This is a genomic window from Rikenella microfusus DSM 15922, assembly GCF_000427365.1.
Lineage (GTDB): Bacteria > Bacteroidota > Bacteroidia > Bacteroidales > Rikenellaceae > Rikenella > Rikenella microfusus.
Genome location: NZ_KE386488.1, coordinates 749,728 through 865,070, shown reverse-complemented (window position 1 = coordinate 865,070; position 115,343 = coordinate 749,728). Strand labels below are relative to the sequence as shown.

Below are 115,343 nucleotides of genomic sequence, written 5' to 3'. Positions count from 1 at the left end.
ATACGCGCCGACTGGAAAGCCGACGACGAATACAGCCTGCTGATCCCGGACAGCGTGTTCACGGACATCGCTTTCCAGGCGAACGACACGTTGCAATCGATATTCAAGGTGGCCGATTCCAGCAAGTTCGGCACCGTAATCATCGAGCTGAACGAAGACGACGCGCTGCCGGACTACGAATATATCCTCGAACTTCAGACGAAAGACGGGAAAACCGTGCAGCGCGTCAAACACGCCGTGGCCGGCGGCAGCTACAAGCTGCGCTACCTGTCGGCCGGCACGTACCGGCTGCGGGTTACCGAAGACCGGAACAGGAACGGCGAATGGGATACGGGATCGCTGGTGGAGCGGCGGCAGCCGGAGCGCATCCGCATCTGGGAACACCCGTTGAACGGACGCGACATACTGGCCAAGGAGAACTGGGACGTAGCGGTACCGGTGGATTTGCGCGAACTGTTCGAGAGGCCGTAACGTTATAACTTTCGGAAATGATAAGGCTATTCTATCGGATCGGATATTTCACGGCGGCCCTGTCGGGGGCGGTATTTTTCTGCGGGACGGCGCTGGCCCAGCAGCGGGGCGTGCCGTCCGAGACGCTGAGCGCGGCATGGGCGCCGGTCAAGGTGGACCATTACATCGGTATCCGGGGCGGATATGCGATGGGTACGGCGCGTTTCGAACCGACGCGGCAGACGGAATACAAAATGGGGCTGATGGTGGGCGGCCTGGTCTATAAGTTCGACGTCCCGGCACAGAAATATGTGGGCTGTATCGAGGCGGACATCAACTGGTCGCAGCGGGGCTACCGGGTACACCAGTCGTTCGAATCGGACGAGGTGTACGAACGCAAGTGGAATACGATCGAAATACCGATCCTGTGGCAGCCGTACCTGCCGCTGAGCAAGGGAGGCACGCGGTTTTACCTCAGCGCGGGGCCTTATTTCAGCTACGCGTTCAGCTCGGACTACCGGGAGTACAACCAGGCGACGGGCGAGGTCTATGCCCAAGGCGATTATGAATACGACCCGGTGCGGGACAACCGTTGGGAATACGGGATCACGTTCGGAGCGGGCATGTTGTTCGCGATCAAAAGGTTCTCGATCTCGGCGGAATTCCGTTACAACATCGGGCTGTCGGACGTGTTCAAGGGAGTGACCAAGTACGAGGGGAATCCGTTCCGGTCTCCGGCGGACCAGATGGCGATCACGCTCGGTCTGAATTATAAGGTACGAATGCACAAATAAAAGGTCTTTTACTCCCGAACAGGAGGCCCCCGTTTTTTCTTTACGATTCACAAGAATCGCCGGACGACAGCGTCGGTCTTTCAGCTCTTTTTGTCCGCAACCGATGCGGCAGCCGGGCACCGTCGAACTCGTTCGAACGACCGCGACGCCTGCGGAAAACCGTCGGGCAACCCGGAGGCAAAACGAGCGCAGCGATGTCACAAGATACGGTCGCCGTCGGTTTAAAAACGGATATTGGGAATAAAAAACGGGATTTCAGTATATTTGCGTTTCACAGAAAAAGATCCGATGAAATTCAGCAGCCTACCGCTTTACGTCAAGATCCTGGCCGGGATGGTGCTCGGGATACTTCTCGGCATCCTGTCCATACAGGCCGGTTTTGCCGCCCAAATAGACGTTTGGGTCAAACCTTTCGGCGAGATATTCATGCGCCTGCTCAAGTTCATCGCCATTCCGCTCGTGATGATCTCCCTCGTCAAAGGCGTCGGAAACCTCAGCGACATCGCCTCCCTGTCCAGAATCGGAATCAAGACCATCGGTATCTATGTCTGCACGACTGTGCTCGCCGTGCTCGTCGGCCTCACGCTCGTCGAGCTGATCGGCCCCGGCAAAATGGTCAGCCCCGAAAGCGCCGCGGCCATGCAGGCCGATTACGGCACCACCGTCGCGGAACAGAATACCCAGGCCGAAGCGATGGCCGAGACCCCGCCGCTGCAATTCCTCGTCGATTTGTTTCCCGACAATCTGGTCGGAGCCATGAGCGACAACGGCGGAATGCTCCAGATCATCGTGATCGCCATCCTGGTCGGCGTGGCCGTCCTCTTCGCCGGCAAAGAGAAAGCCGCTCCTTTCATGAACCTGATCGAGTCGCTCGACGCCGTCGTGCTGAAGCTGATCGATATCATCATGCGATACGCCCCCGTCGGCGTGCTCGCCCTGATGGCCGGAATGATCGCCGACACCGCCGGCAACCTCGAACTGCTCGGAGCGCTCGGCCTTTACGTGCTGACCGTGATACTCGGGCTGCTCCTGATGATCTTCCTGTTCTACCCGCTTCTGCTGCATCTCTTTTCGAAAATCCCCGTGCGGAAATTCCTGAAGACCATGCCTCCCGTGCAGTTGCTGGCCTTCACCACCAGTTCCAGCGCCGCCACCCTGCCGCTCAACATGGAAACCGTCGAGCAGAAACTCGGCGTATCGCAGCGCGTCACCTCGTTCGTACTGCCGATGGGGATGACCATCAATATGGACGGCACCAGCCTCTACCAGGCTGTCGCAGCCGTCTTTATCGCCCAAGTGCTGGGGATAGAGCTTACCTGGGTACAACTGCTGACCATCGTCGCCACGACCACCCTCTCGTCCATCGGTACGCCCGGTATTCCGGGCGGCGCCGTCGTGATCCTGCTCATGGTGCTCTCTTCCGTGGGACTGCCTCCGGAAGGGCTGGCCCTGATCCTCGGACTCGACCGGCCGCTGGACATGCTCCGCACGGTGGTGAACGTCACCGGAGACGCTACCGTGGCCTCCATCGTGGACGCCAACGTCAAAGACTAAGCCATACCGTTATGATAAAGAACCTGTTTTTTCTCGTGGGTTTCCGCGATAGCGGCCGACCCGGAGCCACCCCGGGCGGAGGGCCGCAACCTCGCAAGCTCGGTTTTGCCTCCGCCGGCTCCGGGATTTTTACAATGACCTTATTGTTTGCGGCGGCGTTTGCGGTCGTTTCGTGTCAGAAAAAAGGCACAGCGCCCGAACCCGTCTATCCGGTGCCCACCCCCGCGCAGATCGCCTGGCAGAAAATGGAGACCTACGCCTTCGTCCACTTCGGCCTCAACACCTTCAACGATCTCGAATGGGGCTACGGCGACACGCCGGCCGAAACGTTCAATCCTACCGACCTCGATGCCGAGCAGTGGGTGCGCATCATCAAAGAGGCCGGCTTCAAAGGGGTGATCCTGACGGCCAAGCACCACGACGGTTTCAACCTCTGGCCCTCGAAATACACCGAATACAGCGTCAAAAACTCGCCGTGGCGGAACGGACAGGGCGACATGGTGCGCGACCTGGTGGACGCCTGCCGCAAATACGGGCTTAAGTTCGGCCTTTACCTCTCGCCGTGGGATCGCAATCATGCCGAATACGGCAAACCGGGATATACGGAGTATTTCCATAATCAGATACAGGAGCTGATCACCGAGTATTGCGACAGCATCGAACTGTTCGAATATTGGTTCGACGGGGCCAACGGCGGCGACGGCTATTACGGCGGCGCACGGGAAAAACGCTCCATCGACCCGGACAGCTATTACCAGTACGAGCGGGCCGTGGAGTTCATCCACTCGAAATTCCCGGACGCGATGATCTTCGGCGGTACGGAACCTACGATCCGCTGGGTCGGCAATGAGGAAGGCTGGGCCGGACAGACCGACTGGGCGCCGTACAAACCGGGCGATAACCCGCATTACGGTTCGCCGAACGGCACGCAGTGGCTCCCGGCGGAGTGCGACGTTTCGATCCGGCCGGGCTGGTTCTACCATGCCCGCGAAGACCAGTCGGTGCGTACCCTTTCGCACCTGGTGAACATCTATTATCAGAGCGTAGGCCGCAACGCCACGCTGCTGATGAATTTCCCGGTGGCGCTCAACGGCCGTATCCACCCGCTCGATTCGGCACGGATCATGGAATGGCGGCAGGTGCTGGACGAACAGTTCGAAACCGACCTGCTCTCCGGTATCGAACCGAAAGCCAGCAATACGCGCGGTTCGGATTTTCGGGCGACCCGGCTGACGGACGGCGATTGGGATACCTATTGGGCGACGGAAGATACGGTGACGACCGGGAGCGTGGAGTTCCGTTTCGACACGGTGACTCCGGTGAACCGCCTGCTGTTGCAGGAGTATATACCGCTCGGACAGCGCGTGGCGAAGTTCGGGGTGGAATACCTGGATACGCTGGCGCAGTGGCGGCCGGTCGATACGCAGGACACGATGACGACGATCGGCTACAAGCGCATCATCCGTTTCGAGACGGCGCAGGCGCGGGCGCTGCGGGTCCGCTTCACCGAATCGCGCGGGCCGCTGTGCATCAATAATATCGAGGCTTATCTGGCACCGGTACTGATGGTCGAGCCTTCGATCCGGCGCAATGCCGAGGGGACGGTATTCATCGACGCGGCGCCGGGAGCCGAAATACGCTATACGACGGACGGCACGGTGCCGACCTCTCGGTCCGCGCTGTTCCGAGAACCGTTCCCGATGCCGCGGAAAGGAACGGTGAAAGCGATCGCGGTAGACCCGACGCTGGGCAAGGTAAGTCCCGCGGCGTCGCGCACGTTCGATATTCCGACGGCGGCGTTCAGCGTCGTAAAGCCGGCGGGCGAAAAGGCGCTGACGGCTTTCGACGGCAACCCGAGTACGGCATGGTACCTGCTGCTCTCCAAAAGCCGGGAGCTGGAGTTCGACCTGGGAGACACCTATACGGTAACGGGGCTGACGTATGCGCCGGACGCGAACCGCTGGGGCATGGGACCGGTGTCGAAATACCGCATCTTCGTCGATGGACGGGAGGCGGCTTCGGGCGAGTTCTCGAATATCAAGGCGAACCCGATCGAACAGGTGGTGACGTTCGCGGAACCGATTCGGGGAAGCCGAATCGCTTTCGTGGTGGATGCTACGGCGGACGATGCGGCATCGGCCTCGTTCGCCGAAATTACAGTACTGACCAAATAACTGAATAATATCCGTTTTCGGAGTTTGAGGGTCCTGTTCTCTATTGTAAACCACCGAGGCGGCAGCCGATTGTTCGAATGGCCGAGGCGCAAGGAAGAAGGTAAAACCAAACTTTTTGAGATCGTATCTCCTGAGTTTGGCAGGTGCCCTTTTCTTCAGGATTTTCGATCGGAACGACAGCCCGTTGTTTTGCGGTTCGCAGAACCGCCGGCCTTGTCGCCCTGGCGCTCTGCGCCACGGGGGGGAGGGCGACAGGCCGAACCTCTGGTTTTATCGGACGAAATGGGGTTCCGGAGAGGCGTACATGGCTGCTCGAAAGTTCGGTCCTTTTTACCTGCGGCTTCCTCGCGCTGCCTCGCTATAGTCCGCAAACGGCCTCCGGACTCGCCACACTGTTCGGTTCTTCAGAAAAAGAACGGTTGCCTCCAGTTCGGGAACGGATTATTAACAGAATAAAAAGACCCTTATAAAAGCATACAGTGATGAGATACGATCCGGACCAGAACGGTTATTACGGCGAATTCGGGGGCGCCTTTATTCCCGACGAACTCAAAGAGAACATCGGCCAGCTTGCCGAGCGATACGTCGAAATCATCGAGAGTCCGAAATTCAAGAAAGAGTTCACCACCCTGCTGAAAAATTACGCAGGCCGTCCGTCGCCGCTCTACTTCGCGCCGAGGCTGAGCGAGAAATACGGCGCACGCATCTACCTCAAGCGCGAAGACCTCAACCATACCGGGTCGCACAAGATCAATAACGCGCTGGGACAGATTCTGCTGGCCCGCGAGATGGGCTGCACCCACATCATCGCCGAAACCGGCGCCGGACAGCACGGCGTCGCCACCGCCACCGTCTGCGCCAAACTGGGCCTGAAATGCACCATCTACATGGGTGCCGTGGACGTCGAACGGCAGGCGCTGAACGTAGCCCGGATGAAAATGCTCGGAGCCGAAGTCGAAGCCGTCACGGCCGGCGGCGCCACGCTGAAGGACGCCGTGGATGTCGCTTTCGCTTACTGGGTGGCCCACCCCGAAGCCTACTACCTGTTGGGTTCCGCCGTCGGCCCCCATCCTTTCCCCGATATCGTGGCCCGGCTGCAATCCGTGATCAGCGAAGAGATCCGCAAACAGCTCAAGGAGCAGGAAGGGCGCGAACTGCCCGACTGGGTGATCGCCTGCATCGGCGGCGGGAGCAACGCTGCCGGAGCCTTTTACCATTTCCTCGAATCGGACAGCGTGCGGCTGGTACAGGTCGAAGCCGGCGGACACGGTACCGAAGGCAACGAACACGCCGCATCGCTCACCTGCGGCACCGAAGGCATCCTGCACGGCAGCCGGTCGATGATCCTCTTCGACGAAAACGGGGAGGTGCGCGAACCCTACTCGATCTCCGCCGGGCTGGATTATCCGGGAATCGGGCCGTTGCATGCTTATCTGGCGAAAACCGGCCGTTCGACCGTACTGGCCGCCACCGACGGGCAGGCGCTGGAAGCCGCCCGCGAAGCAGCACGGCTGGAAGGGATCATCCCGGCCATCGAATCTGCCCATGCGCTGGCCGCCCTACCCCGGCTCCCGTTCGGAGCGGACGACGTGGTCGTGGTGAACCTGTCCGGCCGCGGCGATAAAGACATGCCGACCTACCTGCGCGAATTCGGACTCTGAGGCGGAGCTATGGAAAAAGCCAAACCGGGACGGCTCTCGATCAAAGAGTGGAACGAACAGGACCGGCCCCGCGAAAAGCTGATGAGCCGCGGGGCTTCGGCCCTGACGGACGCCGAGTTGCTGGCCGTGCTGATCGGCTCCGGCACGGTCGAACACTCGGCGGTCGAAATCGGCCGCATGCTGTTGGACTCGGTGGGCGGAAGCCTGGTGGCACTGGGCCGCAAGAGCCTGTCGGAACTGCAAACCTTCAACGGAATCGGCCTGGCGCGGGGCGTAAGTATCGCGGCCGCATTGGAACTGGGACGGCGCAGACGTGCGGCGGACATTCCCACGCCGGACTATATCGCAGGCAGCGCGGACATCGTGGCGATCTTCCAGCCTCTGCTGTCCGATTTGCCGCACGAAGAGGTCTGGGTGATGCTGCTGTCGCGTTCCAAACGGATCATCGAGCGTTTCCGGGTAAGCCAGGGCGGCCTCGAAGGTTCGGTAATCGACCCGCGGATCGTGATCCGGCGGGCGTTGGACCGTAATGCGTCGGGAATCGTGCTGGTACACAACCATCCGTCGGGAAACGCTTATCCGAGCGAACAGGACATACTGAATACCAATAAAGTGCAACTGGCAGCTTCGTATTTCGACATGCGGCTGCTGGATCATGTGATCATCGCGGACACGTCTCCGTTTAGTTTCGCGGAACGGGGATTGCTTTAATATTCTGCGTTCCGCATACCGGAACACTTTTTGTTATCGTTATTTTATATGTAGGTTACTCCCGGCTTCTTACTTGGTATTGAAATTCAGGTAGAGGCTGCTGCCCGGGAATGTGCGATTTTCCGTTCTGACGATAGTCGGGACGGGGAATCGCATTCCCGGCGACTTTTTTGCTTACTTTTTTGGTCGCGCAAAAAAGTAAGTGCCCCGCCGGCATGAGCGGGCGAAGAAAGAACAAACGCCCGTCGGCGAAAGACATACAATCAACCCTACGATTAATTATCCGCGTAGCGGTCAGCCCGGAGCCACCCCCGGCGAAGGGCTGCAACCTGCGGTTTTGCCCTTGCTGGCTCCGGGCAACAACATATAAATTTAATCGTACGATTAAAAACAAGTTTCCGCGTCAGCGGGCGGGCCGGACGCCTCCCCACGGGAGGCCCGCAATCCTCGTAAACTCGGGGCGGTCTCCCGGGCGCCCGACCCGAATGAAAAATAATCGTACGAATAAAAACAGAGCGTGTTATGAACGTAAAGATACTTTGGGTCGATGACGAAATCGAACTGCTGAAACCCCACCTGCTGTTCCTCCAGAACAAAGGCTACGAAGTAGAGACCAGCAACAACGGTTACGACGCCATCGAGATGGTGCAGCAGAAACCGTTCGACCTGATCATACTCGACGAGATGATGCCCGGTATGACCGGACTGGAGACCCTGCCCCGCATCAAATCCTTCGCCCCCACCACCCCCGTGGTGATGGTCACCAAATCCGAAGAAGAGAACATCATGGACAGAGCCGTCGGTTCCAAAATCGCCGACTACCTCATCAAACCCGTGAACCCCAACCAGGTGCTGCTCTCCATCAAGAAGAACGTGCACCAGCAGCAACTCGTGTCCGAAAAGAGCACCGCCGACTACCGTTCCGACTTCGGCAAAATCTCCGTCGCCCTGTCCGACGCCCGCACCTTCGCCCAGTGGACCGACGTCTACCGCAAACTCGTGCAATGGGACATCGAGCTGTCCGAGTCCAGCGATTCCAGCGTGCGGGAAATCCTCTCCTACCAGTTCAAAGAGGCCAACGACCTCTATGCACGGTTCGTGAAAAACAACTACCTCGGATGGTTCGACGACACCGATCCCGAACGGCCCGTGCTTTCCCATACCTTATTGCGGCAACGGCTCTTCCCCGTGGTGGACAAATCGAAAAAGACCACCTTCCTGCTGATCGACAACTTCCGTTACGACCAGTGGCTCATGATCCGGCCCCTGCTCCACAACCACTTCGACGTCGCCAGCGAAGAATTCTACTGCGCCATCCTGCCCACCGCCACCCAGTATGCCCGCAACGCCCTGTTCGCCGGGCTGACCCCGCTGGCCATCTCCAAACTGATGCCCGACCTATGGCTCAACGACAACCAGGAAGGCGGCAAAAACCGTTACGAAGAAGACTTCCTCAAACGCCAGCTCCAGCAATTCGGCAAGCCCTACCGGATGAGCTTCGACAAACTGATCCGTCCGGAACAGGGCAAAAAGCTGCTCGAAAACATCGACCGGCTCTCCAACGCAGACCTGTCGGTAGTCGTATACAACTTTCTGGACATCCTCTCGCACGCCCGCACCGAAAGCGAAATCATCCGCGAGCTGGCCGAAGAAGAGGTGGCCTTCCGATCGCTGACCCGGTCGTGGTTCGAACACTCCGACCTGTGGGAGATCATGAAACAACTCTCCGGCCGCGGCCATACGATCGTGGTCACCTCCGACCACGGCACCATCCGCGTGGACAACCCCGTGAAAGTGATCGGCGACCGCGAGACCTCGCCCAACCTGCGTTACAAAAGCGGCCGCAACCTGAACTACGACCCGAAACAGGTGTTCGCCATCACCAAACCGGAGGAGGCACACCTGCCCAAGTCGAACCTCACCTCGACCTATATTTTCGCCTACGACCACGATTTTCTGGTCTATCCGAACAACTTCAACCAGCACGTGCGGTACTATAAAAACACATTCCAGCATGGCGGCATTTCGATGGAAGAGATGATGGTGCCCTACATCGTGCTGAATCCGAAATAGGCCCGGCGAATGCGGGCGGAAAGGTAAAAAATCGTACCTTTAGGCCGGAACGCATCCCGAGATATGAAAACCATCACGATAAAAGGACTGTCCGACCTGCCCGACGCGGCGGAAGAACTGTTGGCCGAGGCGCAGGCCCGACAGGCAACGATCATCGCTTTCCACGGCGCGATGGGCGCCGGAAAAACCACGCTCGTCAAAGAGATGTGCCGCCAGCTGGGCATCGACCCGCAGGAGGTGAACAGCCCGTCGTTCGCAATCGTCAATGTATATCGTCCGGCCACGGAAACGGCCCGCGGTACGGGACCGGAAACGGTTTACCACTTCGATTTCTACCGGATCCGTTCGGTAGAGGAGGCTTTCGATTTCGGATACGAAGAATATTTTTTCAGCGGGAACCTCTGCCTGGTGGAATGGCCGGAAAAAATCGGAGAGTTGATACCGGAAGACGCCCTGAACGTGCGGCTCACGATCGTGGATGAAGATACCCGCACGCTCGAAATCGAAGACTGAAACCGTCGTGTCCATGTTTCGTTTTTACGCCATAAGAATTTGCTGTTTAGGAACAGTCGGTTGTCTGTCGTGCGGACTGCCGGCGACGGCCGCGGCTTTCCTGCCTCAGCCGGCCGCGGCGGATTCCGCCGCAGCGTGCGTCCCTCCGGCTGCCATCCGGGCGGATGCCCTGACCGAAACGTTCATCCGCGCCGGAGAGATGGTGGCCGAACGGGACATAGCCCTCTTTACGGCCGACCTGCTGGAGACCTACAAGATACTGAAAGGCGACGAACGGAACCTGACACGCCTGTTCTTGCGCTGCGAAGGGAACTGGGGCGCCACGGCCTACGCGCTGGCGTTGCAGGCGGCTTCGCGCGTCCCGATGCGGACGGTGCTGATGAATTACGACGCGGCGGACAGGAACTGGGAACGGACGGCGGTCGATATGGGTATGCTCTATAAAGGCAGCCGGCAACCGTCCTACACGTTCGGCGTTTACCTGGATCGCCAGCAGGAGGTATGGCGCAAAGTATTGGATGGCCCCGTCCGCTGGCGCAGGACTTTCCTCGGCCGTTAGGCATTCCACCTCTATTTTCGCGGTTATCGTTGAAGAACCGGCTTCACGCAAGCGGAATCCCGGAAACCGGAAAAGACGATCATAACAATCCGGACAATTTCCCCCAAGCATATTCTCTCATCAGGTAATATTTTCTCCGGTCGCCGGTTCTGCCATGCCGCCCGGGCACATGAACCGGATTGTAACTATCCTCCTCTCCATTCCCCGCAGGCTGCGGTTCTTGAGTAAACAAATTTGCGGTTCTTTATAGTCCGGACGCCCCGGAGGGGGCGCGGTTTAGGGTAGTTGCCGCCCGTGGGGAGGCTCCGGGATAGCCGCTAACGCGGAAATTTAGTCTTAACCCTACGGTCAATTCCATCGTCCGGAGCCAGCGCGGACTGCTTGCAGGCCTACGCCGGGGGTGGCTCCGGCCTGACAATGGGGAATTTACATAAAGCCATAGGATTAAATAAGTACTCCCGGCTTCTTAGCTCTGTGAGAAGTCAGGACAGAGACTGCCACCCCGGGAATGTGCGATTTTCCGTTCCGACAGGAGGTAGGAACGGGAAATCGCATTCCCGGCGACTTCTTTGTTTTCTTTCTTGGTCGCGCAAGAAAGAAAGTGCCCCGACGGCATGAGACGTTTGGAGAAACCGGTGCCCTTGCGGCATAAGCGGGCGAAGAAAAACCAACGCCCGTCGGAGACAGACAGTACTTTAAACCTACGGTTTAATACCATAATATCGGCTTTGCGCCCACCCCATCGGAGCAAACTCCCGGTCGGAGTGCCCGGAGGCACCGCGAAAGCCGGTGATTCTTCCGAATCGCATAAATAAAAACCATAAGATTAATCGTCCGCGTAGCGGCCAACCCGAAGCCCCCGGTGAAAGGCTGGTGCCGCCCGGCATTCGAACCGGCCTGTAACTGCCCCTGCTCTCGCTGGCTCCGGACTTGAACCTGCAAACTGAAAATATGCCTGGTCTTCAATAATTTTCGGCCCTGTGCCGAAGTCGCTCGGCGACTCCGGCACAGGGCCGTTCAGAGAGACCATTACCCGATTCCGGGTAAAGCGTATATACTTACCGATCCGTTTTTATTTGATCCGTTCGTAATATTCGCGGCTGCGGGTATCCACGCGGATTCTTTCGCCCGTATTGATGAACAGCGGCACCTTGATCGTCGCGCCCGTCTCCACCGTCGCCGGTTTGAGCGCGTTCGACGATGCGGTGTCCCCTTTCAGGCCCGGCTCGGTGTACGTCACCTCCATTTCGACCAGCTGCGGCAGTTCGGCCGACAGCACCTGTTCGTTATCGGTGCGGAACATGACTTCCACCACCTCGCCCTCTTTCATCAAGTCGGAGTTGTCGATCAGGTTCTTGTCGATCACGATCTGTTCGAAAGTTTCCGTGTGCATGAAGTTGGCGCCCATGTCGTCCTCGTAAAGGAATTGGTACGGGCGGCGTTCCACGCGTACCGGCTCGATCGGCGCGCCCGCCGTGAACGTGTTGTCGATCGTGCGTCCGTTCTCCAGGTTTTTGAGCTTCGTGCGCACGAAAGCGGGGCCTTTGCCCGGTTTTACGTGCTGGAAATCGACGATCTGGCAGGTTTTGCCGTTGAACTCGATGCACATCCCGATTTTGATATCTGCGGTTGTTGCCATGTATGGTTTTGAATTTTTATTTAGGCGACTATATATGATTTACACTACCCGGTTCCGGCTCCGCGTCGGACGGCTGAAAGCCGTCGGGGGGCGGCTCGAACCGAAAAATCATGCCGTGTAAATAGTATATAATTACCTTTGTTTGTAAACGATCGTATCGAAGACTGCAAAGTTAGGAAAAAGCGGGGGTTTACGCAAACATGGGCCGTATCCACTCCACCGCCGCGGCCCAGCCGACGAAACGGGCCGTCTTGCCGATCAGCATGAAAAGGGCCACCTGCCAGACGTTCACCTTGTAGAATCCCAGCCCCAGGGCGAACAGATCGCCCACCAGCGGCAGCCACGACAGGAAAGCGAGCCACGACCCCCAACGGTCGATCCTCGCCTTTTGTTTTTCGAGCGTCTCCGGCTTGACCTTGAACCACTTTTCGATCCATTCCCACCGGCCGCCCCGTCCCATCCAGTAGGAGACCATGCCTCCGGCCCAGTTGCCCAGCGAAGCCCACACGACGGTCCATACCACGTTGCCGCCGGCGGCCAGCATGCCGACCAGCAGGAAGTCCGAGCTGAACGGGATGATCGTCGCCGCCAGCAGCGCGCCGATGAACAGACCGAAATATCCGAGGTCGAGAAGCCACTCCATAGCGGTACGTCGTGCGGGGTCAGAGTTCGATGCTGCGGCACCGCAAACCGGCCCTTTGTATGGCTTCCAGCACGCGGGGCAGGGCGTAATAGAGGTTGCGCGAGGCTTTCGCCGAATCGTGGAAGACCACGATCGACCCTTCGTGCAGATGCCGCGTTACATTCCTCACGCACGCTTCGGGCGAAACCGCCCGCGAGTAATCCCGGCTCAGGATGTCCCACATGATGATGTGGTACCGTTCCGAGATGCGGCGGATCTGGCTGCGGGTGATGCGTCCGTAGGGGGGACGGTAGAGGTTGGTGCGGATCAGCCCGTTGGCCAGGTCGGCGTCTTCGAGATAGCGTCCCGTGGGGGTGCCCCATCCTTTGATATGGCTGTACGAATGGTTGCCGACGGCGTGGCCGCGGGCTTTGATTTTGCGGAAAATATCGGGATGCAGGTCCACATTTTTGCCGAGGCAGAAAAACGTGGCCTTGGCATCGTATTTGTCCAGTGTGTCGAGTACCCATTCGGTCACTTCGGGCGTGGGGCCGTCGTCGAACGTCAGGAAGATCCCCCCCGGTTCGCGGAGGTTCCAGTTCAGCTCTGGAAACAGACGTTTGATGAATTTCGGCGGACGGAAATACATGCCATGGGTTTTTGAACCGGTATAAAACGGAGCGGGCGGCCCGGCCGGAAACCGCGCAGGGGGCGCGACTTTACCTTTGCCGGCGTTCGTCACCGGCAAAGATAGGCAAAAGATGCGGAATACTCCTTCCTGCCCGGCACCGCCCGGACTTTTACCGGCCCGCAGGGAAGCATACCGGCTGGAAACGAGCGGCATTACGGGACGGGCAGAACGGCGCGGAATGGAATTATCGTTATATTTGTGATGGTAAGTATATACGACTTTACCCAAAATCGGATAACGATCTCCCTAAACGGCCCTGCGGTGCCGCTCGGCACAGGGGATCGGGGCTTTTCTCTGCTTAAGGAGGTGGGCGCGGGCCGAAATATGCTGAAAATCAGGCGTGCATATAATATAGAATAAAGTCGTATATACTTACCTTTGCGATCATCCGTTGCCGGGATTGTCCCGACCGTGCGAAAACGTTTATCCATCAAATACCGATACGACCATGAAAACATTTACACTCACTTGGCTCACGGCAGCTGCGCTGGTTTTTACGGCCTGCCGTTCGGGCGGCGTCAAGGTCACTTCCACGGGGAAACCGTACGAACTTTTCGTGGTGGCTCCTGCGGCGTTGTGGCAGGGACCTGCGGGCGATACCGCGCGCGCCGTCTTCGCCGACGAGGTGGAGATGATCAACCAGCCGGAACCCCGGTTCACGGTTTACAGCGTGCCGCCGGCCGGCTATAAGGCGACGGTGAGCAGGCACCGCAACATCCTGGTGCTGAAAACCGGTTCGCAATATTCGAAGTCGGATATGACGGCTTCTTACGATGTCAATTCGGCTCCGCAGCTGGAAGTGACGGTAACGGCTCCGTCGGCCGATTCGCTGGCGGCTTTCCTCCATACCTATGGAGGCGATCTGGTGAAACTGTACGAGATCGCGGAACGCGACCGGCTCGTGGCGCGGGCGGAAAAGTTCAGGAACAAGGAGATCGGCGAACTGATCCGGCAGAAGTTCGGCTTCGACATAAGCGTGCCGCAGGGCTACCGGGTACGCCTCGACACGACGAATTTCCTGTGGATATCGTTCGAACTGCCGCTGGCCAGCATCGGTTTCACGATCTACACCTATCCGGCGGATTCCGTGCCGGCGCGCAACGATGCGGCAGGCAATATCATCGCAGCGCGCAATGCGGCGGTGATGCAGGTGCCGGGGCCTTCGGACGGCAGTTATATGGCTACGAGCAGCGCGGCGGGGATGATGGATCAGAAGGCGCTGACGGTAAACGGACGCCGGTGGAATCAGGTACGCGGTTTCTGGGATGTGAAAGGCGACTTCATGGGGGGGCCGTTCATCAATTATACCACGTATGACCAGGCCCGGAACCGGATGCTGGCCATCGACGGTTATGTCTATTCGCCCTCTCCGAACAACAATGTGCCGATGAGGGATTATATCCGTCAGGTGGAGGCGATCTTCATGACGGTCCGCATACCCGAATAACCGGCCCCGATTATATCTTTCGTTCCCGATTATGTATTTCGATATGCCGATTCGTTTTCGCGGATGCTTTTTCTGTACGCGCCGGACCCTCCGGGTCTTTGCCCGGATTTGCACCGCCTCATGTTATCCGGGGCTGAGCCGACCGGGAGTTCTCTCTGGCGTAAGGGGGCCGCGCAAGCTGAAAAAGCATCGGATAAACTTGTCGGCAATGAAGTAGATACGACTTTATCCAAAATCGGATAATGATCTCCCTGAACGGTCCTGCGCCCAAGTCGCTTTGCGGCTTCGAGGGTAGCGGGTGTGGTCGGAATTATCTGAAAGACAGATCTGCATATAAGATAGGATAAAGTCGTATATATTTAATATCACCCGTAGTGTTACAGGTATCCGTTTTGGTTCGCACAGAACTCTTGTGCTTACCGGGACTTCCATCGTTCCGCTCGACAAGTTGCCGGGCGGAAATTTCCGACTGCCGAACAGGTTGATCCATGTACCAGACGGCACTGGGCCTTCCGAGATGGTGGCTCCGACCTGACATTGGGAGAACTTTACATAAAATCGTACTTTTGTACGGCACATGAATAACCGAGTCACCATATACACCGACGGCTCGTCGCTCGGCAACCCCGGCCCCGGAGGTTTCGGCGTCGTGCTGCTCGCCGGCCCCCACCGGCGCGAAATATCGGCAGGCTACCGCCTGACCACCAACAACCGTATGGAACTGCTGGCCGTCATCACCGGCCTGGAGGCCCTCAAACGCGACGGGCTGGACGTGACGGTCTATTCCGACTCCCGGTATGTGGTGGACGCCGTGCAGAAAGGGTGGATCTACGGCTGGATCCGCAAGGGGTTCGCCGGGAAAAAGAACGAAGACCTCTGGCGCCGTTTCATGCGCGTTTTCGACCGCCACCGGGTACGTTTCGTATGGGTCAAAGGCCATAACGACAACGCCGGGAACGAACGGTGCGACCGGCTGGCGACGACCGCTGCGCGGGGAACGGAACTGCTCGAAGATACCGGCTATGAAACCGCTGCGGTTGCGGGGGAACTGCCGGTATCTGTATAGCTCGGGGGAGAGAGCGGGCGAAAAGGGACGGAGCGGGAAGCGGCTCCGTAAAAACCGGATCCGACCATATGCTTTGTCGCCCGGTGCCCGCTTCCCGTAACGGCGCTCCGAAAAAACTATCTTTGCATCACAGCAGTTCCGTATGCTACCTTTGTTCATCGCCCGCAGGCATCTGTTCAGCCGCAAATCGCACTCGGTGATCAATCTGATCGCCGGGGTCAGCGTCGTGGCCGTGGCCGTACCCGTGATGGCGCTCGTCGCGATCCTCTCGTTCCACAACGGACTCGCCGATTTTATCGGGAACATGTACAGCGAATTCGATTCCGACCTGTGCGTCACGCCCCGCGAAGGACAATGGTTCGACGGCGACGGCCTGCGGCAGCGGATCGAAGCGTTGCCCGAAACGGAGACTGTCAGCGCCACGGCTGAACAAAATGTGCTCGTGACCTATTCCGACCGCCAGTGGATCGTTTCGATGCGCGGGGTGGATTCCCTCTACGGCGGGGTGGTGCCCATCGAACGGCGGATCGTGCAGGGACGTTACAGGCTCCGGCACGGCGATCTGGACGAGGCGGTGATCGGGCAGGGAACGGCCTATGCGCTCGGCGTACAGACGGCTCTGCCGGAACCCCTGAGGCTCTATGCCATCCGTCCCGGCAGCGGCAATCCGTCGTTCCTGCCTGTCGGGTTGTACAACGAGGCGCGTGTCCGTCCGTCCGGAATCTATGCGCTCGACGAGCAGACCGATTCGCGTTATATCTTCGTCCCGCTCGGATTCGCCCAACGACTGACCGGGGCGGGGAATAAAATATCTTCGCTGGAGGTACGGCTCCGGGAGGGAGTGTCGCCCGAAACCGGCAAGCGGGCGGTGGAGGCCGTTGCCGGAACGGGATTCGACGTGAAGACGCGTTTCGAACAGAAAGAGACCGTTTACCGGATGGTAGCGCAGGAGAAATGGATCATTTACCTGCTCCTGATGTTCGTGGTGCTGATCGCTGCGCTGAGCTTGGTCGGGTCGGTGGTGATGCTGGCGGCCGACAAGGAGAAGGATCGGGAGATGCTGCTGGCGATGGGCGGCACGCCGCGGCTGTTGAGGCGGGTATTTGCCTGGGAGGGGGTGCTGATTACGGCTTGCGGCGTTGCGGTCGGACTTGTGCTGGGTGTCGGTTTCGCCGTATTGCAGCAGGAAGCCGGCATTATCAGAATGGCCGGCGATGCGTTCCTGATGGATGCCTATCCCGTGCGGATCGATCCGTTCGACTTGCTGGCGACGGCCGGGGGTGTCCTGCTCCTGGGAACGGGCGTCAGCGTGCTGACGGCTGCCGGATTGAGCAAACGGAAATAAAGAAGGGGACTGTAAATGACGGTGTATCATTTGCGACTCGATTCTTTGTTATTCGTACAATATAGTTACAGGGTCGGATACCGGTAGTGGACGCGGTTTCGGGTAATTACCGCCCGGCTCGGGTGCCGGGCGGTACCGGATCTCCTCTTCAGGAGGCCGCCCCGCCCGCTGACGCGGAACTTATATTTTAACCGTACAGTTAAACTTATATGTTGTCGCCCGGAGCCAGCGAGGGCCAAACGAGCTTTGCGAGTTGTAGCCCTGCGCCGGGGGTGGCTCCGGGCTGACCGCTACGCGGATAATTAACGTACGGTTAAATGGCCGGGGCATGTTTTGCGACCTTTAGGTCGCGCGGGCCGGACGCCTCCCCACGGGAGGCCCGCAATCCTAAATTCGGAGCGGTCTCCCGGGCGCCCGACCCGAATGAAAAATAACCGTAAGTTTAACGAAGTACTCCCGGCTTCTTACATTGGTATCGAAGTACGGGTAAAGGCTGCTGACCCGGGAATGTGCGATTTTCCGTTCCGACGGGAGTCGGGAGCGGGGAATCGCATTCCCGGCGACTTTTTTGCTTACTTTTTTTGTCGCGCAACCGACGCAGCAGCCGAGAGCCATCGGGCTTGCACGAATGGCCGAGGTGCCAGGAGGAACCGAGCAGCGTACCGAGACCAGAGGCCGCTTGCGGACTTTGGCGAGGAAGCGCGAGGAAGCCACCGGCAAACCGTAGGTAAAAAAGTAAGTGCCCCTGCGGCATGAGCGGGCGAAGAAAGAACAAACGCTCGTCGGCGACAGACATGACATTAAACTTACAGTTAAATGGCTGGGGCATGTTTTGCGACCTTTAGGTCGCGCGGGCCGCAGCCTCGCCCCGCGGAGGCCCGCTCGCAAGGCTCGTTCACGGTCTCCGCAGGCTGCGACCCTCGGCAAATAACCGTAGAGTTTTTAGTTTCCGCGATTCATAAGAATCGCCGGTTTTCGCGGTGCCTCCGGGCACTCCGACCGGGAGTTTGCGCCGATGGGTGGGCGCAAAGCCGAACGGGTAAAGTATTTTAACCCTATGATAAAAAATAGGGTTCCGTGTCGGCGGGTAAACCGGCGCCCCCGGAACACCGCCGGCTCCGGGCAACAAACGTAATTAAGGATCCGTTTAATTTTCCATTGGTTTCGGCCTGCCGAGCCAGGGTACTTACCTGAAGAAATTTGCAAACGATGATAGATGACTTGATACGGATGCTCGCGCATTGTCTCGTTCCGGGCCGGTTCTCGACGATTCCCGTTCGTCGGAGTCCCGGCCGCGTCGCGGGAATAAGGGGCCGTCTGATTCTGTGCGCCATATCGGTGTCGTTGCTTCTGACGGCCTGCCACAGCGGGCCGAAAGCCATTCCAGAAGGGACGATGCGTTCCATCATGCGCGATATGCTGGTGAGCCAGTCCGTCCTGCAGGTAGACAAATCGGCACTGGACGGCATGCGGATCGATTCCGTGGAGGTGCAGACCGCCATTTTGGGCAAATACGGTTATACGATGGACGACTTCCGGTTCACTGTCCGCGAGATGTCCATGCGCAAGAGCAACCCGCTGGCCAATATCCTCAGCGGCGTGGCCGCAGACATCAAATATTCGCGCGTCGGTGCCGAGGGACGGTACAAAGAACAGTTGCGGATCGATTCGATCGCTCAGACGCGTACTTCCGACACGGTGTTTACGAGCGATACGGTGCTTCGCGGCAAGCTGGACGGTTACCGGATCGCCTATGCCGGACCGGAACCGGCGGATTCCTCCGTGCCTGCGGGTACCTACCGGATAGCATTCGAATACTCCACCGGCAGCCATGCCCGTTCCTACACGAAGTCGGTACGGGCGAAAAGGACGGAACGGAGCGGGAAAACTACGGAAAGCACCCTTTGGCTCCCTACGGCGAAAGACACGGTCGGCTACGAGGAGGAGATCAGTGTCGGCGGAAATGTCAAATTGCTGGAAATGACCCTGTCCGAGATCGTCCGGCGGGATTTGCCGGCAGACACCTGTTACCTCACGGACATCCGCCTGGTGCACGTGCTGCCCGTGCGGCTGGCCCGCAGGCAACTCTTCGAACAGCTCACCGGATTCCCGGAACAATTATATCTTTATTATGAAAAACGTTATTTCGACAGCCTCCAGACGTCTGGCGGCCCCGTACCTCCTTTCGCCGGACGGTAAGCTCCTGCGCAACGGGGTGGTGCGTTTCGCCGCCGACGGAACGGTCGAAGGGGTGGAGCAGTGCGAGCGGATCGATTCCCTGCCGCAGACCGAATACCACAACGGCATTCTGATTCCGGGCATGACCAATGCCCATTGCCATCTGGAGCTTTCGTTCTTCAAGGGGGCGATACCGCAGCACGCGGGCATGGTGAAGTTTATCGACCATGTGGTCTCCAAACGCAACGATTATTCGCGCGAGGTGCAGGTCGCACGGGCCGTCGAAGAGGATCTGTCTATGTGGCGGGAGGGTATTCAGGCCGTCGGGGACATCAGTAACGACACGACGTCGTTTCCGGCCAAGGCGAAAGCGTTGCGCGAGGGGCGGACGCGTTACCATACTTTCGCCGAGTTTTTCGGGATGCCGGCGGACGGCGAGGCGGAGGCGTTCTACCATCGGGCGGTCGATCCGTTGCTGGCCGCGGCTGCCGCAGACGGGCTGGAGATCACGCCGACGCAGCATTCGACCTATTTCATGTCGGACAAGCTGTTCCGGTTGGGGGCGGACTCACCGCTGATGTCGATTCATTTTATGGAGACTCCGGCGGAGGTCGATTTCTTCGACCGCAGGGGCGGGATTTACGAAATGGTGAAGGCTTCGGCAGGCCGGGAACCGGATTTCCTTGCCTACGGGGGGCATGCCGAACGGTTGGTGGGGTCGTTGCCGAAAGGGGCGCACCTGATCCTGATTCATAACACGCAGATGCGGCGTCGGGATATGGAGCTGATCCTGAATTATTTCGAGGATGTAACGTTCGTGCTGTGCCCGCGGTCGAATTATTATATAGATGCGGATTTTCCGCCGGCGCAGATGCTGTACGAGGCTGGGGCGCGGGTGGCGCTGGGAACGGACAGCCTGTCGTCGAATACTTCCCTGTCGCTGGCGGAGGAACTCAAATGGCTGTCGGCCCATAATCCGTCGATCCCGCTGGAGACGCTTCTCCAATGGGCGACGCTGGGCGGGGCGCGTGCGTTGCGCTTCGATGACGAAATCGGCAGTTTCGAACCGGGCAAGAGACCGGGGGCGGTATTGCTCTCGGGGGTGGATTTCTCTTCCCTGACGCTCGCTTCCGACGCCCGTATGCTACGTTTGTTTTAAACCGTTCGTTTATTCGTACGGTTGGGTTTGAGGGTACTGTTCTTTTTGTGAACAAAAAGAACCAAAAAAACTTTTTGAGATGCTTCGCATCTCCTGGGCCTGCCGGATACCCCTGTCTTCGACAAATTTTGTGTTATCGGAACAGGGGCTATATAACGGTTATTGCTTGATTAGCCCCTGTTCCGATAACACAAAAGGATTCGCAATACAAAAGGACTGCGGAGCCTAAGGCATAGCGCAGCGGACTCAAAAGTTTTTGGTGCCGCTTTTTCCAAAAAGCGGCAGTTCCATCCAACATCAATGTGTGAATAAACGAACCGATCAATACATAAGATGACGATAGAACAGTTGGAGCAGCGGATCGGGGACAGTGCATCCGTCCGGCAGCTCGAACGGCGGTACGACGAAAGGAACACCCTTCGTATCCGGGGGATGGCCGGTTCGTTGTTCGCCATCGTCGCCGGGCACGTCGCCCGGCGGAAAGGAGGCGTGCACCTTATCGTGGCCGGCGACCGCGACGAAGCCTCCTACCTCTGCAACGACCTGACCAATCTGGCCGGTTCCCAGGCCGTCGGGAACATACTTTTTTACCCCACCGCTTACAAACGTTCCGTACAGACCCTGCGCGAAGACCCCGCCGGCATCGTGCAGCGCACCGCCGTGCTGACCGCCCTCGGCAGCCGGAAAGAACGGTCGGCACCGCTTATTATCTGCACCTGGCCCGACGCCCTGGCCGAAAAAGTGGCCGACCGCCAGCGGCTCGCCGAGCACGTGCTCCGCATCCGCAAAGGAGAGCGGATCAGCATGGACGACCTCGAAAAACGACTGGCCGGTTACCTGTTCGAACGCGTCGATTTCGTCGGCGAACCCGGTCAGTACTCCCGGCGCGGCGGGATCATCGACATCTTCTCGTTCGGCGACAGCAAACCCTACCGTATCGACTTTTTCGGCGACGACATCGAATCCATCCGTCTGTTCAGCGTCGGCACCCAGCTCTCGACCGAGACCCGCGACGAAGCCGAAATCGTGCCGAACCTCAAGAATCCGGAGCTGGCCGAAAAACGCGTCTCCCTGGCCGAATACATCGGCGACGACCCCACGACCCTCTGGATGACCAACCCCGTGCAGCTGTTAGGCAAACTCGACCAGATCCGGACCAAACTGCTCGGCGAGCTGTCCGACCCGGCGCAGATCGGCAGCCTCGTGACCAGCCGCAGGCAATTCCTGGCCGAAACGAAAAACTGGCGTTGGATCGGGCTGAACGTCAATGTCCCCGAACGGCCCGCCGAAGGCGACGACATCGATTTCGGCGCCTCTCCACAGCCGCAGTTCAACAAGAACTTCGAACTGCTGGCCGCCGACATCCGGCGCGGCAACGAAGAGGGCCGCACCACCTATATCCTGACCGAGAACCGCGCCCAGATGGAACGGCTCGAAAACGTATTCGAATCCGTCGGGCTGGAACACGTCGGCTACGGGCACGTACCCCTCACCCTGCACGGCGGCTTCGTCCTGCCCGCCCTGAAACTCGCCCTCTATACCGACCACCAGATCTTCGACCGCTACCACCGTTACACCGTGCCCGGCGAAATCGACCGGCGCGAAAGCATGACCATCGCCGAACTGAACGCCCTCCAGATCGGCGACTACGTGGTGCATATCGACCACGGCGTAGGCCGGTTCGGGGGACTGGTGCGCAGCACGACGAACGGCGCGGTGCAGGAGTTCGTCAAACTGGTTTACAAAGACAACGACATCCTGTTCGTCAATGTCCATTCGCTGCACCGCATCAGCAAATACAAAGACAAGGACGCGCCGGAACCGAAAGTGCACAAACTCGGTTCGGGAGCCTGGCAGAAACTGAAACAGACCACCAAAAACAAGGTCAAGGACATCGCCCGCGAGCTGATCGCCCTGTACGCCAAACGGAAAGCCAGCGCCGGATTCGCCTATTCGCCCGACGGCTTTATGCAGCAGGAGCTGGAGGCCTCGTTCCTGTACGAAGACACCCCCGACCAGCAGAGCGCTACGCAGGCCGTCAAGGAAGACATGGAACAGCCCGTGCCGATGGACCGGCTGGTCTGCGGCGACGTCGGTTTCGGCAAGACCGAAATCGCCATCCGCGCCGCGTTCAAAGCCGCCGCCGACGGCAAACAGGTGGCCGTGCTGGTGCCGACCACCGTCCTCTCGTTGCAGCATTACCGGACATTCTCGCGGCGGCTCAGGGATTTCCCCGTGCGGGTCGAAAACTTTTCCAGAGTAAAGACCGCGAAGCAGACCCGCGAAATCCTGGACGACCTGGCGGACGGGAAGATAGACATCGTCATCGGTACGCACCGCCTGTTGGGCAAGAACGTCCGGTTCAAAGACCTCGGACTGCTGATTATCGACGAAGAGCAGAAGTTCGGCGTGGCCAACAAAGAGAAGCTGCGCCATCTGAAAGCCAACGTGGACACGCTGACCCTGACCGCCACGCCGATACCGCGCACCCTGCAATTCTCGTTGATGGGCGCGCGCGACATGTCGATCATCAACACCCCGCCACCCAACCGCCAACCCGTCGCCACCGAGGTGGACGTGTTCGACGAGGAGATTATCCGCGAAGCGATCGAAGCCGAGCTGCAACGCGGCGGACAGGTCTTCTTCCTGCATAACCGGGTGCAGTCGCTCGGCAGGATGAAGGAGCTGATCGGGCGGCTTTGCCCCGGCGCACGCGTGGCCGTGGGGCACGGGCAGATGCCCGCCGGAGAGCTGGAAAAGATCATGATGGACTTCATCTACGGCGAGTACGACGTGCTGCTGGCCACCACCATCATCGAGTCCGGTATCGACATTCCGAATGCCAACACGATGATCATCAACAACGCCCACATGTTCGGCCTCTCCGACCTGCACCAGCTGCGGGGGCGCGTGGGGCGTACCAACCGCAAGGCGTACTGTTACCTGCTGATCCCCTCGGAAGAGGCCGTGACCGCCGACGCCCACCGGCGGCTCAGGGCGCTGGAAGAGTTTTCCGAACTGGGCAGCGGTTTCAATATCGCCATGCAGGACCTCGACATCCGCGGGGCGGGGAACATCCTCGGCGCCGAACAGAGCGGTTTCATCGCCGACATCGGTTTCGAGACCTACCAGAAGATCATGGCCGAAGCGGTGGCGGAGCTGCGGGAGGAACAGGGGCTGGAACCGGATACGACGGCTATCGACTGCGTGATCGAGACCGATTCGTCGGCCCACCTGCCCGACAGTTATATCGGCAATACGGCCGAAAAGATCCGCCTCTACCGCGAACTGGACGGCATCCGCACCGAGGAGGCCCTCGGGCAGTTCATCGCCCGCCTGACCGACCGTTTCGGCGAACCGCCCGCTCCCGTCGCAGAGCTGTTCGAAGTGGTGCGGCTGCGCCGCGTGGCCGAGAGCGACGGCATCGAACGGGTCGTGCTCAAAAACGGCACGGCCACCCTTTACTTCGTGGCCAATGAGAAATCGGCCTTCTACCGGAGCGACCGGTTCATGGCCATCCTGAAGGCGGTGACTGCCGCCCCGAAAAAGTTCAAACTCAACCAATCCAATAATAAACTATCTTTGTCGGTCAAAGAAGCGGCCTCGGTGCCGGCCCTGCGCCGTACGCTGGAGGGGCTGGCGGCGGCCGGACAGTTCTCCGCAGGCGGTCCGTCGGTGCCGTCGGCGGAGCATGAACAGACCCGATGAATTTAGTCATAGACATAGGAAACACCTTCGCCAAGACCGCCGTCATGGACGGTTCCGAGATCGTGTTCAAGAATGTGGAACAGGAACTGAGCTGCCCCGCGATCCGGGATTTGCTGCACGAATACCCGGCTATCGACCGGGCGATCCTGTCCACCACGCGGAACCCGAACGAACGTACCGAGGAGTATATCCGCCGCCATGTGAGCCATTTTCTGCGTTTCGTGCCGGGAACGCCGGTACCGCTGGCGAACCTGTACGCTACGCCCGAAACGCTGGGCGCCGACCGGCTGGCCGCTGCCGTGGGGGCGTGGGACGTTGCCCCCGGCCGCGAACTGCTGATCATCGACCTCGGCTCGGCCATCACCATCGACCGGGTCAGCGCGGCCGGCGAATACCTCGGCGGCAATATCTCGCCCGGCATGGCCATGCGCTTCGAGGCGCTCCACCGCCTGACCGACCGGCTGCCGCTCTGTTCCACCCCGGAGCGCTACGACCTGACCGGGACCTCGACGCGCAACGCCATCGAAAGCGGCGTCGTGCTCGGCATTATCCACGAAATCGAAGGCTATATCGACCGGATCGGCGAAAAAAACGGAGCCTTGACGGTCTTTTTTGCCGGTAGGGATGCGAATTTCTTTGCCGACAAAGTAAAAAAACCGATATTTGTAATTTACGACCTGGTCATTAAAGGACTGAACCGAATACTCGAATATAATGCCCAACCCAATACTCAGGACATTGAACCATAGCGTGACGTGCCGCCGCGGGCGGACTTTCCTCTGTCTGTGCGCCGTATGGTGCGCGGGTCTGGTTTCCGTCCGGGCCCAGATCAGCGACCTCAATGCTTTCTCGCCGTACACCATGTACGGGATCGGGGACATGGCCGTGGGTGGCAGCGCGTTCAACCGTTCGATGGGCGGCGCCGGCATCGCCGTCCGCGATCCGCATGCCTTCAACTACCGGAATCCCGCCTCCATGAGCGCGATCCCGAGGCAGTCGGCCATCTTCAATTTCGCCGGCGAAGGGAAAAACATCTACGCGAAGAGTGACGCGGCATCCACTTCCTACAACACGTTCAATATCCACGACCTGGGGCTGGCCGTGCCGCTGGGCAAAGGCGTGGGGCTGGGCTTCTCGCTGACGCCGGTCAGCTCGGTGGGTTATACGAGCCGTATCGTCGCGCAGAACGCGGACATCACCGAAAATATAGGAAGTACCGTTTATAATTATGCCGGCGACGGCGGGATCACCCAGGTGGCGATGAGCCTCGGCGTGAACGTCACCCCCCGTTTTTCGTTGGGCGCCAGCATGAACTACTGGTTCGGGAATATCGAGCGGCAGTACAACGCCATGGTGACTTCGTATCTCGGTTCGGAGACGTACCGCAACGTCGTTTCGTCGGAGAACCAAAATCTCAGTAAGATTCTGTTCACCCTCGGTGCGCAGTATGTTTTCAAGGTCGGCAAGAACAACGCGCTGGCCGTCGGGGTGACCTATCAGCCCAAAGTGACCGCTTCCGTCAAGCAGACCCGTCTGACCCTCTCGTACAGTAATTCCGTCGCGGACACCGTCTATTCGGGAGTCAGCCGGTGGAACATGGATATTCCGGGCAAGGTCGGCGCCGGCATTTACTTCCAGTCCCGCAAACTGGGCGTAGCTTTCGATTACAGCCGCCAGAACTGGAGCGGTGCGTTCGAAATCCCGAAGGATCAGGACATCACCCTCGGAGCGCAGCAGGACTATCGCCTCGGCTTCAGCTATACCCCGAACCGGTACGATATCCGCAATGCGCTGAACCGCTGGACCTATAAGGCCGGTCTGCGGTACGGCGACAGCTACCTGAGCAAGGCCGGGCACCGGTTGCACGACGCGGCGGTGTCGGTGGGGGTCGATTTCGCCCTCAAGAAAGGCTCTTTCTCCAAAGTGGGGATCGGCGTCGAATACGGCGAACGCGGCAGCCGGGCAGCCGGACAGATCCGGGAACGTTATTTCAATATCTTCGCCGCCCTGAGCCTCTTCGGACAGGATTACTGGTTCGTGCGGCCGAAATACAATTAAAGACAGGGGGGGCGGCGAATCGGGCGATGTCCTCCGCAGAGCGCGGAAAACGGCGCCCCTGATCCGGACCTGACGATTAACGAAACTAACCATAAACTGATGAAAAAACGAGTGTATTCACTGATTGCGGCCCTGGCCTTAGTGGGAGGCACGGCCGCAGCGCAGGATTATAAGGACGATCCGAAGTACGGTGCCGATCCTGCGTCCCGCGAACAGAATGTCCGCATCCTGAATTTCTTCGGCGACGCGTACAAGGCCAAAGACTACAACCTGGCGACGCTTTACCTGCGCCAGCTGATCGAAGGCGCACCGAAAGCCTCCGAAAACATGTACATACGCGGTATCGACATTTACAAGAACAAAGCCGCCGGCGCCCAGACCAAAGAAGACCGCCGGATGTACGTGGACAGCATCCTGTGGATCTACGACAAACGTATCGAAGCGTTCGGCGATCATCCCCAGCGCGGCGAAGCCTACCTGAAAAGCGAAAAGGCCAAAATGTTCCTGAGCATGATGCCGGCCGACCGCGAACGTCTGTTCAAACTCTTCCGCGAAGCGCTCGACGAGAAGCATCCTTTCGAGCCGGCGCTGGCCGTGATGTACTTCAACGCCGTGGTGGAAAGTTTCAAACTCGACGACGTGACCCCGGAAGAGCTGATGGAAACCTATGAGAGCCTCAGCGAACGCATCGCCGCCAGCCAGGACAGCGATGCCGCCGAAGCCGGGAAAACGCTGGACGACCTGTTCGCAACCAGCGGCGCGGCGAACTGCGAAACCGTCGAAAAGATCTACAAACCGAAATACGAAGCCGACCCGGACAACCAGCAGTTGATCGAGACCGTTCTGGCGCTTCTGCACCGCGGCAAATGTTCCAGCGAATTCTACCTGACCATGCTGGAAAAATACTATCAGGTGAACCCGAAACCGGAAGTGGCCGTGCAGCTCGCCTCCGTGTTCCAGGAGAAAAAAGATTTCGCCAAGGCATTGGAATATCTGCGTATCGGTATCGATAATGAGACCGACCAGGCCAAAAAGATCAACTTCCTGCTCCAGGCCGCTACCATGACCAGCGCATCCGGTTCTTACCGCGAAGCGGCAACGTTCGCCCGCCGGGTTATCGACCTCGATCCGAACAACGGGGTGGCTTACCTGCTGTTGGGAGCCGCATTCGGCAGCGGCGCCGGCAGCGCTTGCAGCGGTTTCGACAGCCAGACCGCCATGTGGCTGGCCGTGGACAATCTTTCCCGCGCCCGCCAGTTGCTTCCGGCGGACGATCCCCAGCAGGCGCAGATCAGCAGTATGATCGCCAATTACAGCGCCAACTTCCCGAAAAGCGAAGAGACTTTCATGCGCGGGCTGAACCCCGGCGACTCCTATACGGTCAATTGCGGCTGGATCAGCGGTCGTACCACCGTGCGCGAACGTTAATCTTTTCTTATCCGGAAAGGGGCGGCACGTTTGCTGCGGAGCCGCCTTTTCGCCTATGAAAAACTTACGACGAAGCATCGCCAGACCTGTAACAGTGCTTGCCGCCACGATGGCGGCAGGCACTCTTTTTCTGTCTTCCTGCGGCGGTAAAGAACCGGAACCGACGGTCGAGGATCCCGAAACGACCCCGACCCAGGTCAGCCATAACCACCGGATCATCAATTCCGTGGACGGGCACCGCCAGTACCGGATGGAGACCCCCCTGCTGGAGCGTTACGAACTGGCCGAGGAGCCGTTCATGGAGTTCCGCCGGGGAATCAAGGTGGAGACATTCGATTCGGCCCTGAGGGTGGAAAGCGACCTGGTCGCCGATTACGCCCGTCTGAACGAAGTCACCGACCTGTGGGAAGCCCGCGGGAACGTGGTCGCCCACAACTACAAAGGGGAGAAAGGGGGGCGTACCCTCTATACCGAACGGTTGTACTGGGACCAGAAAAAGAAGAAGATATACAGCGATACCACGGCCCGGGTCGTCGATGGCAACAGCGTGCACGTGGGCAGCAATTTCGAAGCCGACGAGAGTTTCGAGACGTGGAGTTTCCACAACACTTCCGGCAAAATCGAAGTCGATGCCTCCGCCATGAGGGATACCACCGCCGGCCCGCAGACTCCGGCCGCGGCCGATACGACGGCCCTTCCGTAGCTTAACCGAATCCCGTTCATGGAGACACAGATCATCGTTATCGTCATCGCCCTCGTCCTGTCGGCCTTCTTTTCCGGCATGGAGATCGCTTTCCTCTCGTCCAACAAGCTGCGGCTGGAAATCGAACGGAAGCAGAGCAAGACCTACAACCATATCGCCAGTCTCTTTCTCAAGGCTCCCGGCCAGTACATCTCGACCATCCTGGTGGGGAACAATATCGCGCTGGTGATCTACTCCATCTTCATGAGCGCCCTCTATACGACCGTTACGGGAAGTTCCAACTACGCGCTGGAGACCCTCGTTTCCACGCTGATCATTATCTTCACGGCGGAATTCCTGCCGAAAGCCGTCGTCAAGGCCGATCCGAATTTCTACCTGAGGGTTTTCGCTGTACCGCTGTACGTCTTCTATATCGTTTTCTATCCCCTGGCCCGTTTCACCACCCTGCTGTCCGCGCTGCTCCTGCGACTAACCGGAAGACGTGTGGCCGATACGCCCCGTGCCGTCGGATTCGGCAAAGTCGATCTGGCCACGCTGGTCGAAGAGGCTGCCGGGAATGAAGAGGGCGGCGACGAGGGGAAAGAGGATAACGGGCAGCGGATCCGCCTGTTCCAGAATGCGCTGGACTTCTCCGAACAGCGCGTGCGGGACTGCATGGTGCCGCGTACCGACATCGAAGCGATCGACGTGAACGACAGCGTGGACGACCTGCGCCGCCTGCTGGTGGAGACCGGTTTTTCGCGCGTACCCGTCTATGAGGGTACGATCGACAACATTATCGGTTACGCCAATATCAAGAGCCTGTTCAAAACCCCCGCCACGATTCGGGAGATCTTGCAGGAGATTCTGTACGTACCCGAAACGATGCCCCAGCAGAAACTGCTCGGCGAACTGACCCGCGACTACCGTTCGCTGGCCGTCGTGATCGACGAATTCGGCGGCACGGCCGGCCTGGTAACCCTCGAAGATCTGCTGGAGCAGATTTTCGGCGAGATCGAAGACGAACACGATGCCGACTACCTGGTCGAGAAACGACTGTCCGACAGCGAGTACGTGCTGGCCGGACGGCTGGAGATCGACCACCTGAACGAAACGTACGGCCTCGGCATTCCCGAATCGGACCGTTACGACACGCTGGCGGGCTACATCCTCGACCAGAGCGAAGACCTCCCCAAACCGGGCGATGTCGTCAAAGCCGACGGACTGAAGATCAAGATACTGCGGACGGGGCGTACGCGCATCGAACTGGTGCAGGTCACAAAAGTCCGGCCTGCATAAAAGGGCTTCGCCATATCGAAAAAAAACAGTACATTTGCCCCCATTGGGCGCCCTGCGGCCCATCCTCCTGATTATAAAAAAGTACACACGATAAAGAATGGTAACTCTCAACACACTCAGAAACAAAGGCGGCGTTCTGCTGGCTGTCGTGATCGGCGTGGCCCTGCTGGCTTTCGTGCTCGGCGACATGCTGACCTCGGGCAGCACGCTGATGAACAGCTCCAAGATGAACGTCGGGGTGATCGACGGCGAAAAGATTTCCACGCAGGAATATGCGCAGGCCATCGACGAGCTGACCGAAGTGCAGCGTATCACCACGGGCCGCGAAGGTTCGACCGAAGAACAGAACGAAATGGTGCGCGTGCAGGCGTGGGACCTGATGATCCGCGAAAAGGCCCTGAAACCGGCCCTGTCTGCCGTAGGTCTGACCGTGTCGGACGACGAGATGGTCGGCCTGCTCAGCGGCGCCAATCCTTCGCCGATCATCGCGCAGATGTTCGCCAACCCGCAGACCGGCATGTTCGAACCGGCTATGTTGCGCCAGTTCATCGCCGGTGTGGATCAGGACCAGACCGGACGCATGCAGATGTTCTGGAACTATCTGCAAAACGAGGTCGGTGACCAGAGCCTGATCTTCAAATTCAAGAACCTGATCGACAAGGCGGCTTACGTGACCGGGTTCGAGGCCGGACAGCTGGCGTCGCTGGAATCGAAGACGTACAGCGTGAATTACCTGGTGAACCGTTACGAAAGCATCGCCGACAGCACCGTGCAGGTGAGCGACGCCGAACTGCGGAAATACTACGACACCCATCGGGGGATGTTCAAGCAGGAAGACCTGCGCGACATCGAATACGTGACTTTCGAGGCGTTGCCTTCGGCCGATGACTATGCCGCGGCTGAAAAGACCGTGCAGGGGCTGGCCAAAGACCTGGCTGCTGCCAAGAACGTGCAGCAGTTCGTGGCCATGAATTCGCAGAATACGTTCGATTCCCGTTATTACAAGCCGGGCGAACTCACCGGGGAGCTGGGCGAGTTCGCGTTCAGCGCTTCGGCCGACCAGGTGTACGGCCCGGTGCTCAGCGGCGACCAGTGGACGATGGCGCGTATCGCGGACGTGCAGGTGATGCCGGACAGTATCCGGATCAGCAATATCGTGATCGCCGCCGACCAGAAAGCGCTGGCGGACAGCCTGACCGCGGCTCTGCAAAAAGGCGGGGATTTCGCGGCGGCGGCCCGCGAGTTTTCGGCCGATGCGCAGAGCGGCGCACAGGGCGGAGACCTGGGGATGATGGATCCGCAGACGCTGGCCCCTCAGTTCGCCGAAGCCCTGAAAGGGGCCGCAGCCGGAACGGTGAAGGCGGTGAATACGGCGGAAGCTACCTTTATCCTGAAAGTGACCGCGACGAAAGGGGAATCGGAAAAGGTACAGCTCGGGGTCATCAATTACAATGTGGAGGCGAGCGACCTGACGCGCAGTGAAGTTTACGGTCGGGCCAACAAGTTCGCTACGGCGGCTGCGGCCGGCGGATTCGAGAAAGCCGTAAGCGACGGGGCGCTGGCCAAACGTGTGGCTACCGTCGGGCCGAACGACCGGACGGTGGGCGGTATGCAGCAGTCGCGCGAGTTGGCCCGGTGGGCGTTCAACGGCGAGGCGGGCGATATTTCGGAGGTGCAGGAGTTCGGCAACAACTTCGTGATCGCCACGATTACGGCGGTGCGCGAAAAAGGTATCGCGCCGTTCGAACAGGTCAAAAACGACCTGAAAGCGCTGGTCGTGCGCGAGAAGAAGGGCGAGATGCTGGCGGAGAAAATGACCGGCGCCTCTTCGGTAGCGGCTTTGGCCGGTACGCTGGGCGTCGATACGCTGAGCAACGACGATATCAATTTCCAGGGCTTTATGGCTCCTGAGGTGGGCTTCGATCCGGCTTTCACGGGCGGTGTGTCGGGGATCGCCAAAACGGGCGTGGTTTCCAAGCCGATCGTAGGCCGCGTCGGTGTCTATGCCGCCGAGATCGTCTCGGAACGCGAAACGCCGGTGGACGAAGCGCTCGAAAAGGCGCGGCTGTCGGCCGAAGCGCAGCAGAGCGCATTCATGGCGGCTTACGAAGCGTTCCTGAACCTGAGCGATATTCAGGATACCCGTTACCGATTCTATTAGAATCGCTGCGCGGGGCCGAAAACGGTTAAAAACCGGTACATCGGCAGGATAGGGAAAAGCCCTGTATATATTGATCGAAGGGATTTCATTTCCCCTGCCGCATTTTATGCGGCAGGGGAAATTTTTATTGCGGGGCAACGGTTTTTCGGCAGATAGGTTTTGGCCGGCATATGCGACCTTGTTCCGTTTGATGCTCTTGCCTGATTTTCAAAGGCTCGATTCTATATCCGATAGGGTGGTATATGTGGGTTTACCTTACCCTGTTATGTGTTTCGATATACCCGGAGTTTTCGTCGATACTTTTTCGGCTCGCGCCGGCCTCTCCGGGTCTTTTGCCCGGGTTTGTACCGCCTCATGTCGTCCGGCGCGGAGCCGATAGAGGGAGATGATCGTCGAATAGGTTTGGTATACCAAAGTATATAATCGGGTTTTGGAATGGTCTGTCTTACGCCGCTCCCTTTTCGCGGAGAAACTTCCCGACCGGAGTCCCCGCAGGGCCGTTTGGGGAGATTATTACCCGACTTTAGGTGAAGTCGTATTTTGATATACCTTTTAGCCGATGTTTTTCGGCTCGTGCCCCTTGGAACGGGAAACGTCCGGAATCCCCGCAGGATCGTTCCTGGGGATAGTTTTTTCGTTTTGGGGGCGGAATCGTAAATGAGCAGGGCCATCGGGATTTCAGAATCCCGATGGCCCTGCACGTGATTTTGTCCGGAGAACTGACGTGCCGTCCGTTCCGGATTCGGGCGGCGGCGTTCGTGCCCCGCGGATATTATCTCCCCTGACAGGCGCGGACTTTCCGGGCCATGGCCGAGGCGAAGATGAACTCTTCCAGCTCTTTGTTGTCGGTGTCCAAAATGTCGTCTTTGGTGCCTTCCCACCATTTTCGCCCCTGGTAGATGAAGATGATCGTGTCGCCGATCTCCATCACCGAGTTCATGTCGTGGGTGTTGATGATCGTCGTGATGTTGTATTCCTGGGTGATCTCCTGGATCAGGTTGTCGATCACGACCGACGTTTTCGGGTCGAGACCGGAGTTCGGCTCGTCGCAGAACAGGTATTGGGGGTTCATCACGATTGCCCGCGCGATGGCCACGCGCTTGATCATCCCCCCGCTCAGTTCCGAGGGGTACAGGCGGTTGGCGTTGGTCAGGTTCACGCGTTGCAGGCAGAAATTGGCCCGGTCTTCCTTCTCGCTCTGCGACATGTCGGTGAAAAGGTCGAGCGGAAACATGACATTTTCGATTACCGTCGAGGAGTCGAGCAGGGCGCCGCCCTGGAAAATCATACCGAGTTTCTGGCGGATCTCCCGCTTGACGGCCAGCGGGGCGCCGCTGAAGCAGAGATCGTTGTACAGGATCTGCCCGCTGTCGATCCGGTGCAGTCCCACCAGGCATTTGAGCAGTACGGTTTTGCCCGATCCGCTCTGCCCGATAATCAGGTTGGTCTTGCCGGGCTGGAAAGAGGCGGTGATGTGGTCGAGCACCAGGCGCCCGTCTTCGAAGGATTTGCAAACGTCTATGGCTCGTATCATCAGTCGATCAGCATGATTTGGGTGAGTATCAGGTCGAGGATCAGGATCACGATGCTGCTGACCACTACGGCGCGGGTGCTGGAACGCCCGACTTCGAGCGAGTTGCCTTTGGCATAATAGCCGTAATAGGCCGAAATGGTCGATATCATAATCCCGAATACGCAGGCTTTGATAATGGAGTAGGCGATATAGAACGTATTGACGGCGTAACGGATACCCGATACGTATTCGAACGGGGGGAATATCTGGGTGACTTGCACGACGGCATAACCGCCGATCACGCCGATGACCATGCTCATGATGGTCAGCAGCGGGAAAAAGAAGGCGGCGGCCACGACTTTCGGCAGAATGAGGTAACTGGCGGAATTGACGCCCATGATTTCGAGGGCGTCGATCTGCTCGGTGATCCGCATGGTGCCGATTTCGGAGGCGATGTTCGAGCCTACTTTGCCGGCCAGAATAAGGGCGACGATGGTGGAGCTGAATTCGAGTACCAGCGATTCGCGGGTGGCGTAGCCGATCATCATCTTGGGGATGAAAGGGCTTTCGAGGTTATTGGCCATCTGGATCACGACCACGGCGCCCATGAAAACGGAAATGATGGCGACGATGCCGATGGAGTTGAGTCCGATGGCTTCCATCTCGAAGAAGGTGCGCTTGCGGTAAATCGAAAATTTCTCGGGCCGCGAAAACACTTTCTTCATCAACATCAAATATTCGCCGGTCTCTCTGAATATACTCATAACTCTTACCTTTGCTTTTAATCATTCGTTTATTCGTACGCTGAGGGTAGAGTCCACTGTTCTTTTTCTGAAGAAAAAGAACCAAAAAGACTTTCCAGAGGCTGCCCACAGGGCAGCCACGCTGTAACTGCCCTTTGCATTTGCTATGCGGGAGGGGGATAAGTCGCTTCCCGCAGCATTCCCCCTCCCGCATAGCAAAACGGAGCTGACACGGCATTAGCATCCCAACGGGATGCGTTCGGAAGTTTTTCTGGTTCTCTTTGTTCACAACCGACGCTGCCAGCGAATCCAGAGACCGTTTACGGGCTATGGTAAGCGGCGAGGAGGAACCGAGTAGCGTTCCGAGACCAAAGACCGTTCACGGTCTTTGGCAAGGCAGCACGAGGAAGCCGCAGGCAAAACGAGCGTAGCGAAGTTAAAGAGAACAGTCACCTCAAACCTAAACAGTACAAATAAACGAATGATTAGAAGCAAAGGTAATGAAAAAGGGGGAAAGGATATGCCGAATGGGAATTAAGCCCTATCTTTGGGAAGCCAAACGAAAAAGACAAGCCTATAGATATGGATCCGCGGAACAACTACGGCGTAATCATGGCCGGCGGTATCGGCAGCCGATTCTGGCCCCTCAGCAAGAACCGCATGCCCAAGCAATTCCTCGATATATTGGGAACCGGGAAAAGCTTCATACGCAGCACCTTCGAAAGATTTCTGCCGGTAGTTCCGGTCGAAAACATTCTTGTGGTCACCAGCGCCCTCTATAAAGACCTAGTGCTCCGGCACCTGCCCGAATTGAGACCCGAACAGGTACTGACCGAACCCGTGCGGCGTAACACCGCTCCCTGTATCGCGTACGCCGCTTACCGCATCGCGGCCGAAAATCCGCAGGCCAATATGATCGTCGCCCCGTCCGACCATCTGATTACCGGAGAGGCCGAATTCCAGAACATCCTGCGCGAAGGGCTGGCGTTCGTCGGCGGGACGGAAAAACTGCTGACCATCGGCATCCGGCCCTCGCGCCCCGAAACCGGATACGGTTACATACAGATCGATACGGCCCCGCGTTCCGAAACCGAGGGAACCTCGATCTGCAAAGTGAAGACCTTTACCGAAAAACCCAACCTCGAAATGGCCCGGGTATTCGTCGAAAGCGGCGAATTTTTTTGGAACTCCGGCATTTTCGTCTGGTCCGTGCCCGGCATCCTCAAGGCGCTGGACACCTGCCTGCCCGATATGTCCGCACGCTTCGCCGCCGGGAAAGGCGACTACCGCACCGCATCCGAACAGCCGTTCGTCGATGCCATATACCCCTCGTGCGAGAACATATCGATCGACTACGGCGTGATGGAAAAATCCCCCGACGTTTATGTGCGTTGCGGCGATTTCGGATGGAGCGACATCGGTACCTGGGGGTCGTTGTACCAGCATGCCGTGCGGGACGAGCGGGACAACGTGCTCGGAGGCGGCGGCCACGTGCTGGCATACGACACTAAAGGCACCGTGGTGAACGTTCCCGAAGGGAAAGTCGCGGTCGTCGAAGGGCTGGAGGATTATCTGGTTATCGAAAAAGATAACGCGCTGCTGATCTGCCGCCGGTCGAGCGAACAAAGCATCCGAAATTACGTGGAAGATGTCAAATACAGGTTTGGGGAAGAATTTATCTGAGCTTTACGAGCTGTATTGCGAGAACGGCGGGCAGGTGACGACGGACAGCCGTACCGTCGCCGCGCAGGCTGCCTCGCACGACGGTGTGGGGCCGGTCTTTTTTGCTCTGAAAGGCGAAAATTTCGACGGAAACGATTACGCTGTACAGGCGATAGCGGACGGTGCGGCTGCGGCGGTGGTGCAGGGCAGGCTGCCCCGCGGCGTCGAAGCCGAATCGGAAGAAGCCGCCCGGTACATCGTGGTGAAAGATACGCTGGCGGCCTTGCAGGAGTTGGCCGCCCATCACCGGGAGACGCTCGGCCTGCCTGTCATCGCGCTGACGGGCAGTAACGGCAAGACCACCACGAAAGAGCTGACGGCCCGTATCCTGCGCACGAAATATCGGGTGGCCTGTACCGAAGGCAACCTGAACAACCATATCGGAGTGCCGCTGACCCTGCTTTCGATCCGGGAAGACGACGATGCGGCGATCGTCGAGATGGGGGCCAACCACCGGGGGGAGATTGCGGCCCTGTGCGCGTTGGCTAAACCCGACATCGGACTGATTACCAACGTGGGCCGTGCGCATCTGGAAGGGTTCGGAGGGCCGGAAGGGGTGCGGCTCGGCAAGGGCGAGCTGTACGATTATCTGGCGGCGCACGGCGGGACTGCGTTTTATTCGGCCGACGATCCGGTTTTGGCCGGGATGGTGTCCGAGCGGTTCGGGAAGTCCGAAGGAACCGCCCTCGGTTACACGGCGGCGGATCTCGGTATTTCGGCGGTATCGGGTACCGAGGGCGACCGGCTCGTGCTGGCTCTCTCCGGGGGAGGGGAGACGGCGACCGGTATGACGGGCGGTTATAACCTGTCCAATGTCGCGGCGGCGATGGCCGTGGGACGGTATTTCGGCATCGGGGCGGCAGAGGCGCTGGCGGCCGTGGCGTCCTATGTCCCGGACAACAACCGGTCGCAAGTCGCGGTCTCGGCCCGCGGGACGGGGAATACGCTTTACATGGATGCTTACAATGCCAACCCGTCGAGTATGGCGGCCGCGCTGGATAATTTTCTCGCCCTGCCGGTGGCCGGGGAGCGGGTGGCGATACTGGGGGATATGCGCGAATTGGGCGATTTCGCGGCGGCCGAGCACCGGGCGGTAGTCGGGCGGTTGGCGGCGTGGCCCGGAATCCGGTGTTATCTGGTGGGGCCGGAGTTCGGGGCGGTCGTATCGGGGACGGAGAACGAGCGTCGGGCCTATCCGTCGGCAGAGGCGCTGGCGGAGGCCTTGAAAAGCGGCGAAATCGTGATCCGCGACGCCCATGTACTGGTCAAAGGCTCGCGGGGTATCGCGCTCGAAAAGCTCTATCCGCTGCTCTAAGGCTGTCTCGCAGGCTGGTTTCCCGTTCGATGGGTTTCGGCAAGTACGGACGATTTTATCCGGCAGCCGGTTTTCCTTTCATCGCACTTCCATCGGTAGTCAATGTCCAGGTGTTCGGAGATCGTATCGGTTTTTACATGAGACCGTAGCTTACGGGGTATTCGGTTCAGAGCAGCTGCAGCCCGGCTGGAGTGCCCGGCGGCACCGGATCTCCGCTACGGGAGGCTGCGACCCGCCGCTGACGCGGAAACCTAATTTAACTGTAGGGTTTTTATTGATGCGATTCATAAGAATCGCCGGCTTTCGCGCCCAAGCGGCTATGCCGCTTCGGGGGGGGGCGCAAAGCCGAACGGGTAAAACAGTTTAACCGTTCGGTTAATTTATATAATTGTCGGCCGGAGCCAGCGGGGCCGCAACAAGCACCGCGCCGTTGCAGGCCTACGCCGGGGGTGGCTCCGGCCTGACTAAGGGAGAACATTGTGATTAACCGTAGATTTAAAAACTCCTTTTTCCAGCGTCTTACTTTGTACCCGAAGTATGATAAAGGCTGATAACCCGGGAATGTGCGATTTCCCAATCCGACAGGAGTCGGGAACGGGGAATCGCATTCCCAGCGGGTTCTTTGCTTGCTTTCTTGCCCGCACAACCGACACAGCAGCCGAGAGCCATCGGGCTTACACGAATGGCCGAGGCGCAAGGAGGAAGCCGAAGGCAACAAAGCAAGTGCTCCGCCGGCATGAGGTGTCCGGAGAAGCCGATGCCCCCGCGGCATGAGCGGGCAAAGAAAAACAAACGCCCGTCGACGACAAACAGTACATTAAACCTGCGATTGTAAAAGCCGGTCCCTGCCGGCAGACTCCCGTCGAAAGGTCCGTAACCCATTTCAACTCATCCGCAACCGACGGCTTTCGATAAAAAATACGGCTAAAATTCGGAAATATCCCTATCAGGCTTGGGTTTCGATGTTCCGGCACGCATCTCCCTGCACGCCCTGCGGCTTTGCCCGCGACCGAGCCGGCCGGAAAACCGAGACAAACCGAACAGATACGTCCGATTTGCGGCCCGTATCTCCCTGAAGCATGGAAACAGGGCCGTTCGGGGATAATCTTAACCGGCTCTGGGAGAGTATGCACATCCATACGTTCCCGAGCAGGCCGTATATCGTAACGAACCGGACAACGAAAATCCGCCTGCCGAGGCTGCAAGGCCCGACAGGCGGATACCGGTTTTTTCGCACCGTCCGGACGGCGGCTGCGGTCTATTCGTCCTTGTCCGTATCCGAGTAGGCCTTGAGCAGTTTGTCCTGTACTTCGGCGGGTACTTGCTCGTAACCGGCGAACTTCATCGTGTAGGTGGCACGGCCTCCCGTCAGCGAACTGAGCGAAGTCGAATAGCGGGTCATTTCGGCCAGCGGCACGCGTGCCGTCAGAATCTCGAACCCTTTTTCGCTGGTCATCCCTTCGATAATGGCCCGGCGGTTTTGCAGGTCGCTCATCACGTCGCCCAACTTGTCGCTCGGCGCCAGCACCTCGATCTGGTAGATCGGTTCCATGATTTTCGCCCCGGCGTTGCGGAACGCCTCTTTGAACGCATTGCGGCCCGCCAGCTTGAACGAGATTTCATTCGAGTCCACCGGGTGCATCTTGCCGTCGTAAACCACCACGCGGATGTCCCGCGCATAGGAACCTGTCAGCGGCCCTTCCTCCATCTTCTCCATAATTCCTTTCAGAATGGCCGGCAGGAAACGGGCGTCGATCGCTCCGCCGACGATCGCGCTGCAAAAGACCAGCTTGCCGCCCCAATCCAGATCGATCTCTTCGACGGATTTGATGTTCATCACCTGTTCGCGCCCGTCGATTTTGTACTTCGACGGAGCGGGCATCCCTTCGTAATAGGGTTCGATCACCAGCGACACTTCGCCGAACTGTCCTGCGCCGCCGGACTGTTTCTTGTGGCGGTAGCCGGCGGCCGCCGTGCGGGTGATGGTTTCGCGGTACGGCACTTTCGGCGGGAAATAATCCACCTCGATTTTATGCGTGTTCGCCAGCTGCGTCCGGAGGATGTTGAGGTGATGTTCGCCCTGTCCCGAAAGAATCGTCTGTTTCAACTCCTTGGAGTACTCGACGCCGATGGAGGGGTCTTCGTAGGTGGCGCGGATCAGCAGTTCGCCGAGTTTTTCGTCTTCGGCGCTGTTCCTGGCCTTGACCGCCGTGCGGAAACGCGGCTGCGGGAACCCGATCAGGTTGATCTGCCAGTCGGCGCCGGGGCCGTTCAGCGTGTGGTTCACGCGGGTGGCTTTCAGTTTGACGGTGCATCCGATGTCGCCGGCGCAGAGTTCGGCCACTTTCGTCCGGTTGCGCCCGGCGCTGACGAACAGCTGGCCGATCTTCTCCTTGTTCCCGGTGGCCATGTTGGTCAGTTCCATCCCTTCGGCGAGCGTCCCGCTGATGACGCGGAAATAGGCCACCTCGCCCAGATGCGGTTCCACAGTGGTTTTGAATACGAAAACGGACACCGGCCCGTCGGCGTCGGCCTGTACGTCGCCACCCCCGATCAGCCGGAAGTTCGGCGCTTTGAGCGGCCCGGGAGCCACGTTGATGATGAATTCCATCAGGCGTTTGATCCCGATGTCTTTTTTAGTGGAGAGGCAGAATACCGGTACCAGGTCGCGCTTGGCCAGCCCCAGTTTGATGCCCGACCGCATTTCGTCCTGGGTAAGGGTGCCTTTGTCGAAGTACAGTTCCATCAGGGCTTCGTCGTTCTCGGCGGCCGCTTCGACCAGCGCTTTGTTCAGTTCTCTGGCCCGTTCCATCTCGGATTCCGGTATCGGCAGTTCTTCCCGCTCGCCGGTGTCGCCCTTGAATTTGTACATTTTCATCATCAGCACGTCCACGAAACGGTCGAAATCCGGCCCCGGATTGACCGGGTACTGCACCACGACGATCGGGGCTTCGGAGTTCGCCCGCAGCTCTTCGACGGTTTGCTCCCAGTTGGCTTTTTCGGAATCCAGCTGGTTTACGGCGGCGATAACGGGTTTCTCGTGTCGCCGGGCGTAACGCGCCTGTATTTCGGTACCCACTTCGAAACCGTTCTGGGCGTTGAGCAGCATCACGCCCACGTCGGCCACTTTGAAGGACGAGAAGAGGGCGCCGCAGAAGTCGTCCGCGCCGGGGGTGTCCAGAATATTCAGTTTATAGCCGTTGAACTCGGTATAGAGGACGGTGGAGAAAATCGAACGGCGGTTCTGATGCTCGATGTCCGTATAATCCGATAACGTGTTTTCACCCTCGACGGAGCCGCGGCGTTCGATGACTTTGCCTTCATAGGCCATGGCTTCGGCGAGGGTGGTCTTGCCTGCCCCGGAGGCGCCCAGCAGGACGATGTTTTTGATTTCGTTGGTGGGGTATTTTTTCATAACGAGCGGGTTTTATAGGGTTGTTTTGCGAAAATCGAATTCCGATTCCGCCTATAAATATAATAAATGGATTCCAAATCCAGGCAGGATAATCGTTTTTATTGTTTACAGGTGTTTTTATACAAAAGAAAAGAATGCGACCCGAGGGGCGTGTTCCGGTCGCGGAATAAAAGGAAAGGGGCGCCCGATTTTGTCGGACACCCCTTCCCCGTACTGTCTCCGCACGCGGAACATCGTGCCGTTCGGCAACGGCACGAGGACCTGCCGCAAAAGCGTTTCCGGGACGGATCAATGGGGAGTCTTTTCGGCCGTGCGGCATTCGCTGTAAACGAGGCTCGCTATGTAATCCCGCAGTTCGCGTCTGCTGGCGCGTCGGCAGTAGCGGTATCCCTGCGGCAGCAGGTGCCATTTGCGGAAATCGCGCAGGTTCGGACTGCTCGTTTCCAAATAAATCCGGCCGTTCACGCGTTTGTCGAATATGCCCCACAGCGAACCGCATGCGGGACAACAGGCCGAATGCCTATGGAACAGATACAATTCACCGTATTCGAAGTGATAGGCGGCCGCGCGATGGATGGGGGCGGGAACGGACGGCATGCTCCGCCGCGAGGATAGGAGGCCGTGTTTGACAGATTCCGGGTTTTTCATTTCCGGCACTGATTTTGAGGTGGATAATCTCGATATAAAAGCGCGGAACCCGACTTCAGGATAGAATTAAAATTTTCCCTCAAATCAAATTCGAACTTAAGTCGGGAACCGCGCATAACGCGTCCTGACTGTTTACAGTCCGATTGATTTGAGGGGCATTCTATCCAAATAAACAGCAGAGCCGTATTTTGGTTGTTCAAATATAGCAAAATCGCTGCGCTCGGCAAAATTTCCGGACTATAATTTCACTTCTTTCCGTCATTTTTGCAGTAATCGTTATTCCGGGTAAGGCGATTATGGATTTTCGGGTACCGGCCGTTTGACACCTGTTTTCTGCTCTCGCCGGACTCTTCGGGTCTCCCGTGCCCTGCCGGCTCGCCCGCAACCGGGCTGGCCATCAGGAGTACCGAACGAATGGGGATATCTCCGCTTAGACAATCGAACCGGGTAAAACCGGATGCCGGCTCCCTGAGAGATGTGCCGGAGCTGTCGCACGGAGGGAAAAATACCCGTGTATCGGAAAAAACGCATACGCCGCCGCAGGGGCCGCCGGACAGCCGCACTGAAAGAAGGGGCACCGTTTCGAAACGGTGCCCCTTCTTTCAGTACGGCATGCGCCCGGCTCAGTAGGCCATGATCTCGTCCACGAACATCCAGGCCGGATTTCCCTTGCCGATATGCCATTCGGGCAATTCGCCGTTGCGGATATCGAACCGGATATAACGTGCCCGGACGCCATGCGGAATCGCCGTGCCGAAGTAATGAGCGCCGCTGCCCGCCGTGCGGCTGTCGGCCGTGGTAATCGCCACCGGGTTGCGGAAATCCGTCCCGTCGGTCGAGAAGTCGAAGATCGCGTCCCGCGGCAGGACGATCCACGAACCCGGTTCGTTCGCGGCATTGAAGCCCACATGGCTCAGCGAACGGACACGCCCCAGGTCGATTACTCCCGAAAGGTCGTTCCCGTTGAAGCCGACCCACTGGGGCCGTATGTAGCTGTTGCCGCCCAGGGCGTAATCCACCAGCGCGGCCGCCCCGCCGTTCGCGTACGGTTCCGACGGCGCTTTGTCCAGCGTGACTTCGGCGCCGCGCAGCACGCTTTTGTAGAAGCGGTACGCCTTGGTATCGCTCGATTCGCCGTTCGGGGCTACCGCACGCAGCCGCAGGTCGGTGTCCCGCGTCAGCAGGATACCCTGCGGTCCGGCCTCCGCCGAAGAGAGGCCGGGTTCGCTGCCGTCCGTGGTATAGACGATCCGGGTTCCCGGTTTGGCTTCGAAAAGTTTCGGATGCACGGTCGCGGTCGGCCCGAATACGTGCAGGGAATCGTCCAGGTACGGTTCGAATACGATTCCGTCCAGCATCTGTTCCGAGGTCAGCGCCAGCTCCTGCGGAATCGCCGCTGAGGGCCGGTCTCCCGCCGCCGTGCCGAATTCCCGGTTCGGCGTGTCGCCCATGTGCAGAACCAGTTTGCCGCCACGCGCGATCATGTCGTGAGTGATGTACGATTTCGTATAGGGTTTCCCGTCGTATTCGGCCGACTGAATATAGATAGACTTGCCGTCCGCCGCCAGTCCTTCGGCCTCGATCGTGAAAGACCTGCCTCCGGGCAGGCGGAGCGTCGTTTTCCGGAACGTCGGCGTGCCCAGCACATAGATGCCCGAAGCGGGCGTCACGGGGTAGAAACCCATCGCGCTCAGTACGTACCAGGCCGACATCTGGCCGCAGTCTTCGTTTCCGCACAGGCCGTCGCGCGAGGCGGTGTACATCGTGCGTTTGATTTCGGCGACCCGCTCCTGCGTGCGCCACGGAGCGCCTGTATATGAATAGAGGTAGGCCACCTGGTGGGACGGTTCGTTGCCGTGCGCATACTGGCCGATCAGTCCCGACACGTCGGGCGAGTGGTCGGCGGTAGCGGAGGGAGCTTCGAACATGGCGTCGATCGCCGCGACGTAGGCGCTGTCGCCGCCCAGCATCGCGATATGCGTGTTCACGTCCTGCGGTACGAAGAAACGGTAGTGCCAGGCGTTCCCTTCGGTGAAGTCGCCCTGGCCGAGGATGGAGATTTCGGCCGGATCGAACGGATCCGCGAATTGTCCGGTGGAGCTGCGTCCTTTGAAAAATCCGTCCGCCGGGTCGAAATGGTTCTTGTAATACTGCGCCCGCCGGATAAAGGCACGGTATAAGCTGTCGTTGCCCATCCGTTTGGCCGTCTGTGCGATGCACCAGTCGTCGAAGGCGTATTCCACCGCCTTGGACACCGAATTGTTCTCCTTGTCCGAGGGCAGGTATCCCAGCCGGCGATAGTGCGGCAACCCGCCGTACCCGTCCTGCATGGCGCTGTGCACCATCGCTTCGAGGGCCAACGCCTCCAGCGAATCGGGTACCTGCCCCTTGAGGAGCGCGTCGGCGATGATCGGCACCGCGTGGTAACCGATCATGCAGTTGTTCTCGTTCATATGCAGGTCCCAGACCGGAAGCCGTCCGGCCTGCTCGTAATAGCGGAGCATCGACCGCACGACGGCGGCGTTCGTCTCCGGCTGAACGAGCGTCAGCAGCGGGTGCAGCGCCCGGAACGTATCCCACGTGGAGAACAGGGTGTAATTCGGCTGGGCGTCGGCCCCCGCCGGGGCGTGCGTTTTACCGTCTGCGCCGCGGTAGCGGCCGTCTGTGTCCGAAAAAAGGTACGGGGCGGTGAAAGCGTGATAGAGAGCCGTATAGAAAACTTTTTTGTCTTCATCGCTGCCGCCCGACACTTCGATCTTGCCCAATTCGCGGTTCCAGCTCTCCCAGGCTTCGTCCGCCAACCCGTCGAAGCTGCGTCCCGACGCTTCGGCGGCCAGATTGGCCGCCGCCCCTTCGGCGCTGACGGCCGAAATGCCCACCCGCACTTCGATCTCTTTGGAATGCCCGTCCGGGAAGAGCGCCAGCACGACCTTTTCGCCGGAGGCGGAATCGACCTGTGCGAGGTCCGTCCCGTCGATGCGTGCCCGGATCTCCCGGATCGGTTCCGAAAATTCGGCCCGGAACCAGATCGTGTGGTCGGCGGCCCATCCTTTCGAACGCCGCCAGCCTTCGACCGTGCGGTCGTCCACCCGCCGGAACGCTGCGCTGTGGACGTTATCCTGGATGCCGTGCCGCAGGTCGATGATAACATGCTGGTTGGTCGTGCTGCCGTAGGTATAACGGTGTACGCCCGTGTGCGGGGTGGCGGTCAGTTCGGCCCGCACGCGGGGGTCTTCCAGATAGACGCTGTAATAACCCGCCCCGGCCTTTTCGCTTTTGTGGCTGAAGCGCGACCGGTAGCCCGTGCCGGGATCGGCCTTGCTGCCGGGGTCGAACCGGACGGGGCCGGTGGCCGGCATCAACAGGATGTCGCCCAGGTCGGCGCCGCCGGTGCCGCTCAGGTGGGTATGCGAAAAACCGATGATGCTGGTATCGCTGGTGTGGTAGCCGGAACACCAGTCCCATCCCTCCCTGTCGGTGTCGGGCGACAGCTGCACCAGTCCGAAAGGTGTCGTGGCGCCGGGAAAGGTGTGCCCGTGGGCATCGGTTCCGATGAACGGATCGACGTACTGCGCGGGGTCGGAAAAACGGTCGCAGGCGGAGAAGAAAACGGCCGAAAGGGCTGTCAGCAAGAGCTTTTTCATACGGTTCTGGTCAGTTCGGACAAATATATCGATTTTATCCCTATTTTTATAGTTCCGGTGTCTGCCATATCGGGTCTGCCCGGTCGTGACGCAGGCGGAAACAGCTGACAATCTTCAGATGGATAAAGTAGTCTGACCACACTTCGGCATGCCGAACCTGTTCGACGGCAGTTTCCCTCTGCCGGCTTCGCGTCGCCGCCTGATCGAGTATGGCGAACCCGGGCAAAAGACCCGAAAGGTCCGGCGCGAGCCGAACAATACCGGTGAAAACTGTCGGTATCGGATGAAAACGACCTCCCCGCTTTCCGCATAACGGAAAGCGGGGAGGTCGTCGTATGGTCGTCCCGATCGGAATTACGCTTTCAACGTTTCGATCAGCTGCGGCATCATCGTCCAGATGCTGTTCTCGGTCTGCGCGGTGAAAAAGTTGCCGTCGATCACCGATTTTTCATCCGTAGCCGCTCCCTCCCGGATGGCCGGTTTGGCCAGCGGATGGACGGCCAGCCGTTTGCCGGCCGCGATTCCTGCGAAATCGAACATCATCGCGGCCGCGCAGTGCCCGATCATCAGCTTGCCCTTTTCACCGAACGTCCGGAGCACCTCCATCAGATCGACATTCCACGGCTCCGAAGCGTGCTGCTGGAACACCGGTACCGCGTCGCCGCACGAGAAGACCAACGCATCGTACTCGTCCTCATGCCCTTTCAGTTCTGCGATCGTACCGTTCACCGTCAGGCCCATGCCCGAATTGGTGCCGATCTCTTTCGTTCCGGCCACTGCATAAACCGTGTAAGGAATCTTGTTTTCGTAAAAAGCCTCCAGATACTGGAACAACCCCATCCCGTTCACCGGGTTCACCGCCAACACGGCCACTTTCTTTGCCATAATCGTATTTTTTTGAGTGAAACGATAGTTCCCGATCGTAAGTCGGTTACTTTTGTGTTGTAAAGATAAACCGCCGGATCCGGAAAAACAAGAACGGACGCCGGGGTAACAGACTTACACAGAGGTAACTTTTATTGATACAGAACGGTATGGAAACCCCACGAAAAAGGCGGAATTTTCCCGCCTCGGCCGATTGTCCGATCCGGAATGTCCTGGCCCGGCTGGGCGAAAAGTGGCCGATGCTGGTGCTGGTGACGCTCCACGCGAACGGCACGATGCGTTTCGGCGAAATCCGGACAGCCATCGGCGACATCTCGCAGCGCATGCTGACCGTAACGCTCCGCACGCTCGTCGAAGACGGGCTGGTCGGGCGGACGGCCTATCCGGAGGTGCCGCCCCGCGTCGAATACCGCCTGACGCCGACCGGCCTCAGCCTGATGCCCCACATCGACTCTCTGGTCGGTTGGGCGACGGAACATCTGTCGGCCATACAGGCCGGACGGGACGCCGGACGTGGTGGAAAATAAAGAATGAAAACTTATCTTTGCAATGTTTCACTAACCCAAGCAGGAAATCTATCGAAACCATGTTCAGACACACTCTTTACGGTGCCTTCGGCATCGCTTTGCTGGCAGGGGCTTCCACCGGATGCACCCCCTCTTCGGACACGGGGCGCGACCTGGCCCGTTATGTCGATCCCACCATCGGTTCCGCCGGCCACGGCCATGTTTTCGTCGGCGCCAACGTCCCCTTCGGGGGCGTACAGCTCGGCCCGACCAACATCACCGAAGGCTGGGACTGGTGTTCCGGTTATCATGCGAGCGACACCACGGTGATCGGATTCGCCCACACCCACCTGAGCGGCACGGGGATCGGAGACAAAGGGGATATTCTTCTGATGCCGCTGACCGGAGCCGTGCCCATGCCCGTCAAGGCGCAGACCTACCTTTCGACCTATTCGCACGCGAACGAAAACGCGCAGGCCGGTTATTACAGGACGCATCTGGACCGTTACGGGGTCGATGCCGAACTGACGGCCACGCCCCGGACCGGTTTCCACCGTTACACGTTTCCGGCCACCGATTCGGCCCGCGTACTGATCAACCTGTTCGACGGTATCGGCTGGGATGCGGCCAAAGAGCTGAGAATGGTGGCCGTGAACGATTCGACCGTGGAGGGGTACCGTCTTTCGAAAGGCTGGGCGCCGGACGACAGGGTCTATTTCGTGGCCGAGTTTTCCCGTCCGTTCAAAAGCCTGACCGTTTATGCGGATACGACCCTCGTTCCGGCGGCGAACGGCAAACCGGAGCAGACGGCCGTCATGCCCCATTCGTACGGGATTCTCGATTTCGGGCCGATGCCTGAAGGTGGTCGGATCGAAGCGCGCGTGGGCATATCGGGCGTCAGCGTGTCGGGGGCCAAAGTGAACCTGGTCACGGAAGCCGAAGGACGTTCGTTCGATGAGACCCGCGCGGCGGCGCGGCAAGCATGGAACGACCTGTTGGGCCATATGAGCGTCGAAACCGACGACACGGCCCGCTTGCGGACTTTCTATACGGCCGTTTACCACGCCTCGTTCTTCCCGGCGATCTTCAACGACGTGACGGGCCAGTACCGCGGCGCGGACGGCTTCCTGTACGAAGACACTACCGATACCTATACGATCTTCTCCCTGTGGGATACCTATCGTTCGGCGAACCCGCTGTACACCATTACGGCTCCGGAACGCGTGGGCGATTTCGTGAACACGTTCATCCGCATTTTCGAACAGCAGGGCAAAGTACCCGTATGGCACCTGGCCGGAAACGAAACAGACTGCATGGTCGGTTTCGGTTCGGTGCAGGTCATCGCGGACGCCATCCTGAAAGGAATACCGGGCTTCGATGTGGAGAAGGCCTATCACGCGATCGTCTCGTATGCGAAACTGGACGAACGCGGACTGAAACAAATACGCGAAAAAGGCTACATTCCCGCCGACGGGGAGTGGGAATCGGTGGCCAAGGCGCTGGAGTACTGCATCAGCGACTGGAGCATCGCCCAGGTCGCCAAAAAACTGGGCAAACAGGAAGATTACGAATATTTCATCGAACGGTCGAAAAATTACCGGCACTATTTCGACACGACGGACCGATTCATGAAAGGCAAACTGGCCGACGGCAGCTGGCGGACGCCGTTCAATCCGGATTACTCGACCCATCGCGGCGACGACTTCTGCGAGGGTAATGCCTGGCAGTACACCTGGATGGTACCGCACGACTTCGAAGGACTGTTCGCGCTGTTCCCCAGCCCGGAGGCTGCCGAGGCCAAGCTGGACAGCACGTTCACCGTGCCTTACGACGGAGGTCCGAACGCTTCGCCGGACATTTCGGGCCTGATCGGGCAGTACGCGCAGGGCAACGAGCCGAACCATTCGACGATCTACGCTTACGCCTACCTGGGCAAGCAGTGGAAAACCGCGAAACTGGCGCGGCAGATCATGGACGAGTTCTTTACGGACGCACCGGACGGCCTGTGCGGTAACGAAGACGCCGGCCAAATGTCTGCCTGGTACGTGTTCAACGCTTTGGGCTTCTATCCGGCGAATCCGGCGAACGGGGCTTTCGTTCTGGGCAGTCCGGTATTCGATAAAGTGACGTTCCCGGTATCGGGCGGCAAGACGTTCACGGTGATCGCCGAGAACAACGGCCCGCAGAACATTTACATCCAGTCGGCGTCCCTGAACGGGAAGCCGTATACGAAAGCGTACATCACGTATCGCGACATCATGGACGGCGGCGAGCTGAAGCTGGTGATGGGGCCGCAGCCGAACGAAGCGTTCGGCGCCGCGCCGGAAGACCGGCCGCGTTCGGTTATGGAATAATCAAGGTATCCGTGCATAAACGACGGGCGGCCCCTTGTGCAAGGGGCCGCCTGTCCGTTTATGCAGAACCTGACGGCAGCGTCAGAAACGTTTGATACCCATGATCTCGCGTACTTCGGCCACTGTTTTCGCCGCGCTTTCCCGGGCTTTTTCGGCTCCCATGCGGGCCACTTCGGACAGGTAGGCTTCGTCGGCCTGTATCTCGAAAATCCGTTCGCGGATCGGAGCTACCATAGCGATGATATCTTCGGCCAGCTGTTTCTTGAGGTCGCCGTAACGGATCGAACAATCGGCGTATTTGTCCCGGTAATATCGTACCGTATCGGGCGACGAAACGATTTCCAGCAGGGTGAAAATATTGCGGATTACTTCCGGCATCTCCGAGTTCGGCTCCGTGGGGCCGCTGTCCGTCACCGCTTTCATCACCTTTTTCCGGATATCTTTATCGCTGTCGATCAGATAGATCCCGTTTCCCTCGCTTTTCCCCATTTTGCCGCTGCCGTCCAGTCCCGGCACTTTCACCAGGTCGGCTCCAAAGTTGTACGGTTCCGGTTCGGGAAAATATTCGACGCCGTATTTGGTGTTGAACCGGCGGGCGAACTTGCGGGTCATTTCGAGATGCTGCTCCTGGTCTTTTCCCACCGGCACTTTGTCGGCCTTGTGGATCAGGATGTCGGCCGCCATCAGGGTCGGGTAGGTGAGCAGACCGGCATTGACGTTGTCGGAGTGTTTGCGCATCTTCTCCTTGAACGATGCGGTACGTTCCAGCTCGCCGACGTAGGCGTGCATATTGAGCAGCAGGTACAGTTCGGCCACCTGCGGCTGGTCGCTCTGGATGAATATGGCCGATTTTTCGGGGTCGAGGCCCGCGGCGAGATATTCGGCCAGGATGTCGCGCACGTTGCCGTGCAGCGCTGTCGGGTCGGGATGGGTCGTGAGGGAGTGGTAATCCGCGATGAAGAAAAAACAATTCGCTGCGTCCTGCATTTTGATGAAGTTGCGCAGGGCGCCGAAGTAGTTCCCCAAATGCAGATTGCCGGTCGAGCGGATGCCGCTGACTACAGTTTCCATATATGTATTCGTATTGATTGGATTTTTGTTGCTGCTGTCGTTGTTGTCCGTGCCGGATTTGGTCGGGAGAATGTCTCCCGGCCACCGCACGGTCAGAAAGTCTCCGCCCCAGCGGTCGCGGAGCTGTCCCCCTGCGGAGGCTGCGGCCTTACTATTTAATTGTACTTTTAATTTGCAAATTCAAGGCCGGAGCCAGCGTGGACTGCTTGCAGGCCTACGCCGGGGGGTGGCTCCGGCCTGACTAAGGGAGAACATTGTAATAAACCGTACGGTTAAATAGCCGGGGCATGTTTTGCGACCTTTAGGTCGCGCGGGCCGGACGCCTCCCCACGGGAGGCCCGGTGCCGCTGGGCACTCCAGCCGGGCTGTAACTACCCGGGCCTCCCAAGCACCCGGCCCGAATGAAAAATAACCCTACGGTTATTTACCCAGGGTCGTAGCCTGCGGAGAACGAGATAATTACAGTGCTGTTCGAGTGCCGATCGGCACCGGGCCTCCGCGGGGCGAGGCTGCGGCCCGCAAAGACCGGAAGCCGCAAAGCAATGTCCCCCCCCATTTAACTATACGGGGTTTCCGGACTGCCCCTATGCGGTTCTCAGAACCGGCACCGGCCCGCCCCGGAACATACCGTCGCATTACAACGTAATTTCCACCCCGCGGTAGAAATCCAGAATCTTCATCTTGAAGATATACTCGTACCTCGCCTGCAACATCAGCGACTGCGCCGCCAACAGGTTATTCTTCGCCACATTGTAATCCACCGCCGTGGCCGCCCCCGCGTTGAACTTTTGTTCCGTATTGCGGAACGATTCCGCATTGGACACCACGCTGCTCCGCGCCGAACGGTAACGTTCCAGGGCGCCCGAAGCGTCCGTCCAGGCCTGTTGTATCTCCTTATACAGCTGATCTTCCGCCAACTTTACCGCCAAATCGGCATTGCGCAGCGCGATTTTGGTTTTACGGACACTGTTCCGTGCGGTCAGCCCCCCGAAAATCGGAACCGACATGCTGAACTGCAACGCCGACGAAGCATTGTCGCCCAACTGGTCGAAAAACGGGTAATTCGTATAGTACGGTTTACCGTCCGGTCCCAACTGCGGCCGCTGGCGGGCGTCCGACCAGCTGCTGCCGTAGCTCGCGCCGAAGCTCAGCGAAGGGTAATACCGTGCCCGGGCCAACGAAACATCCTGTTCGGCCATCCTGCGCTGCCATTTGGTCACCTCGATCCGGGGCATCTCCAGAGCCACGCCGTAAATTTCCCCCACGCTGCGCAGATCGTGGCCGTCCATGGCCGCAGCCAGCGCAGCGCTGTCCGGCACCTCCACGTCGAAACCGGGAACATCGCGCAATTCCAGCAGCTGGGTCAGCGTAAGCAGCGCATTGACCCGCTGGTTTTCGTAATTGACCAGATTATACCGTTCCGAAGCGAGCTGCGCCTCCAGTTCCAACCGGTCGCCGATCGGCAGCGACCCGGCCTCGACCAGTCGGGAGGTACGCTCGATCTGGCTTTCGAGGGTTTCGATCTGCACCTTCGACACGGCCACCTGTTCTTTGTTATAGAGCACCTGCAAATAGGCTCCGGCTACCGACACCGCGATTTCGTCCTTGATCCGCTCCACGTCCTGCACCGAAGCCATCAGGCTGAATTCCGCGCGGCGCAGGTTGTGCAGTTTCTGCATACCGGCGAATACGGTAGTACTCAGCGACAGGCTGCCGCTGGCATTCTGTACGGTCTGCCCCGACACGTAATTGTATGTGGTGGGGTCGAGCGACCGGCCGAAAGAGACGTTGTAACCCAGTCCGGCATTCAGATCGGGCAGGTAGTCGAGTTTGCTCTGAGCGTTCTCAACGCGGGCCGTTTCGACCGTATTGAGTCCCTGCCGGACTTGCAGGTTATGTTCCACGGCATGGCGGATGCAGCGCTCGATATCCCAGACTTCGCCCCCTCCGGCCGTGCGGCAGGCGGCGGACGACAACAGGATGAAACAAGCGGAAAGGATGCGAACTTTCATGAAGCGACGAATAGGAACCGGCAAGATACGAAATTTATTCGGTTTACCTGTATGCATGCCGGGTCGGACATAGCCGGAGACGGTACTCGTACAGGAGCGGGCATCCCCCTTACTGCAACCGCAGGCCTCCTACTCTGTCCTCGAAAGTCGATACCGGCAGTTTGTGCGGCCCCGCGCCGCACAGGTTGGCCCGCATGAAAGGCTGCCAGCCATAACGGATACGAGGCGGTTGTTCATCCACCCCCTGCCGAAGCGTATCCGACGCAGTGATAATCACCTGCGTACCCTTGATCACAGCCGTTGCCGGATGGAAAAGTCCATCCCTGCCCTCGATTTCGAACCCCCGTACCGCTTTGCCGTCCGAAGTGGCCAGCGGCTGATCGAAATCGAGCGTGACCGTATCGCGATATTGTGTCCCGCTGCCTTCGACAACCCGTGGGCTTTTAGCATCCGGGATTTTAAACTTGTATTCGTAGCTGTACTCTTTGTTCAATGCCTGCAACGCCAGCCGTTCGCCGACCGGTTTCTTGTGCCGGGGATGCACATCGGTCGAATCGCCCCAATCGGAGCTTACGACCATCCCGACGTTATCCCACCCGTAGAGTTTTCTCTCCAACCGCCGCTGGCTGTCGCGGAAGCAGGGCCAACTCGGCCGGTTCAGAGAGGATAACTGTACGAAATAAAACGGTAATTTCAGACCCGGAAAATTCCGATCGAACGCCTCGCGGAAACTCCGCACTACAGCCGGGAAAATTCGCTCGTGCAGCTCCGCATTATGCGCGTTGCTCTCGCCCTGGTACCAGATCACTCCTTCAATATCGTAGCCTGCCGCCAGCGGCGCGATGCGGCTTTCATACAGATAAGCCGGCTCGAAAAAGTGGCGCTGCAACGGATTACGCACCCCGTCCAGATTGCCGTTTATCACGCTCCGCACCCAATCCTGCGCCATTTCGTTGTTCCGCCAGTCGTACAACACATCCACCAGTACCGGATCGTCCTCCAATACGCGCCGTGCGACGAAAGCCTCTGCCGGAGCGCCTCCCAAAGAGGTCTCGATCAGTCCGACCGGCACCTCTGGCCCCAGCGAATCGGCCAGCATCTGCCCGAAAAACCAGGCCACCGCCGAGAAACTTTCCATCGCCGCCGTATCGCTGCCCGGCACCCAGCCCTGCGGGTTGCGTATATAATCCAGCCGGTTCAGCCGCGCCAGCTCCGTACTGTCCAGTTTTCCGCGTTCGTCGGCGAAAGTCGGATTCGCCCGGAACAGGCGGATATTGGCATTCGGCTTCGCTTCACGCCGCTCCGCCGAACTGACCACCGGCCACGACATGTTCGACTGTCCGCTGGCCATCCACACTTCGCCCACGGCCACGTTCCGATAAGTGGCGATGGTATCCTGGGTCGAAACGGTCAGCACCGCCGAAAGCAGCGCCTGTTCGAGCGGCAGATGCACCTCCCACCGACCGTCCGCCCCCGCTGTCGCCGTGTCCTGAGCATAGATCGTCCCCGTCTTCATTCGCCGCGATTTCAACACTTTAGCCGCTCCGTTGGAGAGCGTCACCCTAACGGTTCGTCCCGCATTCGCAACTCCCCCTATCCGGGTCATGTGCCCGCGTTGCAAGACCATATTGTCGGTATAGACCGGCGACATCCGCAATTTGCCATAATCCCCCGTGATAGCGCTGTAAATACGCTCGGCGAGCAGCCGCGCCCCTTCGGCATTGGGGTGCACGGCATCCGGCAGCAACTCCGGCCGGTCTTTGAGTACCGATTCGAGGTCGATCAGTCCTGTGCGCTGCGACTGCGCCACCCGTTCGATAGCGTCCTGTATCTGGTGGTGCCAGTCGCGCGTGCCGGCCTTGAACCGCCGGTGGCGGTGCGCGATCGGGGTCATGCGGCAGACATAGATTTCCACCGAGGGGTTGGCCCGGCGGAAACTCTCGATCAGCGCCGCATAATCCGGAATGAACTCGTCCCGGTAGTTCGGCCAGTTGCGCGGGTCGGTATCGTTGATGCCCAGGTGGATCACCGCGATGTCGGGCCGGAAAGCGACTGCCTCGGCGTACTCTTTCGTCTTCGTATACGGATTGTGCCCCTTGTTCAACAGCGTGGCACCGCTGTGACCGAAGTTGCGCACGTCGTATCCGTCGCCGAGCAGGCGCCCCAGCACGGCCGGATAGCAATTTTTCTCACGGTCCTCGACCAGCAGGCCGTAGGTGATGCTGTTACCCACGCAGGCCACCCGCACCGGGGTCGGTTTCGTCTCCGGTTCGCGGGCGCTCCATGCGGCGGGCATCGCGATCGCCGCGCAGAGCAGAAAAAGGAGTTTTTTCATCGAATGTCCGATTTGATCGCCCTAAAGATAATGAAATCTCCGCTCGCCGTGTTACTGTCCGAGCAAGCCGGCCGCCGCCCGTCCCGCCGGCCAGCGTTTGCCGTATTGCAGCCCTTTCCAGACCAGCCAGGGCAGAACCATTCCTGCCAAAGTGCTCAGCGGAATGCCGATCCACGGGCTGAAATGCCCGTAATCGTAAAGCAACACCCGCAGGGCCGACTGAGGGAACCAGGAGAACAGGAAAATCGCGTAGGTCGCGCCGTCCAACGGGGCGAAAAAGCGGAACCCGGCCCGCAGACAGGCATGTCCCAGCGACAGGGCGAACAGGATGCCGCATACCGCCGTCAGGGACGCGAACAGCGGATTCAGGTGCCCGTAACCCGTCACGGTCAGGAAAACCGACGTCGCACCCCAACCGATCGTCGGCCACGGGGCGCCTAACTGCAAATTCCGGTCGATGTCGCCCTGCCGGGTGCAATAGACGATACCGAGAACGAAAAAGAATGCGAATTTGACCACGCCGCCCAGATTCAGCCACGTCACGCCCGCCAGCGGGTTGAAGACTGCTGCCGCCAGCGCGACGAGGAGCCATACCCAAAGCGGCACGCGGCCGCCGAACCGAAATCTCCCCAACAGCTTGGCGAACAACACCGTGCCGGTCAGCAGAATAAAAATCGTCGGCAGGAACCAGTAATAGACGATGACGTTTTTCGAGGGTACGAGCAACATCTCGGCATAGGCTTCCCACGACAGCTCGACGGGTTTCACGGCCCACCGGCTGAGCCACACTTTGGGCAGGAATACCAACGTGCTTATGACGAAATAAGGCACCAGCAGCCGCCGGACTTTCTTATCGAGGAATCCTCCGCGGCCGCCGAACCGGATTCCGGCCAGCGGACAGGTTCCGGGCGCAGCGGCCGGGGCGGTATAACGCAGCAGATAACCGGAAAGAAAGACCCAGAGCGGCATGTGGAAACTGTATATCCACCGGTACAGGAGACCGTCGTGACCGTCGGTGGGAAAGGCGTGCCCGGCGGCTACCAACAGAATGCCGAACGCCTGAAGAAAACTGACATAGGGATTGCGCATAAGCCGTTTCCGAAAATGTGCCCCTGCAAAATTAATCTTTACTACGACAATCCGTACGCTCTCTCTGAATACGCTCGCTTTCGCCGGATGACGCGGCCTTTCACCGGGAACGGTACCGGACTGACGAGAATAAAACGTATGGTCCATATTACGGCCGGAGCCATACGTACTTATCGTAGGGTTTATTGCAATGTTCTCCCTTAGTCAGGCCGGAGCCACCCCCGGCGTAGGCCTGCAAGCAGTCCACGCTGGCTCCGGCCTTGAACTTGCAAATTAAAAAGTACGGTTATTTCTACGGTCGGACGCCCGGGAGGCCCGCAATTCGTCGCTTTACGCGCCGAAAGTTGCGACCGCTCCCGGCGTCCGACCCGAATGAAGAATAGCCGTACGGTTAATTGTCCGCGCAGCGGTCAAGCCGGAACCACCCCCGGCGAACCGACGTAGTAGCCGAGAGCCATCGGGCTCGCACGAATGGCCGAGGCACAAGGAGGGAAACGAGCGAAGCGAAGTTAACGGCTGCAACTCGCAAAACTCGTTTGGCCCTCGCTGGCTCCGGGCGACAACATATAAATTAACCCTACGTTTTTTCTGAAGTCGCAGCCAGCGGAGAGTCGCCACTCCGGCGATATGTCCGGAATTACAGCCGGTTCCGACGGATACCCGAACGCCGGCAAACCGATACCGGTTCCGCAGCCTCCGCCGGCAGCGCCCCCATGCCGAACATATACCGCACGGACACATATGCCGAAAGATACCGGATCGGTCCGTATGTCCGGCCCCGTATTTTCACTACCTTTGGCGCAAAACCGGAACTGCCATGCGAAAATTTCTCTTGTCCGTATGCGGCCTGTTTCTGATCTGCGCAGCCCGGGCGCAAGGGGTCGAAATATCCGTCCGCAACGACGCGGACGAAGCGCTTTCCTATGCCTGTCTCTATGTCAATGGCAAAGCGGTCGCCGTTACCGACTCGCTCGGTACGGGAACGATCCCGGCGGCACGGCTCGCCATCGGAGACACCCTCGCCGTCACCTATGTCGGCGCCGAACCGCAGCGGGCCGTTTATAACGAAGCCATGAGGCGAAAGGGCGTCTGGAAAGTATGCCTGACCGAGAAATACCGTACCCTGACCGCCGACGAGATTACCGTCCGGGCCGACATCGAACAACTGTTCCGCCAAAGCATCCGAAAATTCCGGCTGCTCCATTCCCCCCACACCGTGACGGCCCGGTTCGCCGTGAAATACGACGGCAAATCGGCCGAAGGCCGGGCGACAGCCACTCACCTGCCCGGCGACTCTTCGGAAACGACCTACCTGGACCGCGGCATATACTGGTACCACATGCCTCTGAAAATCCATCCCTTCTCGGACACGGCGTCCATCCCTTCCGTCCGTCTCCACGACTGGCTGCATATGGGATTCCATACTCCCGCCCTGGCCCTCGGCATCGTGGAGCGCGGCAGCCGTTATGTCCCGGGGATCCGATACGGATACCTCGGCAAACGGGACGACTGCCGGATTTTCCGGATCAGTTATCCGGAAATCCGGACACAGACGGGTCGTTACGCCGTGCAGTTTATCGTGTGGGTCGGTATCGACGACAAACGCATCCGGCGGATCGAGACCCGCACGGTCTATCCCGACGATCGCGGAAGCTGGCTGGAGACCCGTTCCGCCTACTCCCTCTCGCCGATCAACGCCCGCACGCTGGTTTTCGACCGCCTGGAAGCCGTCACCCCCGAAGGCGCCGTTACGCTGAGCGAACCGGAGTATGCCAGCGATCGGTCGGAAAAACGTTCCCGCAAAAGAGACAAATAACATGACGCGAAAAAGACGGATCAATATCGTCACCCTCGGGTGCGCCAAAAACATCGTCGATTCCGAACACCTCGCCGGGCAGCTCGGCCCGAACTGGGAAGTGGAGTACGACAACGACTCGACCGACGCCAAAATCGTGGTCGTCAATACCTGCGGTTTTATCGGAGACGCCAAGCAGGAATCCATCGACACCATCCTGCGTTTCGCCGCCGCCCGCGAAGCCGGCGACATCGACCACCTGTTCGTGATGGGCTGTCTCAGCGAACGCTACCGCGACGAACTGCGCGAAGAGATTCCCGAAGTGGACGAATTTTTCGGCGTAAACAACCTGAAAGACATTCTCCGTACCGTCGGCGAACGTTACCGCGACGAACTCAGGGGCGAACGCAGGCTCACCACGCCGAAACACTACGCTTACCTGAAAATATCCGAAGGATGCAACTGGGGATGCGGCTACTGCGCCATCCCGCTGATCCGCGGCCGGCATGTCTCGGTACCGTTCGAGGAGCTGCTCGCGGAAGCCGAGGCCCTGGCCGCCAAAGGGGTCAGGGAGCTGATCGTCATCGCGCAGGACACCACCTATTACGGCCTCGACCTGTACGGTAAACGCCGGTTGGGAGAACTGCTGAGGGCGCTGTGCCGAATCGACGGCATCGAGTGGGTGCGGCTCCACTACGCCTATCCGGCCCACTTCCCGCTGGACGTGATCGAAGCGATGCGCGACGAACCGAAAATCTGCAAATACCTCGACATCCCGCTCCAGCACATCAGCGACCGGATGCTGCGCTCCATGCGCCGCGGCCTCGGCAAAGCCGAAACCGTACGGCTGGTGGAGGAGTTGCGTCGCCAGATCCCCGATATCGCCCTGCGGACGACCCTTCTAGTCGGCTATCCGGGCGAAACGGAGCAGGATTTCCGCGAGCTGCTCGACTTCGTGACGGAAGCCCGGTTCGACCGCCTCGGCGTATTCCCTTATTCCGAAGAGGAGGGTACCTACTCTGCCTCGGAACTCACGGACGATGTGCCGCCGCAGGTCAAGGAAGAACGGGCGGAAGCCGTTATGGAACTCCAGCGCGACATCGCCCGGACTGCCAACGAGCGGCTGGTAGGCACTGTTCAGAAAATTATCGTCGACCGGCGCGAAGGGGATTTCTGGGTGGGACGTACCCAGTACGATTCGCCCGAAGTCGATCAGGAGGTACTGGTTCCCGCCGGGACAGCCCTGCGTGCCGGGACATTTCTCACCGTGCGCATCGTCTCGGCCGACGATTACGACCTGCGGGGCGAACCCGTCTGAGCGGACGGGAAATCGAGCAAAATTTGCAAATCCCGCAGGAAACCGTTAGCTTTGTGGTACAGATAGGTGGACGATGCCATGACTGAAATCTCGGAGCTGAACCTCGTCGAACGCGTGGAACGCAACATAGAGCGCGTCCTGGCGCAGAACGCGGAACTGCGCGAAGCGAATGCGGGACTCGCCGCTGAAAACGCGAGGCTCGAAGCGGTGACGGCGGCTCAAGCTTCGGAGATCGAATCGCTCCGCACGCAATTGGACCGGCTCCTGCTGCGAAAATCCGTCACGGAAGTGGCGGGCGGCGTCCGGGCGGCCAAGGTGCGCATAAACCGGTTGCTGAAAGACGTGGATCGTTGCATCGCACTGATGAATAAGTAAATGCGGAACCGGAACGCCGCCCCTGATCCGGCCGGTCTTCTCCGTTTGGCAAAGAGGGAGAACGATCGCCGCGCGGGCACTCAGGACGGCACGGATCTTGCAGCAGATCATGTACACGAGGTATGGAACGGAAGATGATGAAGATAAGGGTAGAGATCGCCGAAAAGCCGTACCGACTGACCATACCTGCCGACGAAGAAGAGAAAGTGAGACGCGCCGCGAAGCACATCAAGGAGGAGATAGACGCCTTGAAACGCAATTACGACGCATCGCTGACCGAATACCTGGCCATGGCCGCCATGCGGATCTCCATCGAAAACGAGGAGAACAAGGAACGGCTCGAAATGGCTCCGGAAGCCCTGAAACTCAAGGCGCTCGCCTCGCAGCTCGACCGATGGGCCGAAGCCTGCGGAGAGAGAGGCGCCGAAACGGCACGGACCACGGCGCCGCCGATCGCGAAGCCCAAAGCCAGGCGGGGAAGGCCCCGAAAAAACACGGACAGCACACAGTGACGCTTTGAATGACCTGACGCGCCTTACGAGGCGCGAATCCGGGCGGCGGACTTTCCGGTCCCAAGCTCCGGAACAACGTTCTTTCGGGAAAAGATACCTTATAGCATACGACGGGGCACGGGAGGTTTTAACCATAACCTCCGGATGCCGCACTCTCATCCACCCAGCGCACCTTACCGGAGCCTGGCAGACAATCGGGAGAGCTTTGCGATCGATTCGCCGCGCCCGGGAATTACGACATCACTCCCCGCCCCGTTTTTATGATCCGGTATCCTTTTTTCCGGTACATACCAGAAGAAACCGAAAAATGCCCGCATGGTTTCCTTTTGCTTTGCGATACTCAACACTAACTACTTGGAGCATATAACTCTATGGACGTAGGACAGGCCTTGCCCCGCTTCGGCGGGTTCCCGCACTCCAAACGCCGCCCGGCGCGGCGGCGGGACGTTGGAAGTCCCAAATCCGCAGGCGGCTCCACCCATGATTTGACCGGAGTTTTCGTCAAACCATCGAAGGAAACCATGCTTTTTTTATGCCTTTTCGCGGCCCCCGGTCCGACATGTAAACGGAGTTGCGGCTGGTTACCGCCGATACCAGTGCGGAACAGCCGTAGATTTAAAACACTCCCGGCTTCTTACATTGGTATCGAAGTACGGGTAGAGACTGCCGACCCGGGAATGTACGATTTTCCGTTCCGACGGGAGTCGGGAACGGGGAATCGCATTTCCGGCGACTTCTTTGCTTACTTTTTGGTCGCGCAACCGACGCAGCAGCCGAGAGCCATCGGGCTTGCACGAATGGCCGAGGCGCAAGGAGGAAACCGTAGGTAAAAAAGTAAGTACCCCGCCGGCATGAGGCGTCCCGGAGAAACCGGTGCCCCCGCGGCATAAACGGGCGAAGAAAAACAAACGCCCGTCGGCGATAGAATACAATTAAAGCCTACGGTTATTTTTTATTCGGGTCGGGCGCCCGGGAGACCGCTCCGAGTTTACGAGGGTTGCGGGCCTCCCGTGGGGAGGCGTCCGGCCCGCCCGCTGACGCGGAAATTTAGTTTTACCATACGGTTTATTACCATGTTCTCCCTTAGTCAGGCCGGAGCCACCCCCGGCATAGGCCTACAAGCAGTCCACGCTGGCTCCGGGTTGCCGTTCCGGCTTCCTCCTGACGCCTCGGCCATACGAACGAGTTCGATGGCACTCGGCCGCTGCGCGGACGATTAACCGTACGATTTACCGCCGGAACGGATCGCCTCTGCCGCCTCTGTAACCCGCGCGGGAAAGAGAGAAGACCATACACAAACCAAATATAAACCAACACACTTAACCACACACGAATGGACATACTGATCATAGTGATAAGTGCCGTAATCGCCGCCGCGGTAGTCGGTTACGCCACTTACATGTTCACCTACAAATCGACCGAGAAGCGGCGCACCGCCATCCTGCGCGAAGCCGAACAGGACAGCGAGATGCTCAAGAAAGAGAAAATCCTCCAGGCCAAGGAGAAATTCCTCCAGATGAAAGCCGAGCACGAGAAACAGGTCGCCGAACGCAACACCCGCCTCCAGCAGATCGAAGCCAAGATCAAACAGCGCGAAAACCAGCTGAACCAGGAAGCCGACCAGCTGAACAAACGCGTGAAAGAATTCGAAAGCACCCGCGCCAAAGTCGAGAGCGAACTGCAATCGCTGGCCGGCCGCAAAGAAGAACTCGACCGCCTGACCAAAGAGCAGATCGTGAAACTGGAGCAGATCAGCGGCCTGTCGATCGACGAAGCCAAAGCGCAGCTGATCGAACAGCTCAAGTCCGAAGCCAAGACCGAGGCGATGGGTTACATCAACGACATCATCGACGAAGCAAAAATGACCGCCAATAAGGAAGCTAAAAAGATCGTGGTGCAAAGCATCCAGCGCGTGGCGACCGAAGCGGCCATCGAAAACTCCGTCACCGTATTCAATATCGACTCCGACGAAGTGAAAGGGCGCATCATCGGGCGCGAAGGGCGCAACATCCGTGCACTGGAAGCGGCTACCGGCGTGGAGATCATCGTGGACGACACCCCCGAAGCGATCATCCTCTCCGGTTTCGACCCCGTGCGGCGCGAAATCGCCCGTCTGGCTTTGCACCAGCTCGTCACCGACGGGCGCATCCACCCCGCCCGTATTGAAGAGGTGGTGGCCAAAGTGCAGAAGCAGATCGAAGAAGAGATCGTCGAAGTCGGCAAGCGCACCGCCATCGACCTGGGCATCCACGGACTGAACTCGGAACTGATCCGCCTGATCGGGAAGATGAAATACCGTTCGTCCTACGGCCAGAACCTGTTGCAGCATTCGCGCGAGGTGGCCAACCTGTCGGGTATCATGGCCGCCGAACTGGGGCTGAATCCCCAGCTGGCGCGCCGGGCCGGGTTGTTGCACGACATCGGCAAGGTGCCGGACGACGAGCCGGAACTGCCGCACGCTATCATCGGGATGAAACTGGCCGAGAAATTCAAGGAAAAACCGGAAGTGGTGAACGCTATCGGCGCGCACCACGACGAGATCGAGATGACCACCCTGATCGCCCCGATCGTGCAGGTGTGCGACGCCATTTCGGGAGCGCGTCCCGGAGCGCGGCGCGAAGTGGTCGAAAGCTACATCAAGCGCCTGAAAGAGATGGAAGAACTCGCCATGGCGCATCCGGGCGTGCTCAAAACCTATGCGATCCAGGCCGGCCGCGAGCTGCGCGTGATCGTCGGCAGCGAAAAGATCAGCGACCAGCAGGCCGAAATCCTTTCGCACGACATCGCCAAGAAGATTCAGGACGAAATGACCTATCCTGGTCAGGTGAAAATCACCGTGATCCGCGAAACGCGGTCGATCAGTTACGCGAAATAAGGCACCGGATTCCTGCGATTCCTACGGGGGCGGCGGTTTGTTAGAACCGCCGCCCTTTTTGCACGCTATTTGCACCGAGAGGGGAAAAACGAACGACTTACCGCTTATGAAAACCGTTAAAACCGCCCTGCTCGGCGCCGCCGTCCTGCTCGGCCTCTCCAACTTTCCGGCACAGGCTGCCGAACCTTGTACCCACGCCGTTTACCTCGGCCCGGACAATATGATCGTCACCGGCCGCACCATGGACTGGCGCGAAGAGATGCCCACCAACCTCTGGCTGCTGCCGCGGGGCATCGAACGCGTCAGCTACGACAAAGGGCCGCACCTGGCCTGGACCGCGAAATACGGCAGCGTAGCCGCTGTCTCCTACGACATCGGCACCTCCGAAGGAATGAACGAAAAAGGGCTTGTCGCCCAGCTGCTCTACCTGACCGAAAGCCGGTACGATCGCCCGGGAATCGATGACCGCCCCGTCATGGGCATGAGCATCTGGTGCCAGTGGGTGCTGGACAATTTCGCCACCGTATCGGAAGCCGTCGCCGAAATGCGCAAAGACAGTTTCCGCATCGATGCCCCTGCCATGCCCGGCGGCCAGGCTTCGACCATGCACATGGCCATCTCGGACAGTACCGGGAACAGTGCCATTATCGAGTACCTCGACGGGAAGATCAGTATCCACGAGGGACGCCAGTATCAGGTGCTGACCAATTCGCCTACCTACGACCGCCAGTTGGCCGTACGCGACTACTGGGCGCCCATCGGCGGCCTGAACATGATGCCGGGTACCAACAAATCTTCCGACCGTTTCGTTCGCGCCAGCTTCTATATCGACGCCGTGGAAAAGACCTCCGATCCGAAAGTCGCCGTAGCCAGCGTATTCAGCGTGATGCGTTCCGTGTCGGTGCCGCTGGGGATCTCCACGCCCGACCAGCCGAACAACTCTTCGACCCGCTGGCGGTCGGTCAGCGATCAGAAAAACAGGATCTACTACTTTGAAACCACCCTCGCCCCGGCGATCCTGTGGGTCGATTTGAAAGAAGCCGGCCTGGCTCCGGGCGCGCCCGTGAAAAAACTGACCCTGACCGGCGGCGAGGAATATGCCGGAGACGCTACGGCGAAATTCGTGGAGACGAAACCTTTCGAATTCCTGTTCGAACTGCCGGCCGGTTTCGGTCTGTAATCGGACAGAACATCCCGTTTGTTTCCGCCCCTGCTGCCGCACCGGCAGCAACGCCCGATGGCGACCGAGAATTTTCCGGCGTGCCCGAAAACTGCGGCCGCCGGCGGCGAAAGCCGGAAAATCGCTATCTTTGAGAGGCGATTATATACTTCGACCTGTTTGGAGGTATCTCCGATGCCTCCCTTTTCGGTTCCGCGCCGGACGTTTTGTCGTCCGGCGCGGAACCGAATGGGAAGCGAACCGGAGGGTGCGATAAGGTATATGATCGTCCTTTGAAAACCAAAAGACAAGGATATGCAACAGGTCAGAATGGCCGTCATCGGGTTGGGGTATGTCGGGCTGCCCCTTGCCGTCGAATTCGCCCGCCGGTATCCGGTAGTGGGGTTCGATATCAATACCCGCCGCGTGGAGGGGCTGAAAGGAGGGCACGATGCCACGCTCGAAGTATCGGACGACCAGCTGCGCGGAAGCGCCCTGCGGTTCACTTCCGATCCTGAAGAGATACGCTCCTGCAACGTCTATATCGTTACGGTACCGACGCCTATTACGGCGGACAAACGGCCCGACATGGCCCCGCTGCTCTCCGCGTCGGCCACCGTGGGCGGCGTCCTTTCGCCCGGCGATACCGTGATTTACGAATCGACCGTCTATCCGGGCGCCACCGAAGAGGTATGCGTGCCGGAGCTGGAGCGGGCGTCGGGACTGGTTTTCAACCGGGACTTTTTTGTCGGCTACTCTCCGGAACGGATCAACCCCGGGGACAAACAACATACTTTCGCCACCATCCGGAAAGTCACGTCGGGTTCCACGCCGCAGACGGCCGATTTCGTGGACGCGCTCTACAACAGCGTTCTGCGCAACGGCACTTTCAAGGCCTCGTCGCTCAAAGTGGCGGAAGCCTCCAAAATCATCGAAAACTGCCAGCGCGACATCAACATCTCGTTCTTCAACGAACTGGCGCTGATTTTCGACCGGCTGGACATCGATACCAAAGAGGTGATCGAAGCGGCGGCGACCAAATGGAATTTCATCAAGCTGATGCCCGGCCTCGTGGGAGGCCACTGCATCGGCGTGGATCCTTATTACCTGAAATGGAAGGCCGAACAGGTGGGTTACCTGACGGCCGTCATCAGCTCCGGCCGGCGGGTGAACGACTCGATGGGCGCGTTTGTGGCGGACAAAGTGGTCAAGCTGCTGATCGGACACGATTTCAAAGTGAAGAATGCCAAAGTGCTCGTGCTGGGGATCACTTTCAAAGAGAATTGCCCGGACATCCGGAATACCAAAGTGGTGGACGTGGTGAACGAGCTGCGCGAATTCCAGTGCGACGTGGACGTTTACGATCCCTGGGCATCGGCCGAGGAGGTGCGGCGCGAATACGGCATATCCCTACTGCCCGGTCTGGATGCGGCCGGAGGCAGATACGACGCGGTGGTATTGGCCGTGGCGCACCGACAGTTCCTCGAAACCGATATCCGGCAGTTGTTGAGCGGCCCCACGGCGGTCGTTTACGATATCAAGGGCGTTCTGCCCAAAGAGATCATTACGGCCCGATTGTAATACGGTCTTCCCTTTTACCCAAATTTTTCAAGGCTTTCGGCGCAATGAAAGGAATCGTACTGGCCGGCGGATCGGGTACCCGTCTTTATCCGATCACCAAAGGCGTGAGCAAGCAATTGCTCCCGATTTACGACAAACCGATGATCTATTACCCCGTTTCCGTCCTGATGCTGGCGGGAATCCGGGAGATCCTCGTCATATCGACCCCCCACGACCTGCCGGGATTCCGCAGGCTGTTGGGGGACGGCTCCGATTACGGCGTGCGGTTCGAATACGCCGAACAACCCTCGCCGGACGGTTTGGCCCAGGCGTTCATTATCGGCGAGAAGTTCATCGGGAACGATGCCGTCTGTCTGGTGTTGGGCGACAATATCTTTTTCGGACAAGGTTTCTCCGCTATGTTGCGCGAGGCTGTCGCGGCGGCGGAGAACGCGCAGGCCCCTAAAGCGACGATCTTCGGGTACTGGGTGAGCGATCCGGAACGGTACGGCGTGGTTTCGTTCGATAAGGAGGGGAACGCCGAAACGCTGGAAGAGAAACCGGCCCGCCCGAAATCCAACTATGCGGTCGTCGGCCTCTATTTTTACCCGAACCGGGTGGTCGAGGTAGCCAAAAATATCAAGCCTTCGGCCCGCGGCGAGCTGGAGATTACGACGGTCAATGAACGGTTCCTGCGCGACAACCAGCTGAAAGTGCAGCTTCTGGGGCGGGGATTCGCCTGGCTGGACACGGGGACGCACGATTCGTTGTCGGAGGCTTCGACGTTCATCGAAGTGATCGAAAAACGCCAGGGCCTGAAGGTGGCCTGTCTGGAGGGAATCGCTTACGACAAAGGCTGGATCACGGCGCAGAAGCTGCGGGAGATCGCGCAGCCGATGGCGAAGAACCAATACGGGCAGTATCTGCTTTCCCGAATCAGGGAGGAGGAATAACCGATGAGCGAGATACGTATTCTGCAAGGGGGCATATTCCGCGACCACCGGGGGGAGCTGGCGCACGTGAATGATTTTCATCTGGAAGGCGCCCACCGTTACTATGTCATCAAACATGACAGCACGGAAGTCATCCGCGGCTGGCACGGGCACCGGTTCGAGGCCAAATGGTTCCAATGCCTGCGGGGAGGGTTCCGCCTGGCGTTCGTCCAGCCGGACGACTGGGAGCATCCGTCGCCGGATCTCGTCCCGGAAGTGTTCACGCTGACGGCGGAACGGAGCGAATTGCTGTGCCTGCCGGCGGGGTATGCGAACTGCATCCGGGCTACGGAACCGGACAGCATCCTGCTGGTCTTTTCGGGCAAGGTGCTGGATGAGGCGGTGCACGACAGCTGGCGCTGGGAACCCGCCATGTGGGGCGGCAATACCATTTAACCGTTCGTTTATCCGGTACATTGAGTTTGAGGCAACCGTTCTTTCTTTTCCAAGAAAGAACCAAAAAGATTTTCGAGCAGCCTGCACGCCTCGAGTTCCGGGATTCCATTTCGTCCGATACAAGCTGAGGTTCGGCCTGTCGCCCTCCCCCCGTGGCGCAGAGCGCCAGGGCGACAAGGCCGGCGGTTCTGCGAACCGCAAAACAATAGGTTCTCGTTCCGATCGAAAATCCTGAAGAAAAGGATACCTGCCAAACTCAGGGGATACGATCTCAAAAAATTAGAGCTCGTCTTTCTTCTGAGGCCTCGACCATTCGAACAATCGGCTGCCGCCTCGGTGGTTTACAAAAAGAACAGGACTCTCAAACCTCAACCATACGGATAAACGAACCGTAAACGATATAGGATGGCAAAATTCAGAAAGACAGAGACCCCGATCGAAGGATTGATCGTGATCGAACCGACCGTATTCGGCGACGAACGCGGTTTTTTCATGGAAACATACGCCAAGCGGGAATACGACGCTCTGTTCGGTTGGGAAATAGAATTCGTGCAGGACAATCACAGCAAATCCCGGCGCGGCGTACTGCGCGGACTGCATTTCCAACGGCAACACGCCCAGGGCAAACTGATCCGCGTCGTGGCCGGAGCCGTTTACGACGTCGCCGTGGACCTGCGCCCCGGCAGCGCCACTTACGGCCGATGGTACGGCGTAGAGCTGACCGCGGAAAACAAACGGCAATTTTATGTGCCGCCGCATTTCGCCCACGGATTCCTGACCCTGGCCGACGACACCGAATTCCTGTACAAATGCACCGACTACTACCACCCCGAATTCGACGGCGGCATAAGGTGGAACGACCCGCAGATCGGCGTGGACTGGAAACTGGAACATTACGGATTCACGGAAAGCAAACTCCTGCTTTCCGACAAAGACCGCGTGCAACCCCTGCTCGAAGAGCTGTAATCCGCCGTTTCCCCGTATAAAAGCGCACACGACAACGGCATTATCGGCCGAATCCGGCCGATAATGCCGTTATTATTTTACAAGCCCAAACACTCCCTGCCGGCATAAGCCGAAAGCGGGTCGGAAACAGGGGGCATTCTCCGGAGTATCCCGCACCGCCCCGGGCGACGAAATCAAAGGGCGATGTCTTCGGTCGAGATATAACCGTGCATCAGGGCGTAAAGCGTCAGCCCCGAAATCGTTTTGATCCCCAGCTTCGCCGTAATGTTCTTGCGATGCGTGAGTACCGTATTGAGGCTGATATTCAACCGGTCCGCAATCTCCTTGTTGATCGCTCCGCTCACCACCAATTGCAGCACCTGCACCTCGCGTGCCGAAAGTTCGTCCGAAGAGACCTCTTCCGGAGAACGGTCCGAAGCCAGCGTCCGGCCGATCCCCTCCAGCAGATTCTCCAGCGTGTCGCCCGTACCTATGAGCCGCGGCGTATCGCCCCCCGTCGCGACGATGTCCCCCTTTCCCGGTATCAATACCACGCATTGGTTCCGCCGGGGCAGGAAAAAATCGACATTCGCCGCAAAAGTGGCGCTGTCCGTAAAATACCAGTCGTAGTAATTTCCTCCCGTGCACAAAACGCCGCCCACCCCGGCGAAGCTTTCCACCTCCACCGGCGAGAAATAACGCTCCAAGACCGCCGTCATGCCGGCCCCTTGCAGCAGATCGGGCAGAATCACGGCTACCCGCGGCATAAGGCACTGATAATAGGGGTCAGAATGCGGTCGCGGATCCGGTTGTGCTGCCGGATGTCCCGCTCGATGCTGCCGATGGCGAAAATCACCGCATAAGCCAGGTTGTCGTTATATTGTCCGCACAGATGGCGTACCATGATGCTGCGCAGGTCGCGCAACTGATTCACCGCAGGGTCCTCTTCGTCCGTGTCGGGAACCGGCGGGACATGCGCGCGCGCGCCCTGCGCCGCATCCCCCGAACTCAAAGCCAGGCAGTACGGGAACCACTCTTTCGTATCGTATTCGATCGCCGCGGTCAGGCTCTCCTTGAACCGGGCGAAAAACCGGCCGATCAGGGCGAGGTTCTTGTTCTCGCCTTCGCCGCTGGCGATCAGCGAGCCGAGGTGCCGTTCGATATTGGGCAGCTGCGAATGCAGATAATAGGCATTCGTTTTGGTCAGATAATCGACGATCTGGCTGACATGGAACGATTTGAGCTTCTGCTCCGGGAAATATTCTTCGAACAGGTAGGTATTCATCAGAGTCAGCATGAAGCCCGCGTCGATGCCGTGTTCGGCACAGACCGTCGCGACGGACTTGTCCCCCAGCCCCAGCCGGATACCGAACCGGCTGACCAGCGGAATCAGGGTCGAATGTTGTTCCAGCGCCGTGCTGAGCGGCGTGTCGGGTGTCAGTAATGCCATACCGTAAAGGTAAGCATTTTTCTTTTTCCCGTCCCGCAGACCGGAGAATGCCGTTCTTTTTGCGAATCGTTCCTGTCGATTCCCCAAGCGGCAATGGAAAAATAATTATCTTTACGGATATGAAATACAGCATAGCCCTGTCGCTCGTGCCACGGGTCGGCAGTAAGAACATGCGGCGGCTGTTGGCCGCCTTCGGCAGCGCCGAAGCCGTCATGAATGCCGGCGCTGAGCGGCTGACGGAGGCGGGGGCTTCGCCGCGCGTGGTGCAGGAGATCGCTTCCGGCCGGAGTATCCCGCGAGCCATGAGTATTATCGATATTTGCGAACGCACCGGCGTGCGGGTGCTCACGCTCGGCATGCCCGATTTTCCGCGGGCTTTCGCCGAATGCCCCGACGCCCCGTGCCTCCTGTATGTGCGCGGCGGCATCGATTTCAACAGCGGCAAATGGCTCTCGATAGTCGGTACCCGGAACGCCACCCCGGAGGGGATCGCCGCCACCGGGCGGGTGGTACGGGACCTTGCCTTGCTTTATCCCGATACCGTAGTCGTGAGCGGTCTGGCTTTCGGCATCGACAAAGCCGCGCACTGCGCCGCCCTTCAATACGGTCTGAAGACCGTCGCCGTCATGGCGGGCTGGGTGGACGACATCGTTCCCCGGAGCCATTATTACCTGGCCCGGCAGATCCTGGAAACGGGCGGGGCGATCGTCTCGGACATGCCGCCCGGAACCGTCATCGACCGCGGCAACTTCCTGAGCCGCAACCGGCTGGTAGCCGGCCTGAGCGATGCGACCGTCGTCGTGGAATCGGCCGCCAAAGGCGGTTCGCTGGTTACGGCGGATATCGCCGTGAGTTACGGCAAAGAGTTGTTCGCCCTGCCCGGCGCCATCGATTCCCCGATGAGCGAAGGTACGAACATGCTGATTCGTTCCAACAAGGCGATCATGTACCAGAGCGCCGAAGACATAGCGCTCGCTTTGGGTTGGAAACGCGCTGCGGCTGCGCCGCCGGCGACAGCTCTGGCGCCGCGGTTGCGGCAGGCATACGAGGATTTTCCCGACGGGGCGCGGCTCGATGCCGAAAGCCTCGCCGAATTGTGGAACGTGCCGCTGTGGGAAGCCTCCAGCATTGTGGGACAGCTCCGGGCCAAAGGGTTGCTGGCGGCGGACCCATACCGGTGCTATTACAAGATCTGATCCGATCCGGTTCGTCGCCCGGACGTTTTTTGGCCCGGAGCCGCAACGTACGGGCGACCGAAGCCCCAATACCTACATGATAACATGATTCGGATCATCCCGCGAGGGGACCGCTTATACGTCGGAATCGCGGTCCTAAGGGAAAAGAGAAGTGGCGCCCGGTATCAGCGGGCGGGGCGACCGGCCCCCTGCCGGAAATAGATCAGCAGCGAGCAGACGATCAGCGCCATCCCGACTACCGTACTGACCGAAGGTTTCTCCCCGGCTATCATCGCCCAGCTCAGCACCGCGCCCAGTACGGGGTTGATAAGCCGGCACATGTTGATGTCCGAGACTTTGGTTCCGGGCGTGCGCAGGGCGGTGAACCAGAAACTGAAAGCGAAAACGGAGACGAAGATAAGTACGCCCAAAGCGCCGTAGAAACCGGCGGGCAATCCGATGAACGGGTAGTAGCCTTCGACCCCCAGCCCCACGCCGTAGATCATCAGCCCCCCGAAAAACATTTGCACGGCGTTCAGGAACACCGGATCGACCTTGCCGCTCTCTTCCGACACGCGGATCGCCGCCCAGCCTTGCAGGACGATATTCAGCAGCAACAGCAAGATTCCCAGCAAACCCCGCGCGTCCAGCGGCTTCCCGTCGTTGCCCGTCCCCACGATCAGTAGCAGTCCGGCCAGCGATACGAACAGGGCCGCGATTTTACGCCCGGTCAGTTTGTCGTTTCGGGCTATGAAATGCGCCAGCAGCACGTTCACGAGCGGCGTAACGCCCATCACGATGGAAGATATGGCGCTGCTGACCAGGTCCACCCCGAAATAAAACGCCGTGTAGCCCATGAACATGTTGATCAAAATCAGGTTCAGGAACAGTTTGCGGTGGGCGCGCAACCCCTCCCAGGTTCCGGCCAGGCGGGTGTAGACCAGCAAAATAATCCCCACGGTGGCGAATCGCAGACCGGCAAAATTCATCGGAGCCATGTCGTAAGACAGGCCCGCTTTGATAAACGGATTGACGATGGCCCACAGCACCGATGCGGCTATGGCTAACCAGAGACCCTTGCCGATTCTCATACCCGGCGCGCGTTATTCGGCAGATGCGGTTCCGCCGTCCTGCGGCGTATCGGCCAGCAGCGATTTGACGACGACGATCCCTACCGCCAGAAAACCGCCGAGGAAAGCGAACGCTATGAAAATCATCGCTTTTTTCGGAGAAGCGGCGTGGTCGGGCACGATCGCCGGTTCCACCACCGTAGCGATCGGGGTCTCTTCCTGCAATTTGATTTTGGTGACCTCGACCTGCGAAGCGGTCTGGTTCCAGACGTTGTAGGCCAGATTGCGCTCGTTGCGCAAGCGCTCGATCCGTACGCGGAGCGACTCCGAAGAGATGGTCCGGTTCTGGTCTATGGCCTGGGCCAGCCGGTCTTCCGCTTCATAATACCGGGCCTGCGCTTCCGCATTCTGGCGGATATTCTGTTCCAGGTCGTGCCGCGTTTTCCGCGTCCGGTAAGCGGTCATGTATTTCTGGAGTTTCGAGACCAGCGAATCGGCTACCACGGCCGACACGAGCGGATCCTGCATGGTCACTTCGGCAGCCAGCATCGAAGATTTCTTGTCTTCCTCCACGGAAAGCATGCCGCTCAGCGCCCCGACAAACCCTTTGTATGCGCCCGGCAGGTTGAACATATCCACCGAATCGACCGGCGGCAGCCGCTCTTCCTGCCGATCCCGCCCGATCGACAACACCCATCCTACGGCCTGCCCGGGGAAAGCCGTGATGTATTTCCACCACGCTTTTTTCTGATGTTCCGTCACGTATTCGAACAGCGTCATCCGTTCGCCCGGCGTATTTGCCTTTTTGGGTGTCAGGGTTACCGGTATTTCTGCGAATTCCAGCAGGAACGGCGTGCTTTTGACGATATCGGGAAATATCTCCGGGGTGATCCCCTCCGTCGCGCCGCCTGCGTTCAGATTGATTCCCGCCATGGCCGCCAGCCCGGCCATCCCGCCCGACGTACCTCCTCCGGTTTTGCTTTCCGGAGCCATTTTGATCGTGGTCACGTACGTTTTCGGAATGCTGAACCCGATCACCAGCCCCGCGACCGCCCCGATCGCGGCGTATTTCACGATGCGCATGCGTGCATCCCACACCGTGCGGAGCAATGCCAGCAAGTCGATCTCTTTTTCTTTGTCCGTTCCGGATACGGGTCGTTCCTGAGTCATCGTATTTAAAGCGCTTGAATGTTCTTCGGACAAAGATAGCGATTTTGTCCCGGATAACCGGGTTTTTCGTATTCCGGCCCCGGCAGTCGCCCGTCGCCGGATTCCGCGGCAAACTTTTTCAGACCGGTCGCAAATTATTTCCGGCGATCCGGGCATAATAAATTGGCTGCGAAAGATGCCCGCTTAATTTTGAAAACGGATCGGGATATTTTTCAAATTATTTATACTATGGACAAACGGTATTTTTTAAGATACAGGCAGTCGGCCTCAGCCTATGCCGCGCCGCACCGGCGGATACGCCCGGGCTGGCGGGACGCTTTTTCCGGGGACGCGGGACTGGCCGCGGCATCGGAAAACGCCGGATTGCAGCAATCTATCTTCATCAAGGAGAAAGAGCGTTTCCGGAAAATCGACTTTCAGACGATTCTGTTCGTGGAAGCGCTCGGCAGTTATTGCTGCGTGCACCTGGACGGCGGTCATGACATGACGCTTTCGTTCACCCTGGCCGAAATCACGCCCAAATTGCAGTCGGGCGCGTTTCTGCGGGTCCATCGTTCCTATATCGTCAATATCGACCGGATCGATGCTTTTATCGGCAATACGCTTTGCATCGGACAGCACCGGATCCCGGTCAGCAAACAGCACCGCAGCGAGGTGATGCGGAAATTCAACATTCTCGGAAGCGCCCGGTAAGGCCGTTCGGCAACCGGCAGGGGCCGTTCGCAAACAAGAGTTGCCGCTGCTTCCGCCGCCGCCCTACCTTAGCGCCGTAAGCTTACGATTCTCACCATTGTTTATCATCCGGCCGCCGCAAGCGCGGCCGCAAACACACACGATTATGGCAATCGACACGACTCCCTCGAAGGTGGCATCGGACGCCCTGTCGGCGATCCCCTTCGGCAACATCATCGGCGGCCCGCTCACGGCCTGCATCGACGCGCAGGCGCTGGCCGCCCAGACGACCTGGCAATTCATTCAGAACGTCGGTCTGAACACCGACCCGAAAACCGGAGAGAAAAAAGCGGTTACGGTCGCTTTCCAATTCATGCGAGACGGGAAAATGGCCCAGCTCAACGTCCCGTTGCTGACCATCGTTCCGATCCCGTACATCGCGATCCAGACCATCGACATCAGTTTCAAGGCCAACATCAGCGCCAGTTCGTCCAGCTCCTCCATGGAAAGCAAGAGCGAAGACGTCAGCGCCGGCATCAACGGCAGCGCCAGCCTGAACCTGGGGCTGTTCAAAGTCAATGCGGGTTTCAACGCCAGTTATTCGAGCAAGAAGGACTCCAAAGCGACGCAGGATTCGCAGTACAGCGTGGAATACACCATGGATGTGGCCGTACACGCCGGACAGGACGGAATGCCGGCCGGGCTGGCCAAAGTGCTGGAGATTCTCGGCAACAGCCTCAATGTCAGCGACCCGGGCGGCGCACTGGACGTCAGCAGCCAATTGCTCAAGGGCGAGAAGGGACATCCGGAGCAACTGATCGCCACGTTCAAGAACAGCGAAGGCAAATTCGAACCGGAAAAGATCGTCGTAATCGGAGGTTCGACGCCACTCCAGGGTTCGGTACAGGGCAACAGCGCCGTGTTCGAACTGCCGGTGAACGAGAAGGAAACGGTCTATATCGTATCGGTCAAGGGGGCGGACAAGACGGTCAAGGTGCGTACCGTGGATACGATTTCGGCCGACAAGGAACGCGAAACGGCCCGCCTGCAACGCGAGCAGGAGCGCCGCCTGCGCCTCGACCAGATGGAGAAAGACCTCGCCGCACAGCGACAGGCGGCGGAGGCGGCCGAAGAGAAACGGGCGGCGGAACGGGCCGCGCAGTTACAGGCGGCCGAAGAGCAGACCCGCAAAGACGACGAGGCGAAACAAGCGGCCGATGGGCAGCAACCGGGCGGTAATTGATCCGGACGATTATATATCCGATAGGTATATACGATTTTACTCCGGACCGGGCAACGATCTTCCCGATCGGCGATGAGTGGCCGCCGGGCACGCGCCCGGCGGCCGATATCCGGGTACGAGGTTGTGCGGTTCCGGCGGTACCGCCGGAACCGATTGAAGAAAACGCCGCCCGACTGCGGGCAACATCGTATATACCTGCTTTCATTCATCTGACTTCTTTTGTCTTATGGCACAGTTGAACAGCCTGATCGGGTCGGTGTTGCGCGACATTATCCGCGCCCAACACGAGGCCAACCTGTATTCCCTTTCGCTCCGCGAAGCATACGGGGCGCAGGGCGAAGCACGCGATTTCCGCGTGCCGGGCGCTTTGCTGGGGGAGCTGGAACTCAGCCTTCAGTATGCGGTGCGCAGTACGGATGTCCGGCATGAAGAGGCCGAGACCGATTATCCGGCTCTGCGCCGTTTTTTCGGCGAGCTTGCACAGCAACTGGCCCGTACCGCGCTGACCGGCGTGGCGACCACCGCTTCGTCGGCCGATGCGGAGGATCCGGAGGGGCTGAATCTGCTGCTCGGCCAGGAGCGGGATCTGGAGCGGGGATTCGGACCGTTTCTGGGCCGTAAGATCGGAGAGGGGCTGAACGCCCGTGCCACAGAACTGCTCCGGGCCGACGGAAGCCTCGATACGGACTTGCTGGTCGAAAACGTTATGAAGACCGTCGATACGCATTTGTTACGCAATCCGGATCTCGAACGCCTGTTCGCCCAGGAGGACGGGAACGGAGAACTGAGGCAGAAAGCGCGGACGAATCTGCTGACGATAATGACGGTGCTGGTCGCCAAGCGGGTCAAGGACTATAATTTCGTTCGCCGGAAAGTTTTCTCCACGCAGGAGATCATCGTTACGGCGGACGAATTGAAAAAAGTTCCTGCCGCTGCGATCCAGACGCTCCGTATCCGGGTCTCGCCCAATGGCTATCTGCCGGACGAACCTGTTGTCGATCCCGAAATACCTGAATAATTATGAACGAGAACAAACCGAAAACCGTCACTTCGGGCCAGGTGATGGACTTGCAGCAACTGATCGCGGCGCCGTTGCTGGCCACGGTCGATGCCGATTCGATGGCCGCCCGCCGGTATCTGGACTATCTCTGTTCGGTGGCTTTCGAGTCGTATGACCGGCGAACGGGACGCACGGGGCCGTTGAGGATGCTCCGTTTCAGCTATATGAGCCGGGACGCTTCGGGCGGCCGCCCACGGCAGGTCGCGGTGCCGTTGCTGACGCTCGTTCCGCTGCCGCTGCTGCATGTCCAGGAGGCTGATTTCGATTTCGACATCAATATCATGGATGCGGTATCGACTCGCGAGGAGGAACAGTTTTCTTTCAGGGAGGGTCGGGCACAGGCGCCGGTAACGGAGGAGCCGGGCGGGGGACTCCGCATGCGGGCTTCGCTGGCCCCGCAGCAGAGCGGGTCCCGCGGGGCGGAGGCGCACCGCAGTCTGACGGCCAATATGAAAGTGCACGTCCGGATGGGACAGGCCGGAATGCCGGGCGGATTGGCCAAGTTGTTGAATCTGGCCGTAGAGGATGCCGCGGGCGAAGAACCGGAAGACGGTGTCTGACCGTATGAATTCGTTATAAGGCTGAATAACCGGGGGCTGTAAATTAGGGTAATTATATGTTGTTTTACACTGCATCGTTCTTTCGGCTCACGCCGGACCCTCTTTTGCCCGGGTTTGCACCGCCTCGTGTCGGACACTTACGACCGAAAGAATTCCCGGTCGGAGCGCCCGGAGGCACCGCTGAACCGAAACTGGGTTTGTGTAAAATCGTATATAGTCGCCTAAATTTAGTATATTTATGACTCGGTCGGAGTGCTCGGAGGCATCGGCCCGGCCGCTATCGCGGAAGCCTGTTTTTTACTTTTATTGATGCGATTCGAGAGAATCGCCGGCTTTCGCGGTGCCTCCGGGTATCCGACCGGGAGTTTGCGCCGATGGGGAGGCGCAAAGCCGATAAATCGGGGTATTTTAACCATACGGTTAATGTTATGTTTGCCAAGGGCCGCGGTCTGCGGGGAACGCAACAATCGCGCGAGCGATTGATTTTGCGGGCCTCCGCTGCGGGAGGCTGCGGCCCGCGCGACCTGAAGGTCGCAAAGCATGTCCCTACCATTTAACCATACAGTTTATTACCAGGTTCCCCCCTTAGTCAGGCCGGAGCCACCCCGGGCGTAGGCCTGCAAGCAGTCCACGCTGGCTCCGGCAGATACGATTAACCGTATGTTTTCTCCCGGTAGACATTTATTTTTCCGTTGTCCACTTCTGCCGCGAGGCACAGGCTTCTTCGAACGCCTCATGCCGGCGAGGCACTTTCTTTCTTGCGCGACCAAGAAAGAAAGCAAAGAAATCGCCGAAAGTCGGTTTGAACTCTCCAGGTGCCAAGCTCCTGGAGAGCCACAAACACGGCACTTTCGATACGAACAACGCTGACCGAAAACGAGACTGGCGAATACACGAAGCACGTACCATTGGGAGAAGAGACGTAACCGATACCCGCCGCCCGATACGGTTCCCATTCACTGACTGACAACCAAAAACAATCCATTATGAACACCTTACCGACCGACCGCCGGACAGGCATTCCCTGTCCCGACTGCGGAACGCTGATTCCCGTAACGATCGCCGACCTGCTCGGCGCATCGGAAAATTTCGTCTGCCCCTGCTGCGGCAGGATGCTCACCCTGATGCGCCGGGAATCGGCCCAGGCGTTGGGCGAACTGCGGAAAGTCCAGGAAGCCCAGCGGAACCTGGATCGCCGAACTCATGTAAACCTTTAACACTTTATTTTCAAAACAACCATGAAAACCTTTATTTCACGCCTGTTGTTACTGGCGGCAGGCATCCTTTGCCTGAATTGCGGCACGCCGGCCGCGGGCCGGGACACGACTCCGGAACGAATCGAAACCCTCCGAGACGCACTCCGAGGAGAGATTACCGAAAAGACAAAACCGGTAACGATCCGGGCCGCGTTCGACGAAGCCATGCAATTGATCATGAACCTGAAACCGGACGAAACGGGCTTTGACCGGGAAAATAACCTGACATTCCGTTACGCCGATAAAGATTTCGTGCTGCAAGACGACGGCGCGGGCAAAGAGACCTCGCATATCCTGCATCGAGATTTGCAAGTGATCGTCGTCCGGTTCGACCCCAACGCCCCCATTACCGAAAAATAACATCTAAATCCATTGATCATTATGAAATACTTTACCATCGCAGAACTATGCCGTTCCTCCACGGCTGACAACAAGCGCATAGACAATACGCCTGCGCCGGAAATCCGCGAAAAATTACAGACGCTGATCGAAGAGCTGCTCGACCCGATCCGGGAAGCGTGGGGCAAGCCGATCCGGGTGAACAGCGGTTACCGTTGCCCGGCACTGAACCAAGCCGTGGGCGGCGTTTCCACCTCGCAGCACCAAAAAGGCGAAGCCGCCGACCTGAATGCGGGCGACCCGACGAAAAATCGGGAGCTGTTCGATAAAATCGTCGAAATGCAAAAAACCGGTCGGATCGCATTCGACCAGCTGATCGACGAAGCCCATTACAGGTGGGTGCATATCAGCTACCGCAAAACCGGCAACCGGGGACAGGTACTTCACCTGTAATTCCGGCAGGGCGGAACCCGAAAAGCCCGAACAGAGTAGGGAAACCCGATGTCAGACATTACGACCATGCCCTTTACTTACGCCATTGTCCACGACGGCGCACGTTGCCTGATTTTCAAGAAGAAAAAACACGGCCATTTCTTTCAGCGTCAGGCTGTAAATCCGAAAGCGGACCTGCACGGCGGAGGCAAATACTGCTTCCCCGGCGGCAGCCAGACCGAAGCCAATCCGATTATCGGCGCTCGGCGCGAATTTCGCGAAGAGACGGGAATCGTCGTTCCGACGGACGTGATCCGTGAATGGAAATTCACGGAAGGCGACGGCACCGGCTGTTGCTTCGAGATTCCCGCCGACGCTCTCACGGCATTGCACGCTTCGGTGAGCCGCCAGCTCGAAATGGCTAACTCCGACGATTGGACGAACGAAGACTGCAAAGTGCAGGACAACGAACTGAAAAATCCGGAACTGGTACCGCTCGCCAATCTGCCCGGAGACTACTTCCGTGCAGACGATAAAGATACAGGTTGGTTTCACAGCTTCGTTACCCGGCTCAAAGCGGAACTGGAGAAATAATCGACGGGAGCGGAACCCGGTTCCGGCGTTTTATGGCCGGAAAAGCTGCGACCGCACAATTTGCGCCGCATCCGCATCGTTTCTATACGTGGAAAACCCGAAAGCATTTCGGGTTTTCCATTTCTAATTTTTCGGAAGATTGGAAACAGAGGGCAGAAATAACGAATCCGGAGTCCGGCAGCGTATCATCGCGCTGGCCGACGAACTTTTTCCCGCATACGGCGTCCGGAGCGTCAGCATGGACCAGATCGCCAGCCGGCTTTCCATGTCGCGGCGGGCGCTCGGCCGTTATTTCCCCGACAAACAGGAATTGCTGCTCGCGTGGATCGATTATCACGGCGCGATGATGAAAGCCCGTGCCGACGAAATCGGCGGGCGGGCCGAAACGGTACTGCATGCCGTCCTGGAGATTTACCGGGAACAGGCGCCGAAAGTACACCGCATTTCGCCCCGGCTTCGCGAAGATCTGTGCCGATACCCCAAGGCGGTCGCCAGACTGGAAAAAAACCGCTCGGAGCAGGCGGAGCGGATGCTGCGCTTTTTCCGTACCGGCGTGGGGCAGGGAATTTTCCTGCCCGGATTGAATTACGGCATGCTGGGGCGGACGCTGGCCCGGATGCTCGATACGTTCGCCCTGCTGACTCTGGCCGGCAGGTACGCCGCGGCCGAAACGTACGGTACCGCCCTGCTGACCCTCGTCCGAGGCGCCTGCACCGCGAAAGGGCTGCGCATTTTCGGCGACTGCCTGCCGGAATATAGAGCCTGACGCGGGACGGGCGGAAGCGTCAGCGGTCCGCCCGTCCCCGGCCCTCGTACCAGTCGATAAAGGCCCGGTTCACCAGCTTGTTGCCCCCCGGCGTGGGGTAATCCCCCGAAAAATACCAGTCGCCCGTATGGTTCGGGCAAGCCTCGTGCAGACCCGCGATCGTCTGGAATACCACCTCGACCCGGGACGGACAGTCCGGCGGGGTAATCATCCGCGCGATTCGGTCCGAGATTTCACGGTCCGAGAACGGTGCGTATATCTTCTTCACGTGATTGACGATCCGTTCCTTGGGCAGTCCCGCCTGCGCTTTGCATTCGGCGTACACCTCGTCGATCCGCGAGGCCATTCCCCGCTCGCGCAGCAATTCCACCGCCGCGTTGAAGGCGATGAATTCGCCCATGCTCGACATGTCGATGCCGTAGCAGTCCGGGTAGCGGATTTGCGGCGAACTCGACACGATCACGATCTTGCGGGGCCGCTGGCGGCTCAGGATATGGACGATGCTCCGCCGGAGCGTCGTCCCGCGCACGATGCTGTCGTCGATCGCCACGACCGAATCGACGCCCGGCCGGATCGTGCCGTAAGTGGTGTCGTACACGTGCGCCGCAAGGTCGTCCCGGCTGCTGTCTTCGGCGATGAACGTCCGGAGCTTGATATCTTTCAGGGCCAGTTTCTCGGTACGTACCCGCATCGCCATGATGTCGCTGATTTCGGCTTCGGTCAGCGTCTCGCGCGAGGCCAGCAGGGCACGGCATTTCTGTCGGTCGAACCATTCCTGCAATCCCTCCATCATTCCCATATAGGCGACTTCGGCCGTATTCGGGATGAACGAAAAAACCGTGTGCGCGAAGTCGTAATCGACCCGTCGCAGCACCTCGTCCACCAACAGCCGGCCCAGCTCTTTGCGTTCGCGGTAGATGTCGCGGTCGCTGCCGCGCGAGAAGTAGATCCGTTCGAACGAGCAGGGCCGCACGTTTTCCGCCGGGCGGATCTGCACCGGCTTCACCTCGCCGGCTTTCGTCACGATCAGGGCCTGGCCCGGCAGCAATTCGCGCACCTGCTCGGTTTCGATGTCGAACGCGGTTTGCAGCACCGGCCGTTCGGAGGCCACGGCTACCACGTCGTCGGCCGCGTAATAAAAGGCCGGGCGGATACCGTGCGGGTCGCGCAGCGAGAACATGTCGCCGCTTCCGGTCAGGCCGCAGATCACATATCCGCCGTCCCAGATTTCGGAAGCCTCGCGCAGGATGCGTTCGAGGTCGATGTGCGCTTCGATCGCTTCGTTCAGCGCGGCGCCGGACAGTCCCTGCTCCTTGTAACGGCGGTATTGGCGGTCCGCTTCGCTGTCGAGCAGGTAACCGAGCTGTTCCAGTATGATGAACGTGTCGGCGTTGTGGCGCGGATGCTGGCCGCGGGCGACGATATGGGCGAAAACTTCGTCCACGTTGGTCAGGTTGAAATTTCCGGCCAGGGCGAGGTTGCGGCTGCGCCAGTTGTTGCGCCTGAGGAACGGATGGGTGTACGAGATGCCGGAACGGCCGGTGGTGCTGTACCGCAGGTGGCCCATGTACAGTTCGCCGACGAAGGGTTGTTGCTTCGGCCAGGCGGCCAGCTCGCGGTGCACGGCGGCGAATACCTCCTGTATCGCTCCGGTACCCATGGCACGTTCGCGGAAGATATACTCTTCGCCGGGTTCGGCGCGGAGTTTTACGGCGGCCAGGCCGGCTCCTTCCTGACCGCGGTTGTGCTGTTTCTCCATCAGCAGGTAGAGTTTGTTCAGGCCCCAGAGTTCGGTGCCGTAGGTCTGCCGGTAATGTTCCAGCGGCTTCAGCAGGCGTACCATCGCTATGCCGCATTCGTGTTTTATACTGTCGCTCATCGGTTGGAATGTTTCGTGCGGGCTTCGGTCTTGCCGGTCCGTCGGGCCGGAGACGACAAGAGGACACGGTATTGAAAACGTGTCCTCTTGCAGAAAATTGTCGTATCGTTCGCAACCTGTCCGGCCGCGGTCCGGGCGGGCGTACCGTTTCGCCTTTCCGATTCGATGCGGTCAATGTCGTCGCAGCGGCGGATGACGGCCGTGTCGGTTGTGCGAGAGATGTCCGTGCCGCAAGCCTTGGCCGGCGTTGAAACCGGGTTGCGGAAAGGCTGCGCCGCCTTTCCGGGAACGGAGCGGCGGTTCTGCAAGGCCGGGAGTATGGCGGTCGGATACATGGGAAGCAAAGGTAACGATTCGGAACCAGTAAAAAAAAGGCAAATATATCCGACGGGACAACTATATGCGACTTTAGGCTGTTCTATTATAACAATTCGTTTTCGGGATTTCCCAAAAATAGCTGTCTTATTTTCGTGAAATTTGTACAAAACATTCATCCCATGAAAAAACTTTGCTTCCTCTTTTGCCTGGTTTTGTTCGCGGTATCCGGCCTTCGGGCGCAGGAAATCGATTGTCCTGAGCCGGACTTTATCGGCGAAACGGTGTTCGTGAATCCGGATGACGGGACTCCCGTCAAGCTGGAGAAACAGACCGTCCTGCTCCGTTCCCGCGTCAATGCTACGGGCATCATGTTCGGTATCGGCAAAGCCAAAACCAAAATGATCGTCGAAGGGCCGAGCGCAGCCGTCCGGCTGGACGGGTCGAAGCCGATCCGACTGATCGTCAAGGCTGTGGATAACGATACGGACCCGATGGCCATTATCAACATTTTCCGGTTCGAGCATTCGAAAAAGCAACGGCTGGCCGAATTGTCGTCGGTCAGCTCGTTCGGCAGCGTCAAGTCCGGCAAATTGGACTATGTGCCGTTTACCGGTCAAAAATACGGGGAAAGCTCCTATCTGCTGACTTTGGACGAACGGGAACCGGGCGAATACGGCATTACGGTCCGGAATCCGAACAATCTGGATGAAAAAAGTGTGATCGTCTCCACGTTCGCCATCGAATAGACCGTACCCGGCCGTGCGGACAGGTCTTTGCCGGATCTGGGAAAATCGGATGCCGGAACGCAGGTGCGACCGTCGGACGTCCGTAAGCTAACGGCGGTCGGCATCGCAGGCCGGACGAAGATTACCGGTCGGCATCGCAGGCCCGGTCGGGGAGATTATTGCACGGCTTTGGGTAAAGCCGTGCATATGTTGCCGTTTCCAAAATAAAAAGCGGCCTCTCGGAATCGGAGGCCGCTTTTTTGTGGTCTCGCCGGAGGCCACAAAACGAAGGGCGAAAGGAATCGACCCTCCGGATGGAAATCGGGAACGATTACTTCCTGGCGAAGAAATCTTTCACCTCTTCGTTCGGGACGATCTCGGTCTTGAACGTATAGGCGCCGGTCTTTTCCGATTTCACCATTTTGATGCATTTGGTCACGTTCTTGCCGTTGGCTGCGGTTTTGAGCGTTGCGACTACCTTCTTTGCCATGTCTTACTTGATTTCGCGGTGGATGGTTACTCGTTTCAGTATGGGATTGTATTTCTTACGCTCCATACGGTCCGGGGTGTTTTTCTTGTTCTTGGTGGTGATGTAGCGCGACATGCCCGGCATTCCGCTTTCCTTGTGCTCGGTGCACTCCAGGATCACCTGTACGCGGTTTCCTTTTTTAGCCATTTCGTTGGTGTCTTCAGACTAATGGATTAATAAATCTTGGGCAGCGCGGCAGCCTCTTTCAGCGTGGCGGAAAGCCCTTTCTTGTTGATGGTGCGCATGGCGGCGGCCGAAACCTTGAGGGTCACCCAGCGGTTTTCCTCTTCGAGGAAGAAACGCTTGCTCTTCAGGTTCGGGCTGAAGCGGCGTTTGCTCTTCTTGTTGGAGTGCGACACGTTGTTGCCGACCTGCGCGCTCTTCCCGGTGATTTGACAAACTTTCATTGCTTTTTTATCGTTGTGTGAATAAACAGGTTGCAAATTTCGGCATTTTTCTCCGAATTATCAAATTTTTTCCATCGCTGCGGCCGTTTGCGACAGGGTTTCGGCCAGATCGGTGTACCGGAAAGGGACGACCCGCATGATTTCGGAGCCGTCGAAACGACGACGGGCGTCGAGCACGGCCGCCATGGACGGCGCGAACGGCACGGCCATACGCAGGAGCCAGCGGGGAATCCGGATCCGGGGTTCGGGGAGGCCTTCCGCCCGGGCGATCTGTTCCAGAAATCGGCGGTAGGACAGGTTTTCGGCCGAGAGAACGTACCGTTTACCCCAGGCTCCGGGCGTTTCGGCCAACAGGATCATGGCCCGCGCCACGTCGTCGGCCGAAACGAACGCAGTCTGGCCGTCGATCCAGAAACGGCCTGCCCCCCGGCGCACGGCTTTGAACAACTCGTTCAGCCAGAATCCCGATCCGGGGGACATCGCTCCGAGGATGACCGCGGGATTGACGACCGCGACCCGCAATCCGTGCGCCGCGCCGCGCCAAACCTCATTTTCGGACAGGAATTTGCTCCGGGCGTAGGCCGAAGCTCCGGCCAGGTTGTCCATCACGGCGTTTTCGTCGATGCATCCGGACGGCCCGGCCGTACCTCCCAGGGCGGCTACCGAGCTGACGTGCACGAACAGGGGACGTTCCTCCGGCGGCAGTTCCAACGCCGCCGTGACGAGGTTGTGCGTGATCTCCACATTCCGGGTCACCAGCTTTTCGCCGTCGCGCGCCCGGCCGACGGCGACCCGCGCCGCACAGTTGAACACGATGTCGGGCCGTTCGTCCCGCATCAGTCTGCGGCAATCGTCGATATATTCCAATGCCGCTACGGTACGCCGGTGAGGCCTTTCGCCAAGCCCGCGCCGCAGTAGCAGCCAGTCGAGTTTCCGCCAGGATTCTTCGGAATGGGCGACGGCGGTCGGAACATAGGTTTCGCCGCCGGCATCGGCCTGCCTGCCGAGCAGTTCGGAGACCAGGTGGGTACCGACCAGTCCGGTAGCGCCGGCAATGATGATTTTTTTCATAGCGTTCTGGTTTAGCAAACGTGCCCCGCGCCGACGGGAGACACTTATCCGCCGACAGGTTCCGGCGGTCGGGGACGGTCCCGCACGGGACAACCGGTTTCAGCCCCTTCGGAGTTCTGTGCGGCCGGGCCTGTGGAAAAGGGCTATTATAGCCAAGTATGTATCAGGAACCGTTCCTGCGATACGAGAGTATCGCCCGTCCCGCCGGGGTCACCCGGCCGCCGCCCGCGCAGGGCGATTTCTTCCTGTAGGGCGGTTCTCTCTACAGGTGCGGAAACCGGGAACTATTCGGAAGCCTTACGGCGAAAACATCGGGCGGCGCGCCTGAGAAAATCTGTTTCAAACAAACCGGGTTTGTTTGAAAGATTTTCTTTTTCAGGCCCTGCGTGCCGCCTCTCTGTCGGAACCGGAGGATATTACGCTCCCGCACGGGGCCGCGTGCTAGCGGCGAGCGTGAGGCTGTAACTACCCTGTTACGGGCTTCCGTTACGGGGCCGGGCTGGCCGCTATGCGAGAACCCGGCATTCCCGAAAGCACCGCGCACCCCGCCGAAAGAGGAAAACCGGCAGACGAACGGGAGTTCGTACTGCCAAGGTTTTCCCGGCGCGCGGATCAGAGAACGGTTCCGGGTTCCGCGCCAGCAGGCGGTGCGCAGTGAGGTTGTGAGCGAATAGCCGGGTTCCCGCGCCAGCGGGCGGGCCGCAGCCTCCCGCAGCGGAGGCCCGCAACACCAATCGCGAGAGCGATTGGTGCGTCCCCCGCAGGCTGCGCCCCGGGCCATCCGATACCCGAACAGAGGGCTGCGGCGCCGCATAGCCGTGCTAAACCGCTGGCGGGGCAGTCTTCGGCTGTTGTGCCGGCCATCATCCGCCATCTTCGGCGACCGCCTGCGGGAGACATTTTGCGGCTTCCCGCCGGGGAAGGCGGTCGCCGCTCACTGGCGCGGAACTCAGCCGCTCACTGTGTCGTTTTCGGCGCGCCCACGCCCCCACGGGGCGCGCCGCCATTGGCATGGGGACTCAGCCGCTCGCTTTCCGGGCTTCGAACCGCCCGCCGGCGCGGAGGCCCGGTTTCTCCGGACGCCTCATGCCGGCGGGGCACTTTCTTTCTTGGGCGACCAAGAAAGAAAGCAAAGAAGTCGCCGGGAATACGATTCCCCGTTCTCGTCTCCCGTCGAACTGGGAAATCGCACATTTCCGGGCCGACAGCTTCTACCTGAAGTTAGCGAGGAGAAAACCGAAGGTTGCAACCCGCCGCCAAAGTGAGTTACCGTTCCGGCTTCCTCCTGCGCCTCGGGCCGGACGGCCGGGATCTCTCGGGTAGTTACAGCCCGGCTGGTGTGCCCAGCGGCACCGGGCCTCCCGTGGGGAGGCGTCCGGCCCGCGCGACCTGACGGTCGCAATAGTACATTCCTCTTGTCGGGCAGGCTGCGGGTTGGCCGCTGGTGCGCACCCGCCCACTGTTTTGTTGGCCGCCTCTGTCCGATTCGGCGACCGCTTGCGGGAGACGTTTTGCGGCTTCCCGCTGGGAGAGGCGGTCGCCGCTCACTGGCGCGGTGACTCAGCTGCTCGCTTTCCCGGGATTCAAGGCGTCCGCAGCCTTTTCCGGTTCAGGCTCGTCCCCGGCGCGGGGACTCTTTATCAGAACATCCCTGCCCGATGGCCGGACGGTTTCTCTGCCGGAAAAGGTGCGGCGCGAACCGAAAATACCGGTGTAAACCGCCGCATAAGCGCCTTTATTTTTTCATCGTCAATTCCAGTACGCCTCCGGCCATAATTTCGTTCCAGGCGATGAACGGCGTGCCGAGCGCCTTCCCGTTCAGGGTCATCTTCTCGATCCGGTAACGTTCCGCCGAAACGCCCGGAGCACGCACCGTAAACGTTCCGCCGCCGGGCAGCCGGACGACCGATTCTTCGAACAGCGGCGTACCGATCGCATAGGTCAGGCTCACCGGATCGACCGGATAGAAACCCATCGCGCTGAATACGTACCAGGCCGACATCTGGCCGCAGTCTTCATTCCCGCACAGACCGTCCGGCCGGTCGGAATACTGCGTGCGCAGAATCTCCGACACGTATCGCTGCGTTTTTTCCGGCTTGCCGATATAATTATAGAGATAAGCCACATGGTGCGACGGTTCGTTGCCGTGGGCATACTGGCCGATCATGCCTGTGCTGAAGATAGGCAGCGAATCGGTCGCTTCGGGATGCAGGGCGAACATTTCGTCCAGCCGTTTTTCGAACTGCTGCGGGCCGCGCATCAGCCGCACCAGCCCTTCGACGTCCTGCTGCACGGCCCACAGATATTGCCAACCGTTGCTTTCGGTGATGTGTTCCGTATAGGCTTTCGGATCGAAATCCGGCACCCATTCGCCGTCCGAGAGGCGCGGCTGCATGAAGCCCGAAGCGGGCTGGAACACGTTCATATAGTTTTTCGAGCGCACGATAAATTCGTTGTATAGGGAATCCCGCCCCATCTTCCGTGCCAGCTGCGCGATGCAATAATCGTCGTAGGCGTACTCCAGCGTTTTGGAGAGCGACTCTTTGTCCAGGTCCGCCGGCACGTATCCGAGCCGTTTGTACAGTCCGATCGACCGGTAATCGTCGCGGTTCGCAGTCTCGACGCAGGCCGTCAGCACGCGGTTCTGCATCGAGTCCGGTAGCAACCCTTTCAGGGCCGCTTCCGCCAGCACCGGCACCGCGTGGTAACCGATCATCATGTCCGTCTCGTTCCCCCACAGCGGCCATACGGGCAGCATGCCGTGCTGGTCGTGGAAGTTCAGCATCGAGACGGCCATCTCCCGCACCCGCCCGGGGTGCAGGAAAGTGTAAAGCGGATGTGCCGCCCGATAGGTATCCCACAGCGAAAAGGTCGAATAGTTGCGCGAGCCGGGCGTTCCGGCATGGATCTTTCCGTCCGGCCCGGCATAGCGGCCGTCCGTGTCGTCGAACAGCGTCGGAGCCAGCATCGTGCGGTAAAGCGCGGTGTAGAAAGCCGTCCGCTCGGCACGCGTGCCGCCTTTCACCTCGATTTTGGACAGTTCGGCGTTCCACAGGGCGCGTTGGGCCGTCCGCACGCTGTCGAACGCGAAATCGGGCATCTCCGCGGCGAGGTTTCTCCGCGCCCCCTCGATGTCTACGGCGGAAATGGCCGTGCGCACCAGTACGGGCGCCCCGTCCGTCGCGTCGAACACGAACTTCCCGATGTGGCTTTCGATGCCGTTATAAGCGCTGTCGCTATGTACCGAGACCACGGTATCGATGTCGTACGATACGAACGGCTGCGAGAATTGAGCCACGAACCAGACCCGCTGGTCGGGCGCCCACCCTTCCGAAAAGCGGTAACCCTCGACGGTGCGGTCGTCCACCACGCGCAGCGAGGAACCCATCGTGTAGTCCCAGTTCATGTGTTTGGCCAGATTCAGGAACACGGTCGCTTCGGCCGTCTGGGGAAAGGTGTATCGCTGCATGCCGCACCGCTCGGTCGCGACCAGTTCCACGCGGGTGTCGTAATCTTCCAGCCGGACGCTGTAATACCCCGCCTGGGCGGTCTCTTCGTCGTGGCTGAACACGGAATAGACGCCCAGCTCGCCCCGGCCGGTCTTGAAAGGCGGGACGGCGGGCATGTAGCTGATGTCGTACAGATCGCCGGCGCCGGTACCGCTCAGGTGGGTGTGCGAAAAGCCTGCGATGGTGGTGTCGGGCCAGAAGTATCCGGCGATGCGGTCCCACCCGCTGGTACCGTTGTCGGGCGAGAGCTGCACCATACCGAAGGGGGCGCTGACGCCGGGATAGACGTTGCCGGGGCCGTCGGTGCCGATCAGCGGATCGACCAGCGCGGCGGGATCGTCGGCAGAGTCCCGTCCGTCGGCGCAGGAGGCGAAAACGAGAGAGGCCGCGAGCATGGCGGAGAGTATGGAAGGCATTTTCATAGTCGGTCGGCTTGTTTCTGAAGGAGGGCGGGAGCCAGGCGCTAATGCCGGTTCTCCCCGGCCTCATGCAAAGATAGGGTTTTCGCGGATTATCCGAATGGCCCGTACCCCTCCCGACCTGCGTTTGATTGACCGGGCGACGAGTTTTGAATCTGGCAAGTATATACGACTTTTCCGAAAATCGGGCAGTGATCTTGCTGCCCCCTTTTATTCCGTCAGTAAAAAATCCCTTTCCTCCGAACCGAAAGAAAGGGATTTCCCAAAGACCGTATTCCGGAACGCTCCTATATCCCGCCGACATAGGGAGCGTAGAGAGCTGCCACCTCCTGCTGGCCATTCTGTCCGGCGATCAGATAGAGGTTATAGAGCGTGCGCAGCCTGTCCATCAGCTCGCTTTCCACCAGTTTTTTCTTTTCGCCGGTGAACCGGTCGTAATAATCGATATACTCGGTCAGGATTCCGCCGGCTTTACGCGCCAGCTCGTTCCCTTTATCGTAGGCCCCGGCCTTGTAGTAGGCCTCCACGAGGAAGACCACCATGTCGTCCATCCTCAACTGTTCCAGCGGCATCTCCTGCATCGCACGGTCGAGCACCTCCACCGCACGCACGGTATCCCCCTCGGCGGTAAGGGCGTTCGCCAGCCGCGCGAACGACGAACGGAGCTGTGACGTGAGGAACGTATTGGTCACGAACGTATCCGCATAAACCCTCGGATCGCGGATATTCCCGTAACGATATTTGTTCATCAGATTGTCGTACAGGGTCTCCGTGTCGATGCGCCCGATGCCGTAGATCCGGTCGATCGGCGATTTGATCGGTACCAGCCGATAGACCATCCCGTCCTGCTGGAGGTACGACCACGACTGGCCGCCCTGGCTGTCGTAATGCACCAGGCCCCACTTCATCAGGTCGGCCGCCGACGTGAAATGGATCGGCCGCGTCCAATCGCCCGAAGCCAGCATGTCGAGCAGCACCATTTCGCCGGCCATGAGCGCCGATTTGGACGGATCGATATCGAGATAGATCGTGTCTTCGATCAGGTGAGCGTCTTCGGGACGGACAATACCGCTCTTGATCACATTTTCCTTATCGACCGGGACGGCGATCCGCCGCGCAGGAACGATATTGAACGTATTGCCCGCCTGGTCCGTCAGTTGCGTCCGCGGGTCGTCGCTGCCCGCTACCGCCATCACCTCCTTGGCCGTCCACATGCTGCCGTCCGGTTTGGGGATTTCGCGGATAATGAACTGTCCCGTGGCATCCCCGTAATATTTGTGCCGGGGCAGGGAGTGCGGGATCGGTTCCGATTCGTTGGCCTTCATCCGCATCTGGTCGATATACCAGTCGCCGCCGATGTACGAAGCGTTCATCACCCGCACGTCGGTACGGACGCCTTCGACCTCCTGATTATACCACAGCGGGAAAGTGTCGTTGTCGCCGTAGTCGATGATAATCCCGTTCGGCAGCACGCTCGTCAGGTAGTTGTACCCCATGTCCCGCGCCACGTAACGATGGCTGCGGTCGTGGTCGTCCCAGTTCTGCACGGCCAGCACGGCGGGCACCGACGCGCAGACCACGAAAGCCACGGCTGCGGCTGCCCGGCCGCTTGTCCGGAACGCCCGCCGGCGCAGCAGGTCGTAGAGCCACAGCACGCCCAGCCCGATCCAGATGGCGAAAGCGTAGAACGAACCGGCATAGGCGTAATCGCGTTCGCGCGGCTGGAGCGGCGTCTGGTTCAGGTAGAGGATGATGGCGAGCCCGGTCATGAAGAAGAGCAGGAAAACCACCAGGAAATTCCGTCCGTCGCGCTTGAGCTGATAGAAAAAGCCGATAAGCCCCAGGATAAACGGCAGGAAATAGTAGGTGTTGTGCCCTTTGTTGGCGGCCACTTCGGAGGGCAGGCCGTCCTGCGGGCCGAGGTATAGTTCGTCGATCGGCCGAATGCCGCTGAGCCAGTTGCCGTCGATGATGGTATTGTTCTGGATGTCGCTCTGACGTCCCACGAAGTTCCACAGGAAGTAGCGCCAGTACATGTTGTTGAGCTGGTAAGTGAAGAAAAATCGGAGGTTCTCTCCGAAAGTCGGCACCGTCACCAGGCTGCCGTCCTCGGCCCTTACCTTGCGCCCTTTGACATCCGCCCAACGTTTGTATTCCGCGATGTGGCGCGGTTCGCCGCTGTGCATCCGGGGGAAGAGCATCTTGGTATTTTCATCGTACTCGTAGCCCGTCACGCGTTCCATGGGGCGGTATTTCCCCTCTTCGTCCACGAAATAGGAGTCGCTGAACGCGGTACCCACGGCGGGCGAAGCGTAAGACTGGCCGTAGAGCAGCGGCGGCGCCCCGTACTGGTCGCGGTTCAGGAACGAGAGCAGCGCGTACGGATCGCTGGGATTGTTACTGTTCATCGGCGGGTTGATGCTCGCCCGGATCAGTACGATGCCGTAAGTCGATATGCCGACGATTACCATGAAAGCCGAGAGCAGGATCGTGTTCCAGCCCGCTTTCCCGGCCCGGTGGGTTCTCCACACGCCCCAGCCGAGGGCCGCCAGCAGCAGGACGACAAAAGTGGTCAGCCCGCTGTTCACGCCCAACCCGAAGCCGTTCACGAAGATGCGGTCCACGAAGGCGCCGATCGAAACCACGGTGGGGGTCAGGATATAGAACGCTCCGGTCAGCAGTACCGAAACTACGCCGGGTTTCCACAGGTCGGCTTTCTTACGGCCGGGAAATTTTTTGAAGTAGTAGATAAACACCAATGCGGGAATGGCCAGCAGGTTCAGGATATGCGCCCCCACCGAGAGGCCCATCAGGTAGGCGATCAGCACTAACCAGCGGGCGCTGCCGGGCCGGTCGGCGACGTTTTCCCACTTGAGGATGGCCCAGAACACCACGGCGGTGAAGAGCGACGAGAGGGCATACACTTCGGCTTCGACGGCGGAAAACCAGAAGGTGTCGGTCCACGTATAGGCCAGCGAGCCGATGGCGGCGGCGCCGAGGATGGCCCAGCTTTGGGCGTCGGTCAGCTCGTTTTCTTCCTTGCGGTACATCCTCCGTCCGAGGTGGGCGATACTCCAGAACAGGAAAGCGATGGTCAGCCCGCTTTCGAGGGCGGACAGCGCGTTGATAGCGGCGGCCACATGGGTGGGGTCGCCCGCGAAAATCGCTCCCAACCGGTTGATCAGGAAGAAGAAAGGCGTTCCGGGAGGATGCCCGACTTCGAGTTTGTAACTGGTAGCGATGAACTCACTGCAATCCCACAGGCTGGCGGTGGGCTCCATAGTGAGCAGGTAGGTGAGGCTGGCGATCGCGAAGACGATCCAGCCGCCCCAGATACTGCGCTTGCTGAAGCTGCTCATTGGCTGTCGATTTCGGTTGATTGGCATTAAACGGGGCTAAGTTAATCTTTTTTTGCCGATTTGCATGATCGCTCCGTCCGGCAGGCCATTTGCGCGTACCGGAAGCCGGGCGGCCGGTAAGGCGGAGCGCCGTTATGGGGGAATGCTTTGTTCCGCAGGGAAGACTGAAACCGGGAATCGAACGGGACGAAACCGCAGGCGGCAAACCGGCGATTCGGGAGAACCGCGCCGGTAAGAACCGGCCGGTCGATGGTAAGTTCTTCGTCCCGTCAGGCGGCCGACGGATACGAAACCCGACCGTGATAGATATTGTTCAGTCTGGTTTTGAACAACTCTTTGATCCGCGTCACTTCGGCGAACGACAAGTCGGCCTGGCTGAACTGGTGTTCGGCAATCTGCCGGTCGATGATCTTTTCGACCAGCGCGTCGATCGACGCGCGGTCATAACTGGCCAGCGATCGCGAAGCCGCCTCCACCGAATCGGCCATCATGCAGATCGCCACCTCGCGGCGTACCGGTTTCGGCCCCGGGTATATGAAATCTTCGGGACGTTCCACCGAACCGTGCTTCTGCATCTCCTCGGCATAGAAATAATAAATCTTCGAAGTTCCGTGATGGCCGGAGATGAACTCCTGGATCACGGCCGGCAACCGGTATTTGCGGGCCAGCATGATCCCCTCGGTGACATGCGAACGGACGATCGACGCGCTCTGCGACGGGCTGAGCATCGAATGGGGATTGAAATTTCCGGTCTGATTTTCCACGAAATAGAACGGGTTTTCCATCTTGCCGATGTCGTGATACAACGCTCCGGCCCGCGCCAGCAGAGGATTGGCGCCGATCTCCTTGGCCGCGCTTTCGGCCAGCGACGCTACCTGTACCGAATGTTGGAACGTGCCCGGAGCCTTCTCGGCCAGTTGCAGCAGCAGCGGCTGGTTGGTATCCGACAATTCCAGCAGAGTGATGTCCGACACGAAACCGAACAGCCGCTCGAAAATATAGACCAGCTGGTAGAACGCCAGCATCAGGAACGCACTCACGACGAACCAGAGCACGCCCGTATAGTCCACATTCAGCGTCCCTGAGGTCATCCAGAGAAAAGCGACGTAAGCGGCGGCCCCGGCCAGGAAAACCGCTCCGACGGCCTTGAACACGCTGTGCCGCTGGTAATAGTGCCGCACCACGAAGATCCCCACCGTGCCGGCCAGAAAATTGACAGTGAAAAATTCGAAACTGAACCGTACGAAAAGCGAAGCGATCAGAATCACCGCGATATTCCCGAAAATGGCGATCCTCGTATCGAAAAAGGCCAGCAGCAGGATCGCCACGACCGGCAAGGGCACGATATAGGGACTCAGGAACTGCGTCCGTACCACGAAAGCCATCAGCGCCGCCATCACGGCATAGAGCGTGAAGACGAACAGCAGCGGTTTCCATCCGGCGAACCGTTTCCGGGAAAAATAGCGGAAAAAAACGTAACTCAACGTCAGTATGGAGGCGACGATCAGCAGTTTGCCGGCGAAAAGCACAATTCCGCTGGCGCCCTGCCCCAGCCGGCTTTCGTATTCGCGGCGATAGGAGGTCAGCAGGGTGGCGACGTGCCGGTCGATCATCTGCCCGTCGGAGACGATCACCTCGCCCATGCGGACGATTCCCTCGGTTCGCGAAAGGCGCGAGAGAAGCTGTTCCCGCAGCCGGGCGTTCAGCGACGCGTCGTAAGAAAGCGACGGACTCAGATAACGCGAGGCCAGTTCGGGATCGACGCCCTGCGCTTTCAGATGAGCCTGCGCCGTGGAAGGGGTGAACAAATCGGCGGCGAAACAGGTCTGCAACATATGGGCGCTGTCGATGCGCACCATCCGGTCGGCATAGGCCGCCCGTTCGGATTCGCTCACGATACCTTTGCGGTAAACGGAACGGAAAGCGTCGAGCACCCGGAGGCGCTCTTCGTCCGTCAGCCGGGGATCGGCGTTCAGGTCCGCCGTCAGGTTCCGCAGCTGGACGGAGGCGACCAGCGTGTCGAGCCGGAAGACGGGCTGGAACCCTTCGAGCAGGGTTTTCCGTTCCGAAGCGAGCTGTTCCGGACTTTTGTAGACGGGGATGTCGAACGGCGCAGTGAGCGTCTCCGATTCCCAGGTTTCGCCGGGGACGAAATCGAAATCCAGGGCCGCCCGCCGCGGCATCAGGAAGGTGATAAGCAGGGACAGTCCCGCCAGAAGGGCGATTTTCCGTATCATGGTTTTTCAAAAGTTTTGAACCCTTCGCCGAGGGTTTCGTGGGCATCCACGACGATCATGAACGCTTCGGGATCCGTTTCGCGTATGCGGTCGCGCATGAGCGACACTTCGCGCCGCGAGACGACCACGAAGACCATCTCCTTGTCGGCACCGGTGTACATGCCGCTGGCTTTGATAAAAGTACCGCCGCGTTCCAGGTCTTTGAGGATGAAGCTGCGGATGGCGTCGTGCCTGTCGGTGAGGATGAAGAGCAGTTTGTCGCCCGAACCGCCGTCCACGATATAGTCGATCACGCGCGATGAGACGAAGATGGTCACCAGCGAATAAAGGGGCAGTTTCCAGTCGCCCATGGCGATCAGGCCGAACAGTACCACGGCCGCATCGACGTAGAGCACCGAGCGGCTGATCGGCAGGTGGAGGTATTTGGAGATGATCGAGGCGATCAGGTCGGTTCCGCCCGACGTGGCGTGCGTCTTGAGGATCAGACCTACGCCCGCCCCCATCAGGGTTCCGCCGAAGATACAGCTTAGCAGCACGTCGTTCGAAAGGTCGATCTTGCCGCCGAGTATGGTCGCCGGGTCGGAGCCGACCAGATAGGTCAGGGTATTCATGAATAGCGGCGTCAGCAGCGCCGCGGCGACGGTCTTGGTGCCGAACCGGGCGCCGAAGATCCGGAACGAGATCAGCAGCAGCGGAATGTCCATCGACAGGCCGTAGGTGCCGACCTGGATCGCAGGAAACAGATAGTGGAGCACCACGCCCATGCCGTACACGCCGCCGGGCACGATGCGGTAGGGGGTGATGAAAAGTACGAAAGCGGCGGCGAGCAGGGCCGCGCCGACCACGACGTACACCCATTGGCGGATGGTATGTCTTTTCATAGCGAGTTTTGCCTTGACCAGACAAAGTTAGCAATTAAACGGTAACGTTATGAGTCCCGGCGATGACCGCGGCGGACGGCGGTCCGTCGCATGCCGTCCGGAAAATCGGGATGCCGGAGGACGATGCCGCCTTCCGGCCCGAAAATAAAACGGCCGTCCGTTCGACGGCGCCCGGAATCGGAACCTGCGATCGAACGGGCGCAGCGGCCGGTACGGAGGTTTGCCGCGGCTCCGGGCATTTTATCCGTTTTTCCCCTGCATGTTTTTCCTGTATCTGGTCGGAGGCATGCCTTTTTCAGCCGTAAAGACCCTTACGAAGTGGGGCAGGTCGTTAAATCCCGCCATGTAACAGATCTCCGATACGGACCTCCGCGAATGTTCCAGCAGCTCGCAGGCGGTATTCAGACGGTATTGCGTGACGAACCGCGAAAATGTCATCCCCTTGCAACGTTTGAAATAGGTACAGAAGGCGGAGCGGTTCATGCCGACTTCGGCAGCTATTTCATCCAGCGGGATCGGGTGTGCGTAATGCCGCATCACGTAAGTGCAGATTTGCTGCATCCGCCGCACATCCCGTTCGGTGCGTGCCGGTTTGCCGGCGAACATGCGGTCTGCCGAAGTAAAGACGACGGGGAGCAAACGGAACATTTCGCTCAGCCGCCCCAGTTCGTCCATGCCGTTCATCCGGGCAAGGGTTCTGCCGATCGTTCGGGCGCTTTCCCTTCCGAACTTCAGCGCATGGTCCGGAAAGGCGGCGCCGGCCAACCGGTTGCGCACTTCGGGGAACAGGTCCGTGCATCGCGTTACGAAAGCGTGGCTGAAAGCGACCATCAGATAGCCGATATTCCCGCGGGCGTCCGCCGAATCGGGGGCAAACTCCCAGCGGTGCAGCATGCAGGGAGGTATCAACGCCGCATCGCCTGCCGAAAAAGGCTGCCATGTGTCGCCGGCTGCCCTGTTGCCGTGTCCCTGGGTGACATAAAGCAATTCCCAAGCGTCATGTCTGTGCAGTTTCGCTTCCACATCGCAGGGGATGCGCGCATCGACAAAGAAAAACGAATGGTTCGCCGTATCCGGCAATTCATAGGGAGTCGCAGTCTCTTCCATATCGTTCTCGGCAAAACGGCCCTGTGTTTTAAGGCAAATATGTACGGATCGCCTCTGTTTTATACGCGTGCTAGTTGTCCGTTCATTCCGCTCCGGCTGCCCGATTTGCCCGTATTGCAAATTTACGACAAACAATCGAAACGATTCGACAAATACCTGACAAACGAGTAGTCTATCTTTGCATCGTCAATCAATTAACAATCAAATTATTATAACGTAATACGATGGAATTTTACGAAGTTCTGGAAAGGCGGAGGACCATCCGCGATTTTTCCGGCCGCGAAGTCGGCGACGAAATTTTAAGACGGGTTATCGGTGCGGCTTTCAAGGCTCCGACCAACGACCACCTGCGCCAGCTCGAATTTGTCGTGGTGCGTGGCCGCGAGGATATCGCCCGAACAATCGCCCCGCTCGCCCAAAACATGGAAAAGTTCAAGACACTCGTTGCCGAAGCGGACGAATCGGGCGACAGGGACAAAATGGCGATGTTTGCCGATGCCTTGCCCAAGCAGCAGAAAATGTTGATGGAAAGCGGACTGCTCATCATTCCATTCTTCCGCCAACTGACATGGCCTTTACTGAAACCCGCAGAGCAAAGCTCGCTCAATTACTTCGCTTCGGCATGGTGCGCCGTGGAGAATATGTTACTTGCCGCCACTGCCGAAGGGCTTGGGGCGGTGTTCCACATTCCCGTGAGCGACGAGGCGGATCGGATAAAAGCCATCGTTCATGCCCCCGAAGACTACGAAATGGCCTGCCTGCTCACCATAGGCTATCCGGCCGAAAACGCTTTTCTGCCCAAACAGAAAGCGATAGACACCGAGACCCGAATCCACAGGAATATTTGGTAACCGGACGTCCGTTTACGCCGTTTTTCAGGGAAGATACCCGACTCTGCAAAGGGTCAGCAGAGCGGCGTGCCGATCAGGGTGGCCGACGAACAGTCGGTAATCAGGACATGCACGTAATCCCCCGGCCGGTAATTCATCTTCGGCAGGATCACCACCTTATTCTGCGACGTGCGTCCGTACACCTCGTCCGCCGAACGCTTCGAAGTACCCTCGACCAGCACTTCGAAATGGCGTCCCACGTCGCGGCGGTTCGACTCCAGCGACAAATCGTTCTGCAAACCGATGATCTGCGTGAGGCGGGCCGTCTTGACCTCTTCCGGCACGTCGTCCGTCATGGTGCGCTGCGCTTTGGTGCCGGGCCTTTCGGAATATTTGAACATATAGGCGAATTCGTAACCGACTTCGCGCATCAGCGAAAGGGTCTGCGCATGGTCTTCCGCCGTTTCGGTACAGAATCCGGCGATCAGGTCGGTCGAGATCGAACAATCCGGCAGCCGCCGGCGGATCGCGGCGATGCGGCCGAGATACCATTCGCGCGTGTATTTGCGGTTCATCAGCTCCAGAATCCGCGACGAGCCGGACTGGGCCGGCAGGTGGATGGCCCGGCAGATGTTCGGCCACGCCGCGATGGTATCGATCAGTTCGTCCGACAGGTCTTTGGGATGCGAGGTGGCGAAACGCACGCGGAGCAACGGCGAGACGTCGGCCACCCGCGCCAGCAGCTGCGCGAAATTCATGTCGCCGTACCGGTAGGAATTAACGTTCTGTCCCAGCAGGGTCACTTCGCGGTAGCCGCGGGCGAAGAGGTCGCGCACTTCGGCCAGGATGGTCTCCGCGTCGCGGCTGCGCTCCACCCCGCGCGTATAAGGCACCACGCAGTAGGCGCACATGTTGTTGCAGCCGCGCATGATACTCACGAAAGCGGTTACGCCGTTCCGATCGAGGCGCACGGGGCTGATCTCGGCATAGGTCTCTTCGCGCGAAAGAAGCACGTTCACGGCCTTGACGCCGGCGGCGGCCTGCCGCACCAGGTCGGGCAGGGTACGGTAACCGTCCGGCCCGACCACGATGTCCACGGTTTTCTCCTGTTCGATCAGGCGGTCTTTGAGCCGTTCGGCCATGCAGCCGATAATGCCCACCAGCAGCCACGGCTTCCGTTTTTTCAGCCCCCGGAATTCGGCCAGACGGCCCCAGATGCGCTGTTCGGCATTGTCGCGGATGGCACAGGTATTGACCAGCACCACGTCGGCTTCGTCCAGCGAGGCGGTATATTCGAACCCGCTCTTTTGCATCACGGCGACCACCACTTCGCTGTCGTTCTGGTTCATCTGACACCCGTAGGTTTCGATATGGAATTTGCCTTGCCCCTGCTGCACGGCGAGATTGAATTTCGGTTTGCCCATAGCCTGCCTTTTCGTTTCGGAAATCGATGCCGCAAAGATACGTTTTATTCGCCGGAGCGGGAAACCGGCACGCCGTTTGCGATATTTTTACCGGATATGGGCCGGCGGCAAGCCTGCCTGTCCGCATTACGGCCGAATTACCGGCTGGTTGTCAGTCGGTTGATTTTATGAAAAAATTTATTATCGAAAGCCGTCGTTACCGAAAAAGGTATATCTTTGCAACGATTTTAACAACATTCAATCCATACCGCTATGAAAAAACTTTTCCAATTCGTTTGCGTGGCAGCTATCGCCGCCGGTTTCGCAGCCTGCGGGGGCAACGCAGCCAACACTGAAAACGCCGACTCCACCGCTGTCGTGGAAATGAGCGAAACCGTTGTCGTGGATACCGTAGCTGTCGATACGACCGCTTGCGACACCACCGCCTGCGATTCGGCTGCCGTAGCGAAATAGCGCCGCGCTGCCCGAAGGCAGTCTGCCCGTTTTTTTGCACGCACGCAGAAAAGAAGCGTCTCTCTTTCCGGCCTTTCTTGCCGTAAGAGAGACGCTTCTTTGTTCCGGGGGGCTGTGTTCAACAACGGATGCCGGATATGGGCTTTATGCACGTCGCCGTCCGATTCCGTTTCCGCGCCTTGCGGCAAGAGGCGCGGAAAACCCAGGCAAAACGGCGCGGGCCGTCTGCGGCGCAACCCGGCCGCCGGACGGTCACTCGTCGTCCGCTCCGGCCGCTTTCAGCAGCGTAGAAACGGCTTTCGCCTTGTCGTAATACCCCATGAAGTGGGGATCGAGCACCCGGCCGTCCGGGCCGACGACCATATAATGGGGGATGCCGTTGATCCGGTATTTCGCCGCCAGTATGTTCCATTCGTCCGGCGTCAGGCGAATCTGTCGGCCCGTAATTTTGTTCTTTTCGATAAAATCGGCCGCGATCTTCTCCGGCGACTGGTCGGTCGAGGTGATGTAGACGAAATCTACCGGCTGGCCTTTCAGCTTTTCTTTGAGCCGCCAACTCTCCATCATCCCCTGTCGGCAGGGGCCGCACCCCGTGCTCCAGAAATCCACGCAGACGGCTCGCCCCCGATGTTCGCGGAGCAGGCTGTCCAACAACTTTTCCGCGCGGTCGGCCGGCACATACGGCCCTGCGGCCGCCGCCACGGGTGTCGGCCGCAGGGCATCGTTGGCATCCAGCAGGGTCGCGATCGCATACGACGAGGAGAACTCCCTCAGGATCATCGCCAGCCAACGGTTCGGGATATTCCGGTCGGTCCGTTGCAGCGTGCCGTGCAACCGCCGCGCGGCGATCAGGTCGTTCAGGAACGGCATCGGCCGCCCCCAGTAGGCCTCTCCCGACTCATACACTTGCTTTCCTTGCTGTACCATGTCCCGGGCATCGAAGAGCGTGCGGTACTTTTCGTATAGCGGCTCCCAGGCCCGTTCGTAAGCCTGTGCCGTTGCCGCGCTGTCGCCCGGCACGACGTACAGCCGGCGTTCCAACGAGTCGATCCGGGGCAGGTCTCCGGCTTCGATCGGAAACCCCTCGCGCACCAACGTGCCGAAATCCAGCGGTTCGGGCGCGGACTTCCAGTACAGAGGACAGAACTCCAACCGGTTAATCAGGTACCGGTAGCTGTCGATCCCCAACAGCCGCGGGTCGTCTAACGGCAGACGGCGGTAAAAATCATAAAACGTCGTGTCTACCGGGTCTTTTTGCGCGCGGTACATGGCATAAAGCCCCAACCGTTCGAAATTCATCACATACGGCGTCCACCGCGCCAGAAAGGCTCCCTTGCGACTAATTCCGTTTTCGGCGATATATTTTTCCGTCGCCGCCGAATCGCGGGCGGTGCGTTCGCCGATCCAGGCGCGGATACTGTCCGGAGTGGTTTGCATCAGGAACAGCTGTTCCTCGCGGCCGAACGGAAGATAGAGCCGCCGCAAGGCATTCAATTCCCGGTTCACGTATCCGTTGCGGCCCATGTATCTCGATAATTGCCCTGCGGCCGATTGCCGTTGGTCGGGAATGTCGTAGTAGAGTGTCAGCGTATCGCCGGGTTCCAGATAAAGATTGTCGTAGAAAGTGCCGGCGAGGGAAATTTGTGTCGTGACCGGATGTCCCAGCTCCACAGTCATTTCGAAAGCGCCGTCCGCCGCGATGTCCCCTACTGCCGGCAGTTCCTGGCCCGTAACGGTATTGAAACCGTAGATCTTGATCGTCCGGGCCATCGTCTCCGACGAGTAACCGTTCAGATAACCGCGCACGACGGCGATTTCGTCGCGCAGGATGCTGTCCCCGGACGGATACCCCGGATCCTCGTCCGCCGGAATCCGGTACGACGGATCGGCGATCTGCGTCCGGCTATACGGGACGAGGTTTTTGGGCGAAGTCCCGATCATCGCCGTGCTGTCTTTCCGGTTCCATCGGGCGTAGAGGGTTGCGGTACGGTCGCCGCCGCGCTCGCGCAGCCGAATGGCGGTCACTGCGCCTTCGGTGGTAATCCCGGCATAGTCCCAAAAGGTGTTTTGCCACACGGCAAGGGTCGGGTGCAGACCGTAAACCCACTGCTGACTACCGTCGACGGAGTTCCAGTTACCTTGTAATGTTTCGGGACATTGCTGCGGGGCGTCGGCGCCCCGGACGGCGAGGGACAGAATGGCTGCGAGACAGCCCAGAGTAATATGTTTCATTGCCTTTCGGGATTTGGAATATCCGAAAGGTAATGAATAATTTCAAATAATTAAATCTTTAGTTACGATTTCGGCCGTTTCAGGAAGAGGTAGGTCTTGTTCTCGGTCCCCGCCCGCAACCGCTGGATATTTTTCCGGTGCGTGATGAGCAGCACGACGGCCACGAACACGCCGAAGCCGATCTTGTAAGGGGAATGGAATCCGTCGATCAGGATAATATAGACAGGAAAGAGAACGCCCCCGGTCATCGACCCCAGCGAAACGTAGTGGGTGGCGGCGAGCACGACGATGAACGTGGCCAGCCCCAGCAGCATCGGAACGGGGGCGATGGCCAGCATACAGCCGGCCATGGTGGCCACTCCCTTGCCGCCTTTGAACCCGGCGAAGAGGGGGAATATATGGCCGAGGATAGCCGCGGCGGTCAGTCCGATCTTGAGAAAAAAGAGAGCGTCGCCCTCCAGTTCGGCAAAGTGAGACAGCATCACGGCGGCATATCCCTTAGCGGCGTCGATGACGAACACGGGCAGGGCGGCCCGCCGCCCCAGCACGCGCAGGGTGTTGGTGGCGCCTGCGTTGTGGCTGCCGTGTTCGCGCACGTCGGTGTGGTAAAACCATTTACCGATCCATACGGCGCTGGGTATCGACCCGAGCAAATATCCGGCGATTATCAATATCCCGATCGTAAGTGTCATGTCCCTTTATTTGTCTTTTCGCTATATTCCTGAACGTCCGTCAGGCGATTTATGTCAAGTAATGATTATGTGGTCTTCCCCGTTTTGCCGGCAGACCCGATTTCCGGCTGTTCCCGAGTTATTCCCCGCCCCCGCTCTCCGCGCAAGATTCCGGTTCGAGCGCCGCCGGGAAATAAAGACCGCCCGCCGGCGCACGGGAAGCCGCGGCGGTCAGGCTTCGGAAGCCGGAGGCCCGCAAGGTCATTTGGCCATTGCCGCCTCCACGTCGTCCGCCGCGATCGGCGCCCGGTGTTTGCCGATCAGCCGGTTGCCCGTCTGCGTAATCAGGATGTCGTCTTCCAGCCGGATACCTCCGAAATCGAAATAGGCGTGCAGTTTCGGGAAATTGATAAATGCCGAATTGATCTGCTCCCGTTCCCATTTTTCGATCAGCGCCGGAATGAAATAGATTCCCGGTTCCACCGTCACCACATGCCCCGGACGCAAAGCCTTGCCCATGCGCAACGCTCCCAGGCCGAACTGCGTGCTCCGTGTGGTCGCGTCGTCGTAGCCCACATATTTTTCGCCCAGCCCTTCCATGTCGTGCACGTCGAGGCCCATCTGGTGTCCCAGGCCGTGGGGCATGAACAGCGCCGCCGCGCCTGCCGCCACCGCTTCGGCCGGGTCGCCTTTCATCAACCCCAGCGCCGTCAGCCCTTCGGCGATCACCCGCATCGCTTCCAGGTGGACGCTCTGGTAAGTGACGCCCGGTCGCGCCAGTTCCTGCCCTTTGGCATTCGCCGCCAGCACGATGTCATAAATTTCCCGCTGTTTTTGCGTGAACTTTCCGCCCACGGGCAGCGTCCGCGTATGGTCGCTCGCGTAGCCCATCGCGTTCTCGGCCCCCGCGTCGATCAACAACAGTTTCCCGTTCTGCAAACGTCCGCCGTAACTCAGGTTATGCAATGTTTCGCCGTGTTGCGAAACGATGCTGCGGAACGATGTCCGTCCCCCGGCGTGCGCTGCGATCTTGTCGAGTTCCACGGCGATATCCGATTCGCCCAGCCCCTCGCGGCACATGCCCATCGCCGTCGTGTGCATCTTGTAACCCGTCAGGGATACCTCTTCCAGCTGGGCGATCTCTTCGGGTTGTTTGATTTCGCGCATCGAGACGATCGCCCGGATCAGCTCGCGCGATACATAATCTTTGAGCCGTTCCGCGGCGATGCCCAGCAAGACCGAGAGTTGCAGGCGGGTATCGCCCCGGTAGGGCGGCACGTAATGTATCTTGCGTCCTTTTTTGATCGCGCTGTTCAGGGTAGCCGCCAACTCCGGCAGGTTCCCCGACGATTTGACTCCGGCGAGCGCCGCCTGTTCGCGCACCGTGGGCTGAGGCCCCATCCAGATCAGATCGTCCAGCGTCCAGTCGTTGGCATACAGGCAATCGGTGTCGCGGTCGATGTCGATCAGTCCCACGAAACCCGGCTGCGCCAGACCGAAATAATAGAGGAAGTTGCTGTCCTGGCGGAAACCGTAGGCGTTGGACGGATAATTGACGGGAGCGTCGTTGTTGCCGGGCAGAAGGATGATGCCGCTCTTGATTTTTTTGCGCAGCGCCGCCCGGCGGGCGGTGTAGATTTCGGGTGTGAACATGGTCCGTATATGTGTATGGGGTCGTCTATACGTTACTAACGTAGAAAAACCCCGTTTTCGTTATGGCAATCGTGGGTTTCATGGCATATTTGTCGCCGACGGGCGTTTGTTCTTTCTTTGTCCGCTTATGCCGCGGGGCACCGGTTTCTTCGGACGCCTCATGCCGGCGAGGCACTTACTTTTTTGCGCGACCAAAAAAGTAAGCAAAAAAGTCGCCGGGAATGCGATTCCCCGCTCCCGACTCCCGTCGGAACGGGAAATCGCACATTCCCGGGTCGGCAGCCTCTACCCGAAACCGGTGCAGGCTAAACCGAAAGACCGGATATCCGGTCTTTCCGCCAATCCGGAGCCAGCGAGGGCAAAACCGCAGGTTGCAGCCCTGCGCCGGGGGTGGGTTGCCGTTCCGGCTTCCTCCTTGCGCCTCGGCCATACGAACAAGTTCGATGGCACTCGGCTGCTGCGTCGGTTCGGGCTGGCCGCTACGCGGATAAATAACCGGACGATTTTATCCGGTTTTCCGGCTCACGCCATCCAGCTTTAATTGTATGCAGAAATCCGGACGGAATGGCCCCTCCGGGATTTTGTCTGCGTAACGGGCGCCTTGCTTCGGACAGGTATCGCGAAACCGGGCTTCGGCGACCGTCGGGGCAAACCGGACAGACTTGCCGTTTAGAAGTTCGTCTTGAACAGGATTCGTCTCGGATATCTTTTGCGAGAGCTGAACTCTTGTGTAAAAGGTGTCGCTCGATTTTCGCTATTTTTGTCCGTGGTAAAAATAAGCATTTTTGTGCCTTTTCTCAAAAAACATGTTCCCGCGTTGTCCGTCGCCCTTCTGGTGACGGGGCTATTGGCCGCGGCGCGGACAGCAGCCCCGTTCGACCTTCTGCTCTTCGACCGTTTTCTGCCGGGACTGGGATTCGTCCAAATAGCGGGCGCCGCTGTGCTCGGTTTTTGGCTGACGGGCAAATTCCTCGACCCGGCGGCGGCTCCGCGGTGGCGGCGGCGGACGTGGCTGCTGCTCTCGGCCGTCTTTTTCGGACAGCTCCTGCTGGGACTGACCGTATCGCCCCGTTTCCTGATGACCGGCGAACTTCATTTTCCGGTACCGATGGCGATCGAAGGCGGTCTGGTTTACCGGGGAGAGTGGCGGTCGTTCATGCCGATTCTGTTCCTATCCACAATCCTGCTGTCAGGCCCGGCGTGGTGCAGCCAACTCTGTTACATGGGCGGCTGCGACCTGAACCGGGCGCAGGCGGGGAAAGGGTTCAAGGCATTTTCAGGGCCGGTCGGAGGGCGGTGGTACTTTCGGCTCGGTTCCGTCGTGCTGGTGGCGGTCGCGGCCTGGCTGCTCCGGTCGTTCGGCGCACCGGGATGGCTGGTCGTCGCGTTGGTGGCGGGCTGGGGCGCGGCGGGATGGTCGATCGTCGCCTTCGTCTCGCCGCGCAAACGCCAGATGGCGCATTGCAACCTGTTTTGCCCGATGGGGGCGATCGTATCGCTCGTCAAATGGGTCAATCCCGTCCGGCTGCGATTCGACCGGAGTCGTTGCACCCGTTGCATGCGTTGTGCGCGGGTCTGTCCTTACGCGGCGGTTACGGCCGCCGACCTCGAAAAGGGCCGTCCCGCGCCGAACTGCACGATGTGCGGGGACTGTTTTTCGGCCTGTGCGCACGGGGCGGTGGAATATCGGTTTCCCGGTCTCGGGCCGTCGAAAGCGAGAACGGTCTATCTTGTAATCGTCCTGACGTTATACGTCGTATTCCTGATGCTGGCCCGTATCTGACTTGTACACCACGGAAAGGCCGGTCGCTTTTTCCTGCGCCGAAACGTATCGGAAAAAACAGGCGGGACGACCCGGAAAGGGGGCGTCCCGCCGCAAAATCCCGCGCATGCGATACCACGCGTTACACAGTCATAATCTCTTTTTCCTTGACAGCCAGCACTTCGTCGATCTTTTTGGAGTAGCCGTCCACGATCTTCTGCACCTCTTCCTCGCCGTCTTTGGCCACGTCTTCCGGCAGGCCGTCGGCCTTGATCGCCTTCTTGATGGCTTCGATCGCCTCGCGGCGCACGTTGCGGATGCTTACGCGGGCCGATTCCGCCTCGGCCTTGATCTGTTTCATCAGCTCTTTGCGACGCTCTTCGGTCAGCGGCGGCACGTTCAGGCGGATCGTTTCGCCGTTGTTGGAGGGAGTCATTCCCAGGTTGGAATTGATGATGGCCTTTTCGATGGCTGCCAGCAGGGTTTTATCCCAGGGCTGGATCAGGATGGTGCGGGCGTCGGGCACCGTCACGCTGGCCACCTGGTTCACGGGCATCTGCGCGCCGTACGACTCCACCATCACCCCGTTCAGCACGTTGGGGCTGGCCTTGCCTGCCTTGACGGCGGCGATCTCTTCTTCGAAATGCGCGAATGCCTTTTCCATTTTCGGCTTCGCCGCGTCGATAATCTCTCGTTTCTGTCCCATATCGTTCGATTGTTATTTGTCGTATATCAATTATGTACCAGCGTGCCGATACCTGCCAGCGCGCGGTCGTCTCCGGCGGCGACTTTCTCCAGGTTGCCGGGGGTGTCCATGTCGAAGACGAAAATCGGCAGGCCGTTTTCCATGCACAGGGTGAACGCGGTCAGGTCCATCACCTTCAATCGCTTCTCGATCGCTTCGGCAAAGGTGACGGTATCGTATTTCACGGCCGAGGGGTCTTTCTCGGGGTCGGCGGTATAGACGCCGTTCACGCGCGTCCCTTTGAGCAGCACGTCGGCTTCGATCTCGACGCCGCGCAGAGCCGAGGCGGTGTCGGTGGTAAAGAACGGGTTGCCCGTACCGCCGCCGATGATGACGGTATAGCCGTCGTTCATCAGTTCGACGGCCCGGAACTTGGAATAGATCCCGGCGCCGACAGGCCCCATCGGAATGGAGGTGAGCACGCAGGCTTTGCCGCCGGCGTTTTCGATGGCGGATTGCAGGGCCAGCGAATTGATGACGGTGGCGAGCATCCCCATCTGGTCGCCCCGCACGCGGTCGAACCCTTTGCCCACGCCGCTCAGCCCGCGGAATATGTTGCCGCCGCCGATGACGATGCCGACCTGCACGCCGCTGTCGGCCACGGCCTTGATCTGGGCGGCATACGAGGCGAGCATCTGCGGGTCGAGGCCGTACCCCTGCTTCCCTTGCAGCGATTCGCCGCTGAGTTTCAATAGTATCCTTTTGTATCTCGACATATCGTATCTGTTGATTGTTCGTTTGACGATGAGAGTGGCACAAGCCTGAAAGACGCCGCGTATCTTCCATTCCGCCGGGGACACCCGGACGCTGCCCGCGCAAGGGCCGTTACCGGTCTGTTCGATCCGCAACCTGTCCCGCCTCGCCCAGCAGCTCCATCAGGCGGTCCATATCCGGCGTGAGGACGATCTCCGTGCGCCGGTTCCGCGCCCGCGCCTCTCTGTCGTTTCCCGCCGCCAACGGCACGTACTGGCTCCGTCCCGCCGCCGTAACGCGTTTCGGGTCGATCCCCTTGTTGCGCAACAGGATGCGTACCACCGCCGTCGCCCGGTGGACGCTCAGATCCCAATTATCCACGATCTGGTCGCCCTCTTTGGAACGGTACGGCAGGTTGTCCGTATGCCCCTCTACCATGATCCGGATATTCGGATTCCGAGCCAGCACCTCCGCCACCTTCTGCACCGCCCGTTCCCCTTCCGGCGACACCTCCGCCTTGCCCAGTTCGAACAACAGCTTCTCGTCCACCGACACATAAACCATCCCGCCGCGTTCCGAAACCGACAGCCCCTCGCTGTCGAAATCCTGCAACGCTTCGCCCAGCAGGCTGCGCACCTCCGCCAACGCCTGCGTGCGCTCTTTCAGCAGCGCACGCAGCTCCGCATTGGTCAGCCCTTCGGCATAATGCGTCGAATCCAGCGCGCCGTACTGCGCCTCCAGCGACGCACGCTGTTCCCGCAGCTGGTCGATCTCCGCCAGCAGGGCCGCCGAGTTGCGTTCGCACCGCAGGGCGCGCGTCTGCGTCCGGCGGTAGGTCTTCATCGACACGCACGACACTGTGCCCGTCAGCACGAAGCCCGCCATGCAGACCAGAGCGGTTATTTTTCCCGTTTTCATAAGGCGAAGGTACAAAATTTCTATCTTTGTATTTATACCGACCGATGAAATGACGGCGAAAGCTACGAAATATCTCGACCGGATCGATTCCCCGGCCGATCTGCGGAAATTGTCCGTAAACGAACTGCCCGCCTACTGCGCGGAGCTGCGGGAATTCATCATCCGTGAAGTGTCGGCCAACCCGGGCCACCTGGGGGCGAGCCTCGGCGCGGTGGAACTGGCCGTGGCGATCCATTACGTGTACGATACCCCGAACGACAAACTCGTGTGGGACGTCGGGCATCAGGCTTATGCCCACAAGATCCTTACCGGGCGGCGCGGTCTGTTTCCCACCAACCGCAAACTGGGGGGCATCAGCGGATTCCCGAAAATGAGCGAAAGCGCATACGACGCTTTCGGCGCAGGCCATTCGTCCACTTCGATATCGGCGGCCCTCGGCCTGTCGCGGGCGCTGCGGACGGCGGACGGCGGCGGGCCGAAATGCGTGGCGGTGATCGGCGACGGGGCGATGACGGGCGGTCTGGCGTTCGAAGGGCTGAACAACGCGGGAGCGGATCCCGACAACGATATTCTGGTCGTGCTGAACGACAACCGCATCTCGATCGACCCCAACGTGGGCGCCCTGAAAGAGGCGCTGCTGGATATCAGCACGTCGCGGCATTACAACCGGTTCAAGGATTCGACCTGGAAAGCCATGAACCGGGTGCCGCGCATGCGGAGGATGATCCAGAAGATGCTGAACGGGGCCAAGTCGTTTTTCCTGCACCAGAGCAACCTGTTCGAATCGTTCAACTTCCGTTATTTCGGGCCGGTGGACGGCAACGACGTGGTGGCGCTGGTCAGGGCGTTGCGCGACCTGCGCACTCTGCCGGGGCCGAAGATTCTGCACGCCCTGACCGTCAAGGGGAAAGGTTACGCCCCGGCGGAACAGGACCAGACCGAGTGGCACGCTCCGGGCCGGTTCGACCCGGAAACCGGCGAACGCCTGTCCCCGCCGTCGGCCGGCAACGGCAGCCTCCGTTTCCAGGATGTCTTCGGGCATACGCTGGTACGGCTGGCCGAGGCCGATCCCCGGATCGTGGGAATCACCCCGGCCATGCCGACGGGCTGTTCGATGAACCTGCTGATGGAACGGATGCCGGAACGGGCCTACGACGTGGGGATCGCCGAAGGGCATGCCGTCACTTTCGCCGCCGGACTGGCGGCGGGGGGTAAAATCCCGTTCTGCAACATCTATTCGTCGTTCATGCAGCGGGCGGTGGACAACGTCATCCACGACGCGGCGTTGCAGGAGCTGCCGGTCGTGCTCTGCCTCGACCGGGCGGGACTGGTGGGCGAGGACGGCGCGACGCACCACGGGGCGTTCGACCTGGCATTGCTGCGGGGCGTGCCGAACCTGACTATCGCGGCGCCGATGGACGCGACGGAACTGCGCGACCTGATGTACACCGCTTCGGCGGGTAAGGACGGCATGTGGGTGATCCGTTACCCGCGCGGCGGTTCGTTCCCGGCAAAGGTGTTGGACGAGCCGCTGACTCCGGTCGAACCGGGACGGGGACGCATCCTGCGGGAACCGGAAGGGGCGCGGGTGGCCGTCGTTTCGGTCGGGGCGATCGGAACCGAGGCGCAGGCGGCGGTATCGTCGCTCGCCGACGAAGGCATCGCGGCGGCGCATTACGACCTGCGTTTCGTCAAACCGCTCGACACGGCCCTGCTGGAGCGTATCGGGGAGAAAGGTTACCGTTATGTCGTAACGGTCGAGGACGGGGTGATCGCGGGAGGAGCGGGAAGCGCGGTGCTGGAATACTTTTCGGACCGAGGTTTTCTGACGGGCGGCCTGCGGGTCGTGCGGCTGGGGCTGCCCGACCGGTTCGTGGAACACGGGACGGTCGGGCAACTGCGTGCCTTGTGCGGCATCGACGCGGCCTCCATAGCCGACCGTATCCGGTCGCTGGCCGTCTGACCGGGAACACGGTATTTCCTGCGAAAAGTTTCCTTTATCTTCGCCTGCTCATGTCGGTGGGACATCTCCTTTTTGCTCGCCCAACCGACGGCGGCAGCCGAGTGCCATAAGGCTCACACGAATGGCCGAGACGTAAGGAGGAACCGAGCAGCGTACCGAGACCTAAAGGCCGCTTGCGGACTTTGGCGAGGAAGCCGTAGGCAACCCGAAGGCAACAAGAAAGTGCCCCGCCGGCATGAGGCGTCCGGAGCAACCGGTCCCCCGCGGCATAAACGGGTGAAGAAAAGACAACCGTCCGTCGGCGATAGACATTACGTTAAACCTACTTTTTAATTTGCAAATTCAAGGCCGGAGCCAGCGTGGACTGCTTGCAGGCCTACGCCGGGGGTGGCTCCGGCCTGACTAAGGGAGAACATTGTAATAAACCGTACGGTTAAAACTAAATTTCCGCGTTAGCGGGCGGGCCGGACGCCTCCCCACGGGAGGCCCGCAACCCTCGTAAACTCGGAGCGGTCTCCCGGGCGCCCGACCCGAATGAAAAATAACAGTACGGTTATTTATCCGCGTAGCGGTCAGCCCGAACCGACGCAGCAGCCGAGCGCCATCGAACTTGTTCGTATGGCCGAGGCGCAAGGAGGAAGCCGGAACGGCAACCCACCCTCGGCGCAGGGCTGCAACTCGCAAAGCTCGTTTGGCCCTCGCTGGCTCCGGGCGACAACATATAAGTTTAACCGTACAATTTAATATTGCGATTCGTAACGCGCCCAAGCGGCTCTGTCCCGGAAGGAGGCGCAAAACCGGAGGGGTAAAGCATTTTAACCATACGATTCATAGTTCGTGCAGCGGTTCCCCCGCCCCCGGCGGCACCATTCCTGCGCCGGACGACAGACCGGTACCTTTTCCGGAGAGGGGACGCACGAGACGGAAACCAGGATAATCGCAGAAAATAGACGCTATATGGCAAAAAAGAATAAAAGAAAACGGCGGTCGATCGTTTGGGGATCCATCGCGCTGGTCGTCATCCTGCTGATCGTCGGAAAGAAAAGCGGCGTGCTGTGGCCAGAACCGCTGGAACAGGTAACCCTCGGCAAACCCGAAGTGCGTACCATCGTGGAACTGATTTCGGCCAACGGCCGCGTGCAGCCCGTCACCGAAGTCAAGATTTCGCCCGACGTTTCCGGCGAGATCGTCGAACTGAACGTCGAAGAGGGGCAACAGGTGCGGAAAGGGATGTTATTGCTGAAGATCAAGCCCGACACCTACCAGTCGGTACAAGAGCGGGCCGAAGCCACGCTCAATTCGTCGAAAGCGCAGCTGGAGCAGGCCCGTTCGCAGTTGGTGCTGGCCGAACAAACCTACGAAAGGCAAAAACAGCTGTTCGGGCAGAAAGCCATCTCCGAGGCCGACTACCAGAGCGCCGAAGCCGAATACCGGAGCCTGCAAGCGCAGGTGCGCACCGCCGAATTCAACATCCGCAGCGCCGAAGCCTCGCTGAAAGAGGCGGAGGAAAATCTCGATAAAACCACGATCTTTGCGCCCAGCGGCGGCACCGTTTCGAAACTCGACGTCGAGCTGGGCGAGCGCGTCGTGGGAACGGCCACCATGGCCGGTACCGAGATGCTGCGCATCGCCGACCTGTCGCAGATGGAAGTGCGGGCCGACGTGAATGAGAACGACATCGTGCGCGTAGAGCTGGGCGACACCGCCTCGATCGAAGTGGACGCCTATATGGGCCGCAAGTTCGAAGGCGTGGTGACCCGTATCGCCAATACGGCGACCGGCAGCGAAACCGCGACCTCGTCGGACCAGGTGACCAACTTCGAGGTCCGGATCTACATCCTTCCGGAGTCGTATGCCGATCTGGTGCGCGACGACGGGCAGGGCGGACAGCTCTCTCCTTTCCGGCCCGGCATGTCGGCTACCGTGGACATACGGACCGATACCCGGCGGGCGCTTTCGGTGCCGATTCAGGCCGTGACCACGCGTCCCGGGGCGGCGAACGAAGAAGTCGTATTCGCATATCGGGCCGACAGCTCGCAGGTGCGTATGCTGCCGGTGCGGACCGGTATCCAGGACAAACAATTCATCGAAGTGTCGGGCGAAGGGCTGGATACGACGGTACGGGTCGTAACGGCGCCGTTCACGGCAATTTCCAAGAAGCTGACCGACGGTCAGCAGGTAAAGCCGGTGGCATCGCTGGCAACCGCGGAGACCGGAAAATAAACCGCGGAAAGCCGGTCGCGCGCTTTGCCCGGCGCGGGCAGGGAGCGCCCGAATCGCTTCGTACACAAGGGCGCCGCCGAGGAAAAGACAAGTTATATCGAAACGATAAATGGCACTGATATTATCCATAGAGACCGGCACGGAAATCTGCTCCGTAGCCCTGGCCAAAGACGGAGAGATGATCTCGCTGCGCGAAAGCGGCGGCGAAGGGCGCGCGCACGCCAATAATCTGGGCGTCTATATCGACGAGGTATTGCGCGAGAACGACATGGACGCCGACGAACTGGACGCGGTGGCCGTCGGCGGGGGGCCGGGTTCCTACACCGGCCTGCGGATCGGCGTTTCGACCGCCAAAGGCATGTGCTACGCGCTGGGAATGCCGCTGATCGCGGTGGACTCGCTCAAAGCGCTGGCCAACATCGCGATGGAAGAGTATGAGGCGGGCATCGTGGACATTGAACATCCGCAGACCGCGGTGCTGGCCCCGATGATCGACGCCCGGCGCATGGAAGTCTATACGCGTCTGTTCGATACCGCACTGAACCCGCTCGGCGAGACCAGCGCCCATATCCTGACTCCGGAGAGTTTCGCGGATATTTTCGCGGCGGGACACGAATTGCTGGTTTTCGGCAACGGTGCTCGGAAATGCGCCGACCTGCTGCCCCAGGCCCGGTTCGCGCGGGTAACGTCGTCGGCCCGGGGACTGGTGACGCTGGCCGAGGCGGCTTTCAACGCCGGCGATTTCGTCGATACGGCCTACTACGAACCCTATTACCTGAAGGACTTCGTAGCGACCCGCAGCAAACGCGATGCGCTCGGACTGCCGAACGCTAAATAGGAGAACGGGCGGGGCTGCCGGGCCATTGACGACCGTTCGACGGAGAACCGCCGCAGGAACGGGCGGAAATCGGCCGAAAGCCGTCCGGGCTTCGGTTTTATAACCGGTAAAGTAAAAGACGAAATGCAGCATTACATCAAATGCAACCATTGCGGCAGGCTGGTGGAGATCAAATCGCAGTACATGGTCTTCTGCCCGGTTTGCAAGCGTAAGATGGACAACTGTTTCGCCGAATGGAGCAAACGCAATCCGGGACGGGAGTTCGGCGAGTACCTCGGCGAGCTGGCGGTAAGCAGCACCGCGCTCGAAGGGGTGCGCGAACAGCGGAAAATCGGCCGCGCTATCATGCGGGGCAAAGCCGCCCGCCGGGCCTTGCTGGCGCTGGGGATCGCCGTGCTGGTCACGGCGGTCGGCATCGTCGGCTACCGGGCGTGGAACCGCGACAACCGCAGCGCGTCGATCGCGGCCCTGCTGGACAAAGCGTGGCAGATCGGTTATTACGACGACCTGGGAGCCACGCTCAAGTTTCCGTTCCCGCTCGAAAAAGATGCGGCTTTCTCGGCAGACTCCCTGCAAAGAGAGAACGACTCTCTGACGGCGGATACCCTGCAACGGCAGGTGGTGCTCGGAGCGGTCAGCCGGCGGTGGGCCGAGCCGGGGACGGTGAGCGTGACGGCCAGCCGGATCGATTACCAGCCCGACTTCGGGGTGGACCGGGATATCGCCACGCGCCAGATTCTGCTCGGCATGTTGCAGGAGAACGGCTTGCAGGGGTTCGAATTTTTCCGCAACGACTATTCTATTCCCAATATCGAGGCGCGGAGCCTGTCGGGAAGCTACCTGCTGGGGGTCGAAGCGTTCGAATTTCGGGCGCTGATGGCTCAGTACGGACATACGGTATGGTATTTCATGGTCGCTTATCCCCGTTCGAAACCCGAAGGGCTGCTGGTGGCCGAACGTTTTTTCAAAGGAATCCTGATCGACCGCCGGCTGACGGGAGAACCGGCCCGGTAGCGGCGGAATCCGTCCGTACCGGCCTGTCGGCGGGAATTTCCGGCGTGCGGACGGCGCCGCCGGAGCCGGATGTTCCGGAACAGACCATCGAAACCGACTTCTTTACCGGCAGATTTTCACGGGAATATACTAACTTTGCGGCGGGATTGCCATCCCGAAGACGAATCACCACTTATCCGCCATGAACAAAACCGCCGCCTATAAATTCACCATTATAGTTCCCGTATATAACGAAGAAGACAACATCTACGCCCTCGAAGAACGTCTGAGGAGGTACCTTCCTCAGGCTGCACAAGAGGGGTATCCCTCCTGTGTGCTGTTCGTAAACGACGGTTCGAAGGACGCTTCGCCGGAACGTCTGCGCGAGATTTGCGGGCGCAACGAACATTTCTATTATCTCGACCTGGAAAAGAACAGCGGCCTCAGCGCGGCGATGAAGGCCGGGATCGACGCCTCGTTTTCGGAATACGTGGGTTACATGGATGCCGATTTGCAGACCACGCCGGAAGATTTCGACCTGCTCCTGCCCCATATGGGCGAGTACGAGATGGCGATGGGCATCCGCACCGGCCGCAAGGACTCGTTCGTGAAAAACATGTCGTCGAAAATCGCCAACGGATTCCGCCGGATGATGACCCACGACGGGGTGGAGGATACCGGCTGCCCGCTCAAGGTGCTGCGGACCGATTACGCCAAACGGATCCCGTTCTTTACCGGCATGCACCGCTTCCTGCCCGCCCTGATCCAGTTGCAGGGGGCTCGGGTGAAACAGGTTCCGGTGCGGCATTTCCCGCGCATGGCCGGATATTCGAAATACCACCTGTGGAACCGGCTGACAGGGCCGTTCATGGACTGTTTCGCTTACCGCTGGATGCGCAAGCGTTATATCAACTACCGCACGGCGGGCAATAACCTCGAATAGGCCGCGCCGGTATGTTGCTCTACGTCGTCGGATTTCTCGCGCAGGTCTTTTTCTCGGCCCGTATCCTGCTCCAGTGGATACTCTCCGAACGCGCCAAGCGCGTGGTGTCGCCTTCGATCTTCTGGATACTGAGCCTCGCCGGTTCCTACCTGCTGTTCATCTACGGGTGGATGCGCGACGATTTCGCCATCGTGCTGGGACAGGTCATTTCGTATTATATCTATATCTGGAACCTGAGCGCCAAAGGGGTGTGGGCCAAAGTGCCCGGAATCGCCCGGGCGCTGCTGTTGGTTACGCCTGTGGTAGCCATCGGGTTCGCCGTGAGCCATGCCGATACCTTTGTCCACGACTTTTTCCGGAACGAAAAGGTGCCCCTGTGGCTTTTGCTGTTCGGCTCGGTCGGGCAGGTCATTTTCACGCTGCGGTTCGTTTATCAGTATTTTTATTCGCGGCGGCGGGGCGAATCGGTACTGCCTGTCGGCTTCTGGATCATCAGCCTGACCGGTTCGGCGGCTATCGTCGCTTACGGTATCGTGCGTCATGACCCGGTGCTGATTCTCGGTCAGTCGGTCGGTTTTATCGCCTATACGCGCAATATTTTGATATACAGAAAAGCCCGTGCGGCTTCGGCCGGCAACGGCGGATAGCCGACCGCCCGGTACGGAAAGAGTTTGATTGATCGAGGGCGGCTACGGCCTGGCAAAGGGAGAATTTCGTTCCTATGTGTAAAGGACCGCAGGCTGCGGGGAGCGGAAACGAGCCGGCCTCCACGGTGGAAGGTTGCGCCCGCACTGGCGCGGCAACGTTATTTAAACCGTACAGTTATTTGCCGAGGGTCGCAGCCTGCGGAGAACGTGAACGAGCACCGCGAGCGAGCGGGCCTCCGCGGGGCGAGGCTGCGGCCCGCGCGACCTAAAGGTCGCAAAACATGTCCCGGCCATTTAACCGTAGGTTTAATTGTAATGTCTGTCGCCGACGGGCGTTTGTTTTTTCTGCGCCCGCCCGTGCCGCGGGGGCACTTTCTTTCTTGGGCGACCAAGAAAGAAAGCAAAGAAGTCGCCGGGAATGCGATTCCCCGTTCCTGCCTCCCGTCGGACCGGGAAATCGCACATTCCCGGGTCGGCAACCTCTGCCCGACTTCGGTTTCAACGTAAGAAGCCGAGAGTACTTTAGACAGTACGGTTAATGCGCTTTTCCCCGGACCCAGACGGCACCGGCCCGGGAAGCCCGTAAAACGAGACAACCCTAACGAAATATCCGACACCGACCATGCGAAAATATCTCGATACGATAGACTGGGGACGCTACCTGCTGCTTTTTATCGCAGTACTGCCGCTGTTCGTCTTCCGGGACTTTACCAAAGCCAACGAACTGCGTTACCTGAGCATCGCCGACGAAGCGATCCGCGACGGCCATCTCTTCGCGTTCTACAACCACGGCGCGGCCTATGCCGACAAACCGCCCCTCTACCTTTGGCTCGTGATGCTGGGACGGACGATCTTCGGCGACAACATGGCCGGCCTGATGACCTGGATGAGCCTCTTTTCGGTCGTACCCGCACTGGTCGTCCTCCGAATCATGAACCGCTGGGTACGGCCCCTCGTGCCCGGCGTCCCGGCCCGA

General features: G+C 59.3%; 90 protein-coding genes (2 of these 90 only partly in view). 56 read left to right on the top strand and 34 right to left on the bottom strand.

The window, feature by feature from the left end:
- The 9 genes from RIKMI_RS14275 to RIKMI_RS0104745 form a co-directional block, all read left to right on the top strand.
- A protein-coding gene (locus RIKMI_RS14275; protein ID WP_027290663.1) for an Ig-like domain-containing domain crosses the window boundary here: on the top strand, positions 1-471 show its final stretch. It extends 1,629 nt beyond the left edge of the window; only the last 471 of its 2,100 coding nucleotides appear in the window; the start codon falls outside the window, past its left edge; the stop codon is at positions 469-471.
- 17 nt (positions 472-488) lie between these two features.
- Positions 489-1,244, top strand: a complete 756-nt coding sequence (locus RIKMI_RS0104780; RefSeq protein ID WP_027290662.1) for a porin family protein — start codon at positions 489-491, stop codon at positions 1,242-1,244.
- Between the two features lie 288 nt (positions 1,245-1,532).
- Positions 1,533-2,798, top strand: a complete 1,266-nt coding sequence (locus RIKMI_RS0104775) for a dicarboxylate/amino acid:cation symporter (RefSeq protein ID WP_027290661.1) — start codon at positions 1,533-1,535, stop codon at positions 2,796-2,798.
- Positions 2,799-2,932: 134 nt separating this feature from the next.
- Positions 2,933-4,972, top strand: a complete 2,040-nt coding sequence (locus RIKMI_RS0104770) for an alpha-L-fucosidase (RefSeq protein ID WP_027290660.1) — start codon at positions 2,933-2,935, stop codon at positions 4,970-4,972.
- A gap of 479 nt (positions 4,973-5,451) precedes the next feature.
- On the top strand, positions 5,452-6,633 hold the full coding sequence (gene trpB / locus RIKMI_RS0104765; protein ID WP_027290659.1) for a tryptophan synthase subunit beta: 1,182 nt from the start codon (positions 5,452-5,454) through the stop codon (positions 6,631-6,633).
- A gap of 9 nt (positions 6,634-6,642) precedes the next feature.
- Positions 6,643-7,344 carry a RadC family protein gene (gene radC, locus RIKMI_RS0104760; RefSeq protein ID WP_027290658.1) on the top strand — a complete coding sequence of 234 codons (702 nt, stop codon included), beginning with the start codon at positions 6,643-6,645 and terminating at the stop codon, positions 7,342-7,344.
- A gap of 522 nt (positions 7,345-7,866) precedes the next feature.
- Positions 7,867-9,417: a T9SS response regulator signal transducer PorX gene (gene porX / locus RIKMI_RS0104755; protein ID WP_037291519.1), complete on the top strand. Its 1,551-nt coding sequence runs from the start codon at positions 7,867-7,869 to the stop codon at positions 9,415-9,417.
- 63 nt (positions 9,418-9,480) lie between these two features.
- Entirely contained in the window at positions 9,481-9,930 is a 450-nt protein-coding gene (tsaE, locus tag RIKMI_RS0104750; RefSeq protein ID WP_027290656.1) for a tRNA (adenosine(37)-N6)-threonylcarbamoyltransferase complex ATPase subunit type 1 TsaE, read from the top strand.
- A 13-nt stretch (positions 9,931-9,943) separates the two neighbouring features.
- The gene (locus RIKMI_RS0104745; protein ID WP_027290655.1) at positions 9,944-10,489 is read left to right on the top strand and encodes a hypothetical protein; all 546 of its coding nucleotides are present in this window, start codon (positions 9,944-9,946) and stop codon (positions 10,487-10,489) included.
- 1,072 nt (positions 10,490-11,561) lie between these two features.
- On the opposite strand, the gene efp is transcribed toward RIKMI_RS0104745, so the two are convergent.
- The 3 genes from efp to RIKMI_RS0104725 all read right to left on the bottom strand — a co-directional run bounded on the left by efp (position 11,562) and on the right by RIKMI_RS0104725 (position 13,399).
- Positions 11,562-12,128, bottom strand: a complete 567-nt coding sequence (gene efp, locus RIKMI_RS0104740; RefSeq protein ID WP_027290654.1) for an elongation factor P — start codon at positions 12,126-12,128, stop codon at positions 11,562-11,564.
- A 190-nt stretch (positions 12,129-12,318) separates the two neighbouring features.
- Positions 12,319-12,771 (bottom strand): YqaA family protein, encoded by a 453-nt coding sequence (locus RIKMI_RS13065; RefSeq protein WP_037291516.1) that lies wholly within the window; start codon positions 12,769-12,771, stop codon positions 12,319-12,321.
- Positions 12,772-12,790: 19 nt separating this feature from the next.
- A complete protein-coding gene (locus RIKMI_RS0104725) occupies positions 12,791-13,399 on the bottom strand; it encodes a polysaccharide deacetylase family protein (RefSeq protein ID WP_027290653.1) in 609 nt (202 codons plus the stop codon).
- Between the two features lie 490 nt (positions 13,400-13,889).
- On the opposite strand from RIKMI_RS0104725, the gene RIKMI_RS0104720 reads away from it, so the two are divergent.
- The 12 genes from RIKMI_RS0104720 (at position 13,890) to RIKMI_RS13050 (ending at position 31,972) form a co-directional block, all read left to right on the top strand.
- Positions 13,890-14,888, top strand: a complete 999-nt coding sequence (locus tag RIKMI_RS0104720; protein WP_027290652.1) for a DUF4837 family protein — start codon at positions 13,890-13,892, stop codon at positions 14,886-14,888.
- Positions 14,889-15,465: 577 nt separating this feature from the next.
- Positions 15,466-15,954: a ribonuclease HI gene (gene rnhA / locus RIKMI_RS0104715; protein WP_037291514.1), complete on the top strand. Its 489-nt coding sequence runs from the start codon at positions 15,466-15,468 to the stop codon at positions 15,952-15,954.
- Between the two features lie 142 nt (positions 15,955-16,096).
- Complete coding sequence (locus RIKMI_RS0104710; RefSeq protein WP_027290650.1) at positions 16,097-17,299, top strand: ABC transporter permease; 1,203 nt, start codon at positions 16,097-16,099, stop codon at positions 17,297-17,299.
- 1,209 nt (positions 17,300-18,508) lie between these two features.
- The gene (locus RIKMI_RS0104705; RefSeq protein WP_147288429.1) at positions 18,509-19,498 is read left to right on the top strand and encodes a hypothetical protein; all 990 of its coding nucleotides are present in this window, start codon (positions 18,509-18,511) and stop codon (positions 19,496-19,498) included.
- Complete coding sequence (locus tag RIKMI_RS0104700; protein WP_037291509.1) at positions 19,431-20,636, top strand: amidohydrolase family protein; 1,206 nt, start codon at positions 19,431-19,433, stop codon at positions 20,634-20,636. Before RIKMI_RS0104705 ends, RIKMI_RS0104700 begins: the two co-directional genes overlap by 68 nt.
- A 333-nt stretch (positions 20,637-20,969) precedes the next feature.
- Positions 20,970-24,344, top strand: a complete 3,375-nt coding sequence (gene mfd / locus RIKMI_RS13060) for a transcription-repair coupling factor (protein WP_051214353.1) — start codon at positions 20,970-20,972, stop codon at positions 24,342-24,344.
- Positions 24,341-25,093 (top strand): type III pantothenate kinase, encoded by a 753-nt coding sequence (locus tag RIKMI_RS0104690; RefSeq protein WP_027290647.1) that lies wholly within the window; start codon positions 24,341-24,343, stop codon positions 25,091-25,093. Before mfd ends, RIKMI_RS0104690 begins: the two co-directional genes overlap by 4 nt.
- Positions 25,059-26,402: a BamG family beta-barrel-assembly machinery protein gene (locus RIKMI_RS0104685; RefSeq protein ID WP_147288430.1), complete on the top strand. Its 1,344-nt coding sequence runs from the start codon at positions 25,059-25,061 to the stop codon at positions 26,400-26,402. The genes RIKMI_RS0104690 and RIKMI_RS0104685 overlap by 35 nt, the downstream gene beginning before the upstream one ends.
- A 99-nt stretch (positions 26,403-26,501) precedes the next feature.
- Complete coding sequence (locus tag RIKMI_RS0104680; protein ID WP_027290645.1) at positions 26,502-27,830, top strand: tetratricopeptide repeat protein; 1,329 nt, start codon at positions 26,502-26,504, stop codon at positions 27,828-27,830.
- 55 nt (positions 27,831-27,885) lie between these two features.
- Positions 27,886-28,533: an LPS export ABC transporter periplasmic protein LptC gene (lptC, locus tag RIKMI_RS13055; RefSeq protein WP_084135180.1), complete on the top strand. Its 648-nt coding sequence runs from the start codon at positions 27,886-27,888 to the stop codon at positions 28,531-28,533.
- Between the two features lie 18 nt (positions 28,534-28,551).
- Positions 28,552-29,811, top strand: a complete 1,260-nt coding sequence (locus RIKMI_RS0104670; RefSeq protein ID WP_027290644.1) for a hemolysin family protein — start codon at positions 28,552-28,554, stop codon at positions 29,809-29,811.
- Positions 29,812-29,908: 97 nt separating this feature from the next.
- On the top strand, positions 29,909-31,972 hold the full coding sequence (locus RIKMI_RS13050) for a SurA N-terminal domain-containing protein (RefSeq protein WP_051214350.1): 2,064 nt from the start codon (positions 29,909-29,911) through the stop codon (positions 31,970-31,972).
- Positions 31,973-32,744: 772 nt separating this feature from the next.
- Here the strand turns inward: RIKMI_RS13050 and RIKMI_RS0104655 are convergent.
- Positions 32,745-33,506: an ABC transporter ATP-binding protein gene (locus RIKMI_RS0104655; protein ID WP_027290643.1), complete on the bottom strand. Its 762-nt coding sequence runs from the start codon at positions 33,504-33,506 to the stop codon at positions 32,745-32,747.
- Complete coding sequence (locus RIKMI_RS0104650; RefSeq protein WP_027290642.1) at positions 33,506-34,249, bottom strand: MlaE family ABC transporter permease; 744 nt, start codon at positions 34,247-34,249, stop codon at positions 33,506-33,508. The genes RIKMI_RS0104655 and RIKMI_RS0104650 overlap by 1 nt, the downstream gene beginning before the upstream one ends.
- A gap of 561 nt (positions 34,250-34,810) precedes the next feature.
- Between RIKMI_RS0104650 and RIKMI_RS0104645 the strand changes: the two genes are divergently transcribed.
- Both RIKMI_RS0104645 and RIKMI_RS0104640 read left to right on the top strand, forming a co-directional pair.
- Entirely contained in the window at positions 34,811-35,911 is a 1,101-nt protein-coding gene (locus RIKMI_RS0104645) for a mannose-1-phosphate guanylyltransferase (RefSeq protein WP_027290641.1), read from the top strand.
- Positions 35,892-37,265 carry a UDP-N-acetylmuramoyl-tripeptide--D-alanyl-D-alanine ligase gene (locus RIKMI_RS0104640; protein ID WP_245584933.1) on the top strand — a complete coding sequence of 458 codons (1,374 nt, stop codon included), beginning with the start codon at positions 35,892-35,894 and terminating at the stop codon, positions 37,263-37,265. Before RIKMI_RS0104645 ends, RIKMI_RS0104640 begins: the two co-directional genes overlap by 20 nt.
- A 1,258-nt stretch (positions 37,266-38,523) precedes the next feature.
- Here RIKMI_RS0104640 and RIKMI_RS0104635 read toward each other — a convergent pair.
- The 4 genes from RIKMI_RS0104635 to RIKMI_RS0104615 form a co-directional block, all read right to left on the bottom strand.
- A complete protein-coding gene (locus RIKMI_RS0104635) occupies positions 38,524-40,680 on the bottom strand; it encodes an elongation factor G (protein WP_027290639.1) in 2,157 nt (718 codons plus the stop codon).
- 288 nt (positions 40,681-40,968) lie between these two features.
- The gene (locus tag RIKMI_RS0104630; RefSeq protein ID WP_051214349.1) at positions 40,969-41,328 is read right to left on the bottom strand and encodes a hypothetical protein; all 360 of its coding nucleotides are present in this window, start codon (positions 41,326-41,328) and stop codon (positions 40,969-40,971) included.
- A 623-nt stretch (positions 41,329-41,951) separates the two neighbouring features.
- Entirely contained in the window at positions 41,952-44,972 is a 3,021-nt protein-coding gene (locus tag RIKMI_RS0104625) for a GH92 family glycosyl hydrolase (protein ID WP_027290637.1), read from the bottom strand.
- Positions 44,973-45,326: 354 nt separating this feature from the next.
- Positions 45,327-45,857, bottom strand: coding sequence for a DJ-1/PfpI family protein (locus RIKMI_RS0104615; protein WP_027290636.1), 531 nt, complete (start codon positions 45,855-45,857; stop codon positions 45,327-45,329).
- A 149-nt stretch (positions 45,858-46,006) separates the two neighbouring features.
- On the opposite strand from RIKMI_RS0104615, the gene RIKMI_RS0104610 reads away from it, so the two are divergent.
- Positions 46,007-46,384 (top strand): winged helix-turn-helix transcriptional regulator, encoded by a 378-nt coding sequence (locus RIKMI_RS0104610; protein WP_037291507.1) that lies wholly within the window; start codon positions 46,007-46,009, stop codon positions 46,382-46,384.
- Positions 46,385-46,443: 59 nt separating this feature from the next.
- The gene (locus tag RIKMI_RS13045; protein ID WP_037291505.1) at positions 46,444-48,717 is read left to right on the top strand and encodes a GH92 family glycosyl hydrolase; all 2,274 of its coding nucleotides are present in this window, start codon (positions 46,444-46,446) and stop codon (positions 48,715-48,717) included.
- An 81-nt stretch (positions 48,718-48,798) separates the two neighbouring features.
- Here the strand turns inward: RIKMI_RS13045 and trpS are convergent, their stop codons facing one another.
- From trpS to RIKMI_RS0104585, 4 genes are all read right to left on the bottom strand, one after another.
- A complete protein-coding gene (gene trpS / locus RIKMI_RS0104600) occupies positions 48,799-49,788 on the bottom strand; it encodes a tryptophan--tRNA ligase (protein WP_027290634.1) in 990 nt (329 codons plus the stop codon).
- Positions 49,789-50,423: 635 nt separating this feature from the next.
- Complete coding sequence (locus RIKMI_RS0104595) at positions 50,424-51,800, bottom strand: TolC family protein (RefSeq protein WP_027290633.1); 1,377 nt, start codon at positions 51,798-51,800, stop codon at positions 50,424-50,426.
- Positions 51,801-51,909: 109 nt separating this feature from the next.
- Positions 51,910-54,135, bottom strand: coding sequence for a GDSL-type esterase/lipase family protein (locus RIKMI_RS0104590; RefSeq protein WP_027290632.1), 2,226 nt, complete (start codon positions 54,133-54,135; stop codon positions 51,910-51,912).
- Positions 54,136-54,186: 51 nt separating this feature from the next.
- Positions 54,187-55,224 carry an acyltransferase family protein gene (locus tag RIKMI_RS0104585; protein WP_027290631.1) on the bottom strand — a complete coding sequence of 346 codons (1,038 nt, stop codon included), beginning with the start codon at positions 55,222-55,224 and terminating at the stop codon, positions 54,187-54,189.
- Positions 55,225-56,041: 817 nt separating this feature from the next.
- On the opposite strand from RIKMI_RS0104585, the gene RIKMI_RS0104575 reads away from it, so the two are divergent.
- The 10 genes from RIKMI_RS0104575 to rfbC all read left to right on the top strand — a co-directional run bounded on the left by RIKMI_RS0104575 (position 56,042) and on the right by rfbC (position 67,172).
- A complete protein-coding gene (locus RIKMI_RS0104575) occupies positions 56,042-57,040 on the top strand; it encodes a hypothetical protein (RefSeq protein WP_027290630.1) in 999 nt (332 codons plus the stop codon).
- Position 57,041: 1 nt separating this feature from the next.
- Positions 57,042-58,337 carry a 30S ribosomal protein S12 methylthiotransferase RimO gene (rimO, locus tag RIKMI_RS0104570; RefSeq protein ID WP_027290629.1) on the top strand — a complete coding sequence of 432 codons (1,296 nt, stop codon included), beginning with the start codon at positions 57,042-57,044 and terminating at the stop codon, positions 58,335-58,337.
- Between the two features lie 78 nt (positions 58,338-58,415).
- Positions 58,416-58,712, top strand: a complete 297-nt coding sequence (locus RIKMI_RS0104565) for a hypothetical protein (protein WP_027290628.1) — start codon at positions 58,416-58,418, stop codon at positions 58,710-58,712.
- 122 nt (positions 58,713-58,834) lie between these two features.
- Positions 58,835-59,224: a cell division protein ZapA gene (locus RIKMI_RS13040; protein ID WP_051214347.1), complete on the top strand. Its 390-nt coding sequence runs from the start codon at positions 58,835-58,837 to the stop codon at positions 59,222-59,224.
- 1,333 nt (positions 59,225-60,557) lie between these two features.
- The gene (gene rny / locus RIKMI_RS0104550; RefSeq protein WP_027290627.1) at positions 60,558-62,099 is read left to right on the top strand and encodes a ribonuclease Y; all 1,542 of its coding nucleotides are present in this window, start codon (positions 60,558-60,560) and stop codon (positions 62,097-62,099) included.
- A gap of 106 nt (positions 62,100-62,205) precedes the next feature.
- Entirely contained in the window at positions 62,206-63,279 is a 1,074-nt protein-coding gene (locus RIKMI_RS0104545) for a linear amide C-N hydrolase (protein ID WP_027290626.1), read from the top strand.
- Positions 63,280-63,573: 294 nt separating this feature from the next.
- Positions 63,574-64,839 (top strand): nucleotide sugar dehydrogenase, encoded by a 1,266-nt coding sequence (locus tag RIKMI_RS0104540; protein ID WP_027290625.1) that lies wholly within the window; start codon positions 63,574-63,576, stop codon positions 64,837-64,839.
- A gap of 44 nt (positions 64,840-64,883) precedes the next feature.
- Positions 64,884-65,771, top strand: coding sequence for a glucose-1-phosphate thymidylyltransferase RfbA (gene rfbA / locus RIKMI_RS0104535; RefSeq protein WP_027290624.1), 888 nt, complete (start codon positions 64,884-64,886; stop codon positions 65,769-65,771).
- Between the two features lie 3 nt (positions 65,772-65,774).
- A complete protein-coding gene (locus tag RIKMI_RS0104530) occupies positions 65,775-66,206 on the top strand; it encodes a dTDP-6-deoxy-3,4-keto-hexulose isomerase (protein WP_027290623.1) in 432 nt (143 codons plus the stop codon).
- 405 nt (positions 66,207-66,611) lie between these two features.
- Entirely contained in the window at positions 66,612-67,172 is a 561-nt protein-coding gene (gene rfbC / locus RIKMI_RS0104525; protein WP_027290622.1) for a dTDP-4-dehydrorhamnose 3,5-epimerase, read from the top strand.
- Positions 67,173-67,345: 173 nt separating this feature from the next.
- Here the strand turns inward: rfbC and RIKMI_RS0104520 are convergent, their stop codons facing one another.
- Positions 67,346-67,918: a response regulator transcription factor gene (locus RIKMI_RS0104520; RefSeq protein WP_027290621.1), complete on the bottom strand. Its 573-nt coding sequence runs from the start codon at positions 67,916-67,918 to the stop codon at positions 67,346-67,348.
- Complete coding sequence (locus RIKMI_RS0104515; protein WP_027290620.1) at positions 67,906-68,601, bottom strand: hypothetical protein; 696 nt, start codon at positions 68,599-68,601, stop codon at positions 67,906-67,908. The genes RIKMI_RS0104520 and RIKMI_RS0104515 overlap by 13 nt, the downstream gene beginning before the upstream one ends.
- A gap of 119 nt (positions 68,602-68,720) precedes the next feature.
- Between RIKMI_RS0104515 and dprA the strand changes: the two genes are divergently transcribed.
- Positions 68,721-69,797 (top strand): DNA-processing protein DprA, encoded by a 1,077-nt coding sequence (gene dprA, locus RIKMI_RS0104510; protein ID WP_027290619.1) that lies wholly within the window; start codon positions 68,721-68,723, stop codon positions 69,795-69,797.
- A gap of 164 nt (positions 69,798-69,961) precedes the next feature.
- Here dprA and RIKMI_RS0104505 read toward each other — a convergent pair whose 3' ends face one another.
- Positions 69,962-70,861: a DMT family transporter gene (locus RIKMI_RS0104505; RefSeq protein ID WP_027290618.1), complete on the bottom strand. Its 900-nt coding sequence runs from the start codon at positions 70,859-70,861 to the stop codon at positions 69,962-69,964.
- An 18-nt stretch (positions 70,862-70,879) separates the two neighbouring features.
- Entirely contained in the window at positions 70,880-72,016 is a 1,137-nt protein-coding gene (locus tag RIKMI_RS13035; protein ID WP_037291503.1) for a Wzz/FepE/Etk N-terminal domain-containing protein, read from the bottom strand.
- A 228-nt stretch (positions 72,017-72,244) separates the two neighbouring features.
- Here RIKMI_RS13035 and RIKMI_RS13030 point away from each other — a divergent pair, with 228 nt between their 5' ends.
- The 9 genes from RIKMI_RS13030 (at position 72,245) to RIKMI_RS0104450 (ending at position 78,938) form a co-directional block, all read left to right on the top strand.
- On the top strand, positions 72,245-72,709 hold the full coding sequence (locus RIKMI_RS13030) for a LytR/AlgR family response regulator transcription factor (RefSeq protein ID WP_051214346.1): 465 nt from the start codon (positions 72,245-72,247) through the stop codon (positions 72,707-72,709).
- Between the two features lie 145 nt (positions 72,710-72,854).
- A complete protein-coding gene (locus tag RIKMI_RS13025) occupies positions 72,855-73,931 on the top strand; it encodes a DUF2589 domain-containing protein (RefSeq protein ID WP_084135175.1) in 1,077 nt (358 codons plus the stop codon).
- Between the two features lie 226 nt (positions 73,932-74,157).
- Entirely contained in the window at positions 74,158-74,949 is a 792-nt protein-coding gene (locus tag RIKMI_RS0104480; RefSeq protein ID WP_027290617.1) for a hypothetical protein, read from the top strand.
- Between the two features lie 2 nt (positions 74,950-74,951).
- Entirely contained in the window at positions 74,952-75,551 is a 600-nt protein-coding gene (locus RIKMI_RS0104475) for a DUF2589 domain-containing protein (protein ID WP_027290616.1), read from the top strand.
- Between the two features lie 986 nt (positions 75,552-76,537).
- Positions 76,538-76,768 (top strand): hypothetical protein, encoded by a 231-nt coding sequence (locus RIKMI_RS0104470; protein WP_027290615.1) that lies wholly within the window; start codon positions 76,538-76,540, stop codon positions 76,766-76,768.
- A gap of 21 nt (positions 76,769-76,789) precedes the next feature.
- A complete protein-coding gene (locus RIKMI_RS0104465) occupies positions 76,790-77,167 on the top strand; it encodes a hypothetical protein (RefSeq protein ID WP_027290614.1) in 378 nt (125 codons plus the stop codon).
- 21 nt (positions 77,168-77,188) lie between these two features.
- The gene (locus RIKMI_RS0104460; protein WP_027290613.1) at positions 77,189-77,599 is read left to right on the top strand and encodes a D-Ala-D-Ala carboxypeptidase family metallohydrolase; all 411 of its coding nucleotides are present in this window, start codon (positions 77,189-77,191) and stop codon (positions 77,597-77,599) included.
- 48 nt (positions 77,600-77,647) lie between these two features.
- Positions 77,648-78,172, top strand: coding sequence for an NUDIX hydrolase (locus RIKMI_RS0104455; RefSeq protein WP_037291501.1), 525 nt, complete (start codon positions 77,648-77,650; stop codon positions 78,170-78,172).
- Between the two features lie 139 nt (positions 78,173-78,311).
- On the top strand, positions 78,312-78,938 hold the full coding sequence (locus RIKMI_RS0104450) for a TetR/AcrR family transcriptional regulator (protein WP_027290611.1): 627 nt from the start codon (positions 78,312-78,314) through the stop codon (positions 78,936-78,938).
- A gap of 19 nt (positions 78,939-78,957) precedes the next feature.
- On the opposite strand, the gene RIKMI_RS0104445 is transcribed toward RIKMI_RS0104450, so the two are convergent.
- Positions 78,958-80,817 (bottom strand): amidophosphoribosyltransferase, encoded by a 1,860-nt coding sequence (locus RIKMI_RS0104445; RefSeq protein ID WP_027290610.1) that lies wholly within the window; start codon positions 80,815-80,817, stop codon positions 78,958-78,960.
- Positions 80,818-81,314: 497 nt separating this feature from the next.
- Here RIKMI_RS0104445 and RIKMI_RS0104435 point away from each other — a divergent pair, with 497 nt between their 5' ends.
- On the top strand, positions 81,315-81,881 hold the full coding sequence (locus RIKMI_RS0104435) for a hypothetical protein (protein WP_027290608.1): 567 nt from the start codon (positions 81,315-81,317) through the stop codon (positions 81,879-81,881).
- A 310-nt stretch (positions 81,882-82,191) separates the two neighbouring features.
- Here the strand turns inward: RIKMI_RS0104435 and RIKMI_RS14580 are convergent, their stop codons facing one another.
- The 9 genes from RIKMI_RS14580 to RIKMI_RS0104380 form a co-directional block, all read right to left on the bottom strand.
- Positions 82,192-82,350 carry a DUF4295 domain-containing protein gene (locus tag RIKMI_RS14580; RefSeq protein ID WP_084135174.1) on the bottom strand — a complete coding sequence of 53 codons (159 nt, stop codon included), beginning with the start codon at positions 82,348-82,350 and terminating at the stop codon, positions 82,192-82,194.
- Positions 82,351-82,353: 3 nt separating this feature from the next.
- The gene (gene rpmG, locus RIKMI_RS0104425) at positions 82,354-82,536 is read right to left on the bottom strand and encodes a 50S ribosomal protein L33 (protein WP_027290607.1); all 183 of its coding nucleotides are present in this window, start codon (positions 82,534-82,536) and stop codon (positions 82,354-82,356) included.
- 26 nt (positions 82,537-82,562) lie between these two features.
- Positions 82,563-82,796 carry a 50S ribosomal protein L28 gene (rpmB, locus tag RIKMI_RS0104420; RefSeq protein ID WP_027290606.1) on the bottom strand — a complete coding sequence of 78 codons (234 nt, stop codon included), beginning with the start codon at positions 82,794-82,796 and terminating at the stop codon, positions 82,563-82,565.
- 60 nt (positions 82,797-82,856) lie between these two features.
- The gene (locus RIKMI_RS14270) at positions 82,857-83,867 is read right to left on the bottom strand and encodes an NAD-dependent epimerase/dehydratase family protein (protein WP_051214345.1); all 1,011 of its coding nucleotides are present in this window, start codon (positions 83,865-83,867) and stop codon (positions 82,857-82,859) included.
- Positions 83,868-85,602: 1,735 nt separating this feature from the next.
- Positions 85,603-87,792 (bottom strand): GH92 family glycosyl hydrolase, encoded by a 2,190-nt coding sequence (locus RIKMI_RS0104405; RefSeq protein ID WP_027290605.1) that lies wholly within the window; start codon positions 87,790-87,792, stop codon positions 85,603-85,605.
- Between the two features lie 290 nt (positions 87,793-88,082).
- A complete protein-coding gene (locus RIKMI_RS13015) occupies positions 88,083-91,154 on the bottom strand; it encodes a glycosyltransferase family 117 protein (RefSeq protein ID WP_037291500.1) in 3,072 nt (1,023 codons plus the stop codon).
- A gap of 269 nt (positions 91,155-91,423) precedes the next feature.
- Positions 91,424-93,391 carry an HD family phosphohydrolase gene (locus tag RIKMI_RS0104395; RefSeq protein WP_027290604.1) on the bottom strand — a complete coding sequence of 656 codons (1,968 nt, stop codon included), beginning with the start codon at positions 93,389-93,391 and terminating at the stop codon, positions 91,424-91,426.
- Positions 93,388-94,272, bottom strand: a complete 885-nt coding sequence (locus RIKMI_RS0104390) for a YitT family protein (protein ID WP_027290603.1) — start codon at positions 94,270-94,272, stop codon at positions 93,388-93,390. The genes RIKMI_RS0104395 and RIKMI_RS0104390 overlap by 4 nt, the downstream gene beginning before the upstream one ends.
- A gap of 240 nt (positions 94,273-94,512) precedes the next feature.
- A complete protein-coding gene (locus tag RIKMI_RS0104380) occupies positions 94,513-95,379 on the bottom strand; it encodes a helix-turn-helix domain-containing protein (RefSeq protein WP_027290601.1) in 867 nt (288 codons plus the stop codon).
- Between the two features lie 224 nt (positions 95,380-95,603).
- Between RIKMI_RS0104380 and RIKMI_RS0104370 the strand changes: the two genes are divergently transcribed.
- A complete protein-coding gene (locus tag RIKMI_RS0104370; protein WP_027290600.1) occupies positions 95,604-96,230 on the top strand; it encodes a nitroreductase family protein in 627 nt (208 codons plus the stop codon).
- A 53-nt stretch (positions 96,231-96,283) separates the two neighbouring features.
- On the opposite strand, the gene miaB is transcribed toward RIKMI_RS0104370, so the two are convergent.
- The gene (gene miaB, locus RIKMI_RS0104365) at positions 96,284-97,633 is read right to left on the bottom strand and encodes a tRNA (N6-isopentenyl adenosine(37)-C2)-methylthiotransferase MiaB (RefSeq protein WP_027290599.1); all 1,350 of its coding nucleotides are present in this window, start codon (positions 97,631-97,633) and stop codon (positions 96,284-96,286) included.
- A 252-nt stretch (positions 97,634-97,885) separates the two neighbouring features.
- On the opposite strand from miaB, the gene RIKMI_RS0104360 reads away from it, so the two are divergent.
- On the top strand, positions 97,886-98,086 hold the full coding sequence (locus tag RIKMI_RS0104360; protein ID WP_027290598.1) for a hypothetical protein: 201 nt from the start codon (positions 97,886-97,888) through the stop codon (positions 98,084-98,086).
- Positions 98,087-98,338: 252 nt separating this feature from the next.
- Here the strand turns inward: RIKMI_RS0104360 and RIKMI_RS0104355 are convergent, their stop codons facing one another.
- From RIKMI_RS0104355 to RIKMI_RS0104340, 3 genes are all read right to left on the bottom strand, one after another.
- Positions 98,339-100,318: a TlpA family protein disulfide reductase gene (locus RIKMI_RS0104355; RefSeq protein WP_027290597.1), complete on the bottom strand. Its 1,980-nt coding sequence runs from the start codon at positions 100,316-100,318 to the stop codon at positions 98,339-98,341.
- A gap of 62 nt (positions 100,319-100,380) precedes the next feature.
- Positions 100,381-101,010, bottom strand: coding sequence for a glycerol-3-phosphate 1-O-acyltransferase PlsY (gene plsY / locus RIKMI_RS0104350; RefSeq protein ID WP_027290596.1), 630 nt, complete (start codon positions 101,008-101,010; stop codon positions 100,381-100,383).
- Positions 101,011-101,250: 240 nt separating this feature from the next.
- Positions 101,251-102,642 (bottom strand): aminopeptidase P family protein, encoded by a 1,392-nt coding sequence (locus tag RIKMI_RS0104340; RefSeq protein WP_027290595.1) that lies wholly within the window; start codon positions 102,640-102,642, stop codon positions 101,251-101,253.
- 787 nt (positions 102,643-103,429) lie between these two features.
- Here RIKMI_RS0104340 and RIKMI_RS0104330 point away from each other — a divergent pair.
- Positions 103,430-104,425: a 4Fe-4S binding protein gene (locus RIKMI_RS0104330; RefSeq protein ID WP_027290593.1), complete on the top strand. Its 996-nt coding sequence runs from the start codon at positions 103,430-103,432 to the stop codon at positions 104,423-104,425.
- A 121-nt stretch (positions 104,426-104,546) separates the two neighbouring features.
- Here the strand turns inward: RIKMI_RS0104330 and frr are convergent, their stop codons facing one another.
- From frr to RIKMI_RS13010, 3 genes are all read right to left on the bottom strand, one after another.
- Complete coding sequence (gene frr, locus RIKMI_RS0104325) at positions 104,547-105,110, bottom strand: ribosome recycling factor (RefSeq protein WP_027290592.1); 564 nt, start codon at positions 105,108-105,110, stop codon at positions 104,547-104,549.
- 26 nt (positions 105,111-105,136) lie between these two features.
- Complete coding sequence (gene pyrH / locus RIKMI_RS0104320) at positions 105,137-105,865, bottom strand: UMP kinase (protein WP_027290591.1); 729 nt, start codon at positions 105,863-105,865, stop codon at positions 105,137-105,139.
- Between the two features lie 109 nt (positions 105,866-105,974).
- Positions 105,975-106,760 carry an OmpA/MotB family protein gene (locus tag RIKMI_RS13010; RefSeq protein ID WP_051214344.1) on the bottom strand — a complete coding sequence of 262 codons (786 nt, stop codon included), beginning with the start codon at positions 106,758-106,760 and terminating at the stop codon, positions 105,975-105,977.
- A gap of 49 nt (positions 106,761-106,809) precedes the next feature.
- On the opposite strand from RIKMI_RS13010, the gene dxs reads away from it, so the two are divergent.
- From dxs to RIKMI_RS0104275, 7 genes are all read left to right on the top strand, one after another.
- The gene (gene dxs, locus RIKMI_RS0104310) at positions 106,810-108,723 is read left to right on the top strand and encodes a 1-deoxy-D-xylulose-5-phosphate synthase (RefSeq protein WP_027290590.1); all 1,914 of its coding nucleotides are present in this window, start codon (positions 106,810-106,812) and stop codon (positions 108,721-108,723) included.
- 957 nt (positions 108,724-109,680) lie between these two features.
- A complete protein-coding gene (locus tag RIKMI_RS0104305; RefSeq protein ID WP_027290589.1) occupies positions 109,681-110,946 on the top strand; it encodes an efflux RND transporter periplasmic adaptor subunit in 1,266 nt (421 codons plus the stop codon).
- Positions 110,947-111,055: 109 nt separating this feature from the next.
- The gene (gene tsaB, locus RIKMI_RS0104300; RefSeq protein ID WP_027290588.1) at positions 111,056-111,784 is read left to right on the top strand and encodes a tRNA (adenosine(37)-N6)-threonylcarbamoyltransferase complex dimerization subunit type 1 TsaB; all 729 of its coding nucleotides are present in this window, start codon (positions 111,056-111,058) and stop codon (positions 111,782-111,784) included.
- A gap of 123 nt (positions 111,785-111,907) precedes the next feature.
- Positions 111,908-112,798 (top strand): hypothetical protein, encoded by an 891-nt coding sequence (locus tag RIKMI_RS0104295; RefSeq protein ID WP_027290587.1) that lies wholly within the window; start codon positions 111,908-111,910, stop codon positions 112,796-112,798.
- Positions 112,799-112,979: 181 nt separating this feature from the next.
- Positions 112,980-113,720, top strand: a complete 741-nt coding sequence (locus RIKMI_RS0104290; protein WP_027290586.1) for a glycosyltransferase family 2 protein — start codon at positions 112,980-112,982, stop codon at positions 113,718-113,720.
- 11 nt (positions 113,721-113,731) lie between these two features.
- Positions 113,732-114,367 (top strand): lipid-A-disaccharide synthase N-terminal domain-containing protein, encoded by a 636-nt coding sequence (locus tag RIKMI_RS0104285; protein ID WP_037291496.1) that lies wholly within the window; start codon positions 113,732-113,734, stop codon positions 114,365-114,367.
- 622 nt (positions 114,368-114,989) lie between these two features.
- Positions 114,990-115,343 carry the beginning of an ArnT family glycosyltransferase gene (locus tag RIKMI_RS0104275; protein ID WP_051214342.1) on the top strand. It continues 1,257 nt past the right edge of the window, so 354 of the gene's 1,611 nt are visible here — the first part of the coding sequence; the start codon lies at positions 114,990-114,992; its stop codon lies beyond the right edge, outside the window.

Coding starts and splice junctions, on each gene's coding strand:
- RIKMI_RS13030 (WP_051214346.1), top strand. CDS start 72,245: ATGGACAAACGGTATTTTTTAAGATACAGGCAGTCGGCCTCAGCCTAT.
- RIKMI_RS14270 (WP_051214345.1), bottom strand. CDS start 83,867: ATGAAAAAAATCATCATTGCCGGCGCTACCGGACTGGTCGGTACCCAC.
- RIKMI_RS0104720 (WP_027290652.1), top strand. CDS start 13,890: ATGAAAACATTTACACTCACTTGGCTCACGGCAGCTGCGCTGGTTTTT.
- RIKMI_RS0104460 (WP_027290613.1), top strand. CDS start 77,189: ATGAAATACTTTACCATCGCAGAACTATGCCGTTCCTCCACGGCTGAC.
- RIKMI_RS0104585 (WP_027290631.1), bottom strand. CDS start 55,224: ATGCGCAATCCCTATGTCAGTTTTCTTCAGGCGTTCGGCATTCTGTTG.
- RIKMI_RS0104565 (WP_027290628.1), top strand. CDS start 58,416: ATGACTGAAATCTCGGAGCTGAACCTCGTCGAACGCGTGGAACGCAAC.
- RIKMI_RS0104655 (WP_027290643.1), bottom strand. CDS start 33,506: ATGATACGAGCCATAGACGTTTGCAAATCCTTCGAAGACGGGCGCCTG.
- dxs (WP_027290590.1), top strand. CDS start 106,810: ATGACGGCGAAAGCTACGAAATATCTCGACCGGATCGATTCCCCGGCC.
- RIKMI_RS0104340 (WP_027290595.1), bottom strand. CDS start 102,642: ATGTTCACACCCGAAATCTACACCGCCCGCCGGGCGGCGCTGCGCAAA.
- RIKMI_RS0104370 (WP_027290600.1), top strand. CDS start 95,604: ATGGAATTTTACGAAGTTCTGGAAAGGCGGAGGACCATCCGCGATTTT.
- pyrH (WP_027290591.1), bottom strand. CDS start 105,865: ATGTCGAGATACAAAAGGATACTATTGAAACTCAGCGGCGAATCGCTG.
- RIKMI_RS0104520 (WP_027290621.1), bottom strand. CDS start 67,918: ATGCCGCGGGTAGCCGTGATTCTGCCCGATCTGCTGCAAGGGGCCGGC.
- RIKMI_RS0104465 (WP_027290614.1), top strand. CDS start 76,790: ATGAAAACCTTTATTTCACGCCTGTTGTTACTGGCGGCAGGCATCCTT.
- tsaE (WP_027290656.1), top strand. CDS start 9,481: ATGAAAACCATCACGATAAAAGGACTGTCCGACCTGCCCGACGCGGCG.
- RIKMI_RS0104405 (WP_027290605.1), bottom strand. CDS start 87,792: ATGCCTTCCATACTCTCCGCCATGCTCGCGGCCTCTCTCGTTTTCGCC.
- RIKMI_RS0104475 (WP_027290616.1), top strand. CDS start 74,952: ATGAACGAGAACAAACCGAAAACCGTCACTTCGGGCCAGGTGATGGAC.
- RIKMI_RS0104470 (WP_027290615.1), top strand. CDS start 76,538: ATGAACACCTTACCGACCGACCGCCGGACAGGCATTCCCTGTCCCGAC.
- RIKMI_RS14580 (WP_084135174.1), bottom strand. CDS start 82,350: ATGGCAAAGAAGGTAGTCGCAACGCTCAAAACCGCAGCCAACGGCAAG.
- RIKMI_RS0104645 (WP_027290641.1), top strand. CDS start 34,811: ATGGATCCGCGGAACAACTACGGCGTAATCATGGCCGGCGGTATCGGC.
- RIKMI_RS0104615 (WP_027290636.1), bottom strand. CDS start 45,857: ATGGCAAAGAAAGTGGCCGTGTTGGCGGTGAACCCGGTGAACGGGATG.
- RIKMI_RS0104445 (WP_027290610.1), bottom strand. CDS start 80,817: ATGAGCGACAGTATAAAACACGAATGCGGCATAGCGATGGTACGCCTG.
- RIKMI_RS0104290 (WP_027290586.1), top strand. CDS start 112,980: ATGAACAAAACCGCCGCCTATAAATTCACCATTATAGTTCCCGTATAT.
- RIKMI_RS13010 (WP_051214344.1), bottom strand. CDS start 106,760: ATGAAAACGGGAAAAATAACCGCTCTGGTCTGCATGGCGGGCTTCGTG.
- RIKMI_RS0104295 (WP_027290587.1), top strand. CDS start 111,908: ATGCAGCATTACATCAAATGCAACCATTGCGGCAGGCTGGTGGAGATC.
- RIKMI_RS0104530 (WP_027290623.1), top strand. CDS start 65,775: ATGAGCGAGATACGTATTCTGCAAGGGGGCATATTCCGCGACCACCGG.
- rpmB (WP_027290606.1), bottom strand. CDS start 82,796: ATGAAAGTTTGTCAAATCACCGGGAAGAGCGCGCAGGTCGGCAACAAC.
- RIKMI_RS0104680 (WP_027290645.1), top strand. CDS start 26,502: ATGAAAAAACGAGTGTATTCACTGATTGCGGCCCTGGCCTTAGTGGGA.
- RIKMI_RS0104635 (WP_027290639.1), bottom strand. CDS start 40,680: ATGAAAAAATACCCCACCAACGAAATCAAAAACATCGTCCTGCTGGGC.
- RIKMI_RS0104610 (WP_037291507.1), top strand. CDS start 46,007: ATGGAAACCCCACGAAAAAGGCGGAATTTTCCCGCCTCGGCCGATTGT.
- rfbC (WP_027290622.1), top strand. CDS start 66,612: ATGGCAAAATTCAGAAAGACAGAGACCCCGATCGAAGGATTGATCGTG.
- RIKMI_RS0104395 (WP_027290604.1), bottom strand. CDS start 93,391: ATGATACGGAAAATCGCCCTTCTGGCGGGACTGTCCCTGCTTATCACC.
- RIKMI_RS13035 (WP_037291503.1), bottom strand. CDS start 72,016: ATGACTCAGGAACGACCCGTATCCGGAACGGACAAAGAAAAAGAGATC.
- RIKMI_RS0104540 (WP_027290625.1), top strand. CDS start 63,574: ATGCAACAGGTCAGAATGGCCGTCATCGGGTTGGGGTATGTCGGGCTG.
- RIKMI_RS0104590 (WP_027290632.1), bottom strand. CDS start 54,135: ATGAAAAAACTCCTTTTTCTGCTCTGCGCGGCGATCGCGATGCCCGCC.
- RIKMI_RS0104670 (WP_027290644.1), top strand. CDS start 28,552: ATGGAGACACAGATCATCGTTATCGTCATCGCCCTCGTCCTGTCGGCC.
- RIKMI_RS13050 (WP_051214350.1), top strand. CDS start 29,909: ATGGTAACTCTCAACACACTCAGAAACAAAGGCGGCGTTCTGCTGGCT.
- rnhA (WP_037291514.1), top strand. CDS start 15,466: ATGAATAACCGAGTCACCATATACACCGACGGCTCGTCGCTCGGCAAC.
- rimO (WP_027290629.1), top strand. CDS start 57,042: ATGACGCGAAAAAGACGGATCAATATCGTCACCCTCGGGTGCGCCAAA.
- RIKMI_RS13025 (WP_084135175.1), top strand. CDS start 72,855: ATGGCAATCGACACGACTCCCTCGAAGGTGGCATCGGACGCCCTGTCG.
- tsaB (WP_027290588.1), top strand. CDS start 111,056: ATGGCACTGATATTATCCATAGAGACCGGCACGGAAATCTGCTCCGTA.
- RIKMI_RS0104770 (WP_027290660.1), top strand. CDS start 2,933: ATGACCTTATTGTTTGCGGCGGCGTTTGCGGTCGTTTCGTGTCAGAAA.
- RIKMI_RS0104650 (WP_027290642.1), bottom strand. CDS start 34,249: ATGAGTATATTCAGAGAGACCGGCGAATATTTGATGTTGATGAAGAAA.
- RIKMI_RS0104700 (WP_037291509.1), top strand. CDS start 19,431: ATGAAAAACGTTATTTCGACAGCCTCCAGACGTCTGGCGGCCCCGTAC.
- RIKMI_RS0104390 (WP_027290603.1), bottom strand. CDS start 94,272: ATGAAAAGACATACCATCCGCCAATGGGTGTACGTCGTGGTCGGCGCG.
- RIKMI_RS0104595 (WP_027290633.1), bottom strand. CDS start 51,800: ATGAAAGTTCGCATCCTTTCCGCTTGTTTCATCCTGTTGTCGTCCGCC.
- RIKMI_RS0104685 (WP_147288430.1), top strand. CDS start 25,059: ATGCCCAACCCAATACTCAGGACATTGAACCATAGCGTGACGTGCCGC.
- radC (WP_027290658.1), top strand. CDS start 6,643: ATGGAAAAAGCCAAACCGGGACGGCTCTCGATCAAAGAGTGGAACGAA.
- RIKMI_RS13040 (WP_051214347.1), top strand. CDS start 58,835: ATGGAACGGAAGATGATGAAGATAAGGGTAGAGATCGCCGAAAAGCCG.
- RIKMI_RS0104575 (WP_027290630.1), top strand. CDS start 56,042: ATGCGAAAATTTCTCTTGTCCGTATGCGGCCTGTTTCTGATCTGCGCA.
- RIKMI_RS0104705 (WP_147288429.1), top strand. CDS start 18,509: ATGATAGATGACTTGATACGGATGCTCGCGCATTGTCTCGTTCCGGGC.
- RIKMI_RS0104630 (WP_051214349.1), bottom strand. CDS start 41,328: ATGAAAAACCCGGAATCTGTCAAACACGGCCTCCTATCCTCGCGGCGG.
- trpS (WP_027290634.1), bottom strand. CDS start 49,788: ATGGAAACTGTAGTCAGCGGCATCCGCTCGACCGGCAATCTGCATTTG.
- RIKMI_RS0104710 (WP_027290650.1), top strand. CDS start 16,097: ATGCTACCTTTGTTCATCGCCCGCAGGCATCTGTTCAGCCGCAAATCG.
- RIKMI_RS0104360 (WP_027290598.1), top strand. CDS start 97,886: ATGAAAAAACTTTTCCAATTCGTTTGCGTGGCAGCTATCGCCGCCGGT.
- miaB (WP_027290599.1), bottom strand. CDS start 97,633: ATGGGCAAACCGAAATTCAATCTCGCCGTGCAGCAGGGGCAAGGCAAA.
- efp (WP_027290654.1), bottom strand. CDS start 12,128: ATGGCAACAACCGCAGATATCAAAATCGGGATGTGCATCGAGTTCAAC.
- RIKMI_RS0104745 (WP_027290655.1), top strand. CDS start 9,944: ATGTTTCGTTTTTACGCCATAAGAATTTGCTGTTTAGGAACAGTCGGT.
- RIKMI_RS0104690 (WP_027290647.1), top strand. CDS start 24,341: ATGAATTTAGTCATAGACATAGGAAACACCTTCGCCAAGACCGCCGTC.
- frr (WP_027290592.1), bottom strand. CDS start 105,110: ATGGGACAGAAACGAGAGATTATCGACGCGGCGAAGCCGAAAATGGAA.
- RIKMI_RS13065 (WP_037291516.1), bottom strand. CDS start 12,771: ATGGAGTGGCTTCTCGACCTCGGATATTTCGGTCTGTTCATCGGCGCG.
- RIKMI_RS0104435 (WP_027290608.1), top strand. CDS start 81,315: ATGAAAAAACTTTGCTTCCTCTTTTGCCTGGTTTTGTTCGCGGTATCC.
- RIKMI_RS0104285 (WP_037291496.1), top strand. CDS start 113,732: ATGTTGCTCTACGTCGTCGGATTTCTCGCGCAGGTCTTTTTCTCGGCC.
- RIKMI_RS13015 (WP_037291500.1), bottom strand. CDS start 91,154: ATGAGCAGCTTCAGCAAGCGCAGTATCTGGGGCGGCTGGATCGTCTTC.
- mfd (WP_051214353.1), top strand. CDS start 20,970: ATGACGATAGAACAGTTGGAGCAGCGGATCGGGGACAGTGCATCCGTC.
- RIKMI_RS13045 (WP_037291505.1), top strand. CDS start 46,444: ATGTTCAGACACACTCTTTACGGTGCCTTCGGCATCGCTTTGCTGGCA.
- RIKMI_RS0104545 (WP_027290626.1), top strand. CDS start 62,206: ATGAAAACCGTTAAAACCGCCCTGCTCGGCGCCGCCGTCCTGCTCGGC.
- porX (WP_037291519.1), top strand. CDS start 7,867: ATGAACGTAAAGATACTTTGGGTCGATGACGAAATCGAACTGCTGAAA.
- RIKMI_RS0104625 (WP_027290637.1), bottom strand. CDS start 44,972: ATGAAAAAGCTCTTGCTGACAGCCCTTTCGGCCGTTTTCTTCTCCGCC.
- RIKMI_RS0104480 (WP_027290617.1), top strand. CDS start 74,158: ATGGCACAGTTGAACAGCCTGATCGGGTCGGTGTTGCGCGACATTATC.
- rfbA (WP_027290624.1), top strand. CDS start 64,884: ATGAAAGGAATCGTACTGGCCGGCGGATCGGGTACCCGTCTTTATCCG.
- RIKMI_RS0104305 (WP_027290589.1), top strand. CDS start 109,681: ATGGCAAAAAAGAATAAAAGAAAACGGCGGTCGATCGTTTGGGGATCC.
- RIKMI_RS0104455 (WP_037291501.1), top strand. CDS start 77,648: ATGTCAGACATTACGACCATGCCCTTTACTTACGCCATTGTCCACGAC.
- RIKMI_RS0104775 (WP_027290661.1), top strand. CDS start 1,533: ATGAAATTCAGCAGCCTACCGCTTTACGTCAAGATCCTGGCCGGGATG.
- rny (WP_027290627.1), top strand. CDS start 60,558: ATGGACATACTGATCATAGTGATAAGTGCCGTAATCGCCGCCGCGGTA.
- lptC (WP_084135180.1), top strand. CDS start 27,886: ATGAAAAACTTACGACGAAGCATCGCCAGACCTGTAACAGTGCTTGCC.
- dprA (WP_027290619.1), top strand. CDS start 68,721: ATGAAATACAGCATAGCCCTGTCGCTCGTGCCACGGGTCGGCAGTAAG.
- RIKMI_RS0104355 (WP_027290597.1), bottom strand. CDS start 100,318: ATGAAACATATTACTCTGGGCTGTCTCGCAGCCATTCTGTCCCTCGCC.
- RIKMI_RS0104380 (WP_027290601.1), bottom strand. CDS start 95,379: ATGGAAGAGACTGCGACTCCCTATGAATTGCCGGATACGGCGAACCAT.
- plsY (WP_027290596.1), bottom strand. CDS start 101,010: ATGACACTTACGATCGGGATATTGATAATCGCCGGATATTTGCTCGGG.
- rpmG (WP_027290607.1), bottom strand. CDS start 82,536: ATGGCTAAAAAAGGAAACCGCGTACAGGTGATCCTGGAGTGCACCGAG.
- RIKMI_RS0104515 (WP_027290620.1), bottom strand. CDS start 68,601: ATGGCATTACTGACACCCGACACGCCGCTCAGCACGGCGCTGGAACAA.
- RIKMI_RS0104780 (WP_027290662.1), top strand. CDS start 489: ATGATAAGGCTATTCTATCGGATCGGATATTTCACGGCGGCCCTGTCG.
- RIKMI_RS0104725 (WP_027290653.1), bottom strand. CDS start 13,399: ATGTATTTCCGTCCGCCGAAATTCATCAAACGTCTGTTTCCAGAGCTG.